Source organism: Vibrio sp. AH4, assembly GCF_030710545.1.
GTDB lineage: Bacteria > Pseudomonadota > Gammaproteobacteria > Enterobacterales > Vibrionaceae > Vibrio > Vibrio metoecus.
Genome location: NZ_JALAIV010000003.1, coordinates 576,714 through 692,056, shown reverse-complemented (window position 1 = coordinate 692,056; position 115,343 = coordinate 576,714). Strand labels below are relative to the sequence as shown.

Here is a 115,343-nt window from a genome sequence, read left to right as displayed (position 1 = left end):
ATGAAGGAAAACACAAAGGCAAGAACCAAGTGGTGTTCCGTGAGTTAGTCTAATTTTGCTGGATTAATACTCTATTTTCGACGATTTGCTCACGTCGTAATCAAACAGCATGCAAATGATTAAAAAGAGGTTTTCTTTTCGTGTGAGTGTGGCATATTAGCAGCGTCTCTTCGGTGCGCGGGCATCGTATAATGGCTATTACCTCAGCCTTCCAAGCTGATGATGCGGGTTCGATTCCCGCTGCCCGCTCCAAGTCCTCCGGTTATATCCCTATTTTCTACCAACGTACAATAGCCCAGTTGATACAAAACATTTAACGTGTTCTCGTAAACATTTTTACGAGGTGAACAATGGCAAATGTCGCTTTTACTGCCCCACATTTTAAAGCCAGTGATGTCGGTTTAAAGATTCTCCGTCAAGGCGGTACCGCCTGTGAAGCCATGGTTGCAGCTGCCGCAATGATTGCAGTGCAATATCCGCATATGAACAGTATCGGAGGTGATGGTTTTTGGCTGATTGCCCCTAAAAATAAGCCGCCAATCTCCATTGATGCTTGTGGTGCTTCTGCCCATAATCTGTCATTGAGCGATTACTGCTCTTCGGCGGGTTTGCCGCAACAAGGTGGTGCTGCGGCTCTCACTATGGCGGGCACATTGTCTGGTTGGCAGATGGCGTTGGAACAATCCTCTTCCGGGATCAGTCTTGATGATCTTCTTCGCCCTGCAATTTTAGCCGCAGAGGCGGGGATTCGAGTGACTCCGAGCCTTGCAGCCGCAAGCCAGAAAACGTGGGAAAGGTTGGCGGAATTAGATGATTTTGCCCATGTTTATTTGAAATCCAATCGGCAACCTTTGGCTATAGGTGACATTGTCACGCAAAGAGCATTGGCGGCAACACTTTCGCATTTAGCGAAAGATGGCCTTGAGAGTTTCTATCGTGGTGATCTAGCCAAACAAATCGCGCAAGAGTTAAATTCTGCAGGAAGTCCACTTAAACTCGCCGATTTTTCCCAGCATCGCGCACAGATGGGTGCTCCCTTAACCTGCCGAATATCACATGGTCAACTGTATAACCTTGGAGCTCCAACTCAAGGGTTAGCTTCACTACTTATTTTGGGTATGTATGATCGCCTAGTGCATCAAGCGACATCGGTAGCCGATCATGTACACATTCTGATTGAAGCAACGAAAATTGCTTTCGATGTTCGCAATCATGCGATAACCGATGAAAAACGGTTACCGACGGCGTTACAAGAGTATCTCGCTTGCTCTGAAATCGATGCCCTGACCAAAAAAATTCAGTTACATCAAGCAACACATTGGCCCAAAGAGACTCAAGCAGGTGATACGGTATGGATGGGGGCTGTAGACCAATACGGTACGATGGTCAGTTTTATTCAGAGCATTTATTGGGAATTTGGTTGTGGTGTGTTACTGCCTTCTAGTGGAATTCTTTGGAACATTCGTAGCCAAAGTTTCTCATTAGACCCTAAAAACCGGAACTGTCTTGCGCCGAATAAAAAGCCATTCCACACGCTTAATCCGGCCTACGCACAGCTCAACGATGGCCGAAGAATGGTTTACGGAACAATGGGGGGAGACGGACAACCCCAGACACAAGCCTGTTTAATGAGCCGTTATCTATATCAAGATCTGACTCTACAGGAGTCGATTGCTAAACCCCGGTGGTTACTAGGAAGAACATGGGGAGATAGCTCGACTCAACTACGAATGGAAACCTCATTAGCCGATGAGTTGAATCCTATTCTATCCTCTAGGGGACACACCATTCATTCGGTTTCAGAAAAGAATGAAATGATGGGACACGCAGGGGCAATTGTTTTACATCCGGCGGGAGAGGTAGACGTAGCCACCGATCCTCGCAGTGATGGTGCAGGGTTACAGGCCTCAATAGAATAATTTCTTCAGAACAGTACCTTAAGAGTATTAAGTTGATTAATATCTGCAACCAGTATGTGAAGTAGGTGTCAAAATTGATGAAGTTGTCATTACGATTGAGCTGTGGATGTTTTCTTGCTGTGTCCGTTTCTGCCACAGCTGAAAGCTATGATTTTATTCAAGATCAGCTTGAACAAGCATTTTCGTCAAGCGTTGTTTTATCGGATAGTGATGTGTTTACTGCAGGGTTTAACAATTTTGACCCTAACGATTGGTTTAAAACCGATAATGATAATTTGGGTACCGCAGAATCGATTGAAAACCGTAAGAAATACAAATCGAGTACTTTGCCAATCACGCTTTCACTAAGCGATGAAGATGCGTATCACCAACATCAACTCTTCTTCCGACTTTCCGCTTCGGTAATCGACGATGAATTAAGTCTTTCCAATCTAAGCTCAGGAGAAAAGGAGCGTTATCGTCAATCGGTTTTAGGGGGAGCGATGTTTTATCGTTACCAGTACCGCTTAACCGAAAATTGGACGCTGACTCCCGCTGTCGGCACCCATTTGCTTTACTACCAAAACAGTGTGACTTACAACAATCCATTGTTTAAAGCGCTCTTTTCACCTTTCGATGGCTTATTGTTGAACACGTATGCGTGGGCAAATCTGATGGAAGCCAATCTAAAAATCCAATATGAGGAAGAGAAAAGCTGGGGACATTGGAAAGCGTCCTCTGCATGGCATTATTTTGGTGGTTATGGTTGGGGGAAAGCCAATAATGGCGATATTGGCAACCCAGAAGGGTGGTATATCGCGAATACGTTAACGGGTGTTTATGATTTCACCCAGCTAGGACGTTCGGTGCAATCGCTCTATGGCAGTATTAAACGAGTTGATTTGGGAAGCACACCGCAAGAACCTCTTGGAACATCAAACTACTATGAAGCAAGTATCGGGTGGCTAATGACCCCTCCCTTTGCAATGAAGCTGGTTGATAATATTGGTTTAGGTTTAACGTTTAACTATGGTAGTGCCTTCAAAGGGGGCAGTATTGTTCTGTTCTTTAACCAAGATTAACTGGCCGATTTAACGCAATTTCGACCAGCTTGTTTGGCACTGTAGAGTGCACCGTCAGCGGCTTTCAATGCTTCATGAGGATTTCGGTGCAGACTGGAGTCACAAACACCGATACTAATGGTTATTGTGACAATGTCACTATTTGATTTTCGTGAGCGTTTCTTAGCACCTTCGTTATCATTTTTGGGGCGCTTTGTGGTGTTTCGGATCACTAATTCATAAGATTCAATGTCTTGGCGTAAATCCTCAATAAAGGAAATAACCTCGTTTGCCAGTTTGCCTCTGTAGATAATCGAAAACTCTTCCCCGCCGTAACGGTAAACTCGGGCTTTACCACCAATCTGGCGTAAGCGAGTTGCCACCAGTTTTAAAACATCATCACCAGTATCATGGCCATAGGTGTCATTAAACTTTTTAAAGTGGTCGACATCCAACATCGCAACAGTGAATTTTCTACCAATATGTTTAAGGTCCTGATCTAAGGCTTGTCGGCCTGGAATTTGGGTAAGTGGATCGTTAAACGCCATTTCATGACCCGCTGAAATTAAGTAAATCAAAATCAACAAGCCAGACAGAGAAAACATCGTTGTGGAAATGTAAGCTACGTGGAACAGCACGAAAGCATTCATTGCCAATAGAATAGCGCTGTATACAACTACATCGAGGATTTGGTTACGAGTTAGAACCGATATCGCTGCGATTCCCACTAAAGCAGTTAAGTAAGCGACAACAATCAATGGTAATCGAGAGATTTGCGGGACGACAAAAAAAATGCTTTCAGTAAGGCTTGAATGTTCAGTTTCACCGATATGCAGTTGAGTTAACCACGCCCAAAAGGCAAACAAGAGTAAGATTGCGAGATAACTGAAAAATGAGCGGCTAAATAAGCCTGAGTTTTTATAAGCATAAGGTAAGAAGCAGGCGACGGGCAGCAGTAGGCTTAGCATAATCAGCTCAAGCATGGTTGAGTTTTCTGTGAGCGGAATCTGCAAACGAACTTGAATCAGCACATAAGCCAACAGCATTGTCATCGCTACCATGGCAATCCGGCTTTGCTTAAAAATATGAGCGACGATGAATGAGACTGTAAAAAGGATATAAGGCAGATTCAACGCCATGCCCAGATTCGACTTTATTACCAACACCACGTTATCCATGCCTAGCCAAATTGTGGCCAATAGCAATAGAGGGAAACCGAAACGGAACCAAGGTGAAGTAACAAAGCTAGAAGACATGAATTCCTGAGGTTCTACATTGAATTAATGATAATTCTACGATTAAAAAACTGTTACCAAGCATACTTTGATTTCATGAATTTCCAAGCTTTTTACTACACTTCAGTGATGAAAACAGTGCTAATTGCGTAAGTTTATTGTGACAAGCGTGCGCTTGATTAAAGATAAACCACTGTAAATTCGTCTACAGTAATCTCAGCACCGCAAAACCTAGCGGTAAGAGCTATGCTAGATTTCGAGCGCGCAGGCTTTTGGCTGTCATATCGGAGAGATAAAAATGCAATTGAGTGAAGATGTTCACAACTATATGGAAACGTTAGTCGGTCAAGTTCTTGGACTACCAGAGTATTCAGATGTTTACGATCAAGATCAATTAGCTGACTTAGCTTGCTTGGCGTTATGCCAATTAAGACCGATCTACATTCGTCATGATATTGATTTTCTCTCTGCGCTGCCTGAAGCCAAACTGGTGATCCTAAAAGATCATGCGTTGATCGCTGTTCAAGCTGCTGAATCCATGATAGTTAATGATCGGCGTCAGAATCGAGATTACGATGTGCCGGTTATTTTTACTCATGCCCGTTTCGATGACGACGCCGAATTAGAGTGGTTTGAAACGCCAATCGTTAATAAAGTTCAGCACCATAAATAAGGAAAACGCCAACTTGGGATTATTTTCACGCCTTTTTGGAAAAACCAAACAACAAGCATTGCCTGAGGTTCAACCATTTGAGTACAAAGGTTTTATGATTTACCAAGAACCGATCGCGGAAAACGGCCAGTTTCGTATAGCAGGTCGAATCACTCAAGAAATCAACGGTGAACTGAAGACTCATCGCTTTATTCGGTCAGATCTGTTGGCAAACAAAGCCGATGCAGAAGAGCTTATGCTCAAAAAAGCTCAGCTCTTTATTGATCAAATGTCTGGGCAGATTTTTTCGTAACCAACCTAGATATTGATAGAAATCATGAATGCCTCATGCTCATGAGGCTATGCTAAGTGACTTTTCAAACACAGGCATCGTGTAACTCACTGTTTTTATGGAACATCACCATCACTGGTTCGACCTCTGCTTTGTATGAAAACCGTTGTAATTATCTAACAGAGTTCACACAATCAGCCTCTACCTGACATTAAAAGTAACCAAGCTTCGTAATTGAATTACAAACAACTTGCAGTTCATGTCATCGTCCGATAAAAACAGTTAATCATTGTGCCAATAGTCAAGGAACCGCTATGCAAATTGGTGTACCAAGAGAACGACTCGCAGGAGAAACGCGGGTGGCCGCTTCACCGTCTTCGGTTGAACAGCTAATAAAATTAGGGTTTGAGGTTTGTATCGAATCTAAAGCTGGTGCGCTTGCCAGTTTCGATGATGCGGCTTATTCCGCAGCAGGAGCCCAAATAGTCTCAAGCGAAGAGATTTGGGCCTGTCCACTTATCCTCAAGGTCAATGCGCCATTGGAAGAGGAGATGGCTTTCCTTCAAGAAGGAACAACGTTAATCAGCTTTATTTGGCCAGCACAGAATCCCGCTTTGATGGAAAAACTGGCCAGCAAAAAGATCAACGTTCTGGCTATGGATGCGGTTCCTCGTATTTCTCGTGCACAAGCTTTGGATGCGCTATCGTCCATGGCCAACATCGCCGGTTATCGCGCGGTTGTTGAAGCTGCCCATGAATTTGGTCGATTTTTTACAGGTCAAATTACGGCTGCAGGTAAGGTACCTCCAGCGAAAGTTTTTGTTGCTGGTGCTGGCGTTGCCGGTTTGGCGGCGATTGGTGCAGCTGGAAGCTTGGGCGCAATTGTGCGTGCCTTTGACGTTCGTCCCGAAGTAAAAGAGCAAGTGCAATCAATGGGCGCTGAATTTTTGGAAGTCAACTTCCAAGAGACGGCGGGCTCAGGTGATGGCTATGCTAAAGAGATGTCGGATGAATTCAATCGCAAAGCCGCTGAGCTTTATGCTGCACAAGCAAAAGATGTCGATATTATTATTACGACAGCTTTGATTCCAGGCAAACCGGCTCCGAAACTGATCACCAAAGAAATGGTAGACAGTATGAAAGCGGGTAGTGTGATTGTGGATCTGGCGGCTGCGAATGGCGGAAACTGCGAATACACAGTCAAAGATCAAGTGATCACCACTGCAAATGGCGTGAAAGTGATTGGTTATACCGATATGGTTGGCCGACTCCCAACGCAATCTTCACAACTGTATGCCACTAACTTAGTGAATTTACTCAAACTGTTGAGTAAAGAAAAAGATGGCAACATCGATATTAACTTCGAAGATGTGGTATTGCGTGGTGTCACCGTTATTAAAGAGGGTGAAGTGACTTGGCCGGCTCCTCCGATTCAAGTTTCAGCGCAGCCACAACAAAAAGCGAAAGCTCAACCTGCTAAAGTGCAGAAAAAAGAGCCTGAGCCGACTTCTCCGGTCAAAAAAGTCGCAGGTCTCGCCATTGGTGTTGGGTTATTTGCTTGGGTTGCTTCTGTTGCGCCTGCGGCTTTCCTCGGTCACTTCACTGTTTTTGTGCTTGCCTGTGTGGTGGGTTACTACGTGGTATGGAATGTGACCCATGCACTGCATACACCTTTGATGTCTGTCACGAATGCGATTTCTGGGATTATTGTGGTGGGCGCGTTACTGCAAATTGGACAGGGGAGTGGCATTGTCACGTTCCTCGCCTGTATCGCTATTTTGATTGCAAGCATCAACATTTTTGGTGGCTTTACTGTCACTAAACGTATGCTTGAAATGTTCCGTAAACACTAAAGGAGTACGCAATGTCTGCAGGATTGGTACAAGCAGCGTACATTGTTGCTGCTGTGTTTTTCATCATGAGTTTGGCGGGTTTATCGAAACAAGAGTCAGCTCGTATGGGTAACTACTATGGTATTGCTGGTATGGCGATTGCTTTACTGGCAACCATTTTTAGCCCAAGTGCACAAGGCGTGGCTTGGGTATTATTAGCGATGGTGATTGGTGGTGGTATTGGTATCCACTATGCAAAGAAAGTTGAAATGACTGAAATGCCAGAGCTGGTAGCCGTACTACACAGTTTCGTGGGTATGGCTGCCGTATTGGTAGGTTTCAACAGCTATATTGATGCTCCAGAGGCGGCAACGCACGCAGAGCATGTGATTCACTTAGTTGAAGTCTTTTTAGGCATTTTTATTGGTGCTGTCACTTTCACAGGTTCGATTGTTGCTTTCGGCAAGCTACGCGGCATCATTAAATCGACACCATTAAATCTTCCACACAAACATAAGCTAAACTTGGCAGCGCTTGTCATTTCCGGTCTATTACTCATCCACTTTGTGAATGTAGATGGTAGCCTGTTTGCGCTGATTGTGATGACGCTGATTGCCTTTGCTTTTGGCTATCATCTTGTGGCTTCTATTGGTGGCGCGGATATGCCAGTCGTCGTTTCGATGCTGAACTCCTATTCCGGTTGGGCAGCAGCAGCAGCAGGTTTCATGTTGGCTAACGATCTACTTATTGTGACTGGTGCATTAGTAGGTTCATCAGGTGCGATTCTTTCTTACATCATGTGTAAAGCAATGAACCGCTCGTTTATCAGTGTTATTGCAGGTGGTTTTGGCCAAGAAGTGGTGATCAGCAGCGATGAAGAACAAGGTGAACATCGTGAAACCAGCGCTGAAGAAGTCGCGGAAATGCTTAAAAATTCGAAGTCGGTGATCATTACTCCAGGATATGGCATGGCGGTGGCTCAAGCACAATATCCCGTGTATGAAATTACCGAAAAGCTGCGCGCACAAGGTGTTACGGTTCGCTTTGGTATTCATCCCGTTGCGGGACGCTTACCTGGTCACATGAATGTGTTGCTAGCCGAAGCCAAAGTGCCTTATGACATCGTATTGGAAATGGATGAAATCAATGACGATTTCACTGATACCGATACCGTGCTAGTGATCGGTGCCAATGACACGGTAAACCCTGCTGCATTGGAAGATCCAAACAGTCCAATCGCAGGTATGCCTGTTCTTGAAGTGTGGCATGCGAAAAATGTTATCGTCTTTAAACGCTCAATGAATACCGGTTATGCGGGCGTTCAAAACCCATTGTTCTTTAAAGAGAACACGATGATGTTGTTTGGTGATGCAAAAGAGAGTGTCGACGCAATCGCTAAAGCACTTTAAAATCAGCACCATTAAAAGAAGAGGCCAGCATCACGCTGGCTTCTTTATTTTGGCTATTGCCATTATTGACATCAATATAACACTTGAATATCTCTTTACCGGATAATGCGTTATAGTTTTTGCATGCTAGTAAAACCAAGTAATCCTTTGATCAGAGCGCTTAATTTAACATTGGCAAGCTTGTGCTTTGCCATACTGCCGAACATCGTTTATGCCGATTCGCTTCCTGAGCGCATCGATCTGTTCGTATCGCTCTTTGACTACAATTCAGCGACGACGTCTTATGATATTCGTTCAATTCAAACCGATTTCCCAACGCGTTTACTGACACCTGACAGCATGTTACCGCAGACATCGGAATATCCACTGAAAGATATCCAACTGCTTTATAAGCTATCACAAGGTTGTACAGGTAAACTCCCATTAAGTCCGCTGATCACGGAGCCACTGGTTTTTACCCGTTCACTGTGTAAAGGCTCTAGTCTTTCTCCTCGCTGGTTTGCTCGCAGCGGTTTGATTCATCCAGGGGGAGGAACTTACGCCTTTCGCTATGCTGAGAAATACCCAGCGCAATTTGCTAATTTGCTACCCTACATGCACATTCAAGAGCGCCCTAATGCACCCGAAGGTTCATTGCTCTACCATTTGCAAAATATGAGCGAAGACTCGATCAATGCCTTGATTGCAGGTGCATCAATGTTTGGTTCTGGTAATGAATTGTGGTTACGAAAAGGGGATATTTACTATCTTTTTAATGAAGAGGCTTGGCTAACCAATGCGAATAAGGCCGGATTGAGTTATAGCTTATTCTCTACTGACAATACGTGCTTCATCCAACGTGGGAATATTTGCTGGAATGTGGAAGATCATTCGGATCTCCTGCGTACCAGCATGATCATTCTGGTTATCGCGAATATTCTCCTTGTGCTAGGCTGGTCTGGTTATCGTTGGAATTCCAAGCGCCAAGAAATGCGCAGCCGAATGTTGATTTTGCAAATCTTGACCCATGAATTACGTACTCCGATCGCGAGTCTGTCACTCACTGTAGAGGGATTTCGCCGCGAGTTTGAGCATTTGCCAGAATCTTTGTACGATGAATTTCGCCGTCTATGTGAAGACTCAAGACGTTTACGCCAATTGGCCGAAGCCAGCAAAGATTATTTACAGTCTGATAGTAAACCCTTAGCTTCTGACTGGGTGCCTTCAGTTGAAGAGTGGCTACAATATAAAGTCGAAGAAGAATTCAGTGGCAATGTTGCTTTAAAACTGAATCAAGATGTCGCAGCCAAACTGAATGTGTATTGGTTAGGAACCTGTGTGGATAATTTATTGCGTAATGCTGTCAAATACGGCGTTGCTCCCGTCACTCTAGAAGTGATTACTCAAACTAACTCAGTCACCTTTAAAGTGACGGACCAAGGCTCGCTAACACATCGTGATTGGCGGCATTTGCGTAAACCGTTTGTAAGCAAAAGCGGGCTAGGCCTTGGTTTGACCATTGTTGAATCGATGGTGGGACGTATGGGCGGCAAAATGTCGCTTGAAGGTCCCCCGACTACTTTTATTTTGGAGATACCTTGTGAAACAGACACTGCTTCTCGTTGAAGATGATAAGAACCTCGCTGATGGCTTACTGGTCAGTTTAGAGCAAGCCGGTTATGACTGTTTACATGCAGAAACCATTGCCGATGTGAAACAGCATTGGGACAAGGCTGATCTCGTCATTCTTGATCGTCAATTGCCTGATGGTGATTCTGTTCAACATCTAATGGATTGGAAGAAACTAAAAGACATTCCGGTCATTTTACTCACCGCTTTAGTGACCGTTAAAGATAAAGTAACTGGGCTTGATGCGGGTGCAAATGACTACTTAACAAAGCCATTTGCAGAAGCTGAATTATTTGCTCGTATTCGTGCGCAGCTTCGTTCACCTGACAATGGGCAAGATGATAGCAAAGTGGTAACGGCTAACCTAACGATTGATAAAGCGACTCGCGAAGTTTTCTTCAACGGTGAATCAATCACGCTTACACGTACAGAGTTTGATCTCTTGCTGTTTTTAGCCAGTAATTTAGGCCGAGTTTTTACTCGTGATGAGTTACTCGACCATGTCTGGGGTTACAACCATTTCCCGACAACCCGAACGGTAGATACTCACGTTTTACAGCTGCGCCAAAAATTACCAGGCTTAGAAATTGAAACATTACGTGGTGTTGGCTACAAAATGAAAGCGTAACTATGGCTATATCAGGAACCAATACGTTCTTATTGTTAGGTGTACTGTTAAGTACACCTGCATTGGCTGACGCGACGGGATGGTTTGAAAAAAACACGCCCTTAACTCAAGCGCACCAACACTTATTAAATAATGATCTGGAAAATATGTTCAGCTCATTAGTTGAAGTGTGGCAGCTCGAGAAAAATAAAAACCTGAAAAACCACTTGAATGATCTACTGATTCAATCATTAACGGTGGACTGTGGAAAAAGCCTTGATAACAAGCCATTTCCTGATTGGATTCAATCTGTAACGATTAGACGAGTCGATGTGCAAAGCCCAGGGCGGGATGCTTATCAAGTCGCCATCGACACCAAGAGTAAGGTACCAATTGTTGATATTCGCTTAACCAAGTGGGTTGATAAAGTGGTTTCAACCGACAGCTCTTTTACCAATCGTAGTGACAATGTCACATCGTCTGGGATTTATAGCTATGCTCAACGTTATAACTTAACGAGTCCCCTTGGTTCAGGACTATACCGGATTGATGTTACAGCGGCAGATCAAGAATCGTGGAGTTCTTGGGTTGTTTTTGGTGACACCATTGCCAAACAAGTTGTGCGTTGGACATCAAAAGATGAGTGGAAAATACAAAAAACTCAGTTGCTTAACCCACATTGTCCATTACCTAAGTTATCTATTTCTGTATTTGATCATGTAGATGGCAACTATAAACAGATTTGGAGTGAAAGTTACGAATCTGATTATCCCACCAATTTAGAGAATGTATCGTTACCCTCAGACCGTTACATTGTCACAGTGTCTATGATGCATCAACGTTGGCAAGGACCACTGACTATTGAGCAATCTCAGGTTATTAGCAAAACTTACGATGTTAATGTAGAGGAATAGTTGAAGATATTGGACAATATGCCGCTATAAAAGAAAAAGGACGACAGGCTTAATCACTATGAAAAAATTCTCTCTTTCTGTTGGTTTTTCATTGGTTTTAACATCTCCATTAGCGTTTAGTGCAAATTATGCCGTTGAAGCACGTGGTGATGCAATGGGCGGCGTAGGAGTAGTTTCGGGAAACTTTCTTACTGGCCCTTTTTACAACCCAGCTCTAGTCGCTATCTATCGTCGTAACGATGATGTGGGTATGATTTTACCAAGTATAGGCTTGTCTTATAACGATCCTAATGATCTGATTACCGATTTAGATAAAGTTTCCGAAATCATTAACCAAACTTCTAAAGGTGATTATAGCAATATAGGTGAGTTGAATAAGAGCCTAACCTCGATGGAAGGCGATGTGCTCAATGCTGAACTTGGTGGTGTTGTGGCTTTTGCAATCCCAAATCAATTTATATCTGCCAATGTATTTGGTAAGGCATACACGGAATCTTTTGTCTCACCAATTATTGATAGCCGGATTTGTTCAGATGATCTTTGCGAACTTGATCGTGCTAAGGCCAGCTCAATTAATGCTGTATCGGTTGGTGTTACCGAATTAGGTATTACTTTAGCAAAATATCAAACCTTCCTCGGTCAACATATTGCTTTTGGTGTAACCCCAAAGTTACAACGCGTTTATACCTATGTTTATGAAGCTAGTTTAAATAGTTACGATATCAAAGATCTTCGAGACAATGGGACAGGTGAAACGATTTTCAATATGGATGCAGGGGCTCTGTGGTTTTATGGACCTGTACGTATAGGCTTTTCTGCAACCAACTTAATCTCGCGTGAAATAAAAACAAAGACCATTAACTCCGCTGTGTCTGGAAATCCCATCTCATATACTTACGACATGAAGCCTCAATACACTCTAGGTGCTGGTATCGTTGCTGATTATTTTACCTTGAGTGTTGATTACGATCTCAATGAAGAAGAACGTTATAAAGATTTCAAAGACAACACACAAATGATCCGTGTAGGGGGAGAAATCGATATTATGCGCCAATTAAAATTGAGGGCAGGGTACAACAAAAACCTCGCTTACGATAATACGGAAGGAACGGTCACTGCAGGTATTGGCTTGTCGCCACTAAACCTATTTCAATTAGATGTCGGTGCTAGTTATACCAATGAAAATGCTATGGGAGCTTACGTGAACTTTCTTGCGAGTTACTAAGCATCTCTTTATAGTATGGCTCCTTTTTGAGGAGCCTTTTTTATGTTTGATGATCTACCTACTTTAACTCATGCAGAGCAACAAGCTGCAGTTGAACAAATTCAAAAGCTAATGACGGAAGGTGTCAGCACAGCAGAAGCAATAAAAATTATTGCTCAAAAAATCCGACAGGAAAAAGCAAAGCAACAAGACCAAGGCACTCTATGAGTGCCTTTTTTATTGTCATCCCTAAACCACCGCTTTTAGCGGTGGTGATTGTTTGTCATTTCCAAACCTCCACATATCAGAATCAATATCATCCAAGCACGAGCACTTTCCATAACCTCGCTTCCAAAGAAGTGTTCATGATTATATGTCCAAAAAAACAATGAGTTGTGATAGTTTTTTATTCTGATGGCTTTGGGGCTTGGTGGTGCTTTGATAGTGTTTTTGTAATTAAATTACACACTGGAGAGCCTTGTTTTTTAGGTAGCATAAAATCCTAGTAATGTTGCGTTGTCACAAGTTCTAAGGACTATTGTTTGTTTACCTAGCAGTGCGCATTATGTGGCGCGTCATTATGTTGAGTGGTAGCCGTCAGTACCATTGCGCAAGCACTGGCGGCCTCACTTGCATCAGATGGGCTGCTTGCTGCATCGTTCTGTCAAAGTGAGCACGTAATCTAATGTCGGATAATACGAATTCAGGTAGCGCTAGCTACATTGTTAATAACTTCGGTGGTCTGGAGCTGAAAAAGTTCGGCATGATCATCGAACCGCTTGAGGCTGAACTATGAAAGAGCCAAGCGTCACCGAAATCAAACTGGCCGCAGGTGTTCCGGTCGAATCACCGTTTTTAGGATGGCTCATACACAACCCAACGAAAGACGACTTTTTACATGCGGTTCGTGGGTCGTCTGGAACGTTCTGGACACAAACACCAGAGACGGCCAAGCACTTCAAGCTTTATCGTCGTCAAGCGGTTCGCGTTCTCCAAGCTCAGGAACTCAGCGATAGAGCATTAGTCGTTGCAGCATTCGATATCGGCTCACGCATCTTGGTGGCTGCGCCGAACCATCAACAACAGTTTTTAACCGAGTCGGATAATCCGTTTCGTAACTTGGCGTCATTACTCGAACGCTAAAGACAACGCCCGTAACTGGTAGGACAGCTACGGGCTTATTCACAATCAACTTAAACAGGAAGTTAATTATGAGCGTCTGCAGTCTCAAATCGAGCACTTGCAAAGCGTATTGTCGTTTATCGAGATGCAGCCATTGCTCAAAGCGCACTTGCTGAAAGAGCAGAGTCACCAAGCCTTAAACTAAACCCGCGATAATCGTTCTCAACTGTCATAAATGCTTCTTTATGGCAGTTGAAATCTGTTACAAAAATCATCCATAAACCAAAACACCTTAGCGCGTATTATGTATGTTATGTTAAATAAAATATCAACCACGTAAGAACACAAACGGATTTCCCTACCAGAGCTACCAAGATTAAACATAAATCTATTTACCATAAAATACCTAATAATCATATTTATCATCTACTATGCTAAGTATGATTATTTGTTTGATTGCTATTGGTCATTAAGTAGTATTGGTCATGAAATGCAGGCATAAAAAAGCGGGTTAACCACCCGCTAATTTTACTTTGAATCCTTTAGCTTCAATTAACGTTTTGAGCTGTTCTCGCACGTCACCTTGAATCTCGATGTCACCGTCTCTCACTGCACCGCCACACCCACATTTTTTCTTAAACTCAGCCGCTAATAGTTTGAGTTCGGCATCATCGACATCTAAGCCTTTAATGATTGTTACACCTTTACCTTTGCGTCCTTTAGTTTCGCGTAAAAGACGCACTATGCCGTCGCCTTTCGGACGCTCAGTTTTTACTTCTTCAGGCTTAATTCGCCCAACTTCTGTTGAATAAACCAGTGTCATAATTCACTTTCTATCTTTTATGTTGTGCCTGTTGCTGCATCGCTTTTTGTCGAGCAACCACATAAGCTTCGATATGTTTTTGAATGGCAATTTTAGAACCTTTGATTAAACGGCCATTGAAAAAGCAATACCACTCGTTAGCTTCACCGGTATCATTCTTGATGGTAAAACCATTGAATTGCTCTTGAGCACCTGCAGTAACTTCGCGCTTCTGACCGATAGACTCAAACTCTTTAGGATCTATGATTGATGCGGTATCACAAAACCAATCAATACTTTTCTTTACTGCAGCTAAATTGCCCGTTAGTACTCGGTTTTTGATCCTAACTTGCCACACTTCAGCCGAATTATCCGCCGACTGAAGATTAAAACCTCGATAAATTGCAACAGCCATATACACTCTGCTTTTTTGTTGACGTTACCTAAATAATAATTCTATATCTCAGGTAATCAAGTTTATTGTCGCTAATTCGTTAGCTTACAGAGAGTTATCTCATGCTTGTTACGGCACTTATCAGGTAGTTATCGCCTTTCGCTACTTCTGTAAGTACATGCTGAAAGGCGATTTGTGACAATGTCACACCGGATCGGTAATTATTTAGCCTTGGCTGCCAATGTGCTCGTAACACATTCTGCTAAAAATGCACTAAACCGATGGCCATTGTGTTCTAACATTTTGGGGAACATTGAAATTGGAGTCATACCAGGGAATGTGTTTACTTCATTGAGATAGATATGATCGTCTTGCGTTAGGAAGAAATCAATCCGCGATAGATGGCGTAATTTCATATGAATGAAAACACGTTCTGCGCATTGTTGAATTAATTCACGCTGTTCGTTAGTTAAGTTATCCGCTTCAATTACAGTACGAGAATGGCTGCTTGCACTGTATTTTTCTTCATATGAGTAGAATGCATCTTCTGGTGCGATGATTTCACCAGGTTTTGAAATATGCAATTGACCATTCATCTCATAGGCAGCGACTTCAAGCTCTCTTGGTTTTACTGCTTTTTCAACTAAAACTTGTTCTGAAAAACCAAATGCAGCTTCTATCGCAGGGGCAATCTGTTCTTCTGTTGTCACTTTATAACATCCAACAGAAGAACCTTGACGAGCAGCTTTAACAAAAATACTGCCCCACTCTTTGAAAGCTTGTTGAGCTTTTTTAATCGAGTCAGACGTATTTTGAGTTAAAAAAAGATACGGAGTATTTGGAATGTCTAACGCGTCATACCACAGTTTTGATGTGATTTTATTAAAACTATTTGCACTGGCTTCAGGACCACAACCTAAATATGGAATACCCGCAAGTTCAAGCATGGATTGGATGTCTCCCGTTTCTCCGGGGAAGCCATGAATACAAGGAACCACGAAATCAATCGGGGAAGAGAAACTTTCACCATTTAACGTTGCGCTGTTGGTATCGAGATAAACTAGCTCACCTTGCTCGGAAAACCACCCTTCTTTTTTCATCTCGACACGAATCACTTCGAATTCAGGTGTCAGTTGGAGTTGTTGTTGGATGTAGTTAGCAGATACCAGTGAGATTTCGTGCTCAGAAGAGCCACCACCACACAAAAGTAGGATTGTCGTCTTAGTCATTGATCTTTCCGTGACACCGAAGTAGTAATTGATGGCTATGATAGTCCATTCAAAATGAACTTACAGTCAATGTTATCGTTTATCACGAAAACCGTATTCAACTGCTCATAGAACAAACAAAAAAGGGGCTAGAAGCCCCTTAAAGAAAAGGTTAGTTTAGTTTGTTGAGTGTTGGAAACTCAGAATTTTTAATGGAATCGATGCTTTTAACAAACGGTTTCATTCCGCGGAGTTCACTCGGTAGCATGGTAATGGCTTCCATTGCTTCTTGACGAGTGGCGTAATCACCATAAAGCACGGTGTACCATTTTGTACCATTGACCATTTTGTAATTTTCCCAAATAGGTTGACCATTTTTAGGAAGTTTCGAGGCAAATTGATCGACTTTGCTTTGTGCACCAACGGCAACGACCTGAATGGTGAAACCATAACGAGGATTCATAGCAACTTGTTTTGCCGTTGGCGGTGTGATCGAGACTGCAGGTTTAGCCTGAGGACTCATTTTCACCACTTTCTTCTCGTTATCTGTTGGGGTCATTTTAATGACGTTTTGTTCAACATTCTGTTCAGAGATGCCTTCTGCTGCCCCGTTTTCTGAAATGATCGGTTGTTCAACAGCTGCCACAGCGAACTCTTCGCGATGGCTTTCTGTCTTGACGTCCGTGGTGTAATCACCAGATGCGCAAGCTGCAAGAAGTGCCGATAGCCCAATAACTGCGATTTTTTTCATAGCTTTAGTCATGCCTTAGGTACAAAGTGCTTTAAATCATGCACATTGCAACCGAGAGAATCAAGCATACAGCGTCAATATATGCATCTATCCTGTGATTTATGGCACAAACTAGTTAAAGGGAACTGTAAACTCGATCACAGAGGTCTATTCCTGACCAACAGAGCTCACAAGAATTGGTTACCATATAGACAGACATTCAATAAGGCTAGCAGCGTATGAATCACTTGAATCAACTGCTTAAACCCAAATCTGTTGCGGTCATCGGCGCTTCTATTAGGCCTTTTCGAGCTGGCAATATCGTCATGAAAAACTTACTGCAAGGTGGATTTGATGGCGCCATTATGCCCGTTACCCCTTACTACCCTTCTGTTTGTGGTGTGTTAGCTTATAAAACGATCTCTGACCTACCGATTGTCCCTGATATCGCGATTCTTTGTACGCATGCTTCGCGTAATGTCACTCTGTTTAAGCAATTGGCCGATAAAGGGGTTAAACAGGTCATCGTTTTGTCTTCCGACATGTATTCATTGGATGCACAAGGCGAAGAGTACCAAGCACAATGTATCGCAGTGGCTAAGCCTGTAGGAATGCGCATTCTTGGACCTAACAGTTTAGGTTTAATGTTACCGTGGATTCAGTTTAATGGCTCATTTTCACCCGTTTCAGCACTCAAAGGTAACATTGCTTTTATTTCACAATCGGCGGCGGTGTGTACCACTATTCTGGATTGGGCCAATGACAAAGGGATAGGTTTTTCAGCTTTTATCTCTTTAGGTAATGCCAGTGACGTCGATTTTGCTGACTTATTGGATACATTGAGCACCGATAAGCATACCGATGCGATTTTACTTTATGTCGATACGATCCGTGATGCGCGGCGCTTTATGTCTGCTGCCCGAGCGGCATCACGCAACCGCAGGATTTTAGTGCTAAAAGGTGGGCGTACTAAAGCGGGAAGAAAAGCCGCACAAATGCACACGGGGGGCGATGATACGCTCGACATTATTTACGACTCTGCGATTCGTCGTACAGGTATGTTAAGGGTAAATAATACCCACGAATTGTTTGCTGCCGTTGAAACCTTAACTCACTCTGTCCCATTACGAGGAGAGCGGCTCGCGATCATTACCAATGGAGGCGGACCTGCGATTATGGCCGTCGATGCTCTATTGGAGCGTGGCGGAAAACTAGCACAACTCGAAGATTTCATTTACGAAAAACTGAACCAAACACTCCCACAAAGTTGGTCACACAGTAATCCGATCGATATCGTCGGCGATGCGGATCACCAACGTTATGTCGCTACACTTAATATTCTGCTGGAAAGCGAAAATATTGATGCCATTTTGATCATGCATAGTCCCTCTGCGATTGCTCACTCAGAACAGACAGCGCTTGCATTAGTTGAGGCTATTCAAAAACATCCGCGAACTAAACGCTTTAACATCCTTACGAATTGGTCTGGTGAACTCTCAGCTAAACCTGCACGTAGCATTTTTAATCAGGCTGGGATCCCAACATATCGTACTCCAGAAAGTGCAGTTACTGCATTCATGCACCTTGTCGAGTACCGGCGCAACCAAAAACACCTAATGGAAACGCCAACGACCACTGAAGTTGTGCACGCCTCCGAAATGGAAACTGCAAAATTATGGATAGAAGAACATTTGGGAGAACATGAATGCATCAATTTAGATACGCACCAAATTGGCACCTTATTGAAATGTTTTAATTTTAATGTGTTACCAACATGGATTGCTTCTGATAGCACAGAAGCTGTCCATATCGCGGAGATGATTGGCTACCCTGTTGCCGTGAAATTACGTTCGCCTGATATCGTCCATAAGTCGGATGTGCAAGGCGTTATGCTGAATTTACGTAATAGGATTGAAGTGGCAAATGCGGCGCAAGCAATACTCGATCGAACCCAGCTCTCTTATCCGTCAGCCAATATTCATGGTTTGTTAGTTCAAGGCATGGCTAAGTTGGCTGGAGGCGAAGAGCTCAGGATCAAAGTAAAAACAGATGCGACTTTTGGCCCTGTTATTTTGTTGGGTCAAGGAGGATCCGAATGGGATGAGTCGCTTGATGCCGCCGCCGCTTTACCACCACTCAACACAACCTTGGCTCGTTATCTCATTGTACGAGCCATCCGTAGTGGCAAAATTCGCCTGCAAAAACTTCCTGTGCCTATTGATATTGAAGGTTTATCGGAGTTTTTAGTGCGCATTTCACAGATGGTGATCGAATGTCCAGAAGTGCATGAACTTGATATTCATCCATTGCTGGTCAATGGAAATCAATTCACCATTCTCGATGCTAATCTCGTATTGCGTAAATTTCATGGAGATGCTCAAAACCGTTTAGCGATTCGCCCATATCCAACCGAGCTGGAAGAACGCTGTCAAGCTCGTGATGGTGAGTGGATTATGGTGCGCCCGATATTGCCTGAAGATGAACCCAAACATGCCTCTTTTATTAAAAAAGTATCTAAAGAAGATCTCTATAAGCGATTTTTTTCTGATGTGGGCGAATTTAATCATGAAGCATTAGCGAATCTGACCCAAATCGATTTTGACCGAGAAATGGCTTTTGTCGCGATTAGTGGTGAGGGGGAAACCTCCGAAATCATTGGCGTATCCAGGGCTTTAATCAATCATGAAAATACCGATGCAGAATTTGCGATATTGATTCGCTCCGATTTGAAAGGCAAAGGATTAGGCAAAATCCTGATGCGTAAAATCATCGATTATTGTCGCTCAAAAGGCACACTCCAGATGTCTGGAATGACGATGCCCACAAACCGCGGCATGCTAACCCTAGCACAAAAAATGGGCTTTGCCGTCGATATTCATTTTGAGGATGGCACTGCTGATATGGTTCTGCCACTACGCTGAATATAAAAGTGACAGAAGATCCCGGTGATCTTCTGTCACTTCTTACGATCTACGACCAATTCCAGTTCTTTTTGAGATATTGGATACACCATGATTTGGCTTCGCCCATTTGGTTGCGTCGCCAAGCAAGAACAATTTCCATGTCTGAGTCTTCAGAGCCGTTGATACGCTGTAGCTCACCTTGTTCAATATAACTTTTTGCAACTTGTTGCGGTAAAGTTCCTATTCCTAAACCAGCAACCAAAGCTTTGCATTTAGCGTCTAAGTTACTCACTGTTAAGCGAGGTTGGCGCTGTAAAATATTCACGCTCATCGCCGGTTGTTCTCGGGCGGTATCCGCAATCGCAATGGCTCGGTATTTTTCTCTTGCCTCTTCATTAAATTCGCCAACACGTCGATGTACGTAATGTGTGGGTGCGGCAACCCATACCATTTTCATTGTGCCAATAGTTTCTGCTTTAACGTCTTGTGGCAAGGCTTCGATGCGCGGGCAGATCAACAAATCCGCACGCCCTGTCGCTAAGGCTTCCCAGGAACCCGCCAAAATTTCATCTTGAATGCGCACTCGCGTTTTACTGATGTTACCCAGTGCTTCGACCATAGGAAAAAGATTCGCTGCGGGCACAATACCATCCAGTGCAATCGTGATATCGAGCTCCCAGCCATTAGCCAGTAACGTAGCATCATTGACCAATTTTTCGGTCGCAGCCAAGATGGCCCTGCCCCGCTCTAAGATAAGTTTGCCCGCTTCAGTAAAATTGGCTCGATGACCGGAGCGATCAAAGATCATCAAATCCAAATCCTGTTCAAGCTTTTGGATTTGATAGCTCAATGAACTCGGTGCTCGATTAAGCTCATTAGCTGCGGCTGCAAAACTGCCTCTACGCTCAATTGCATCCAAAATATGCAGCGCTTCAAGAGTGATTGGACTTAACAATGCTCTCTCCTATTGATAGTTAACATCGCAAACCGTGATGAAAGTCACAATTGTCGATATCATAAATGCCATTATGAATAATATAACCCTTTGATTATAAAATTCATTTAGAAAACTCAAGTCCTGTTCTTTTCACATTACGCAAACAATTAAACACAAATGATAGCAATTATCATTAATATTTATTAGAATTCCTGCGTTTTACTCAACATGGAAATTGCAGGTAGTTCAAATGTATAAAAAGTCTCTGCTCTCTAGCGCGATCATGCTAGCACTCGTGCCTTCAGCATACGCTGAACAAGAGTCACAATTCAATGAAGTTGTCGTCACAGCGACACGTTCAGCTCAGGATAAACAAGATGTTGCTGCTTCAATTGATACCGTCAGCGCTAAAGATATTGATAGTAGTTTGGCCACAAATGCTAAAGATGCACTCAAATACACCCCTGGTGTAGAAGTGAAATCTGGTAGTCGCTTTGGTATTTCAGGTTTCAACATTCGTGGCATGGAAGATAGCCGGATATTGACAGTTATTGATGGCGTTCAGCAACCAGTAGGTTACAACTCAGGTGCAAATACGCAGAGCAAATACAGTAATGGCATTGAAGTTGATACTTTACAAGCGATTGAAGTTAACAAGGGCCCCTCTTCGACGCTATATGGTTCGGATGCATTGGGTGGTTTAGTTCAGTTTCGTACCAAAAACCCAAGTGACGTGTTAGTGGGTGACGGTGATGGCCATCGCTTTGGTATTAAGTCAACCTACACGTCTGTAGACGAGCAGTTCAAAAATACTCTGACTTGGGCAATGCGCGAAGGCAAACTCGAGACGTTAGTAATGGCCACTTATGCACAAGGTCACGAAACTCAATCTCACGGTTCAGGCGCTGACATTGAAGGACCTAAACGCGGTGCAACTAACCCTGCGGATACTGATCTAGGTAATGTCTTAGCTAAAGCACAATATCAAGTGAATGAGGCTCATCGTGTAGGTTTAACCTTAGAGCACTACGTTAAAAATTATGATGAGAACAAATTAAACTATAACGGTTATTCCATGGGAGGGATAACTTACTCAAATGCATATACTGAGGATACGAACGATCGCACTCGTGTATCCCTCGACCATCAATGGTTAATGAATAGTTTGCTGGTAGATGAAAGTAAGATTTCGTTGAGTTACCAAGAATCAAGCGCTTTGAACAAAAACTATGATACTACTGTAAAGTATGGTTCTCGTATGCGAGAGCGAGATACAGAGGATAAGTCAGTCCAAGTTGATGCTCAATTTAATAAGTTAATTGAGAAACAAGGTGTCTCTCACGACATTTCCTATGGTGGAAGCTATTTAAACAACGACTTTAGCATCAATAACGTTGACCATTTGTACCGGACTGGTACTTCTAATCCTGTTCAAGCCGAGATGCCAGATGCAGATGTTCAGAAATGGGGAATATTTGCTCAAGATCAGATGTACCTAATGGATGAGCAATTAATTCTGACCGCGGGTTTACGATATGACTCGTATGAAGCTACACCAAAAACAGACGCAGGTTTTACTACCCAATATCAACCAAATAAAGACAATGCCTTTACTGGGAAGCTTGGCGCAGTTTACCACTTAAAAGAGAACCTCGCGCTGTTTGGTCAGATCAGTCAAGGATTTAAAGCTCCAACAGTTTATGACCTTTATTACTTCTACAGCCGCGGAGCGATTATTGAAGCTAACCCTGATTTAAAAGCTGAACGCAGTATCTCGTATGAAGTGGGAACTCGCGGAAATAATGCGTATGGCAATATGGAATTTGCTGTATTTATTAATGATTACAAAGACTTCATCACACAAACTAAAACTGGTCAGTCTGGTGGCAAAGATGTAATCAGTAAATACAATATCGACGAAGTTCGTATTTACGGAGCTGAACTCAGTTCTACTCTATTACTGGATACGATATCTCCTCTTCCTCATGGTAGCTATGCTCGCCTAGCGGTCGCTTATGCGCACGGTGAAGATAAAGCAACGGGTAAAGAGATTGATACCGTTGCGCCATTAACCAGTGTGTTTGGGCTAGGTTATGATCAAGTGAACTTTGGTTCAGCGCTCAATGTGAAAATGGTGGCCAGCAAAGATGAGTGGCAACTTGATAACAACCTCGATGTAGCGGGTTATACCGTAGTTGACCTTACTGCGTATTATGTTCCAGTAAAAGATCTCACGGTTCGTGCTGGACTGTTTAACTTATTTGATAAGAAGTACTGGCACTACTCGGATATTTCTGGAAAAACAGGAACCGAAGCGTTCAATATTGACTACCAATCTCAACCAGGACGTAACTGGGGGATTTCTCTCGATTACCAGTTCTAATCCAAAGACAAAAAGCCAGCTTACGCTGGCTTTTTTCTTAAAGAACACTTCATTCAAAAGGAATTTAAAAGGTGATGAAATGAATTATTTGTTCTCTGCCATCTCTTTTTTCACCATTACTGCAGCAGCAACGATAAAAGCAATGATCAATGCCAGTTCCACTTATCCTCCTAAGAGTCACAATCAATTTCGCCGTAAGTCTAGCACTGAGTTGTGGGCTAAGCAGGGTTTATTTTGCAAAACTGACTGATTAGCGATCAAGATCAAACCGAGGCTAAACTTGATGAGTCGAAATATCGGGCTTTACCCAAACTTGGCTAAAGTCAAACCAACCGAGCGCATTGCATTTCGCATTTTGTAGAGCACCACACTGATCTTTACTAATCCCAAGCCAGCAGTGAAACATTGGGATCAATTGATGCTTTTCGACCAAAGACTTACCTAATTCTTTCGCTGGAAACACGGCGGATGGATCTGCTCGCCAGCCATCAATTAAGCTCTCCCATTGTTTGAAATCTTCATTCTGGCTCAAAAACTCAATATCAGAATAGTTGAGTAACCAGCCAGCTAGCGCATCATCACGATGATTGGCGATACCCATTGGTTTAATCCAAATATCCACATTGTCTGTATCAGAGACTGTATGTTCATACTTGATGATGTTGACACTCATCCCATCTTGATTGAGCAATTGCTTTATCGCACTAGCAACCGTGGGAAACATCGGGTGTTGGGCGTGATACGCAATCGTCAGTTCTTTCGTTTCTGGGGGGAATGTTCTGTGTTGTGGGGTTGAATGATGGTACCACCCCGGCTTTAAGCCATATGCAGGTAAAACCCCAAGCTCAATAATTTTGTCTTCAGGGAGAAGACGAAACAGATTTAGAGCACTGAGTTTTTCGGATAAATAACGCGCCCAATGCTCATTTTGGGCTACCCCAGTGCGGCGATTCAGCAGTAAATAGGTGCATCCGGGATCCAGTTCTACATCTTCGGTAGATGAACCGCGGGCCGATTTGATCGGGTTCGACAAACTCGGAAAAACCATTGAAGAGTGCACTTCATCGATGACCCAAACCTCCACTCGATCGAGAAGTGGACGGAAACCAAAATAGCCATCAAATGCTTGTAAAACTAAGCGTTTTTCATCATTGATAACTACTTTGTAAGGACCGGAACCAACCGGCATCAAATCAAAATCTGGGTTACGATCCGCTTCTGCTGGAAGAATTTTCGCGCAAGCCTCAGACAGCATTAAAGGTAGATAAGCATCCGGCTTTTGCAAATAGACATCAACCGCCCAAGGATAGGGAGAATCGACACGATCAATGTGCGCAAATAGATTCAATAAACGTAACTGCCAGAGATTCTGCACCACCAGTTCGGTGGTAAGTAGGTTTCCGTTATGAAAACGGACTCCTGGGCGTAAGTAGAATCGCCAATGTGTTTGTGAAATGGCTTGCCAAGCGTGCGCCAAATCGGGTTGTAATTGTTCATCTTCGTCAAGACGGGTGAGCCCACTGAACACTTGCCGAGCGATATGCTGTTCTGAGCGGCGCATCGGTTTTTGCGGGTTCAACATTGAAAGCTGGCGGTAGTATGGAAGCCTTACCACTTGTAGCCCTTCTTGGTGTTGAACACCCAGATAGCTTTCAATCACTTGGGTTAATTTTGCGGCATCTTGATCAAGAACCGCAAAGGCTTGACTAATTTTTCCTTCGTTAAGATAGCGACGAGCGAGGTTCTCACTCACATCGGCACGGCTACGTTTAAAAATGAGCTGCGAGAGTTTGCCGCGTCCTGCTGCAGGATGCCATTCGATCCACCCCTCTTCTTCCATTTTATTCAGTACGATCCGCGCATTACGGCGGGTACAAAATAGGATGTCTGTAACATCTTCAAGCTGGGTTTCAACATCTTGGCCTTGAAAGTGCTCAAAGAGCGTTTCGAACTGAACACGTAAGCGGGGGCTACTCATAAAGAGGAAAACTCATAACGATTCTATTTTTAAGCAGTTTCCCTATTTTTTATGAAATGAGCAAGCCTCACGAAAAAACTTTTAGAGCACATCACAACCCAGCGTTTGGGCTATGATGCGCAGTTGCGCTTCATCATCCAATTTGAGTGACCATTTAGCTTCACTTCCATTAGCGACCAACACATTGGCCCCATTTCCCATCAACGTAATGGCATCGGAGTACGCTTGTAGAGTCACCATATTTTCACTCCCTAAACGGACAACCACTTCATGTGGAGTGAGGATGATTTTGCCGCCTTTAAATTGAATAACCACTTAAACCTCTCATGACTGCTGGTTTTTTTGTACGCGTGCTCGTTTGACGGCAACGGTGAGTCGGCTGATACAAACCAAATGCCCTTGTTCGTCTTTGATTTCGATTTGCCAAACTTGGGTTGAAATCCCCATATGTAACGGTGTTGCTGTACCAATCACCATTCCCTCTCGCATCGCGCGGACATGGTTGGCATTGATGTCCAAACCTACGCAATATGCCTCTTCTCCAACGCTAAAATTAGCCGCAACGGAGCCCAAAGTTTCAGCCAAAACGACAGATGCACCACCATGCAACATCCCTAATGGTTGATGCGTGAAGTGGCATACCGGCATGGTTGCTGAGATACTATTGTCCGTTAACTGGGTATAAACGATATTTAAATGTTCGATGAGTGTATTTTTAGAAGTCGCATTTAGCACTTCTAACGTAATAGGTTTGTTCCAGATGGCCATGACAAAATCCTAAGAGAATCGGCTGAAAGCATATTGTACCGACTCGCGCGTACTTACACAAAATGAGGATCCTCGCCGGGCTTCAAGTGAGTGAAAGATGTAACATTATGATTGCTTGATGATAATATTGATGGCACTCATCAGTGCCACAAAATGAAGGAATAGATAATGAATAAGGCTCGATTGGCGCTCGCTTTATTGATGACGATAGGCTTAACCGCATGTACCGCATCTCCCACAGGCAGAAATCAATTACTCCTATTCTCTGATAATGATATGAGCCAGCTTGGCTCACAATCTTTTACGCAGATGAAACAAGAAATCCCCGTTAATAAAAATGTAAAAACGAACGCCTATGTGCAGTGTGTTGCAAATGCGATTACTGCTCAAGTCCCTGCACAAAAAGGCTTTTCTCAATGGGAAGTGGTGGTTTTTGAAAGCGATCAAGTTAACGCTTTTGCATTACCAGGCGGAAAAATAGGTGTTTACACAGGACTGTTGAAGGTGGCGGTTAACCAAGATCAATTGGCAACAGTCCTCGGACATGAAGTCGCTCATGTACTTTCTAATCACAGCAATGAACGTTTATCACAATCACAATTAGCGAATGCGGGCTTACAATTAACCGATATTGCTATTGGTGCATCAGAATACAGTCAATACCGTAATTTGACGATGGGAGCACTGGGTGTGGGCGTACAATATGGCGTTATTCTACCTTACGGGCGAAGCCAAGAATCTGAGGCGGATGTATTGGGGTTAGCGTTGATGGCTAAAGCGGGATTTGATCCAGCCCAGAGCATTGAGCTTTGGAAAAATATGGCAAAAGCATCAGGGGGTAAGCAGCCGCCAGAGCTTCTCTCTACTCACCCATCGCACAATACTCGTATCGCGGATTTGAGTGCGACAATCAGCACTCTCCCACCTTATCAGGGAAAGAAAGCACACTGCTCTTTGTAACTGAATCATCAAACAAGCAAATACAGCTAGACTGACACATCCGTCTAGCTGTATTTGCGACACTGTCACGTCAGAAGAAGCGGATAGCACTGCGTCCTGAACTGGCTACTGAATCACCGCTTGCCGGTTTTTTTTCTTCTTTCGACTTGTTTTGTTTTGTCTTCGACGAATTCTTTTGAGCTTTCTCTTTCTTTTTAGCAGAGGCCTTTTTACTTGATGGAGCCGCTTCTGCCTCATTTTTTACTGACTTTTTCGGAGCTGCTACGCTAGGTACGGATTCAGTAACAGGGACATCACAAATCACGACGTAAAACTCTTGATTAAATTCAATGAGATCACCGTCATAGACTTTACGACGCTTACGAGTTTCTTCTTCACCATTGACAAACACATACCCTTCACTGATCACGTGTTTTGCCTCCCCACCACCGCTAATGGCGTTCGCTATTTTCAGCACTTTATACAGTTCAATGGGTTGGCTAGAAACTTCCACACCGATAGCTTCAATTTCGATTTCTTCATCTTGTGGATTGAATTGTTCGTCTGTCATGACATTACTCTCAAAAAATTTTCCGCAGTTTAGCTTTTTCAAACGTAATTACCAACGTCAACGCAAACAAACACTAAACTAAAGATTATCAACGTACTCTTTGATCAGGCAACTATGCGTATTGATGTGCTCTTGATGTGCTCTTGGCTAATCTCAACCTCTCTCTATGCGAAGCCAATCAGCGTGACCATTTTCACTGATGACTCTTATCCTCCTTACAGTTATGCCGAGAACGGCCAAGCCATGGGGATTTACCCAGACATTGTGCGCTCAGCCGATACCTTGATGGAGGAGTTTGAGATTGTTTTACAACCTACCCCTTGGCGACGTGGTTTAAAGTTGCTTGAAGCAGGGCGAATTTTTGCCCTTCTCCCCCCTTATTATTACTCCAACAAGCGCCCTTACATCCAACCTTATTCAGATCCTATCCTCGATGAAGAGGTGGTCGTGTTTTGCCAAAACAAATGGTTAAACCGTAAAAACCTGACCGAATGGCCAAAAGATTTTTATGGTTTAAAAATAGGTATCAATGATGGATTCGGTGCCGGTGGTCAGGCCTTTTGGCAAGCGGTAAATGAAAAAAAGTTCACGGTTGAAACTGCAAATAGTAATCGGGTGAATCTTTTAAAGTTACGCGGTGACAGAATTGACTGCTACATCAATGATCACATTTCGATTTTGTGGGAATTAGCTCGGTTAAAACGAGAAGGTGCGATTGAAAATGCCAACTTTTCGATCGCGGCGAAACTGAGTATTGAACAAGGTTACATTGGTTTCACCAATCAAAATCTTGAACAGTATCCTTACCAGAGCAAATTTGTTGCTGCATTTAATGTTGCATTAGCTGAGCTAAAAAGTAGCGGCCAACTGGATAAAATTGTTAGCCGCTATATTGAATAAGGAGAGCGTTATCGTGTGACCATATTGCGGATCTGTTTCGCGCGCTCTTCATCACTTACAGTGCTTGGGGGTGGAACCGTTAAACCTTTTATTACCGCCGGACGTTGCGCAATTTTATTCATCCAACGTTGTAAATGGGGTAAGCCATCGATTGAGATCCCACTCCATTCGTGAATTCGTACCCATGGGAATGTCGCGATATCGGCTATCGAGTATTCATTACCTGCCAGATACGCATTTTGCGCCAGTTGCCCGTCCATTACTTCAAATAAGCGTCGACCTTCTTTTTGGTAACGGTCGATGGCAGGCTGAATTTTTTCAGGGAAATAGCGGTAAAACACATTGGCTTGTCCCATCATCGGACCCACACCGCCCATCTGGAACATTAACCACTGGATCACACGTGAACGAGCTTTGCTTTCTTGTGGCAAGAACATGCCTGTTTTCTCGGCCAGATACAGCAAAATAGCCCCCGACTCAAAAACGGCAAAATCATCGTTATCACGGTCAACTATTGCAGGAATTCGACCATTGGGGTTAATCGCGGTGAATTCAGGTTGTTTTTGCTCATTACTGGAAAGATTAAGCGCATGAGTCGTGTATTCCAGCCCCATCTCTTCCAATGCAATCGCAATTTTGTGGCCATTTGGCGTAGCTGCAGTATAAAAATCAATCATGGAAATATTCCTTATTGAAAAGCTGGGCGTTGAGTCACTTGCTCATACCAGCGAGTAATGTGCGGATAGTTTTCGGCTACGGGCAATTCGAGTGCTTTTTGGACAAAGCCAATAAAAATGTAGGCGGTGATATCCACAATAGTGAAACGATCCGTAGCAATAAATGTAGACTCTGCCAGACGTTGTTCAAGTTGAGGTAAGAAGGTGACAACTCGTGCTTTACTCTCTTCGCCCCAAGCATAAACGCAGTTTTCACGGTCTTTGTAGATGCCCGTCAAATTGCGAAACGCTTGGAATCCAGCGTAGAGCCCCTGAAACTCAACCACTCGATGCCACATTTCTATTTGAGCTTGCTCTAAAGGTGAGCGGCCAAACAGTTGCTGCGAATTAGGATAGGTTTGATCAAAATAGCGACAAATAGCCACACTTTCACACAAGGTCGTACCATCATCTAATTCAAGTAGCGGCACTTTGCCATTAAGACTTTTGCTGAGGAACGTATCGGACAAGTTTTCTCCGCTACGAATATCCACATGAACACGTTCAACATCCAAACCTAATTCTTTAAGAAAAATCGAAACTCGGCGGCTGCTGGGTGTCATAGCGGTTTCATATAATTTCATTCTACTGTCCTTATTTTCTTTTTCTGAACGATCGTTCTGGTTATACTCTACGCAGTTTCTGAACGTTCAGTCAAGAATATATTTTTCAGTAGTAGAGTTTCGAATGGCAAGAAAATGCAACTTTGATCGAGAAGAAAAATTGCACGAAGCAATGCGGTTGTTTTGGCAAAAAGGCTACGCCAATACCGCCATTTCTGATTTGGTTGATCACCTACAAATCAACCGCTTCAGTTTGTATAACGCCTTCGGTGATAAGCAGACACTGTACTATGAAGCGCTTGATCACTATCTGGCGTTGACGAGTGGTCCGACGTTAAAAGCACTTGAGCATGAAAATGCCGGCTGGGGAGAGTTGAAAGCCTTTCTTGAAGGGTTTGCCGATTTGCAGAAAACCTCTAAAAACGGTTGTTTTATCCAAAATGCTTTAGTTGAGCACGCGGGGGCTGATCACGAAGTTCTCAGCAAAGGTCATGCCCTTTTCGACCGATTACTCGGATTGATGACCCGAGCGCTCGATAATGCCATGCAGCAAAAACAGATATCGACCACTTTACCTGCGGATGCTATCGCCAAATTAATTCTCACCCAAATGCAAGGGATGCGAGTGTTGGGTAAGGCACAGCGTCAGACGGATCTTGAACAAGGTTTAACGGTGTTAACTCAGTTAATTGAGGGGCGAGCATGATTGAACTTATTGCGGTTCGCCTAACTCAGGGCGATGACCTTAAACAACAGATCACTCACCTGGTAAAAAAGCATGGCATTCATGCTGGATCGATTGCCTCTTGCGTTGGGTGTCTTTCAAACCTTAATCTGCGTCTAGCCGATAGCGTCTCTCTGATGCAGGTGAGCGCACCGTTTGAAATTCTTTCTCTCTCTGGCACCCTAACCTATGATCACTGCCATATACACATCACAGTTGCAGATGCACAAGGGCGTGCTTGGGGCGGCCATTTACTTGATGGCAACATCATCAATACCACGGCAGAACTGATGATTCACCACTATCCACAACAACGTTTCTCTCGCCAATTTGATCCCACTACCGGGTATGGTGAGTTAGTGATTGAGTGACGATAGCTGGACTAGTTCTTGAGTGTAAGGATGATGAGGTGCTGCAAAGAGCCTTTGAGTTTCACCCTGCTCAACCACCTCCCCGGCTTTCATCACAATGGTTTGATGACAAATGGCACGGATCACCGCCAAATCATGGCTGATAAACAGATATGTGAGGTGATGTTTTTGCTGCAGATCTTTGAGTAAATCCAGAACTTGCGCTTGAACGGTGCGATCGAGTGAGGATGTGGGCTCATCAAGCAAAATAAACTCTGGCTTGAGCACCAGAGCACGAGCAATGGCGATGCGCTGCCTTTGCCCACCCGAAAACTCGTTGGGGTAACGATGCCGTGTTTCACTGTCTAGCCCCACTTCGTGCATCACTTCGCAAATCGCTTGATCAATTTGTTCATCATTGAGTTGAGTGTGTACGCGTAACCCTTCACCAATCACTTGCGCGACCGACATTCTGGGGTTGAGCGCTGAATATGGATCTTGAAACACGACCTGCATTTTACTGCGAAAAGGCAACATTTCGTGCCGTTTGAGCGGTTGCAGATCTTCCCCTAAATAGCGGATCACGCCCTGTGACGATAACAGCTTTAAAATTGCCATTCCCGTAGTCGATTTCCCTGAGCCACTCTCACCCACGACACCCAATGATTGCCCTTTGAGCAGTGTAAAATTCATATCGGTGACGGCTTTGATATAAGCCTGTGTACGCCTCAATAACCCACCTTTAATTGGGAACCAGACCCGCAAATTTTCAGCTTGCAGCAAAGTTGGTGCGTTAGGGGTAACAGGCACTGGTGTGCCTCGCGGATCGGCATTAATCAATTGTTGGGTATACGGATGCAAAGGGGAATGAAACAAAGCTTGACACTGATTGGTTTCAACCAATTTACCCTGTTGCATCACAGCCACTCGATCTGCAATGCGTCGTACAATGCTCAAATCATGGGTGATGAACAACATGGCCATACCCAGTTCTTGTTGCAATGATTTCAGCAGATCAAGAATCTGAGCTTGTACCGACACATCTAACGCTGTCGTGGGCTCATCCGCAATCAACAGTTCAGGTTCATTAATCAGTGCCATCGCGATCATCACGCGTTGGCGTTCGCCACCAGAAAGCTCATGTGGATAAGCATTGATCTTCATTTCTGGATTACGAATCCCAACCTTTCCTAACCATTCAATCGCTTTTTGCTCCGCGATTGTTGCTCTTATACCGCGGTGAATCGCCAGTGTTTCTAGCAGTTGTTTACCAATTTTGTGCAGTGGATTGAGTGAAACCATCGGCTCTTGAAAGATCATGCCAATTCGACCGCCACGGATCCCGCGCAGCGCTCGTTCTGAACAACGTAACGTATCAATATCGGCAAATCGAATTTGGCCACTCAAATAGTGTGCTGAACCTTTGGGAAGTAAACGCAAAATAGCATTGGCCGTCACTGACTTTCCTGATCCACTTTCGCCGACTAACGCTAAGGTTTCCCCGCGAGCCACTTGCAAAGACACACCTTCAGTCACTGGGCGAACTTGCCCAGCTGCGCCAAATCCCACTGAGAGGTTGTCAATTTCTAATACCCATTCGCTCATGAAGTACTCCGTTGCAAGTGTGGGTCAAAGGCATCGCGTACCGCTTCTCCGATAAAAACTAATAGCGTCAACATCGAGGAAAGTACCACAAAGGCAGATATACCAAGCCAAGGCGCTTGAAGATTGGCTTTGCCTTGTGCGAGAAGTTCACCGAGTGACGGCGACCCCGCTGGCAAGCCAAAACCAAGAAAATCGAGTGAGGTAAGAGTGGTCACAGAGCCTGAGAGAATAAACGGCATCATAGTTAATGAGGCCACCATCGCGTTGGGTAGCATGTGACGTAAAATAATACGAATATCACTCACGCCCATCGCTTGCGCGGCTCGCACATAATCAAAATTTCGACAGCGCAAAAATTCCGCACGCACTACACCGACTAAGCTCATCCAACTAAACAGAACCATGATGCCAAGTAGCCACCAAAAGTTAGGCTCCACAAAGCTAGATAAGATAATTAAAAGAAACAGGGTTGGCATACCGGACCAAACTTCAATAAAGCGTTGACCAAACAGGTCGAGCCAACCGCCGTAGTAACCTTGAGTAGCACCAACCAGCACGCCAATGAATGAGGAGATCACCGTTAACACAAAACCGAAAAGAACGGAGATACGAAAACCGTAAATAATCCGCGCTAAAACATCGCGACCTTTATCATCCGTGCCGAGCCAGTTCACGGCATCCGGCGCTGACGGCACACTGCCAGCAATATTGAAGTTAATCGTGTCGTAGTGGAAACGAATCGGCGGCCAAATGATTTGCCCTTTTTCTTCAATTAATCCGATCACATACGGGTCGGTGTAATCCGCTTCTGTATCAAATTCCCCCCCGAACTGGGTTTCACTGTAACGCTGCATAATCGGTGTATACCAACCACCGTTGTAATGAATTAACAATGGTTTATCGTTGGCGATCAGTTCAGCAAACAGGCTCATCACAAACAGCAGTAGGAAAATCCATAATGACCAGAACCCGCGCCGATTGGATTTGAATCGAGCCCAGCGAGCTTCAATCAACGGGTTGGGCGCACGCTTGTTACGTTGCCACATCATGTTTAGCGAGCCTCAAAATCAATACGGGGGTCAACCCACATATAAGTCAAATCCGATAGGATACCGAGCAATAGCCCTAATAAGGTCATGATATAAAGTGAGCTGAACACTAAGGGATAGTCACGTTGAATCGTCGCTTCAAAGCCGAGCAAACCAATCCCTTCAAGAGAAAACATCACTTCAATCAGCATTGAGCCAGTGAAGAAAATACTGATAAATGCACTAGGGAATCCGGCAATAATGATTAACATGGCGTTACGGAAAACGTGCTTGTAGAGAATTTGTCGTTCATCCAACCCTTTGGCTCGGGCGGTGACCACATATTGTTTGTTGATTTCATCCAGAAAGGAATTTTTGGTGAGCATACTTAACGTGGCAAAACCGCCAATCACCATGGCAATGGTGGGTAAAGTTAAATGCCAAAAATAGTCGATGATCTGCGCATACCAAGGCAAAGCCGCAAAGTTATCGGAAACCAATCCGCGCAATGGAAACCAACTGAAGTAGTTGCCACTGGCAAACAGAATGATCAAGATAATCGCGAACAGAAATCCAGGAATGGCATAACCGATAATGACGACGGCACTTGACCATACATCGAATCGCGAACCGTGATGAATGGCTTTACTGATCCCAAGCGGAATGGAGATCAAGTAAATCAGCAATGTGCTCCATAAGCCCAATGATATTGAAACTGGTAACCTTTCGATAATCAGATCAATCACATTGCCGCCTCTAAAGAGACTTTCGCCAAAATTAAAGGTGGTATAGTCTTTCAACATTTGAAAATAGCGCTCATGCAATGGCTTATCAAAGCCAAAGCGACGAGTGATTTCTGCCACCACTTGTGGATCAAGTCCTCGTGAGCCTTTATAGCCCGAAACCGGAGCATCTGTCGTTGGCGCAACCTCTTGCCCACCACCGGAAAAACGCTCCATCAAGCCCGATGTATTGCCTTCAAGTTGCGCAATCGCCTGTTCAACCGGACCTCCCGGCGCGATTTGGATGATGAAAAAGTTGATGGTTATGATCGCCCACAACGTGGGTATCACCAATAACAAACGGCGCAGAATATAGCTGAGCATTGCGCCTCCTAACGCCGTTTTTCTGGAAGCCGCGCGGCTTTTTCTTGGTCAACCCACCAAGTATCCAATCCTAACGAGTATTTGGGTAATACGTCTGGTCGACGGAATTTATCCCACATGGCCACACGATAAATGCTTAAGTGCCACTGAGGAATAATGTAAAACTTCCATTGCAATACGCGATCTAATGCGCGACCTAATGCCAGCAGTTTTTCGGTATCTTGTTGGTTTTTGGCAATTTGCTCGGTTAATGCATCGATCACCGGATCATTTGCCCCAGCGGAGTTGTAGGTAGAATCCATATAGTTTGAGTTCCACACAATCAACAGATTAGGGCTAGGATAAGGATTGGCACCATAGCCTTGCGAGATCATATCAAAATCGCGATCACGCAGGCGTTTAGTATATTGCGTGGTATCTACGGTGCGGATTTTCATTTCGATCCCCATCAACTGCAGATTCTTTTGCAGTGGGATGGCAATGCGCTCTGTGGTTGGATTGTAAATCAGTAGCTCGAAACTTAGTGCTTCCCCTGTTTTCACATTGGTCATCACCTTGTTTTTCAACTCCCATCCGGCCTCTTTTAGTAGAGCAAAAGCTTCGCGCATTTGATTGCGGATACGCCCGCTCCCATCGGTTACAGAGGGTTGATAAGCCTCCGTAAAAACGCGTGCTGGAACTTGTTCTTTATACGGAGACAACACCGCTAACTCCGCTGCATCGGGGAGACCTTGTGCTTCATATTCCGTATTTTGAAAGTAACTGCGTGTCCGTTTGTATTGATCGTAGAACAGGTTTTTATTCATCCATTCGAAATCAAGCGCATAATTTAACGCTTCACGAACACGAACATCTTGGAAAACCGCCCGCTGAGTGTTGAAGATAAAACCTTGCGTGGATGCGGGGGCTTGATGGGCAATCTCTTCTTTTTTGATGAAACCCTGATCAAAGTGAGTACCGGTGTAGGATGTAGCCCAGAACTTCGCTTGGCTTTCTTGGCGCAAATCAAACTCGCCCGCTTTGAACGCTTCAAGCATTACCGTGTCATCGCGGTAATAATCGTATTGGATCTGCGCAAAATTATTCCGCCCGACATTGACGGGTAAATCTTTTGCCCAATAGTTGGGGTCAAGTTTATAGGTCACACTTTGGCCCGGTTTAAAATCGACGATTTGGTAAGCACTGCTGCCTACCGGCGGTTGATTGAGTGGCTCTGCCAAATTCTTATCTTGCCAAAAGTGCTTGGGTAACACTCGCGTTGATTGCGCGAGGCTGAACAGCTGTTCTCGATTAGGCTGCTTCATTTCGATTCGAACGGTGTGTTCAGAGAGAGCTTTTACCGACTGTACATCTTTGTAGTAAACGCGATATTGCGGAACACCTTCGGTCATAAATTTATTAAAGGTGAATTCAACATCCTGCGCGGTGATGGGCTTGCCATCATGAAAACGTGCTTTCGGGTTGAGATCGATTTCTAACCAGCGATAGTCATCGGAATAACGAATCTTACTGGCGATCAAGGGATAGTAAGAGTCAATTTCATCGGCTGGAGAAAACATTAACGGGTCATACAGCTCTTCCGTGTTAGCCGCGGATACCCCACGTGAGGCAAAGCGGTTAAAGTTGTCGTAAGTTCCTAGCTCACCAAAGGTGACTTTGCCATATTTGGGGGCTTGTGAATTGACATAATCAAAGTGGGTAAAGTTTTCTGGGTACTTTGCTTCCCCAAACCCGACTAGACGGGTGGTTTCCACCACTGCAGCCCAACTGAGTTGGCTGGATAATGCAAAGGTAATACCCAGTGCGATTGGCTTCCAATTGCGCATAGCTCTCTCCCTGATAACACGTCATCCAATAGTTTATGTGCCTAATTTCTGGCTTGGACTAAGACAATACAAAAAATTGATAATTCAGTAATTTGAATAAGTATATAACCAAACTACTGTAAGTTACCGCTGAGCAGCAAGAGGGGTCAGGGGAAATTCTTCCCCTGAAACGTGATCAATGAAGTGTTTTAGCAATCAAACGTAGAAGATAGGTTTCACGCTCAATGCTCATGCCTTTGCGAGGATCTTTAAGCAGTGTCTGTTCATTGTGAGCAATCGCCTCATGAATGTTCACCCAGACCGGTTTCATTCCATTGCGTTGTTCATAACTTTCCAATTGGGGTGAACCTAATTGGGCATCCACTTCACAGCGATAACAGTAAGACACCATATGAATTACATCGACATCTTGTTGCTTGTTCCATGGACGAAACTCTTGATATAAACCAAACGGTTCAATATTACGGATATTTTGTGCACCCGTTTCTTCTTGCAGTTCACGAATCATGCCCATAAGCACATCTTCGTCAGTCTCCAAACCGCCACCCGGTAATGAATAGTCATGGTAGCGTTCGGTATACAGCAGCAAAATTTGCTCACCTTGCATTGCAATCGCTCGTGCAGCTTTACGTTGCACGATACGTTGCTCATTCAAAGGTTTAATCTCTGGATGTACGGCGACATATAACGGTTTCATCGGCTCTCCTTTTCCAACTTCCAACGGTTTTGAGCGATGCTAACACATCAAAAAGTTGAAGACCCTGATAAATCAGGGTCTATTTGCGCTGAATCAAATTTAACCGTCAGCATTGATTTTGGTGATCAACTCTTTTTCGACACGATCCGCATCTTCCACCGCAATCTGGCAGGTTCCCGCCGCAGCATGCCCCCCCCCACCATATTTAAGCATCAACTCACCAATATTGGTTTTTGAACTGCGATCGAAAATGGACTTCCCAGTAGCAAAAACGATGTTTTGCTTTTGAAAGCCCCACATCTTATGAATGGAAATATTACACTGCGGAAACAGTGCATAGATGATGAAACGGTTACCCGCGTAAATCGTTTCCTCCTCCATCAAATCAAGGAGAATCAAATTCTTATAGACTTTACTACAACGTTGGATTTGCTCTTTAAATCGAATTTCATGCTCACGGTATAAATCCACGCGCTCTTTAATATCGGGAAGTTCGAGAATGTCTTCAATGCTGGCATGGGTACAGTGATCGATCAGAGCCATCATCAAGTTGTAGTTAGAGATCCGAAAATTATGGAAACGCCCCAAACCAGTTCGCGCGTCCATCAGAAAATTCAGTAAATTCCAACCGGTAGAATCCAAAACTTCATCACGAGTAAATTGGGCGGAATCGCCTTTATCAACGGCAGACATCATTTCAAGCCATTCGAATGGAAAGGTTTTTTGGCCACCGTAATAATCCCATACCACGCGAGCAGCCGACGGAGCATTAGGATTAATGATGTGGTTAGAACGTTCACCTTTATTGCGTAACGTTTCAGATAAGTGATGGTCAAAAACTAAGTGAGCGTTGGCAACGTAAGGCAAGTTAGTGATGATATCTCGTTCCGTAATAGGAACTTTGCCATCTTGCATGTCTTTAGGATGGACAAACTGAATATCATCAATCAGTTCGATACTTTTGAGCAAAACTGCACACACCAAACCATCAAAATCACTGCGTGTCACTAATCGATACTTAAGCGATGACATGCTATCCCCCTTAACAGGTTAGACATCAAGAAAAATCAGACTAAAAATGCTGTTTAATTAAGCTTTTCTTAATTGTAGACAGCATCGATCTTTTGACAAACCTGACATATGGCAAAACCTATTTTTTGTAGAATACTGATATGCAACCCGTAACCAAAATGGAGACAGTATGAACAAGGTAGCCTTATTACTCGCCAGTATTGTTGGAGTAACCCTACTGACTGGCTGTGCACGCCAAGAAAACGAGTATACCGTGAAGGAATACACATCTATGGCCAATCCAGCCTCAGTGTACTGTGTTGAACAAGGTGGTAAGTTGGAGATGGTGACAGAAGATGGACAACGTGTAACCTATTGCGTAACCCCAGCAGGTGAACGCATGGAACAGTGGGAATATTTCAGGAAAAACCACGCTAGCCAATAACATTCGATAAGGCAGCGTTGCTGCCTTTTTCCATCTGGTTGTTTAGCGCTTCCACCAACGACCAGTTCGGTCAAGCTCGGGATCACAAAGTCGGTTGAGTAGCGTTAGCTCCGTATCGAGAACGGCTAACAGATCACCGACACTCGCTGCTGTGGTTAAGTCTGCCTCAGATTCGACAACTGTCGCGATAAGAGCAAGTTGCGCCAACATGATGGGTTCATTCTCACAATGTCGCCGCAACTGAGCGAGCGCGGTTTGAGCGATTTGGTATGGTGCTTGGCGAACTTCCTCAAGGGGTCTTTGGAAAGCATTTACTGTTACACCCTCAAGGAAAACACGATAAGTCGTCAGTTCATCAACCCACAAAAATCGGACACCTTGTTGGCTTCGATGCGGGTATGGCACGTTAATATGTGCATTAAGATCACGAGAAATGTTCAGCCGAACCCCGGCCTGTTGGCAACGTTCATCCAACGTGCGCAGTAACCCTTGTTCATCCATCAGTTGCTGAATCTCAAAAATTCGTTTGAGATGGTAGTCATTTGAAACCAAGGTCAATGTCAGCGTATCACCAACTCGAAGATGGCCACTGGTGAGCAATACTTGTGCGACATGCTCGATATTTTCTACTGTGCTGGTGGATTGTTGCTCCAGCAATACTTGAACGTGTGGCAGCGAAAGTGCCAACTGCTGGCATCGCGTTTGGAAATATTCATACATTCGCTGTGCTTCTGATGCGGATTGCCGTTGAGTGACACCGCCGCAAAACACCACTAAAGCCGTTTGATTTTCATGACACTGTAACGCAGAAATTAATCCCTCTACCCGACTTTTTCCCTCTAACGTCAATTGATCCGAATTTAAGCGTTTACCCAGTACGATAAAAATGGGGCGAGTGGTGGGCATGACGATCTTCCTTGTTTGATTTTTCTGATAAACAGAATTTCATATTTTTTAACAGGATGTAAAGCTCTACACCATCAAGGGATTCTCTGATTTCAGAAAATGAGTACATCACGGATTTTTTCTGCCATAATCGCGCCCTTAATTTTATTAGATGCTGGCGTATTAAAGGTATTTGGTTTTATACACTAGCAGGCAATGTCGAAATAGACCGATATGTGGAATAAACTCAATAAATCAATGATGTTCTGCCAAATGATGTTTGGCCTCTCGTTTTACGGTGTGATGGTGATCCTGACCCGTTTCTTCTTGGAAGATCTTAACTACAGTGAAGCCGATACCATGATGGTGGTTGGAGCATTCTCCTCGATTGGCCCCTTGTTTGCCATCGCTGGAGGCTTTATTGCCGATAAATTTCTTGGCGCCTATCGATCACTGGCCATTTCTTATTTAACTTTTGCGGTTGGCTACGGCTTGTTGGTTCTCGGTGCCTCTTCCACCAACGTACCGCTGAGCTTGGTGGGTATTGCACTTGCCAGCTATGCTCGTGGCTTGATGTCCCCTTCCTACCCCAGTTTGTACAAGCGAACTTTCGCCAGTGAAGAGGATTTCAACAATGGTTATCCCGTTAACTATTCCGTGAACAATGTCGGGGCATTATTGGGGCAGTATTTATTCCCGATGTTGGTACTGCTGCTTGGTTTTCATGGCAGCTTTGCGTTATCAGCCCTGATGGCGACACTCGCTACTTTGACGATTGTGACCATGCGCCGCCCGCTGATTCATGTTGCCAGTGACAAGGATCAACAGCCTGTCAGCTTGAGCAACTGGATAGCATTTGGTGTGCTTTCACTCGCGATGGTTGGGTTGGTATTTTTCATGTTCTCAAACATGGCAATTGGCCAAAACATCGTGTACGCCATTGGCCTTGCGGCAATTATGTATTTCATCAGCTTGATGTTTAAAGTAAGCCATGCTGAAGCGCTGAAAATGGGCACCATCTTGATTGTGACGGTGCTGACCACCTGCTTCTTTGTGTATTACGGGCAAATGATGACCTCGATGACCATGGTCACGATTAATACCATGCGCGGCGACCTGTTTGGCATCATCCCGATTGCCCCAGAAGCCTCGATGGCCATGAACCCACTTTGGTGTATTGTGGCAGGCCCCGCCATCTCCTATCTGTTTTCTACACTAGAAAAGCGTGGCATTACCTTCTCAACCGCAACCAAAATCGCGTTTGCCTTTGTGCTAACCGCTATTTCATTTGGCATTTTGACGTTTGCCGTTTCCACCGTTGGTGAAGAGGCAATTATCCGCCCAGAAGTGTTCTTGGTGATCCATTTCTTCCAAGCGTTTGCCGAAGTCGTGGTAGGAAGCTTAGTGGTGGCATTTATTCTGTCGGTTGCCCCAAAACAGATTGAGAACTTCTCAGTGAGCTTGTTTTATATCGCGATGGCGCTCAGTGGCATTATTGGCGCCGTGTTCTCCACCTCCATCGCATTGGAAAAAGGCCAAGTTGTGACTCAACAGATCGTACAGATCATTTACGGTGATTACTTCAAACTGCTGACTATGCTAGCGGTGGTGATGGTTGGCGTTGCTTTACTGGCTTCAGTCCTTGTCCGTAAGATGCTTGCTGCTGCCAATCAAAACTCTCCGAGTGCTTAATCCATCCTCTGGATAGCGCGATTTTTATCAAATGGCCTACGGGCCATTTTTTATTGTCTGTTATACCAATGCCACCACAAGCCCTGCCACAATCGCCCCGATCCCCAAGATTCGAGTCATATACCAGCGTTCTCCTAGAAAACCGATGCCCATCAGTAAACCAAATACAATGCTGGTTTGGCGTAGCGCGACAATAAAACTGACGTTCTCGGTTAACGTCATGGCATAGAGCACTAGGCTATAAGTCCCCCCCATCATGAGTCCCGCGATAGTCGCGGTATAACGAATGCGCCATGCTTCAACAAATGGGGCGCGTTGGCCAGTGAGTAAATACCAGATCGTCAGTGGCAAACACATCGCCCAAAATTGAATCCCCAAATAAAGTACGGCAGAGTAACTGGCAGGCATCTGTATACCTACGTTTTGTTCTATGATCGCCAACGCTTCTTTATCGATAATCGAATACCCTGCCGTGCCTAGCGCTGCGACTAGAGCCCACACAATGCCGAGGTTGGCATAATCGGCGAAACGAAACTGACGGAATTTTTGTAGCGGGATCATCAAACAGCCGAGCGTGATCAACGCAAATCCTAGCCACTGATTAAGCTGTAAGTCATAGCCCAGCATCACAGTGCCCGCTCCAACCAACAACACGGGCAATCCACGCGCTAAAGGATAAGCAATGCCGATATCCACTTTGCTGTAAGCAAAAGCCAGCCCTAGCATGTACACCATTTGGCTCAGCCCACTCACAATCAGGAGTAACCAAAATTGAGTCGGCAGCGTTGACCAACCAATTTCACTGAAATACCACAAAATATAAGGAGTGAGGAGTAGTGACGTCGCTGACGTGGCGCCAAGAAAGAACGAAGGACCCGAACTTTGGTAGCGTTTGCCGATGATGTTCCAGCCCGCATGCAACAGCGCAGAAAACAGCACAATTATGATAGGCACAATAGACATACGACAACCTTGTCATAGCCCTGTCGAAGACAGGGCAGAAATGCATGAGTGATAGAGTTAGCGCTTCAATTCAGCCATCGACTCAATGAGAATGGCATCGTGACGCCAATACTCAATATCACAATCGATCAACTCGCCTTTCTGGTTATAGTTGACCCGCTCCACCACCATTGCTGGTGTACCCGATGTTGCGCGCAGAGCTTGAGCCATTTCGCCCAGTAACGAGCTGGTGGATATACGGTAGTGAATCGTCTGGTATTGTGTCGCATAGTGTTCACGATACAGATCGGTGAGTGACTGTGACAGATCAAAATCGAGCAGGTTTGGAAACAGCTCAGGGCGAATGTAGTTGGTGACATACACCACAGGTCGGTTATCCAAATAACGCACACGGTCTACGCGATACACATCCGAAAACGGTTTGAGTTTTAAAAGACGAGTCGCCTGCTTGTTGGCGATCAACGCTTTGGCAGACACCAACTCCGTTTTCGGCTGGCGATTTTGCGCCAACGCCATATTGGTAAAGTTGAGCGTTTGAGTGGGGTCATAGCGTAAAGGCGCGGGCGAAATAAACCAACCACGGCGATCTTCACGGTAAATCTTCCCTTCAGCTTCGAGCAGGGAAAGCGCCTCACGCAAGGTAACTCGCGTGGTATCAAATGATTCGGCTAACTTGCGCTCAGCGGGGAGCTTTTGGCGCGGCATCAGCATGCCGGCATCAATCTGCTCTACGATGGCATCTTTAATTTTTACGTATTGCACTTGCGATCCTATTGCCTCTTTCCACTAACGCTTGCGCCAAGCTTGCAGGCGGCCAAACAATCCAAACTCTAATCCCACATGCAGCAATTTGGCTAATGCGGCCGAGAGCATAATCATCACCGCCATGGCGGCGGCAGCGCCCGTTTGTCCTGCATCATCCATATTCAGTACCGCAACCGATGCGGGTACGGTGTCGGTTGAGTAGAGGAATACTACCGCAGAAGTGGTGGTTAATGCATTAATAAACAAATAGCTAGCGATGTCCAATACCGCAGGTAAGGACACGGGTAACGTCACTTTCCACAGTAAGCGGTATTGCGGCAGCTTGATGGAGGCGGCCGTTGCCTCCAATTCAGGTGGCAACTGTTTAAGCGCGGTAACCGCCGTCATATGCCCCACCGTGTAGTAATGCACCACGGTATTGATCACCAAAAGCAGCATGCCGCCGTACAAGCCATTGAGCGGATTAGACGCGTGATTGAAAAAGAAGATGTAACCCAAACCCAGCACTAAGCCGGGAACCGCCATCGGTACCATACTCAGCATCTGCATCGTCTGACGCAGCGGCGCGAACACTCGCCCTTTTTCAATGCTGTAAGCGCCGAGAAAAATGATCACCGTTCCACACAACGCGGTGAAGCTGGCTAAGGTGAGTGAGTTAAAATACGGGCTCCAACCATAGGCACTGGTTTCGGCAAATTGGTAATGCTTGAGTGTCAGCGCCGTATTCCATGGCCAAAACGTCACCAGCGAGCCGTATACCGCAGTGGCTAATACGGCCACAATCGCCACGCAAATCAGTACACAATAGAGTAGGCATAAACCATCACGCAGCCGATGTGGTGCAGGTTGGTAAGCCACAGAACGGGTATCAAACAGGCTTTGTTGTTTTTTCTGCACCCAGCGATCGGCAATAAACGCAAACACGGCGGGTAGCAACAGCACAATACTGGTCACCGCGCCCATCGCGAAATTCTGTTGCCCCACTACTTGCTTGAAAATGTCCGTTGCAAGCACGTTATAGCTGCCACCAATCACTTTCGGTACGCCGAAATCACACACCACTAAGGTAAAGACAACGATCAAGGCGCTGATCAACCCATACTTGGCCGCCGGTAGCGTGACAATAAAAAACGTTTTGATGGGAGATGTTTTCAGTGCCCTCGCCGCTTCATACAGACGAGCATCCGATGTGCTGAGCGAGGTGGTCAGAATCATCAAAGCATGCGGAAATGTCCAGAAAATCAACCCGAGCGTAATACCTAAGCCACCATAAATGGATTCACCGCCGAGCCAACTCTTGAGCATGCCTTGATTACCAAATAAGAAAATCAGACTGATCGCGGGCAGTAATGAAGGCGCGAGAATCGGCGCACTGCCTAATACTCGAAACAGATGTTTTCCAGGCATACAAGAGCGGGTCAATGCGTAGGCGTAACCAAACGCGAGGATACCAACAATCGCCGTCACACTCATGCCAAGCACTAAGGTGTTGCGCAAGGATTGCCAGAGTGCGGCCGAGGAAAAATACTGGACGAAGTAAGCGAGTCCGACAAATTCACCCTGCCCATTTTGCACGCTTTTCACCAACATAGCGGCCAGCGGCGCAACAATAAACAACAGCATCAGTGATAGCAGGATCAATAAGGTGATCGATAAAATCAGGCTATCGCGGCTCCAATGCGGCAATATCCGCACTGAAAAAGTACGAGCAACATTCAACATACTCTTCTCCTTAAGCCGCATAAGCACAGCTGGCTGTAGCTGCTGGCGTTGTCGACATGACCTTACGACGGTACGCACGCAACTGCCCTGCTCTCAATGCCAAATATCGAACATCTCCCGCTTTTAAATTCAGGGTTTGTACCTGCGAGATCGGTAAATCGACATACACGGGCGGAGCCAAACGCTCACCTTGAAACACACATTCGACCCGATAAAACGCGCCAAGAAACTCCAAATGGCGAATGACGACTGGAATGGCCTCGTTGTAGCGCGTAACCAGCTCTAGATTTTCAGGGCGCACAGCCAAATCAAATTGTTCACCTTGGCAAGGCGTATAATTTTCGATTTTGGGCAAGGCAATAAGGGATTCAGCAATACGCAGTTGCTGGGAACTCGCCATGGAGGCGGGAATAAAATTCATCGTGCCAACAAACTCAGCCACAAAACGGCTGGCAGGCTTTTGGTAGATCTCTTGTGGCGTACCAACTTGCTCAATCACCCCGTGGTTCATTACCACAATGCGATCCGCCATGGTTAACGCTTCTTCTTGATCATGCGTGACCATGATGGTGGTAATGCCCAATTTACGTTGCAGTTGGCAGATTTCTTCGCGCAAATGCGTTCTTACCTTGGCATCGAGAGCGGAAAGCGGTTCATCAAGCAGTAATAAGCCCGGCGATAATGCTAAAGCTCGCGCTAACGCCACCCGCTGCTGCTGACCGCCAGAGAGTTGACTTGGGTATTTTTGTGCCGATGTGACGAGCCCGATCATCTCCAACCACTGCTCCACTTTCTCTAACGCATCACGGACTGACATGCCTTGATTACGCAAACCGATGGCGATGTTTTCTTCCACCGTTAAATTGGGAAATAGAGCATAAGATTGGAACACGATGCCGAAATCACGCTGCTCGGGTGGTAAAAAAGTAATCGCTTGCTGGTTTTGGTGAATGCTGCCTGAAGTAGGGAGATCTAATCCAGCGATGGCGCGCAACAAGGTGGTTTTGCCACAGCCAGAAGGGCCAAGAAAGCAGACAAACTCGCCTTTTTCAATCGATAAACTGATCTCTTTCAACGCGGTAAATGAGCCAAACTGTTTTACCACATGACGAATATCGAGGTAGCTTCTGCTGATCGCTTGAGGTCGATTATCTTGTGGTCGCTCGCCTTGTGGTCGATCGTGCTGCTGTAAATTAGTATGATGCATGGTCATAAAAGTCACCTTTAATTTGGTATAGTCCAAAATTAACAAGGCTTTATTGCAATGCGGTGACAGTTTTATCGCTGATACGTGACCATCTGATGACAGTTAGGTAAAAAGGAGGCTTTCGCCTCCTTTGATGAACAAGTTAAGATTTGGGTTCCGATTTAGCATCAAACTTTTCAGACCAGGTTTGCAGCACGCGGGCACGATCACTTCCCATTTGCGTGAAGTCCATCTTCGCCATCACTTTTTCAACATTCGGATAATTCGGCACTTGCTTGCTGACGTCTTGATGGCCAACGATAGGATAGCTCTCAATATACAGCTCATTTGCCGCTTTCGAGACAGACCAATCGACCACACGCTTTGCCGCATCGCTTTCTTTGACTAGCCCTACCGCTTCGGATTCCCAGCCAATACCGCTTGGTACAATCACATCCAACGGTGCGCCTTGGGTTTTGAGTTTTGCGCCACGCGTTGCCATTGATATGCCGATCGCAACCTCTCCCATCCCCGCTTGAACGCAGGGTTTTGAGCCAGAATGCGTGTAATGAGCAATATTTTGATCAAGGCGTTGCATGTAATCCCACGCTTTATCTTCGCCCATGTTTTGCAGCCATGCGGAAACTTGCATGTACCCCGTGCCGGAAGATGCAGGGTTAGGCATCGCAATGTGGCCTTTGTAGACAGGGTTGGTCAAATCTTCCCAACTCTGTGGCTTAGGTAAATTCAGCTGTTTTGCCACCGCTTCGTTAAAGCATACCGCGTTAAAAAAAGCATCGTTGCCATACCAAGCTTGCTGAGCCTTCGGATCGTTCAAATTAGCTCGTAACTCGTTCGCTCCTTTGGGAGTATAAGGTTTTAGCACTCCTTGATCTTTGAGGAGAGCCATTGACGATCCAGCCAATCCCCACACGACTTCGGCACGTGGGTTGTCTTTTTCAGCCAGCAGTTTGGCCGTCATGATCCCAGTCGAATCGCGCACCCACTTAATCTCAATATCTGGGTTCTCTTTTTCAAAAGCGCTTTTGTATTTCGCCAGCAGATCGGTTTCAAATGCGGTATAAACCGTGACTTCTTGTCCCGCAAACGCGTGAGCAGACATAAGTGCTGCGATCGCTGTTAAGGTTCCTTTCAATATACGTGGATTCATCATTCTCTCCGATTGATTAAGTTTGGTATGTACCAGAATTGATATTTACCCTACCCAGTCTGTGTGACGATTCGATGAAGAAAAATTGGCAGTTTCACGACGATTTTGGGTTCTTTTCATGCCACTTTTCCTGCATCCGCGGTTATGAAACTTTTATGAAATTCGCATTCAGAGGGTTTACCGCGTGCATTTCTCGTTGTTAGATAGCGTTAAATTTATTGGTATAGTCCAAAAGGAATAAACATGAAGAATGCTTATCTACTGCTGACACCGGGACCGCTTTCCACCTCAGAATCCGTGCGTGAAGCCATGCTTAAAGACTGGTGTACTTGGGATGATGATTACAACTTAGAGATTGTTGAAGTGATCCGCCGCAAACTCGTCACACTGGCCACCACACAATCCGGTTACACCTCCGTGTTGATGCAAGGCAGTGGCACCGCTTCTGTCGAAGCCACCATTGGAAGCGTGATGTTACCCACTGATAAGCTGCTCGTGATTGACAACGGTGCTTATGGGGCACGCATCGCGCAAATCGCTCAGTACCTGAATATCGCATGTCGTGTTATTGCTCCCGGAGAAACGGCGCAGCCTAATCTTGATGAGATTGCCGATGTGCTGACCCATGATCCGGCAATTACGCATGTGGCGATTGTGCACTGCGAAACCACCACCGGCATGCTGAACCCAATTGCTGAGGTGGCGAAGATCGCTAAACAGCATGGCAAGCGTGTGATTCTCGATGCGATGTCGAGCTTTGGCGGTATTCCGATGGATACCGGTGCTCTAGGTATCGATTTTATGATTAGCTCGGCTAACAAATGCATTCAAGGTGTGCCGGGCTTTGGTTTTGTGATTGCCAAACGCAGTGAGCTTGAACAGTGCCAAGGCCGTGCACGCTCACTCACTTTAGATCTGTTCGACCAATGGCAATGTATGGAGAAAAATCACGGCAAGTGGCGTTTTACCTCTCCCACTCATACGGTTCGTGCGTTCTATCAAGCGTTACTTGAGTTGGAAAATGAAGGCGGCATTGCTGCCCGCTATCAGCGTTATCAGACCAATCAGACCCAATTGGTGAAAGGCATGCGTGCACTGGGTTTTGCCCCGTTACTCCCAGAAAAGCTGCATTCCCCCATCATCACCTCTTTCTATTCACCTGAGCATTCGGATTACCAGTTTGCCGAGTTTTATCAGCGCTTAAAACAGCAAGGCTTTGTGATTTATCCCGGCAAAGTGAGTCACGCCGACTGCTTCCGTATTGGCAATATTGGTGAAGTGTATCCGCAAGATATTGAGCGCCTACTGAGTGCCATGCGGCACGCTATGTATTGGCAACAAGCGTAAACGGTTAGGAAAATCCGATGAAAGCATTCGATCCTCTCTCGCCGCATAGCCAAACTCACTGGCGCAGCGAAGGTGATATCAATACCACCGCCGCACGTCGTGATTGGTTAACGCATGTGAATGATGAAACCACTCAGAATTTGTTACAACGTGACGCGAATGTATTTCTGCATCAAGCCATGTCCACACCTTGTCTCGATGTATTGGCCAGTGCAGCGGGCTGCTATTTGTATGATGTATCAGGGAAAAGTTATCTCGATTTTCATGGCAATAATGTGCATCAACTCGGTCATGGGCATCCGCAGGTGATCGAAAAAATCACCGAACAGATGCAAACCTTGCCTTTCGCCCCGCGCCGTTTTACCCATGACACCGCCATTCGCTGCGCAGAAAAGCTCACGGAGATTGCCGGCGGTGAGCTAAACCGAGTGCTGTTCGCTCCCGGCGGTACTTCGGTGATTGGTATGGCGCTCAAATTAGCCCGTCATGTCACGCAGAATTTTAAAGTGGTCAGTTTGTGGGATGCTTTTCATGGCGCGTCGCTGGATGCGATCTCCATTGGCGGCGAAGCTTGCTTCCGCCAAGGCATGGGGCCACTGATGGCAGGCGTGGAGCGTATTCCTCCGGCTATCACCTATCGCGGTGCATTTCCCCGAGAAGACGGCAGCGATGTGCACTACGCGGATTACTTGGAATACGTGATTGAAAAAGAAGGCGGCATTGGCGCATTCATCGCCGAAGCGGTACGCAATACCGATGTACAAGTACCAAGCCGCGCCTATTGGCAACGCGTAAGGGAAATCTGCGATAAACACAATGTATTGCTGATCATTGATGACATTCCCAACGGCATGGGGCGCAGCGGTGAGTGGTTTACTCACCAAGCGTTCGGCATCGAGCCTGATATTTTGTGTATCGGCAAAGGTTTGGGGGCTGGGCTTATCCCCATCGCCGCTCTACTTACCAAGGATAAATACAACACCGCCGCGCAGGTTTCTTTGGGGCATTACACCCATGAAAAAAGCCCGCTGGGCTGCGCTGCAGCATTAGCCACAATTGAAGTGATTGAGCAGCAAAACTTACTCGCTAAAGTTCAAGCGGATAGCGTTTATATGCGCCAACGTCTTAGTCAAATGCAGCAGCAATTTTCACTGATTGGGGATGTGCGCGGTATCGGATTGCTTTGGGGCATTGAACTGGTGACTGATCGCGAGACCAAACAGCGTGCTCACGATGAAGCCGAAGCCGTACTTTATCACTGCTTACGTCATGGACTGAGCTTTAAAGTCTCACAAGGCAATGTGCTGCAGCTTAGCCCGCCATTGATCATTTCACGTCAAGAGCTAGATCAAGCTCTCAACATTCTCTATTCCGCTTTGCTCGCTGTTAGCCAGCAGATGAATTACTCATATTAAGGAAAAATTATGAACTCTCCGATTCAAGCCGTTATTTTCGATTGGGCTGGCACTATTGTGGATTTTGGATCCTTTGCGCCGACCTCTATTTTTGTTGAAGCTTTCAAGCAAGGTTTTGATTTTGAGATTAGCCTTGCCGAAGCTCGCGAGCCAATGGGACTGGGCAAATGGCAACACATTCAAGCAGTCGGCAAACTCCCAACCGTTGCGCAGCGCTGGCAAAACCAATTTGGACGCCCGATGCAAGCCAGCGATATTGATGCGATTTACGCGGCCTTTATGCCATTGCAAATCGCCAAAGTGGCTGATCATGCAGCCCCCATTCCCCATGCGCTTGAAGTAGTTGAACAGATTCGATCGCGCGGGATCAAAATCGGATCTTGCTCTGGTTATCCACGCCAAGTGATGGATGTGTTGATCGCTGCGGCAGCCGATTACGGTTATCATCCCGATTATGTAGTTGCCACCGATGATTTACCACAAGGTGGCCGCCCCGCCCCTTTTATGGCACTCAAAAATGTCATTGAGCTTGGCGTGACCGATGTACGCGCTTGTGTGAAAGTCGATGATGCGCTGCCCGGCATCGAGGAAGGCCATAATGCGGGTATGTGGACCGTCGGTTTACTGCTGTCCGGCAACGAAGCCGGGTTAACCCTTGAAGAGTATCAACATGCTGATGCCCAAACGCTGCAAGTGGCGCGCGAACGTGCACAAGCCAAACTGCAACAGGCAAAACCGCATTATTTGATCGATACGGTTGCAGACTTGCCTGCCGTGCTCGCACAAATTGAGCAAAGATTATTAGCTGGTGAACGCCCTTAAGCGGTCAGTTCGTTTACTCCATTTCTCGCTCCCCTTCTAAAAAACTGGTTACCTATTGGGGGCTTGAAATCTTCTGCTATGCGAGCTATGGTTAGTCCGACAACTTAACAAAACTGATTGATACCGCCCTGTTTTCAGGGCGGTATTTATTTGGGAGGAATAAAATGTCTCAACTTAATACTATCGTGGTGTCCACTCGCGATATGGACAGAATCAGCCAGTTGATGGATAACCTAGCCACTTTGTCGCCAGAGCTAGAGAGACTGGAAGAAGAATTGGATCGCGCCACCGTGCTCGAACCTGCAGAGATGCCAGACAATGTCGTCACTATGAATTCTACAGTGCGCTTTAAGTTTTTGGGCAGCGATGAAGTGATGGAAAAAACCTTGGTGTATCCAAACGATGTGAAAAGCAGCGCGGATGTTTCGATTTTCGCCCCAGTGGGAAGTGCATTGCTTGGTTTGGCAGTCGGTCAACAACTGGCTTGGCCAATGCCGGGCGGCACACTCAAAACCCTCGAAATCATCGATATCGTCTATCAACCTGAACGCGCTGGCGAATTCCACCGTTAATCAGGTATCCGGTGCAAAGTGGTTCACTTTGCACCAGGAGCGCCTCGCTTATGGATAAATAGAAAAATCCGATCATCATTAATGACCGGACTTATATTCTCAGCGTCATTCAACCCTGTTTTCGGTTAGAAAGAACCTTGGCTGGCACTGCTACTGCTATGGAGTTGGTTATTTGCGCCTGATTGCCAAACCACATTCAACGCTGGATTGGTCTCATTGCGTTTTAAACACTTCCACTCAATGCTTTGTGTGGCCGGCACGCGAATAGTCGCACTCCACGTCGGATACTGTGTCGGAGCAAGCTTCACCGCATCTGCCGGCATCCAATTGCCGAGTTGAGCGACACTGCCCACTGCATAAACACTTTGACCAAGATTGGTGTAACCGTTGTAACAAGTGAACGTTACGCTTTTCAACGTTGGATCAACGCTACCACTATCTACGGCATGCAATACCACCGCTTGGTTTTGTGCCAAATGGAACGTCGCCTGCCCGCCAGTCACGCTCACACTATCGTCACCAATCAAGTTAATGTGGTTACCGTCCTGTAGTGCTAAGTTACTTACCGTGACCGACGTTGCAGGACCACGGTTGAGCGCCACGGTCACCACATCGTCGCCCTCTTTACGCTCATACACCAAAATATCGTCATTCACCCAGCGCTGCGTATAGCTGCCGCGTTGAATCGCTAAGCTGTTTTGGCGGAGTTCAGTCAGCACTTGGATGATCTTAAACGCTTGCGTATCTTGGCTAAAGCTTGGCATTTTTTCACGGTTGTACGGGTCACTCCCCACTTGACCAAAGGCATTTTGAGTAAAGTTTGCCGAGTAGTGCTCCGTACCGTAGTAAATCGCGGGAATACCGCGCACCGTCATGGTCGCGACCAAACCTAAATTAACGCGCTTCTGGGCAAATGCTTCACTCTGATTGCCGCCTGCTTCATTATTGCCTGGGCCAAACGTCGAGGCACTAGAGCGCAATGCAGTCGAGATACGTGCCATATCATGGTTATCCATAAACACCACTTGCCAATCATCGCTGCTGAAAACAGATTTACGTGTTTCCAAATAGTTGTTCAGCGTTTTCATGCTGTTGCCTGAGCGATTGGCTAACACACGTTCTAACGTATCGCGAAAACCGAAATCAAGTAACGCTGAGCCAGAGGTGTTAGCGTAGTCAATCGCGTAGCCATCAATGCCTGTGGTGGTATTGGCACTGGCACCGAACCATTCGCCAAAGAAGTAGAAGCCTTCGCGCCCCAGCGTTTTGCTGTAGTTATGGATGTCCGTCGTCCACTGTTGGATAAAGGATTTATCCATGTGTTTGATGGCATCAATACGAATCGCATCCACTCCTGCATCTATCCAGAATTTTGCGCCATCTAACAAATACTGATAAACATTGGCATCGGATTGATTGAAGTCAGAAAGGTTAAATAAGTTGAAGTTACGGACTTGATACCAATCGTTCCAGTTGGTCACACCGCCGTTGTGGTGATACCAATTGGTGCCTGCTGCAACATCGCTGTTGTAATCGGTAATGAACTGCCCATCACGATACAGCGCGCCATATTCATTTTCATCGTTGCCATTCGAATGGTTCGGCGCATAGTCAAGAACCAACTTCATGTTGTATTCGGGGCTGTGCATCAGGGCGGTCAGCTCTTTGAAATCATCCAACGTACCGAAATGCTCATCGACGCGAAAGAAATCTCGTCCCCAGTAACCGTGATAGCCCGCGCCACCATTAGCATCGAGGTTATCGGCGTTGTCCACTGGTGGCGTGATCCAAATCGCCGTTACACCCAGAGATTTTAAGTACGGCAGTTTGTTAATTAAGCCACGAAGATCTCCACCGACATACTTTTTCAAGTTGTTCGGATCGTAAGTCGCTGGATTATGGCCAGTGTTGTTACTCACATCGCCATCGCTGAAACGATCAAGAAAAACGAAGTAGATCGTTTCTTTGCGAAAATCGAGAAAAGTGCCACTTTCCGCCTGCGAACTGGTCGCAGCGTAAAGTGTTGGGCTAAACATCAGTCCATTTGCAGCAATAGCCGCCAGCAGCGCACTGCAAAGCAAAGTGCGTTTTTTCATTGGAGATCCCCCGTGGTTTGTGAAAATGAACCGGGAACTATTCCCGGTTGTTGGTTAAATTCTTTTCACTGTAGAAATCGAAGATATGACAGAAGGCAGTATTGAGGTTAAAGCGAATCGGCTTACCAATATTGGCTGTAGTGATCGTTTGATCGTTCACACGGGCAATAAGCTCTTTTCCTCCGACTTTGAAATAGAGGTACTTTTCATTCCCCATGTTTTCAACCACCGTCAAAATGCCTTCGAAAGCGTTAATCGTGTCACTCGGTTCGGCAACACGAATGTGTTCAGGACGAATACCAAAACAGACGGGTTTGTTGATGTATTCACGCAACACCTTCTGTTTTTCTACTGGAATGAACATACGAATGCCGTTACTGATTTCGATATAGAGTTGTCCGTTGTCCTCACGGATCACGGTGTCAATCAAGTTCATCGCGGGTGATCCAATGAAACTCGCTACAAATTTGTTAGCGGGATAGTTGTATAAATTCGCTGGGGTATCGACTTGCATAATCTTGCCAAGATTGAGCACACAAATACGATCACCTAAGGTCAATGCTTCGGTTTGATCATGAGTTACATAGATCATGGTTGCCGGATTACCTTCTTCTTTCAGCGATTGATGTAACTGAGCAATTTTGACTCGCATCGAAACACGCAGTTTTGCGTCAAGGTTGGATAAAGGTTCATCAAATAAGAAGACATCTGGCTTACGCACAATCGCACGTCCAACGGCAACACGCTGACGCTGACCACCAGACATCTCTTTCGGTTTACGATACAAAAGGTCAGTGATTTCCAGCTTTTCAGCCGCCCCTTCCACGCGACGCTTAATCTCCTCTTTAGGCCGCTTTTGCATTTTCAAACCAAAGGCCATGTTATCGAACACTGTTTTGTGCGGGTAAAGCGCATAGTTTTGAAATACCATTGCGATGCCACGATCTTTCGGCGGTAAGTCGTTCACGACTTTATTACCAATGCGGATCTCACCGCCGGAGATGCTTTCCAAACCTGCAATCATGCGTAGGGTGGTCGATTTTGCGCAGCCTGATGGCCCCACAAACACCATAAATTCGCCTTCGCGAATATCCAGATCTATGCCATGGACAGCTTTAAAACCGTTCTCATATTTTTTTTCTACTTTACGTAAGCTAACCGTTGCCATGAATCTCTCCACTTACCAAAAGGGTATAAAATTGGTTTTCAACTTACCGAGACAGACTGGCTCACAATCTGCCTCGGTAAGTGAGGTAACTGAACCGAAATTCAGTTACCAACCCTGCATTATCAATATCACTGACACTCAGAAATCATCGCTAGCAATGGGGTTTTGTCCGCAGCAATTTGAATGCTCCAAACGTACTTGCCATCTTTGGGTATATTCACCACTGTATTTTTTGCAAAGCCGCCACGTTTGAGTTCTTTAAGTTGGCCGACCGTCATTTCCATGCCGGAAGCCGTAAACTGCGGCGTCCAACTCATAGTGGCAAATTGCAAACTCACGTTACCCGCTTTCTCATCTACGACCACTTGATAGAGACCATCACCTTTGTAACCCATTTTGTGATTATCCATGTGAATCCACTGCCCTTCAGGAAAGGTACCAACGACAAATAATGACGGGCGAATTGGCCCACGGTCATCGGCTAGCGTTGGTAAAGTACAATCTGTAAAACGCGCATCAATATTGGTTGCTGCAGGAGCAGTTTGTTCAGTCGTGCTGGCACAACCGGCCAGTAACGCGGTGGCGGTCGCTGCAATAAGAAGTGTATGTTTCATAACAAATCCTTGATTATTTCGTTCTCGTTTCTATCCAGCGGAGTCCGAACTGCCTGCTCCGCGTTGTCGATTGTGTTCGCTTGTTAGGCCGATTTCTTGTCAAACAGGCGGGCAAACCAGTGCTTTTGCTCAGGTGGCGATTTTTTTAACTGCTCATAGTGCTGAGTCAGTTTGTTCAAAACCGCAAGATTACGGTAATAGGCTTTGGATTCTTTAGCTGGGTAACCAAACAAATCACTACCGGGTGGACAAGAATGACTCACCCCCGATTTGGCTTTGATCACCGAATGGCTGCCAATATGAATGTGTCCAGCGGTACCCACTTGACCATGGACGACAACATGATCACCCAATACGGTATGCCCGGCGAAGCCACACTGAGAGATGATCAAACAGTGTTTACCAATGCGGCAGTCATGGCCAATTTGCACTTGATTGTCGATTTTGCTGCCTTTGCCAATCACAGTGTCGCCTAATGTGCCGCGATCTATGGTGTTATTACAGCCGATTTCCACATCGTCCTCGATAATGACGCGTCCAACACTTTCCACGCGCTGATAGCAACCATCTTTGCCAGACATGTATTCAAAGCTGTAGTTACCAATCGAATTATTGGAATCGATGGTGACGTTGTTGCCGATCACCGTCCCCTCTTTGATCACCGTATTCGCGTGAATCGCCACGTTGTTACCGATGGTCACGCCATTCATAATGCGGACGCCGGGCATAAAATGGCATCCTTCCCCTATTTGGCAATGTTTGCCGATATATACCCCATCAATGGTCGATGTGTTGCCTTGATCAAACAGTTGATACTTATGGACTTTGTAATAACGCAGTAATTGATTAATTTTCTCAACATCCAAATGTTCAATCACAATGTGCGCTTTAACTGGGCTTTGTAAAATTGCCGCGGGGCCAATCAGTACATCAGCTGAGGTTCCAGAAAACTGTTTAAGATCCGAGCGAGCAAAGACAATCGCAAGGCCACCGTGGATATCACTGACCACTGGACGTATTGTCTCCACTATCAACGAGGCATCTCCCTCGACTCGCCCTGATAAACTTTGCGCAATTTCTGAAACACTCAGCATGTTGACCTCTTAACTCAAGTTAGAAACGATATAAAGCTTGGAAATAAACGGTGTGCTGTTTCAGCTCGCTTTCATTCTTAGCTTCCCATCCAGCCAGTTTACTTTTTTCTTCTACTTCATTGGCATACTCATACTCGCCTTTTAGTAACCAGCTATCGCCTACGGCTTGTTCGTAACCTAGGGTCGCTTTGCGAATGTCTTTGAAGTAATCGACGTTAGCATTGCCTCCACCGCTATTGGCGGCATTATTGGTTTCGTTTTTACCGACGCGAACACGAGCGTACAATACGCCAGCATCGTCAAAGCTATATTGCACAATAGGTTCAATATACTTTTCGTTGAAGTCACTGATTTCATTAATACCACCATTGGCTTGGCGATCTTCATTGTCTTTAATTTGGTAATACAGCTCGACACCCAATTCCCAATTACCAAAGCGCTTATAAGGTTTAAACAGTAAGCTATATCCATCTTCAATACGCTCACCCCAGTCACTCTTATCTTCCTTGCTGTAGAGATATTCCAGATTCGAGTAAAAACCCCAGTTATGTTCATTGTTAAAATAGGTGAGATAAGGGCGGAAGCTGTGCTCAGCGAGCTCTTTGCGTAAACCACTCACATAAGGGGAAAACACTTTACTGTTGGTGTATTCGAGTTCATAGATAGCGCCCGTTGCCCAGCCATTACCTAAATCAAAGCCTTTGTTGAGTGAAAAAAGATGTTTAATTCCGTCTTCGTTTTCGTAGTAGCTTGGCTCTCTTTGTTCACGATTTTCCAATTTCAAGCCATACAGCGCACTGAAATTCCAACGAGCATTGTTGTAGTAAACACCAAACACTTCGTGCGTGGTCGTTCTCTCTTTTTTCTTGTTGCCATTGAAACCATCCGTCACTTTGTCCTCATATTCGAGTGACGTGCCGACATGCCCACCAAATTGCATCGCTTGGTCAAGAAAACCTGCGTCTGCATCCATGCCATGCTCACTGGCTGCAAAGGTAGGAAATGAGAGAGCAAGCGCTGCCGCTACGGAGACGGAAATTAACGTTCTTTTCACGATAGGTCCTTATCAACCATTGGGTTGTAAATCGTTAGTATAATCAAGATGAATGTTTAGTAGTTCACTGTGAACGCCTAGATATTCTTCTGCATGTTAATTTGTTTTTCTTCTTCCCTTTTCTTCAAATGAGATACCCATCACTCTCAACACAACAAACAAGTGACAAAGGTCACAAATGCGATCTAATCAGCCGATCATTAGTTTAAACTGTGTGCGCTTTTTGCTGACAAAAATATCTAGATAATAGGAAAAGGCAAAAAGTGTCTCGAACACAGTAATGACAGGTTTTTATTGATGAACATCACACTTGAAATCAAAGTTAGACTGAGAGTGGTTGACTTAAAATATCGCACACTTAACCTAGTAGTATATTATGAACTACTACAAGGTCGTCACAATGAAAAAGACATGGATAACAACAGCGCTACTTGCCACGTTTGTGAGTCTGCCAACGGCTATCTACGCTCAAGATATTCAGCCAGAACCTGATTCCGATCTGTTGATCTGGACTGATACTACGACTCTGGATTACATGAAGTCTGCGGCGGAATCGTTTAACCAAGATTTTGGTTACAAGGTGAAATTTTCATTTCGTGGATTAGCCCCGATTGATGCGGCCTCTCGCATGATTCAAGACGGCGGATCTGCCCGAGTCGCTGATATTGCAGAAATCGAACACGATTTACTTGGCAAACTGGTTGTCGCAGGTGGCGCGATGGAAAACCTAGTATCCGCAGAGCATATTCAATCCACATTTTTACCCAATGCTAACGCAGCCGCTCAATATGCTGGTAACTATTACGGATTCCCTGTGAGCTATGCGACTTTAGCGTTGTTTTACAACAAAGATTTGCTCCCTAAAGCCCCGGCAACCTTTGAAGAAATCATAGACTTTGGGAAAGGTTTTAATAACGCCAAAGAAAATAAATACGCTCTGCTGTGGGATATCCAGAATTACTATGAATCACGAATGTTCTTGACTCTGTATGGTGCGTATGAATTTGGCAAAGGAGGAACTGATGCCAAAGATCTCGGTATCGATTCATCGCTAGCACAACAGGGTATGAGTGCAATGAAAACGCTGAAAGCCGCGAATAACTCGAATCCTGTTGATATGCGTAACCCACAAGTACGCCGAGGTCTGTTTGGTGAGGGGAAAGTAGCCGCGATTATTGATGGTCCTTGGGCGATTCAAGGCTATGACAACAGTGGTGTCAACTATGGTGTCGTTCCAATCCCAACTTTTGAAGGTAAACAGCCCCGAACATTCTCGACAGTACGTCTAGCGGTGGTTTCCTCATACAGTGAATACCCAAAAGCCGCTCAACTATTTGCGAATTATCTCTCTTCCGAAAAGATGCTGATGAAACGCTATCAAATGACCAAATCGATTCCACCAGTACAGAGCTTGATGGAAAAAATCATTGTTAATGCGGATGAAGCCACTTACGCAATTATCGCTCAAGGTTTCCATTCCGACGCTATGCCATCGATTCCTGAGATGGGCTACTTGTGGTCACCGATGGCGAGTGCCATCACAGCCATGTGGGTCAATGATCAAACGCCAAAACAGGTTCTTGATCATGCCAAAGCGATAATTGAAGAGCAGATCGCGTTTCAGGAGTAACTATGTTGTTGTCGCAAACTTTCAAAGCTCCCAATGTGTCGGCATCCTGGATTATCATGGGCTCCACACAATTGGCGCATAAACATTGGATTACTGGCGGAGTTTTCTTCGCCATTCAATGCCTGTTTATTCTCTACCTGCCCGATTTAGCTACCGCACTCAAAGGCTTAATATCACTGGGAGATGTAGCCCAGACTCGTCAGGGTTTTAAAGTGATCCAAGGGGATAACTCCATCTTTATGTTGGTGGAAGGGGTTATCGCCCTACTGTTCCTCTTCTTAGTTATCATCGCTTACGTGATGAACGTTCGTCATGCGCAAGCATGTGAACCATGCCGATTTACTGTACGTCAGCAACTTAAAGCAATCTACGACGAAAAATTCGCTTTTATTGTTTTATCGCCTGCGTTCATTGCCAGCATCGCTTTCATCATCATGCCGATTGCGATCACCGTGTTGGTCTCATTCACCAACTACTCTGCGCCGCATCATATTCCGCCGAAAAATCTGGTCGATTGGGTCGGTTTTAAAAACTTTCTGACCCTATTTGAGCTAAAGATCTGGTCAAGTACATTTGTAGGTGTAGCGACGTGGACGGTTATCTGGGCGATTGCAGCGACCATTTGTACTTGTGGTTTTGGCTTTATCCTTGCGTTGGCGCTGGAAAATCGCAACATCAAAGCAAAGAAGCTTTGGCGTTTTGTGTTTATCTTGCCTTATGCCATTCCTGCGTTTGTGACGCTACTGATGTTCCGTTTACTGCTCAACGGTATTGGGCCTGTGAACGCGACGCTCAATGCATGGGGATTTGAGTCAGTTGCTTTCCTCTCTGATCCGTACTTAGCCAAGTTAACGGTGATTGCGGTCAGTGTCTGGGTTGGTGCGCCCTACTTTATGCTATTGATTTCTGGTGCATTAACCAATATTCCCCGCGATTTGTACGAAGCAAGCGAAGTTGATGGTGCCAGTAAATTTCAACAATTTCGTGAAATCACGCTGCCGATGGTCTTGCATCAAGTCGCGCCATCGCTAGTGATGACCTTTGCCCACAACTTCAATAATTTCGGTGCGATTTTTTTGCTCACCGAAGGCGGCCCAATCAATCCAGAATACCGATTTGCAGGCCATACCGACATTCTGATCACTTGGATTTATAAATTAACCTTGGACTTCCAGCAGTACCAAATCGCCTCCGTGATTTCGATTGTGATCTTTTTGTTCTTGTCGGTAATCGCTATCTGGCAATTCCGCCGCATGAAATCCTTTAAAGACGATGTAGGAATGTAACCATGGATAAACTACTGACTAAACTCGCGACTGCTATCGTCTATTTGTTTCTCACCATCAATGCCATCCTCGTTTTAGGACCCGTATTGTGGACGGTTTTAGCCTCTTTTAAGCCGGGCAATAACCTCTTCAGCTCCTCATTTGGTGAGTTCGCTTTTACGCTCGACCATTACAAAGCTCTGTTTACCGATACGCCGTATTTAGAGTGGTACAAGAACACCTTCTTACTTGCTACCGCCAACATGTTGATCTCACTGGTGGTGGTCACCATGACAGCCTTTGTCTTCTCACGTTATCGCTTTCAAGGGAAACGCAACGTATTGATGAGCATTTTGGTGTTGCAAATGTTTCCAGCCTTTTTATCGATGACGGCGATTTACATTCTGTTGTCAAAAATGGGCTTAATCGACACCTACATCGGCTTGCTATTCGTTTATGTCACAGGCTCCCTGCCATTTATGACTTGGCTGGTGAAAGGTTATTTTGATGCCATACCTACCTCTCTAGATGAAGCGGCCAAAATCGATGGTGCCGGGCATATGACCATTTTCCTTGAGATCATTTTACCGCTGGCTAAACCAATTTTAGTGTTTGTTGCTTTGGTCTCTTTTACCGGGCCTTGGATGGATTTTATCTTGCCAACGCTGATTTTACGCAGCGAAGAAAAGATGACTTTAGCCATCGGCATCTTCAGTTGGATCACGTCCAACTCGGCGGAAAACTTCACTCTCTTCGCCGCAGGCTCGTTACTGGTCGCGGTGCCGATCACCCTACTGTTTGTTATCACACAAAAACACATCACCACTGGCTTAGTCAGTGGCGCAGTAAAAGAATAATTATCAGGAACTCGTATGATTACAAGAAGCTCATTAACTCACTTGGCAAAAAGCGCAGACAGCTATGCTTACGACAACAATACACTGCATATTCGCTTTCGCAGTGCTAAAGGCGAAGTCGACCGCGTAACGTTATGGATTGGCGACCCCTACATCTGGGCGAAAGGCGGATTAGACGGCGGCAACTTAGGAGGAAGTGACGCCCATGGCTGGATTGGTGGTACCGAAGTACCCATGTATTTAGAAGGCCAAAGTGAACATCATGACCATTGGTTTGCTTCGTTTGTTCCACCGAAAAAGCGTAGCCGTTACGGTTTTATCCTGCATGGTAAAGAGGGGGAAAAACTGCTGTTTGGTGAAAAACGCTGTGTGGATATTCAGGACAAGCGACAAGCAGATATTGAGCTGAGCAATTTAAGCAACTTTTTTTGCTTTCCTTACATCAACCCAAAAGACGTTTTAAAAACGCCAGAATGGGTACGCAACACCATCTGGTACCAAATTTTCCCTGAACGTTTTCACAATGGACGGCCAGAGATTTCACCACCACAAGTTGAGCCTTGGGGAAGCACGCCAACCCGTCACAACTTTATGGGCGGTGATCTATGGGGCGTTATTGAAAAATTGGATTACTTACAAGATCTTGGTGTCAACGGACTCTATTTTTGCCCTATTTTTACGGCTAATGCTAACCATAAATATGACACGATTGATTACTACAACGTCGATCCACATTTTGGCGGTAATGAAGCGTTTCGCGCTTTGGTGCAAGAGGCTCATCGTCGCGGTATGAAAGTGATGTTAGATGCAGTATTCAACCATATTGGCCACCAGTCACCACTATGGTTGGACGTGGTAGAAAAAGGGGCTGAGTCTCGCTACGCCGACTGGTTCTGGATCAAACAATTCCCTGTGTATCCGGATAAACCTAAATCCGAGTGGGATTTTAGTAACCTCCATTATGAAACGTTTGCCAACGTAGCAGAAATGCCCAAGTTAAATACCGAAAATCCTGAATGTCGCGCTTATCTTTTGGATGTAGCACGTCACTGGATTGAAGAGTTTGATATCGATGGATGGCGACTGGACGTGGCGAATGAAGTTGATCACGACTTTTGGCGCGATTTCCGCCGTTTAGTCAAAGGCATAAAACCTGATTGCTACATCTTGGGCGAAATATGGCACGAAGGCATGCCTTGGTTGCGTGGAGATCAATACGACTCGCTGATGAATTACCCGCTCACACAAGCGATCACAGACTTTTTTGCGCTGGGAACCGATGATAAAACACGCTTTATCCACTCAGTTACCCATTCTTACCTTGCTTATCCACGCAATGTAAACGAAGCGATGTTTAATTTGCTGGAAAGTCACGACACCACGCGCCTGATTAGTTTGTGTGGCGGTGATAAACGCAAAGCGAAACTGGCTTATCTGTTCATGTTCACGCAAGTCGGAGCTCCCTGTATCTACTATGGTGGCGAAATTGGCATGGATGGACAAAAAGGAATTGGCTTAGAACTGAACCGAAAATGTATGGTTTGGGATGAGGATCAGCAAGATATTGAATTTAAATCTTTTATACAGAAGCTTATCCAGCTTCGCCGAGCCTATCCGGAATGTAACTACCCCTATCTAGAATGGATTGATGTAGTACATCCTCATGTCGTTGCCTTCCGTAAAGGCTCACTGCAAGTGGTGATCAATAATAGCGATAGAGAAGCAGTGTGCGCCGTGAATGGCAACGAACTCACTCTTCCTGCATTTGGCTTTGAAGTGCGGGATCTTCAGACCTTACAAGTGTTATGAAATTAGGATTTTCTGTTGATTCCGAGTGGATATGGAGCATGCTCATCGATGACGGTGGGCAGCCTCTCTATCACGGCCAGTTAATTTCCCCCACCAACATGCAGCAAACCGCGGAGCTTATAACGAACGTGGCTCTTAACATGCAACGCATGTTTGGAACCTTAACGCTAATAGGCATTAATTTGATGCCTGACTGCTGGCAAGGGGCATTACCTAAGGCTAAAGAAACGCTGTCTCAGTGGTTATCAACGCACCTTACCGTTCCTTATCAAATCTTAAATCCGGCTGTCATTGCGCTAGCGCAAATACAGCCGCTACCTCAAGGCAATACCTTAAGTGCCGTATTAGACGATGGTTGCGAGTTGTACGTAACTGATCAACTCAATCCAAACGATCCCTATCGCCACGTGCTCGATTTAGGCTGGGCACATAGGCCACTGAAAGGATATCAAAGCTTAATTGATGGGCTGACGCCCCTTTGTACTTGCGGTAGTGATGAGTGCATTCGTCAATACTTATCGCGCAAAGGGCTTGAGCGCCAATATCATCAGCTCTCTTTACAACATTGCACCGCGAGCGAAATTATCCAAAATGTTGCTCAAAACCAAGCATGGTCAACCCGTATTTATCGCATCTGGATTGATCAGCTCGCTCGCGCTCTATCCGATGCGATCATTCACTTCAAACCCAAGCTGCTCATCTTAAGTGGCGGTCTAATCCAACACCCTGATTTAGCCTTAACTCTAAGAAGCGCCTTAAGTCGCTACTGTCTATCTGAAGCCCTACCCAAAATCGAGTGTCTTAATAATGAAGGATACGATTTTGCTAAGGGCTCAGTCTCGATGTACACCGTAAATTGTGCACAACTCCCTACATTCACCTCATGATGAGTGGTAACCTTGACAGGAAAATTCGTGTGAATCATTACCGAGGAACCCCCGTGACCGAGCTGGTAACAAAACTGATGGACTTTGGCTTTACCAAAACCGATGCCTTGGTTTATATCAATTTACTCAAAAATGGCCGCGCCAGCGGTTATAAAATTGCCAAAGATATTTCACTTTCTCGCTCATCTGTCTATTCGTCGATTGATAACTTGTACAAGAATGGCTGCATTTTTATGTCTGATGGAGAGACGAAAGAATACGAAGCGAAATCACCCGATTTGATTTTTAGCCAGATTGAGAAAAAAACCATAGAAAACATTCAGATCCTGAAAAAAGAACTCTCACGGATGATGCTTCAGGAAGAGAAAGAATTTATTTACAACGTGTCCGGGTTTGAAAACCTGTTACAAAAAGCACGAGAAATGCTGAACTTGGCGCAAATCGAGGTCTATCTCAATACTGATTTTCATCTTGACCTTATTGCAGATGAAATGTGCCAAGCCATTGAGCGTGGAGTTCGCGTTATTGTTTTCTCTTTCAATCGGTTAAGTCTGCCTCATCCGAAGATTGAACACTACTCTCGCTCCGACAATATAGAGCAACGCTACCCTTCACACCGTTTTATGCTAGTAGTGGATATGAAACAAGCCATGATGTTCTCTAACCGAGAAGAGACACAAGGGCTTTTTTCTAACAATCACTTAATGGTGAAAATGATGGCGGAACACATTCATAGTGACATCTACCTTACCGAGTATGAAAAACTCGCGCCAGAGAAGCGCTGTCGCATTGCCACAGTGCATGAATTAGAAAACAGTATGGTGATTGATGACCGCTTAAGCTTACAAGCTCAAATAAAAGCATAAGTGGAAAAACTGAGGCGGGATAGGATCCCGCCTTTTTTATCTATACAAGAGATTGACTTTATCGATACAAGAGATTGACCTGCAAAAACGAAGTCATCTGGCAATCTTACGCCAACAAAATCTCTCTCAGCTCATGCAGTGAAGTCACTTCGTAATGTGGCGTAATGCCTTCTGGTTTCGGGTGCTGATGCACATTGAGCCAGCAAGTTTCGATGCCAAAATTCAAACCACCAAGAATATCAGAATGTGGATTATCCCCTACCATCAGCACTCGGCTTTTGGCAGGGTTCCCCATACGCTCTAGTGCGTGGGCAAAAATCCCAGCATCCGGCTTCGCAATCCCAACTTCCTCGGAAATCACTATATGATCAAAAAAGTCGGTCATGCCGGTTTTGGCCAATCGCACATCTTGTAGTTCGGTAAAACCATTGGTAATAATGCCCAAACGCGCTTTACCTTGTAGCGCCTGCATCAACTCCATGGCACCCGGTAGCAAGGTGCAAATATCTGCCATAGCTTGCAAGAATGCGCTATTAAGCTCGGCTGTGGTGGTATTAAGCTTTTCAGCCCAGCCCGCAAAGCGCGTATGCTTCAGCTGCGCGGCGGTAATATCGCCGTTTTGGTAATCCACCCACAGCGGTTTATTCACTTCTTGGTATTGGTGAAAATCTTGTTCGGTAAACTCCACGCCTTTGCGTGCGAACATCAGCTGCATTCCTTTAAAAGCATCGAAATGAAACAAGGTCTCGTCAGCGTCAAATAAGATCCAATCGTACTTCATGATGATCTCCTTAAAATCAGGCCGACAGTGTAGTGTTTTTCGCAGCGAATGAACATGGTTATCATTTTGTTAATCCACTAACAAATGTGTGTTTTATTTCTGCCAAGTGTTCGATTCGGTGACTTAGCGCAAAAAGTAGCCCGAGATTTCTTTTTATAAAGAAGCGTGAAGCGATACATTGAACGGCAGAAGGAGTGGTTATGAAGCGTTTTTTCCCGTCAGCAGTGATGTTGGTCCCGTTTGTGGTCAAACATTACCCCGAGCAGGAAGAGTATTCAGCGGCAGAAGATGGCGCGGAGCATGACACTCCTTCCTCGATGGCTCAAGACCATCTCACCGACACGTCTAAGGCGCATAAGCAATCTATGGAGGATTAATGTCATGAAGAAAGTCGCGGTTATTCTCAGTGGCTGTGGAGTTTTCGATGGAGCAGAGATCCACGAATCGGTGCTTGCGCTGCATGCCATCGAGAAACAAGGAGCCAGTTGGCACTGCTTTGCACCGAATGTGGAGCAGATGCATGTCATTAACCACATCACGGGTGAAGAGATGCCAGAAACACGCAATGTATTGGTGGAATCGGCCCGCATTGCGCGCGGAAACATCCAAGATGTAGCCACACTCAATGTGAATGAATTTGATGCACTTCTGCTACCGGGCGGATTTGGAGCCGCGAAAAATCTCACCGACTTTGCGGTCAAAGGCGCACAATGCAGTATCAACCCTGATGTGGCCACCGCTTGCCTTGCTTTTGCGGATGCGCAAAAACCTGCGGGTTATATCTGTATTGCCCCGACCATCATTCCAATGATTTATGGCGAAGCCGCACAAGGCACAATAGGCAATGATCACGGTACCGCAACTGCGTTTAATCAGTTAGGTGGACAGCATGTGGATTGCCCAGTGGAAGGTATTGTATTTGATGAAAGGCACAAAGTGCTTTCCACTCCCGCTTACATGTTGGCGGAGAATATTTCCCAAGCGGCGAGCGGAATAGAAAAACTTGTCGAACGTCTACTGCAACTGGCTTAGCGCTGTATTACGCTGCCGATTTTGATGCCCACTTCACGTGGGCATTTATTTTTATCATCAGCATTTGTCCCACAAATAAAACCAAGCTATTAATAGTGATAGTTTTATAGAAATTCCAAATAGCCTAATTGCCATAATCTTGAAGCCAATATAACCTTGATAACGTAACAGGCAGCAAAAGACCGTTTGGTTCTCCTGATACCGTTACCCTTTTAACTTTAACTTTTAATCCAAATTTTGGAGAAAACCCAATGAGCTTACTGAAAGAGTTCAAGGCTTTTGCATCTCGTGGCAATGTGATCGACATGGCTGTCGGTATCATTATTGGCGCAGCGTTTGGCAAAATAGTGTCATCATTCGTGGCCGATATCATTATGCCGCCAATCGGTATTATTTTAGGCGGTGTGAATTTTAGCGATCTGAGTTTCGTGTTACTTGCCGCGCAAGGTGATGCCCCAGCTGTAGTGATTGCCTACGGCAAATTTATCCAAACCGTGGTCGATTTTACGATTATCGCGTTCGCTATTTTCATGGGGTTAAAAGCAATCAATAGCTTGAAGCGTAAGGAAGAAGAAGCGCCTAAAGCCCCACCTGCGCCAACGAAAGATCAAGAATTACTCTCAGAGATTCGTGACTTGCTGAAATCTCAGCAAGATAAATAATGCTGCACGGTAACCCTCTATATAAGGCGCTCGGTTGAGCGCCTTTTCCATATTCATACGGCAAAAAGTAGTAAAAACCGTGTGCTTCAATTGATCAAAATCAGCAATCCGCTAAAATCCCACTCGCTCGCAGAATTCACTCCATAAGAATCTTTACAAGCTACAATTAATCGATATGATTTGCGCGCAAACGTTTGCCCCACCATTTTTACAGCTCTAGATGAGGGTTTTATGCTGCCAGATATTGAAATTTGCCGCGCTACACCATTAGCACCGATCGACACCATTGCTCAAAAAGCAGGATTACTCGCGAATGAGTATGAAAGCCATGGACTGCATAAAGCCAAAGTGTCACTACATTGTCTAGAGCGATTGGCCAATAAACCCAAAGGTAAATTCATTCTGGTCACCGCAATTACCCCAACACCACTGGGTGAAGGTAAAACCGTTACCACGATTGGTTTAGCACAAGGGTTGGCCAAACTTAATCACTCGGTCATGGCGTGCATTCGCCAGCCTTCGATGGGGCCGATTTTTGGGGTAAAAGGTGGCGCTGCGGGTGGCGGTTATTCACAAGTTGCGCCGATGGAAGAACTCAATCTGCATTTAACTGGTGATATTCATGCCGTAACGGCAGCGCACAACCTTGCGGCAGCTGCGATTGATGCGCGAATTTATCACGAGCAGCGCCTTGGCTATGCAGATTTCGAACACCGCACAGGCATGCAAGCACTGCGGATTGACCCCAAACAGGTCGTATGGAAACGCGTGATGGATCATAACGATCGCGCGCTGCGTATGGTAACGGTCGGCCGTAATGAACCCGGAAAAAATATTAATGGTTATGAGCGCGACGATGGTTTCGATATCTCTGCCGCCTCCGAATTGATGGCGATTCTGGCTCTCGCCTCCGATCTACGCGATTTGCGTCGCCGTATCGGTAATGTAGTGTTGGCTTATGATTTGGACGGTAATCCGGTCACCACCGAAGATTTGAAAGTGGCCGGCGCAATGGCCGTCAGCATGAAAGAAGCCATTGAGCCGACCTTGATGCAGACGTTAGAAGGCGTCCCAACACTGATCCACGCAGGCCCATTTGCCAATATCGCACACGGCAACTCATCGATCATTGCCGATGAAATTGCCACCCGTTTGGCAGACTACACCGTGACCGAAGGCGGTTTTGGCTCCGATATGGGGTTTGAAAAAGCCTGTAACATCAAAGCCAAAGCTTCTGGTAAAACCCCAGATTGTGCGGTGATTGTTGCCACCTTACGCGGTTTAAAAGCCAATTCAGGCCTGTATGATTTACGTCCCGGCCAAGCCGTACCGGATACCCTCTTCGCGCCAGACAGCACTGCTTTGCAAGCCGGTTTTGAAAACCTGAAATGGCATATTGATAACGTTAACCAGTATGGTGTGCCTGCCGTGGTGGCGATTAACCGCTTCCCACAAGATTGTGCCGAAGAATTAGCACAGTTGGTGAAACTGATTGAAACCCTGCCCAATCGTGTATCCGTAGCCATTTCTGAAGGCTTTGCCAAAGGTGGCGAAGGCACCCAACTCCTTGCCGAAAAAGTGGTTGAGCAGTGTCAAAATCCGGCGACGTTTACCCCCCTCTACCATTCAGACATACCATTGGATGAAAAACTCAAAGCCGTGGCGATGAAAGGTTATGGTGCAGCCGACATTGACCTGAGTGATAAAGCCGCTCAGCAATTGGCAAAACTGCAAGCCCAAGGCTTTGATCATCTCGCAGTCTGTTTGGCCAAAACACCGCTTTCTATTTCCACCGATCCCGCGATTAAAGGGGCTCCACGAGATTTTATCGTACCGATCCGTGAACTGCGCTTATGTGCAGGTGCAGAATTTGTCTACGCCCTGTGTGGCAGTGTGATGACCATGCCGGGGCTCCCGGAAAAACCGTCCTTTATGTCACTCGATTTGGATCACAACGGCAATATTATCGGCCTCAGTTAATCGCATTTCTTATTCGCGCCGTGTTGTCACTTGCTTCACGGCGTCATTTTCAAATAAAAGTCGTTCCTGCAATGAAATTTCTGATCCGCTTTGTCGTTCTTTTTCTATAACTCTGTAAAGAACACAAAGGAAATGCTCATGAAACGACTCTTTACTTGGGGAGCGCCACTCTTCGCCTTGCTTGCGCTAACCCTTTCTTTGTTTAGCCAAGCGGATACTCAACCACACAATATGCCCTCTAGTCAGGATGGTTACCAGCAAGCCACACTCGCTGGCGGCTGCTTCTGGTGTACAGAATCTGATATGGAGAAACTTCCCGGTGTCGTGAATGTGGTTTCAGGCTATGCCGGGGGGAATGTCGATAACCCAACTTATAAGCAAGTCTCGTCTGGTAAAACCGGACATATAGAATCGATCCAAGTCACCTTTGACCCTAAGGTTGTCAGTTATGAACAAGTGCTGGATAACTTCTTTCGCCATATTGACCCTACTGATAACCAAGGTTCGTTTGTGGACAGAGGTGAACAATACCGTCCTGCGATTTTCTATCACAATGCCGAGCAACTTGACGTCGCTAAACGTTTTATGATGGAGATTGATCAGCTCGGCATTTTCAAAAAGCCACTGAAAACCGAGTTGATTGAGTTTAAAAAGTTCTGGCCAGCGGAAGATTATCATCAGGACTACTACAAGAAGAATAAAGTCCGTTACAACTATTATCGCTACGCATCAGGACGTGATCAGTATTTGGATGAAATTTTCGGTGCCGACCGTAACACAAATCCGAAAACCCTTCGCCAGTTGATTGATGAGAAAAATGGGCAAGCTAACGTCAAAGCTTATGTCCGCCCATCAGATGATCAGATCCGCGCTAAACTGACCAGCTTGCAATACAAGGTGACTCAGCACGAAGGCACAGAACGTCCATTCGATAATGAATATTGGGACAATAAAGAAGAAGGCATTTACGTTGATATCGTCTCGGGTGAACCGCTGTTTTCTTCAACCGATAAATACAAATCAGGAACCGGTTGGCCGAGTTTCACCAAACCGCTCAATTCAAGTTACATTGTCACAAAGGATGACAATAGCTTGTTCTACACTCGTACCGAAGTACGTAGCCGCTTCGCGGATTCACATCTTGGACATGTGTTTGATGATGGCCCCGCCCCAACTGGCTTACGTTACTGCATGAACTCTGCCGCGATGCGTTTCATTCCGAAGCAAGAGATGGCGGCACAAGGCTATGGCGAATATTTAGCTCTATTCAAATAATTAGCTATATCAATCCCTGAAAAGCAATCAGCCCTCAAATTGAGGGCTGATTTATTATACTTTTTACAACAACCCGTTAGCGCAAGCCGTGTAGGAATTCAGCACGCGTCGCTGGGTTAGATTTAAAAATCCCCCCCAAAGCGGTTGTTGTGGTGACGCTGGTCGCGTCCATCACGCCGCGAGATTTCACGCAATAGTGAGTCGCATCGATGGTAACTGCCACATCATCCGACTCAAGCAACGTTTGCAGCGCAACTAAGATCTGCTGCGTCATACGCTCTTGCACCTGCGGACGCTGGGCAAAAAAGCGCACAATACGGTTAATTTTCGATAAGCCGATGATTTTGCCGCGCGGGATGTACGCCACCGCTGCCGTGCCATCGATGGTGACTAAGTGGTGTTCACAGGTGCTGGTCAGCGTGATGTCTTTCACTTTAACCATCTCACTCACTTTCATCTTATTTTCGATAACGGTGATCTTGGGGAAGTTGGCATAATCCAACCCTGAGAAGATCTCATCCACATACATCTTAGCGATGCGTTGTGGGGTTTCTTCCAAACTGTCATCCGTTAAGTCCAGTCCGAGCAGGTTGAGGATCTCACGCATATGCTGTTCGATTTTTTCCTTTTTCTCTGCTGGTGTCGCCAAGTTGGGCTGCATTGGTGTTTCCAACCCTCGGCGCTCTAGCGCATCTTTCACCAACTTCGCGGATTCGCTAAGACCTGACATTCCTCTACCTCTTAAATACCCCTTTCGGATGGCTGACAAGAATACTCGGATTTAGCGACAATTACACCCCAAAATTCACGTGGATTCTGCATCGCAGAAGGATTCTGTGCTACAGTTTGCCGCAAAAGAACAACAACATAGGACATTCCCGATGGGCTGTTGCGATGCTCCCGGCTTAATGCCGATTGAAGATGCACTTGAGAAAATGCTGTCACGCATTCAACCCGTGCAAACCACTTTACGTTTGCCTCTGCCTGAGGCGCTCGGCTATGTGCTCGCCGAGGCGATCTTATCGCCCATTCATGTGCCACCGTTTGATAACTCAGCGATGGATGGCTATGCCGTACGACGCGCAGAATTGGCACAACAAAAACCGTTGCCCGTTGCAGGAAAATCGTTTGCTGGTCAACCCTTTACAGCAGAGTGGCCGCCAATGACCTGCGTGCGCATTATGACGGGTGCGCAAATCCCTGCCGGTTGTGATGCAGTGATCATGCAAGAACAAGCGACCATCACCGAAGAGGGAGTGGTGTTCTGCCAACATGAAGTCAAACTCAATGACAACATCCGCCCGACGGGTGACGACATACGCCAAAATGATGTGGTGCTGGAACGCGGTGCGCGCTTAACCGCACGTGATATTCCGATGATTGCGACCCTAGGCATTAGCCATGTCACCGTCTATCGCAAACCGAAAGTGGCGTTTTTCTCCACCGGAGATGAGCTCAAACCACTCGGTGAACCGCTGCAAGCCGGACAAATTTACGACAGCAACCGCTACGGCATTAAACCCTTGATTGAAAACTTCGGCTGCGAAGCGATTGATCTCGGTATCGTGCCGGATTGCCCTACCACTCTGAAAGCCACGTTTGAACAAGCACAAAGCTTGGCAGATGTGGTGGTCACCTCCGGTGGCGTCAGCGTGGGTGAAGCCGATTACACCAAAGATATTTTGGAAGAGCTGGGCGAAATCGGTTTTTGGAAACTGGCGATCAAACCAGGTAAACCTTTTGCATTTGGCGCGTTGCAAAACGCATGGTTCTGCGGTCTGCCGGGCAACCCGGTTTCCGCGGTGCTGACCATGTACGTGCTGGTGCAACCTATGCTTGCCAAATTGGCGGGACACAGCGCTTGGCAAGCCCCGGAATCGATCCCAGCGATCACGCGCAGCCCCTTTAAAAAAGCACCGGGACGGACGGATTTCCAACGCGGCATTTACCACATTGAAAATGGTCAATTCGTGGTGGAAAGTACAGGCAACCAAAGCTCTGGCGCGTTCCGCTCAATGAGCTTGGCTAACTGCTTTGTGGTGCTTGAGCGTGAACGTGGCCGCGTGGAAGTCGGTGAAACCGTTCAGATCCAACTGTTTAACCCAACCCTGTACTAGGAGTGATGGTGGATATTCTCAGCGATGCAGAAATGCTGCGTTACAACCGGCAGATTATTCTCAAAACGTTTGATTTTGAAGGACAAGAGAAGCTAAAGCAGAGTTCGATACTGATCCTCGGTGCGGGTGGTTTAGGCTGTGCGAGTAGCCAATACCTAGCGACGGCGGGTGTCGGTCACATCACTTTAATTGATGATGATGTGGTTGAGCTTTCCAACCTTCAGCGCCAAGTGCTACACCATGATGCGGATATTGGCCGCGCGAAAGTCGATTCGGCGGCTGATTCGCTGCGTCTACTCAATCCTCATCTTAATGTCGAGACGATCCAAGCACGTTTGAGTGATGACGAATTGGATGTGCTGATCGCACGCCATGATCTGGTACTCGACGCCTGCGATAATGTGGACACACGTAACCAGCTCAATCGCCTGTGCTTTAAACACAAAACGCCGCTGGTTTCTGGCGCGGCAATTCGCATGGAAGGCCAAGTGAGCGTGTTTACTTATCAAGACCCCACACAGCCTTGCTATCAATGCTTAAGCGCCCTGTTCGGCTCATCGGCACTCAGTTGTGTTGAAGCGGGTGTGATGGCTCCAGTGGTCGGCATTATTGGTGCAATTCAAGCAATGGAAGCGATTAAAGTGCTGACCGGTTTGGGCACACCTAAGCAAGGTAAGATCTTGATTCTGGATGCGATGAGCATGACATGGCGTGAGATGAACCTGATGAAACTTCCTCAATGCCCTGTTTGTCATACATCATGAGTGACTGAAATAAAGGTTTGAAGGCAGATAGAGTGTGGCAGCGCTCCAATTTTAGAGTGCTGCCATTCTCCCGCCGCCAAATCTGTGGCTGGCTCGCGGGTTCAACATCGTAAAGGTCGCTACAGTTACCTCAGTTGATGTGTTAAGGAGAGTCGCTATGCCCAATCTCGATGTGCTTGAAATCAAATCCTTTGTTCCAGCTCAGGATTTTACTGCCTCCAAACAGTTTTACTTATCCCTCGGTTTTGAAGTGGTTTCAGAATTTGGTGATGTGGCTTATTTGCGTTTAGGCCAATGCGCCTTTTTGCTGCAAAACATTCATCAACGTCCCCATCAAGGCAACACCATGATGCATCTGTTAGTGGAAGATGCGCAAAGCTGGTTCGATCACGTCAAAACGTTGCAATTGGAAGAACGTTTTGAAAGCAAAGTGACTGACCTCGTCACTCAGCCTTGGGGCATGTTGGAGTTTTGCTTAGTTGACCCGAGTGATGTTCTGTGGCGTATTGGTCAACGTATTGGGTAATCACAAAAATAAGGAATAACAATGACCTCCCCACTCGTCACGGCGCAATGGCTGCAACAACATCTGCACGATCCTAATTTAGTGATCCTCGATAGCAGCATCGAGTTTCAAATTCCAACCGAGTCTGAAAAAGATTGGGTCAACAAGATCCCTAATTCACAGCGCTTTGATTACGACAAAGTGTTTTGCGACCCTGATTCGCCCTTGCCCCATATGATGCCCTCAGAAGAGCGCTTTAACACTCTCGCTCGCAAACTGGGAATCAACCAAGATTCCTTCATTGTGGTGTACGACAATAGCGGCACGTTTGCCTCTCCCCGTGCATGGTGGATGTTCAAAGCCATGGGGCACCACAAGGTGTATATCCTCAATGGCGGATTAACCGAATGGAAGGCTCAGGGTTACAACGTCACTCAAAGCTATCGTGAACTCTCCGCAAAAGGCAACTTTGACGGCAAACTCAACCCACAAGCCTTTGTTGATGCGAGCTATGTTCACAAACAGATCGCTAATCCGCACAGCCAAACCATTGATGCTCGCGGATTAGCGCGCTTTTTCGGTGAAGTGCCAGAACCTCGCCCCGGCGTGCGCAGTGGACATATTCCCGGTTCATCCTGCTTGCCTTTTGCAGAGCTCATCGACGGTCACAAGCTGAAAGAGGAAGCCGAATTACGCCCGCTGCTGACTCATATGCTGCCCGAGACAGCACAAGAATATCTGTTTAGCTGCGGCTCAGGCGTGACCGCATGTATTGTGCTGCTCGCGGCGTATATGTGCGGCTATCAAAACCTCTCGGTTTACGATGGTTCGTGGACGGAATGGGGACAACGGCAAGATCTGCCGATTGAGTAATGTCTAAACCTTCAAACATTAGAAAGAGTAAAGGCCACTTCAGTGGCCTTTATTTTGTGCCCAGCAAGATTATTTGATCGATTCAAACATGGTTTGAGTTAGCTTACCGGAAGGATCGCCAGAGAGTTCCCACGTGAAAATACCACCGAGTTTTTGCTCTTTCGCCCATTTGGCTTTCGCCGCTACCGAGCGTTCATCTTCAAAACTGATGAAGACTTTCTTCTCTGGGTTCCACAGATACGGTGCGTGTGAGGCTTCGTCATAATGATATTGATAGCCTTGTTGCGCAGTGTAGTTCTTCATTAAATCCCAATACATGAAGTAACCATTTTCTGTGGTACCAAACTGTGCTCCCTGCTCGGAGCTTAGCTCCGCAGTGGGCAAACCACCGTCATAATCTTTGGTACCTTGCCAGCCACGACCGTAATAAGCTGCACCAATCACCAATTTTTCACGTGGAATGCCGAGCTCGATCATCTGATTGATAAACACATCCGAGCCCATTCCCCACCAACTACGTTCGGTGGCGTGCAAATTGGTAACGTGTCCCGTTTGTGGCCCCCATCCGCCAAGGTAATCGTAGGTCATAGCAAACATATTGGTTAAATACGGTGCAGCAGCAGGCCAGTCAATTTGCGCCGCTTTTGAGCCAACACCGACCGCAGTGGAAAGCTCATATTCACGCTGTTTAGTTTTGCCTAACGCATCCAATTCCGCACGCAGAGTTTTCACTAAGTGGGTGAATGCGGCTTTTTCTGCGGCCATTTGCTCATCGCTAAGCTTGGTGTCTGGGTTCCAAGGCGAGGTGGTTAAACCACCGCCACCGGGGTATTCCCAATCGAGATCCACACCATCGAAGAAATCGTATTGCGCGATTAGCTGTGCCGCTGTCTTTGCAAACTGCTCGACCGATTTAGGATCTTTCACCATTGCGTGGAATGGCTCTGACATGGTCCAACCACCAAAGGAAGGCAAAATTTTCAACTGTGGATGATCGGCTTTCAACTGTGCTAACTGAGCAAAGTGGCCTTTATAAGGCACCTTCACTTTGACTGCGCCGAAGTCTTTCTCTAATGCCGCTTCGGTATCCACCACAATGGCGGTGAAATCTGGCTTGCCTTTACACTGCTCGGCGACCAGTTTTTGCACCGTTTCACTGGCACCGGTGTGCGGGCCACACATGCTCAAAAACGCGTAGATCACATGAGTCAGGTTCTCGGCAGGAATATCTTTTACAACGTAGGGATTGGCAGTGTTGGCATATTGCCAATCGGCAAAATACCCCGCGACCACCGGTTGGTTAGCGAGCACCGCATGGCTGCATAATGCAGTAAATAATGCGGTAGCAATGACTGTTTTTTTCATATTTAGAGCCTCCGTTTCACTGCCTCCAATACAGCAAATTTACGTAGGCTTGACTAAAAAACATGCGACTCTTGCGAGCCAGTGTTAAAAACTGGCTCACTTTTTCATCGATTTCATTCAACCTTATGAACTTAATGCCGTTTGCATCTGCTCATCTAAGTTGAGCACCGTCAAAGCGTTACTTACACTCGTCGCGATCACATCAATCGCGCCGGTGCGCAGTGCACCCAAAAGAGCAAGCGGTTTACTGTTTTCTGCCGCAATCGCGATCACTTCGGCAATCGGGCGGAACTCATCAATCCCCAAACCAATCACGCGATCATTCATCACGGTATTGGCGATGCGTCCATGCACATCAAAAAAATCATGCCCAGCGAAATCCCCGACCACACCTTGATTCAGGCGTGATTGCACCACCTCTTCCGGCGTAAACCAGCCCAGATCGACCATGTAGCTGTTTTCACTCATATCGCCAATCCCGACCAGTGCGATATCCGCTTTACGAGCGAGATCAAGGGTCTGCTTCACCGTACTGTTTTGCATGAATACCCGTTTCTGCTCTGGGTTTTCTGCGTAGGCCGGCGCGTACAAGGTTTCCGAGCTGCCGCCGTATTTTTTTGCGAGTTGGCGACAAATGTGGTCAGCGTTAAACATACCGCCACGTGGGTGAATGCCACCGATGCTGCACACAAATTTGCAATCTCGCGGCGTGATCACCCCGACATGATGCGCCACTGCCGACACATTACGCCCTTGTCCAACCGTCATTACCATGCCGTTTTTGAGCGTACTGGTGAGATAGTTGGACACCAACCCCGCGACTTGTTGGCGCTGCGCTTCATCATTGGGTTGATCGAGAGCAATCAAGGCGCGGCGCACACCAAAACGCTCAATCAAGCGCTGCTCGATTTTGGCGCTAAACACCGGATGGTACTTCACGGTAATTTCTACTATCCCTTCATCACGGGCTTGTTTGAGTAAGCGCCCCACTTTGGCGCGTGAAATGGTGTATTTTTTGGAAATCTCTTCCTGTGTTGCGCCATCTTGATAATAAGAGACGGCGATTTCAGTCAGCAGATCGGTACTTTCAACCGAAATCTCTGGAATTTGGCTCATAGGCTATCCTTCTATGGCAGCGGCCTTGCATGCCGCAGCACTCAACATTGCGCTCAACATTCAGCCCAACATCAGTATGTGCGCTATGTTACTCGCCTTTTTGGAGTGAGCAAATGATCTCTGTCATAACATTTTCTCAGTGTAGTTTTCTCACCTTGGATAGATAGCCCATGGTGAGGCCAAATTTGAGCAAACGATTTAATGGTAACAAGGGCTGTGAAGGCGAAAAAAAACTCCGCTCAACGCGTCATAAACCGGGTTGTTGAATTGACTTTCCCGACAGATAGGATAAATATGGCTCCATCATTTACTCAGCGAACGAGCAAATGTTCAGAGCAAAAGTTCGGGCGCTGAAAATTTTGCATTTACTGACTCGCACTCTCTAAATCTACCCAAACTACTTGGAGTTGCAGGTAGGCGGCAAGTGAGTTCATCCCCATGAGCATAGATGCACTATGTGATTGGGGTGAACGAACGTAGCCAACACCGCTGCAGCTTCAAGTAGGAAGGGGATAAAGTGATTGAGTCATTCAACTGCTTGCCCTATCTGACCCTCATCGGCAGATAAGCCCAACGAAATAGGACGATCGAAATGAGCAATAAATTAGCGCAACTTCGTAAACTGACCACAGTCGTGGCCGACACTGGTGAAATTGATGCGATCAAAAAATACCAGCCAGAAGACGCAACCACTAACCCTTCTCTGATTCTTAAAGCTGCGCAGATTGCTGAATACGCACCTCTGATTGATCAAGCTATCGCCTACGCAAAAACTCAAAGCAACGACAAAGCACAACAAGTACAAGACACTTGTGACATGCTGGCGGTTAACATCGGTAAAGAAATCCTAAAAACCATTCCGGGCCGTATCTCTACTGAAGTTGACGCGCGTCTTTCTTACGACACCGAGCGCAGCGTAGCGAAAGCACGTCAGCTAGTAAAAATGTACAACGATGCTGGCATCAGCAACGATCGTATCCTGATCAAACTGGCTTCAACTTGGGAAGGTATCCGCGCGGCGGAAATTCTTGAGAAAGAAGGCATCAACTGTAACCTGACCCTGCTGTTCTCTTTCGCACAAGCGCGTGCGTGTGCTGAAGCTGGCGTGTTCCTGATCTCTCCATTCGTTGGCCGTATCATGGACTGGTACAAAGCCAAAGAAGGCCGTGATTTCGCGGCAAGCGAAGATCCAGGCGTACTGTCAGTCACCAAGATCTACAACTACTACAAAGAGCACGGCTACAAAACTGTCGTGATGGGCGCAAGCTTCCGTAACATCGGCGAGATCCTAGAACTGGCTGGCTGTGACCGCCTGACTATCGCACCTTCGCTACTGGCTGAGCTTGAAGCGGCTGAAGGCGAATTGGTTGCGAAACTGGTTGACTCAAAAGGCTCTAAAGCTCGCCCTGCTCCAATGACGCACAGCGAATTCCTGTGGGAACACAACCTAGACGCTATGGCCGTTGAGAAGCTGGCTGAAGGCATCCGTAACTTCGCTGTTGACCAAGGCAAACTGGAAGCGATGATCGCGGCTAAGCTGTAATCCTGATTTTGAAGCGAGCTCCGGCTCGCTTCTTTCTGCCTTTTATTTTTGTTGAACGCACTCCGTTCAACCTCCTTTATTGAAATGAGTAACACTATGAATCGCAAACAACTTGCCAATGCTATCCGTGCCCTGAGCATGGACGGCGTTCAAAAAGCTAACTCTGGCCACCCGGGAGCCCCAATGGGCATGGCGGATATCGCCGAAGTGCTGTGGCGTTCACACTTAAACCACAACCCGCAAAACCCAAATTGGGCTGACCGCGACCGTTTCGTACTGTCTAACGGCCACGGCTCTATGCTGATTTACTCGCTGCTACACCTGAGCGGCTACGAGCTGTCGATTGACGATTTGAAAAACTTCCGTCAACTGCACTCAAAAACACCGGGTCACCCAGAATACGGTTACGCACCGGGCATCGAAACCACCACTGGCCCACTAGGCCAAGGCATCACCAATGCCGTAGGTATGGCGATTGCTGAAAAAGCTCTGGCGGCGCAGTTCAACAAACCGGGTCACGACATCGTTGACCACTTCACTTATGTGTTCATGGGTGACGGCTGTTTGATGGAAGGTATCTCGCACGAAGCCTGTTCACTGGCGGGTACGCTTGGCCTTGGCAAACTGATTGCATTCTGGGATGACAACGGTATTTCTATTGATGGTCACGTGGAAGGCTGGTTCTCAGACGACACGCCAAAACGCTTTGAAGCCTACGGCTGGCATGTGATCCCAGCGGTTGATGGTCACGATGCAGATGCGATTAACGCTGCGATTGAAGCGGCGAAAGCAGAAACGTCTCGCCCAACGCTGATTTGTACCAAAACCATCATCGGTTTCGGCTCTCCAAACAAAGCGGGCTCACACGACTGTCACGGCGCGCCTCTGGGCAACGATGAAATCAAAGCCGCCCGTGAATTCTTGGGTTGGGAATACGCTCCGTTTGAAATCCCGGCTGACATCTACGCAGCGTGGGATGCAAAACCAGCAGGCGCAAGCAAAGAAGCCGCTTGGGATGAGAAATTCGCGGCTTACGCGAACGCTTACCCAGCAGAAGCTGCGGAATACAAGCGCCGTGTAGCCGGCGAACTGCCAGCGAATTGGGAAGCAGCAACCAGCGCAATCATCGCGGAACTGCAAGCCAACCCTGCCAACATCGCATCGCGTAAAGCATCACAAAATGCGCTAGAAGCGTTCGGCAAACTGCTGCCAGAATTTATGGGCGGTTCTGCTGACCTAGCACCTTCTAACCTCACCATGTGGTCTGGCTCTCAGTCTCTCACAGCAGAAGACTTCTCAGGCAACTACATCCACTACGGTGTGCGTGAGTTTGGTATGACGGCCATCATCAACGGTATCGCGCTGCACGGCGGTTTTGTCCCTTACGGTGCAACCTTCCTGATGTTTATGGAATACGCGCGTAACGCGATGCGTATGGCTGCACTGATGAAAGTGCAAAACATCCAAGTGTACACGCACGACTCGATTGGTCTGGGTGAAGATGGCCCAACTCACCAACCGGTTGAGCAAATCGCTTCTCTGCGTATGACACCAAACATGAGCACATGGCGTCCATGTGACCAAGTGGAATCGGCAGTGGCTTGGAAACTGGCGATTGAGCGTAAAGATGCGCCATCTGCGCTGATTTTCTCGCGTCAAAACCTTGCGCAGCAACCACGCAGCGCTGAGCAAGTCGCGAACATCGCTAAGGGTGGTTACATCCTGAAAGATTGTGCAGGTCAACCTGAACTGATCCTGATTGCGACCGGCTCTGAAGTGGAACTCGCGGTTGCCGCTTACGAGCAACTGAGCGCCGAAGGCAAAGCGGTTCGCGTGGTCTCTATGCCATCGACCGACGCATTTGATAAGCAAGATGCCGCTTACCGCGAAGCCGTTCTGCCAGCGGCAGTCACCAAGCGTATCGCGATTGAAGCCGGCATTGCCGACTTCTGGTACAAGTACGTTGGCTTTGGTGGTCGCATCATCGGTATGAGCAGCTTCGGCGAATCAGCACCAGCCGGTGAGCTGTTCAAACTGTTTGGTTTCACGACTGAAAACGTAGTGAAACAAGCCAAAGAACTGCTGGCGTAATTAAAAGCGATTTATTTCAAAGTTACGCAAAGAAAGTTACGCAAAGAAAAATCGATGATAAAAAATCCCGCTGCGGCGGGATTTTTGTTTTATGGTACGAGACTTAAACGATTCGATTAATAAGAGATTTCAAATCCGAGCGTAATGGTTCGCCCCGGATCCGGCATGCTGACCACAGACCCCGGACGCACTTGATAACGATCGGTCACGTTGTTGATCGCAAAGAACAGCTGGGTGTTGGCATTCAACTCGTACTGTGAATAGAGATCAATCGTGTAATCGGACGGAATTTCAAGGATCGGATTGGCCGCCGTGCCCGCCAACCAATCACTAGGGTTTGATTTGCCCGAGTGATAAGAAACTTTCACCCCAGAATCGAGCGTATCGTTAAAGAATTTCGTACCCACATTCAGGTACAAATTCTGTTTTGGCGGAATACGCGTTGGGGTTAATCCCCATGCAAATCCGAGCGAATTACAGGTATCACTCTCCGCGTATTGCGCTTGTTGAACGGAACAAATCTTTGTCTCGCTGTACAAGGTCGCCGCGAAGTGCGTGTACAACCAAGCATATTGGTAATGAGCCCCCAACTCCCAACCAGAGAGTTGCAACTTATCATAATTGGTGAAGGTAAAGTTCGCCTGCCATTCAGACATACCCGGGGTTTTCGCCAATCGTCCACCTGAAATGAAGTCTTTAATACTGTTGCGGAAATAGGACACCGACAGATTCAAACGATCATCCTGCAGCAAACTGTCCGACGCCATAAATTGCACGCCGACCTCATTGTTCCACGCTTGTTCCGGTTTGATCGGGTTGTATGGGTTATAGCTGAATACCTCATTTGATAGCGTTGTTTCATACAAGCTCGGCATACGATAAGTGCGTGAGGATTTCAAAAACAGCTGAGTGCTGGGTGTTAAGGCGTAGGTGAACTCACTGAGCAGATCGAGCTTCTCCTTGTAGTCTAACTGCTGCTTGGTTTGATAATCGGTTGACTTGGCATTGTGCAGATTGAGGCCAAGCTGAACTCTCAACGGCGAGTAATCGATATCCGCATTTGCAAACAGGTTCTGCGCCGTGCGTTTTCCGTGGCGGGAAGTCACCGTCTTGGTAAAGCGGGTTTGCCCATCTTCTTCGGGAGATAAACGCTCATTCTGCTGAGCCAAACCATAATTCAGCCTGACTGGCCACTGAGTCAGTAAGGTTTCATTGGTCAGGCTCAGACCAGAGCGATCATTGTGATATGCATGAAAATATTGCTCCGCGTTGGTTCCTAGCGCCCAAAGCCCATTGTATTGCGCCAGATCAGCCTCGGTGTACCAAAAGTTAGCATTTAAATTGAGCCAAGGATGATCCGGTTGGTAATAGTAATTGGCGCTGTAGGTATTCACTTTGGCGGTTCCTAGCCCCCACTGCGGCATTCTGTCTTTGCCATCGGGGTATGGGTTCCCTTCCCAATCTTCTGAAGATTTGTACCAATACGCCATCAGCACTTCACCCGCTTTTTGCGCATGGTGACGGTAATTAAAATCGGCATTGTGTGCCGTGCCAGTGTCGCTCGCGAGTTTGAACAGCCAAGAGTCACTCTCAAAACTGGTATTGACGACTTCTTGCCCTTGCCCAACAACAGGCTCTTGATACTCCTCATAACCTTTCTTGCCAGCGAAGTGATTGCCTTTTGAACGCTTACTGTACGCCAGTACCGTATTGAACGATTCGGCCTGATAACCCAATCCAAGCATCAGTGAACCGTGTTTAAACGCAGAATGCTCACCTCGCTCATCAAGCGCGTATTGGCCTTGTTCCGAGTAATCACTCGAAACATCAGGCGTCCGGTTATGGTTATTGGCGCGTGCTTTCAGTACCACACCGAAGGCTTGATCATCTTTGATGATGTCTTTGATACCCAATGTTGTGGCATTCACCACACCGCCCACCGCGCCACTGGCATAAGGTGAACTCTCAATCGTTGCCCCTTTATTGACGGTCAATGAACTGAGCAAATCGGTATCAATATAAGTGCGATCACTCACCCCTTGATAGCCACGAGAGGTATGAGTGGATTGCAAACTCCCATCAATAAAGATCGGCACACGCCCCTCGCCCTGCACACCACGGATGCCAATATCCAATGCCCCCGCTTCATTGTGCATGTTATTGCTCTGCACACTCGTGATGCCGGAAAAAATATCCGCGTTGGCAATACCGCGCACTTTATCTAAATCAGAACGAGTACGTTGATCGGTGGGAATCGATTGACCATGAACCGTAACGGTTTCATCGACGGCTTGCTCGGTATTCTCTTGTGCTTGAACGACACTACTCAAAACGACAGGAAGAAGAGTGAACAAAGGTTTCAACTGCATAATTTGATCCTTGTCAAAAATAAAGCACGAATACTGATGCAATTGATAATTATTATCAACAATTTGTAACAATGATTTTAGTGACCTTGCTCCCACAAATATTCACGCGATCAATCGTTTGCGCACGATTTACTCTGATTGAGCGATTTATCGCCACCGAACAAAAGCAAAATTAGCAATCGATTGCTTAATGAATTCTCCTGAGTTAATGCTCAGATGGAGCGATCAACTGGCTTTTCTCTCGTGTTAGAGCGACAATCGCGCCATTCGTGAGCCAAGCTCAAACCAAAGCAATACAGAAGTAGAACCACCGCAATGACCACCTCTTCCACCGTAATTATTGGATTGCACAACCCGAAAAGCCCAACCAACGTCGGCGCAGTAATGCGTGCCGCTGGCTGCTACAACGCCACTCAAGTGCGTTACAACGGTACGCGTTATGCTCGCGCCGTGAAATTTCAGACCGATACTCAAAATAGCCATGAACGTATTGGATTGGTCGAGATGGACGATCTCACCGCGGGATTGGATAGTGAAGTCAAAATCGTCTGTGTCGAGCTGGCGGTAGGTGCAACTGCGCTGCCTCACTTTACCCATCCAGAACAAGCGATTTATCTGTTTGGCCCCGAAGATGGTTCGCTGCCGCAAGAGGTGGTCGATCAAGCGCATCATGTGGTTTACGTGCCCACCCACGGCTGTATGAACCTCGCCGCCACCGTCAATGTTGTGCTGTATGACCGTTTAGCCAAAAGCCTCGGTGAGATTGACGATCAAGCACAAGTGATCGCCAATCGTGATAATAAAAATCGATTGAAGGTGAAAAGCTAAACCGCGTTCACTTTTTACGTTAGCGATAGTGAAAATGCTTCATTCCCCTCCCCCTTTTAGGGGGAGGACGGGAGGGGGTATTCCACGCCAGCCTTACTCAACTGTGTGCGATTTTTAGGTCAACGATAACTAAAATACCCCACCCTAACCCTCCCCTAAAAGGGGATGGAACTGGATTTGTGGTTATTTGGATTTTGTGGCTGATTGTGAATTGATAACACGTTTATGGACAGAAACGATTTAGAACAGATAATCTAAACCGTTTGGCTTGGATAAGTTCAGTTAGGGAAAGCGAAGTAGATGACTTTGTTGCTCAAGAAGGGGCATTTTGAGCCAGCGATGTTCGGCTGGCTCAATGTAGGAAATATACGTGTTGGTTAGTGTAGCAACTTAAGCACTAGCTGAAGTACCCACTTTTCACGGAAACATCACCAGTACGAGTGGCATTTTGCTAGCGTTAGGTCCTAATTCTGGACATTTTTTCATAGTGTTCAGGATAGCCTGTCTTTTCAAAAACCAATCTAAAGCCCTCTTTAAAATCGTGGTAATCAAACTCCTTAAAATCGAAGATATTCTGACCTAATGAGTGCGATTCGCGATTGATGTAACGTACAAATGACTGAAATCTTGGATTCTTCAATTCAGGTTTTTGAACCACATTACTTAGATCGGCTTTCTGCACGAAGTTAAAGAAATATTCAATAATATTTCTCATACAGTTAGCAATTAAAGCAGGTGGTTGTTTATCATCATTAATTACCGACCAATATGATTGGTAGTCATTTTGCACTTCTTCATATTTCATTGTGTTAATTGAACTACCGTTTTCGTTCTTCGATAGACGGTATAAATTTTGATTTTTTTTCCTTCTATTATGATCCGCATCAGCAAGTTCATAGAAAAAGTATAAACTATGAGTTAAGACAAATACTTGTTCAATGTCTTCTGAATTAAAAAAATCACTCTTGATTAATTGGCCTATGTTATAGACAAATATGTGTGACAAGCTTGATACTGGATCGTCAATAATAGCGACTTTTTTCACTTGTCCTTCTGTCGCGCTCCGCTTCCCTTTGAATAACTCTCTAAAATACAAGAAGCTGATAATCATCTTTTCACCTTCACTTAATGATGAAAAGATTTTCGAGTTAGAGTCAGTACGAACTAAGCGATACAAGTCATCTTCATACTTCTCTATGTAGAAGCCTGTTATGCCAATATCCGTCAAGCCTTGGTTAATACTGACTATCGCATCATCAATATTTACAGTTGATTTTTGATGCTCAGCCCTTTCAACGTCCTTTGCTTCTTCTAGATCTATTTTTGCAGCTTCCTCTTTAGTTTTTTCAGCGATGACCTTGTTAGCATCTTTTTGAACATCATTGAAATTGCTGATTGTTTGGTCATATTCGTATCGTAATATTCGCCAAAACTCAGCCTTAATTTTGGTTAATTCATTTGCGGAATTATCGATCTTAGCATTATGTTCACTTATAAGTTTATTAATAGACTCAACAACAAGGTTAAATGCTTCAACAGATTCAGAAACATCGGCCAAAATGACTTGTAGACTAGGATTTGAAACTTTTTGCTTGATTAGCTTAAGATTAGCTTCTGCATCTCTAGATAGTTTAGCGTAATGTTCATTTAATTGAGCTATATAGTCTGTAGAGAATTGAGTTGCTTTATAATCGTCTAGGCTTGGAATACTCTCAACTATTGTGCTGTAACGAGCCTGAATTGCTTTAATTTCATTCACGCTGTTTTGGTATGACTCGTCAAAATAGCCACGAATTTGTTCGGCTAGATGTTCTGTAATCGTCTCTGATTGACAGAAAGGACATTGAGAACCCTCGATGTGATCGAGATATTTAAGACCTTCACTTACCCAGTCAGAGTTTTTAAGTTTCCCGATAAGTTTTGCAACTGGACTGTCTTCGCTACCTACAATGATTTCATTTAACGAAGCTAAGTCATCAGCAGATAAATCAAACATGCCTAGCTTACTAAGAACAGAGTGTTTAATTGCAGTATCACCATCTATAGCATTTGCTTCTTCTTTGAGATCTGCAATTGTCTTAGATGGTTTAGATGCGGGTAGGGGTATAGAGCAAAGATGGTTGAAAAGTGGCTCTTTACCGCCCATTTTGCCTTTCAGACAAAATTCAAGTACTCGATCCCCACCTGCATAGTTGGTTTTGATTTCCCAAATTTTCTTCTGCGCCTTCTCCTTTGCGTCATTAATCTTAGAACGTTGTTCACCAATTTCTTTTTGGATCTGCTGCTTATCTTTAGCAATTTTCTCCAACTCAAGAGTAATTGCCTCTACCTTCTCTTTCGCTTCTTTATTTTCCTTAGATAGGCTAAAAATACCGTTAAGAGTATCTTTTGCATAGAAGTTATCTTGGATGAATTTTTGGTTGTAAACGAGAACCGTATCACCAGATCCACGGTGAGAGCACTGCTGATATTTTGTACTCTCGGGATTATAAAAATAGTTTGAAAAAGTACTTTTTCCTGACCCGTTCAGTCCATAAATTATATTGACTTTTTTGTTAGTTTTTAGCTCATTTTTTGACCTGTAGCTCGCTACATTTTCTAGCACAATATCAGTTATCACTAGTTTTCCCCAATAAATCATAATGTTCCGTAGACTCTACTGACACATTACATTGATTAGAAAATGTTGGTCAAATAACTGATTGACGAATTGAGATATAAAATTAGACTAACAAGATTTGGGGCACTTCTAAGCTAACCACATCAGCTAGCTCTTTTTGAGCATGGCGGGCAGCGAGTAGAGCAACAACAGGCGCAGAGCGTGGTTAATCATCACAAACGCGGGCTCCATTCCGAGCAGTAAGGCGACGGCGGTCATGGCTTCTACACTGCCGGGAACCCAAGAAAGCAGCAGCACGACCCATGATTTATCGATCAAAATAGAAAAGACGCCGGAGACACCCACCGCGACCAAAAGGCCAATCATGGTGACCATTACCCCTGCGCGGGAATACGCCATGGCTTCGCGCAGTGTGGTATCGGCAATGCGTGAGCCGATCAAAATACCGAGTAAAGCGGTGGCGAATATCACCATCCATTTCGGCAGTTGCATATCAATGCCGGTGGCAAAGCCATTAAAGCTGGCGGTGATGAGCAACGCAGCCAGCATATAAGGCGCAGGAATGCCGAGTAAGGTGGAAGCTTTACCCAATAGCAAGCTCATCAGCGCCAGAGCCAAGAAAATAAGCCAAGCGTAAACGGTCAAGCTGCCGTCTACGGATGTGCTATCCGGCGCGCTGTTGGAGATCAAAAGTGCCAACAAAGTGAGGATCATCAGGCGCACAGAATGGGAATAGACCACTTTGGCGGAAGGCTTTTCGCTTGATTCGCTGATCACCAAAATCGCGGCCATGGCACCCGGTACGGCACCGAGTAGAGATTCAAACGGTGTCCAACCCTCTTTTTTGGTGAGCCACAAATAGCTACTGATGATTTGCAGCGTTAAACAGCACACCAAACCCACGATCACCGGCAAGGTTAAGGTGGTGCCTAGCTCACTCAAACTGATGGTCGCACCGACACTGATCCCAAGCACGACTTGCACAAACAGCAGCAGCCACGGCGGCGTATGAATAGTTAGCCAACGCTTCTTGTGCAGCACAATAACCAAACCCGAGGCAATAAACATTTCAGAAAGAGGGATGGAGAGTAGCGTCCCTGCCCCCGCAGACACGGCGGCGATAATCAAGATTTGAATAAAGAGTGTGAAAGAAGCTCTTTTGGACATGCTGTGTTTCCTTTAGGCCTTATCGCTCAGTCACGCTTTTGCGGCCGAGTGAGCAAACTTGACCACATTCTCAAACGCGGCCTGAAAGTAGATCTCGTAGCTGTTTTTCTCCACATAACCGAGATGCGGCGCGCACAGCACATTGGGCAAACTCAGCAGCGGTTCACTGCTGGGTAACGCGGGCTCGTCTTCGTACACATCGACCGCGGCTTGGCGCATTGGGTTAGCCTGCATCACTGAGTAGAGTGCGCCCGATTCCACTAACTCCGCTCGGCTGGTATTCACAAACAGCGAATCGGGTTTCATGGCAAGCAGATCTTGTTTGGTGACAATGCCACGCGTGGCCTCATTCAAACGTAAGTGCAGTGAAAGTACATCGGCTTTAGCAAAAAATTCGGTTTTATCGGTGGCGGCTTGATAGCCCAACTCAAGCGCTTTTTGCCGCGAGGCTTCACTGCCCCACACCAAGATTGGCATACCAAATACGTGACCAAATTGAGCAATGCGCTGACCGATTTTGCCTAACCCCCAAATGCCCAAGGTGCGACCAGAGAGGGTTCGACCTAAGCCTAATCCGCCATTTTGTTGCCAATGACCTGCGTGTAACTGCTCGATATAACTTGGCAAATGGCGCGAAGCGGCAAGGATTAAACCCCAGCACAGCTCCGCTGGGGCAACGGGAGAGCCGATGCCTTCTAACACGGTCACGCCATAACGCTCACACAGTGCCACATCAATATGGTTGCTGACTTTTCCGGTCTGGCTGATGAGTTTCAAATTCGGCAGATGAGCCAGAAGATTCTCAGTGATTGGGGTGCGCTCGCGGATCAGCACCAAAGCCTCAAAAGGTTTCAGGCGCTCAATCAATACGGTTTCATCGCTCACACTGTCATTGAATACGGTGACGTCATGCCCTTGTAAGCATTGAAAGGCGTTTAAGCCACGCACCACATTTTGGTAATCATCCAGAATCGCAATTTTCATCTCACGTCCTTGTGGCTAAAGGTCAATCCAGTAGCGTGCCAGTAAAGAGGGGAAATACTCTCCGGTGATCGTGCTTTCAAACACACCGCCGTTGCTTTCAATCACTCGGCGTGATGCGTGATTATCGCTATCGGCAACCAGCAACACGCGTTTTAAGCCTAAGCGTTTGGCTTCTATCAATCCAAGGCGCAGCATTTCGCGGCCAATGCCCTTGCGGCGCGCACTGGGTGCAACATCGTAGCCAATATGCCCCGCTTCGTTAGTAAGAAATGGCGTATCAATGTGGTGGCGCAAACGCAGCGCACCCAAAATCTTGCCTTGTTGATCTTGATACCAAAAATAGCTGCAAGGTACGTAGCCACAAGGCAGGTTTTGGCCGTGGGCGTGGTCATCCAACAGTTGCACATAGTCGGCAAAATTCTCATCGCCTTGGCGGTAAAAATCACAATTGATCGGGTCGTGGCGCTGAAAATCTTGGAAGAACTCGGCAAACGCCGCTTCATCCTGCAAAGTTAATCGAGTTAACGACATAGTCTCTCCTTGACGAATGATTGAGCGCGAATTTAAAGCGCTAGATAGCGTGGATACAGGCGTTGGAACTCTTGAATCGCGATTTTATCGGCAATGGTTTCCACCGCGCTTGGCGCAATCGGCGTCCAAAAAACTTCATCCGCTTCGTGGCAGGCAATCTCACCTTGCCATTGATCCACCACGTAATAGTGCAGCAGTTGCAGCTCAAATTCTGTCGGATGATAGAGCGAGCAGAGATAAACGCTGCGCGTAGCGTCCACGCCTAACTCTTCTTGCACTTCACGCTGCAACGCTTGTGCTTGGTTTTCTCCCGCTTCGATATGCCCACCGGGGATCGCGATGATATTAGGATCGCTCGCTTTGGTTGCTGAGCGACGTTCGAGCAGACAACTACCCTCTTTGATCAGCAAAAAAGAGACACATTCGGCCACGGGCAATCTTGTTGGCGTTTTCTCTACAGGCTCGGTTTTTTCTACAAACACAGCTTTCTCCTTAAATCCGTTTCATGATGGCGAGTGAGCTTAGGCCATGCTCGGGTGTAAACGAGTCCAACCTACCAGTAAAAGTGCAGCAAACACCAGCCAAACCAAGGTGGCACAGACCAGAGTACCAGTAAGGCTCAGGCGGTAACTAAAGTAATACACCGCAAGAAGATACGCCGCATACGGGATAAGCGAATACAGCCCAAACAGCGCGGTAGTGCGCAGATCTTCCATGGTGCGTTCGGTGCCAACAATGTAATGGGCGATTAAAGCAAAGGTGGGAAATAGCGGCACAAGGCCGGAAATAAAAAAGCTTTTGGTTTTCGATAACAGGGCAATGATCAACACCGCAAGCGCTCCAAGCAAGCACTTGAAAAACAAAGCCGCCATGACATTTCCTTTTGTCAGAACAGGTTACAGGCACCCACTATAAATCACTCTCCCGTTAAGAAGAACTGCTCATTAACCAGTTTGTTAATTTCTCTGCAACATTTTTCCGAACCTGAGTAAAATGGCCGCCTCTGTTTTGATTCGGCAGCCGATAGCGGCGGCTTCTTTTAGTTACGGCATGTAGGTACGGCATGAAATTAGGAAAACGGCTGACTCAGTTAGTCCAACAGGTAAAGCGCGACTACGACCATATTTGGGATTGCTGCTGCGACCACGGCTTACTCGGCGCGGCGTTGCTCAAACAGTACCCAAGCAGCACAGTGCATTTTGTCGATATCGTTCCGTCTTTGATTGAGAAGGTGACGCGCGATTTAACCCGCTATTTTCCTGTAACGACCGATTCACCGCGCTGGCACACATACTGCCTTGATGTGCGCGATTTGCCACTCGAAGCCAACGCCGGATCGCATCTAATCATCATCGCCGGAGTAGGCGGAGATTTGATGACGGAATTTATTGCCGAGCTTGCCAAGCGTCACCCAAGCATGACGTTTGACCTGCTGCTGTGCCCTGTTCACCACACTTATACCTTGCGCGAGCAGTTAATCGCGCTGAATGCGGAGCTGAAAAGCGAACTTCTAGTGGAAGAAAACCAACGCATTTATGAGCTGCTGCATGTGCAGATCTCTCCCAGTTCGGGGGCTTGCTCTCACCCTCTCTCTTTGGTCGGTGAGTCGCTGTGGCAAGTCAGCGGCCCAGATCAATCAAAGATCGCGCAGCGTTATTTACAGCAGTTGCAACAGCACTATCAGCGCAAAGCACAAGGCGGTGATGCGGGCGCAGAGCAGCGTTGGCAAGCGTATCAAGCCGTGGAGATCCGTCAATCGATGGATTCCACTCTAGAACTCGTTCAATAGGCTAGAAAGATGAAAGCACTCAATGATTTGAATTTGTTTGTCGAAACGGCGCGCCAAGGCAGTTTTTCTAAAGCGGCCAACAGCTTATCACTCACAACCGCCGCCGTGAGCGCGGCGATCCGCCGCTTGGAAGAGCAAGTGCAATTTCCGCTGTTTGTGCGCTCAACGCGACATATTCGCTTAACTCATGAGGGCGAAATCTTTCTCGCCAAAACCCAAACCGCGCTGGCCACCTTGCAAGAGGGTTTGGATCAGATCGCTTGTGCGCGTGGCCAGTTGGCTGGGCAACTGCACATCAGCGCGCCTTCCGATTTGGGGCGTAATTTGCTGCTCGACTGGATTGATGAATTTATCGCGCTGCACCCGAATGTCACCGTGAAACTGGATCTCTCCGATCGTCTGACGGATATGTACGCCAATCCGGTCGATATCGCGATTCGTTATGGTCAGCCCGCCGATTCCAATTTGGTTGCCATGTTGCTGTGCGATTCTAACGAGCGCGTCTTGTGTGCTTCGCCAGAGTATTTGGCCACTCACCCGCCCATTCTGCATCCTGACGATTTACAGCATCACAACTGTCTGTGCTTTATGCTGGCCGATACACTACACAACAAATGGATTTTGAGCCGCAATGGCGAAACGCACAGTGTGGTGGTGCAAGGCAATCCTGCCTGTAATGATGGCGAAGTGGTACACAGATTGGCGGTAAAAGGCAAAGGCATTGCCAATAAATCGCTGATGGACATCAGTCAGGACATTATTGATGGGCGTCTAGTGCGGATTTTGCCGGAATGGGAAAGCGGCCCTGTACCCATTTATATGGTGTGTGCCGATCGACGTTTGATCACTCCAACCATTCGCGCTTTTCAGGAGTTCATTCGTGAAAAAGGCTGTCAGCAACGACGTGCGGTGCTGACAGCCATTCAAGAGCGAGAGCAAAATCCTCGTTAGCCAACAAAAGTCAGTGGGCGTAACTGGAGGTATTCCAACATCTCGCGCTCACCGATCTTTTGCTGAAAATGCTGGAAATGGTCGCTCTGTTGGTGCTTTTGCAAGCTCTCTTCCGAGCACCAAATTTCCTGCATTAAAAACAGCCCCTCAATCGAGTTGTCACGATACAGCTCATATTGGCAGCACCCCTCTTCATTGCGACTAGGCTCAAGGAGCGCTTCGAGCAGCGCTTGCACTTGCTGCGCTGAATCGGGGAAGGCTTTGATTTCTGCAAGTAAATGGATCATAACTTACAGCTCGGTAAAAACCGCTTCCGCCGGCCAACGTGATTTAGGCAGTTTGGCGTTGAAGTCATCTTCACTATGGAAACCTAGTGGCACAATCACCACGCTGTTGAAGCCTTTTTCGGTTAAGCCAAACTCTTCGTTCAGCACTTGAGCATCAAAGCCTTCAATCGGCACCGCATCAATGCCCATGGCTGCAGCACCAAGCAGCAGTGTACCCACGTTGAGGTAAACTTGTTTTTGCATCCAGTGCTCAGCATCGTTCAGGTTTTCACGGTGCAAGTTTACAAAGTAGCTACGCGCACCATGCATGCCGGTTTTGGCTTCTTCATTCGCAAAACGGCCATCTTTATCTTCGTTGTCCAGCAAAGAGAGCAGATACGCGTCATCAATGCTGGTTTTGGCGCAGAACACCATCACGTGCGAGGCATCTAAAATTTTGCGCTCGTTAAACGAAAAACCGCCCTGCGTGGCTTTGGCAATGCGTGTTTTGCCTTCATCACTGCCGGCCAAAATAAAATGCCAAGGTTGCGAGTTCACGCTAGAGGCACTCATGCGTACCAACTCTTTGAGATCGGCGACTTGCTGTTCAGACAGCTTGCGGCTGGCGTCAAACGCTTTGGTGGAATAGCGAGACTGCGACGCTTGTACAATGTTCATGTTTCACTCCTAAGGAAATTCTCTATACCCTTCCTACTTGAAGCTGCAGCGGTGTTGGCTACGTTCGTTCACCCCAATCACATAGTGTATCTATGCTCATGGGGATGAACTTACTTGCCGCCTACCTGCAACTCCAAGTAGTTTGGGTATATGACCTGCCATTGCAAGTCGTCTGGGTAAAGATGAGGTTTAAGATGGCGCTAAGATATCTGACTGACACACAACAAGAAACCACCTGCTGCTTGAATCATTTTCAAAAATTTTTTGATAATCCAACTTGAATAGGCCTGCTATATGTTTGGGATAGCGAATAGCACCTAAAAAAGAGGCTGACCTGTGCGATCAGCCTCTCCTTATTTTTGGTAACTCGATTCTGGACTAATGTGCCGCGAAGCGTTTACGCATCACCACGTAATAGAGCACCGGAATCACCAACAAGGTCAGTACGGTGGAGACGAAAATCCCGAAGATCAAGCTGATCGCCAAACCATTAAAGATAGGATCATCAAGGATGAATACCGCGCCAATCATGGCCGCCAGAGCAGTCAGCATGATCGGTTTGGCCCGTACCGCCGCAGATTGAATGACCGCCTCTGAGAACTCAATGCCATGCGCCACTTGCTGGTTAATAAAGTCCACCAACAAGATAGAGTTACGCACAATGATCCCCGCCAACGCTATCATCCCAATCATGGAGGTGGCGGTAAATTGCGCTCCCAACAGTGCGTGACCGGGCATGACACCAATAATGGTCAGCGGGATCGGAGCCATGATAATCAGCGGCACAAGATAAGATTTAAACTGTGCAACCACCAGTAGATAAATCAGCACCATGCCCACCGCATAAGCAATACCCATATCTCGGAAAGTTTCGTAAGTCACCGTCCATTCGCCATCCCATGCTACGGCAACACCGCTTAGGCCATCTGGTTGATGGATGTAGTACTGATCCAACCCCATTTGCTCATCCAGCGCAAAACCAATTTCAAACATGCCGTACAGTGGACTATCCAAATTACCTGACATATCGCCGACCACCATCACCATTGGCACCAAGTTTTTGTGCACAATGTAGTCGTCCATACGGGTTTGGCGTACTTCAACCAGATCGGAAAGCGGATAAGCGTAACCGTTTTGGCTACCCACTTTCATATTCAGCACCTGCTCTAAGCGCACTTTGGCGGTTTCGGTTGCTTGAATCTGGATCGGAATCGGATACTTACTGTGTTCACTGTGCAGATAAGTAATGGGTTTACCGCCCACCGCCGTCGCCAACGCATCGACAATCGAGGCATAAGCCACTTGCAAATGCGCAGCCTTGCTACGGTCAATCACCACCTGCCATTTCTCATGCATTTCCGGCAAGTACATGTCTACATCAACAATGTCTTTCGTTTCACGGAAAATTTCCCGTACTTGGCGCGCTGCATCGTTGCGAATTTCTTGTGTAGGACCATACACTTCCGCCAAAATCGGCGACCAAACTGGCGGTCCTGGTGGCACTTCCACCACTTTGACTTTGCCGCCAAAGCGCTGCGCAATTTCATTCAGTTGTGGGCGCAGTTGACTAGCAATGGTGTGGCTATCGCGATGGCGCTCTTTGCGCCCCAGCAAGTTGACTTGAATATCGCCTTGGTTGGCTTGGTTACGCATAAAGTAATGGCGCACTAAACCGTTGAAGTTAATCGGTGCAGCCGTTCCTGCATAAATTTGGTAATCCCGCACTTCAGGAACGTCATTCAGCGCCGTCCCCATCTCAAACAGCACCCGTTGTGTTTTTTCTAGCGAACTGCCTTCGGGCATATCCAACACAATCTGGAATTCTGATTTGTTATCAAATGGCAGCATTTTGAGCACTACGGCTTGGAACACTGGCAGCAGTACCGATCCCGCAATTAAAGCCAGAATGGTCAGCAGCAAAAACAGTCGGTTACGCCCTTGTTTTGGTGCAGTCACAAAAGGCGACATAATTTTGTGGAAGATGCCATTCGCCGCTTTGCCTTCTTCATGATGATGCCCCGCCTTGAGGAATTTACCCGCCAGCCAAGGGGAAAGTACAAAGGCTACCGCAAGGGAAATCAGCATCCCCATTGAAGCGTTAATTGGAATTGGGCTCATGTACGGCCCCATCAAACCTGACACAAACGCCATCGGCAACAGGGCCGCAATAACAGTTAGGGTAGCAAGAATGGTTGGCCCACCGACTTCATCCACCGCAGGGGGGATGAGTTCCGACAACTTGCGTTTGCCCATCGCCATATGCCGGTGAATGTTCTCCACCACCACAATCGCATCATCGACCAAGATACCGATGGAGAAAATCAGCGCGAACAATGAGACTCGGTTGAGAGTAAAACCCCATGCCCAAGACGCAAACAGGGTAATCATCAGGGTAACGATGATGGCCATACCAACCACAATGGATTCACGCCAGCCCATGGTCAGCAGCACCAAAATCACCACTGCCGTGGTGGCGAAAGCGAGTTTACCAATCAAAGTATTGCTTTTATCGGCGGCAGTTTGTCCGTAATCACGAGTGATATCCACATCAATCCCTTGCGGGATCAGCTGGTTTTCAAGGCTGACTAAACGTGCTTCCACCGCTTTAGCGACATCGACCGCGTTTTCTCCCCCTTTCTTAGCCACCGCAATCGTAACCGCAGGATGAATACCGTCGCGATCGCCTGTCCATACATTTTGAGTAGGCGTGTTAACCCCAAAGGAAACGCTCGCAATATCTTCCAGATAAACGGGCGTGCCATTGTGTAACCCAACCACCAACTGTTTCACTTCTTCCACCCGAGTTAAGAACTGGCCAACTTGCACCGGAAACTCTTGGTTATCGTGGGTTAAACGCAGCATCGGTGAGCTTTGATTCGCCGCCGGCAAACTTTGATTGAGTTGATCTAATGTAATACCAAAGCCGTTCATTTTGGCAGGGTCAAGACGCACATCCACAATGGTATTTTGTCCGCCAACCGTGTAGATATCACGCGTGCCGGGAATACGTTTCAGCTCGGTTTCTAAACCGTGGGCAACTTGCGTGAGTTGTTGTTGATCGAAGCGGTCACTCTTATCTGCCAAGGTGATGGTCACAATCGGCACATCTTCAATTCCTTTCGGTTTGATGATGGGCTCACCCACGCCAACACCTTGAGGCATCCAATCCTTGTTGGAATAGAGTTTGTTGTAGATCCGCACCACCGCATCATTACGCGGTACACCCACTTTAAAAATGGCAACAATCATTGCGCCATCCGGCTGAGAAAACGAGTAGATCTTATCGATCCCTTCAATTTCGGAAATCACTTGTTCTGCCGGTGAGGTGACCAAACTTTCCACTTCACGAGGAGAAGCGCCGGGAAACGGAATATAGACATCCGCGAAAGTCACATCAATCTGCGGTTCTTCTTCTTTCGGAGTCACCATGACCGCAAATAACCCCATCAGCAAACCGACTAAGGCAAGCAGTGGCGTCATAGCTGAATTTTGAAAGGCCGCAGCGATGCGACCCGAAATACCGAGTCGACTATCCATGTCATTCACCTTTTGCTGTTACTGCTCGTGTAGCAACCACATCACCTTGTTCAAGGCCAGAAAGCACTTCAACGTAGTCGCCATAATTTTGCCCCAAACGTACTGGGTTAAGTGCACGTTGGCCGTTATTCACTCGGTACACGGCACTCAATTCGGCGCGGCGCAAAACGGCGCTGTTAGGAACCACTAAGACTTCTCGTTGACCATAATTGAATTCGGTTTTCACCCACATACCAGGGACAAGTGCGGCAGTTTTCTCCGGCAGCTCAAGCCGAGTCTTGAAGGTATGTGATTGCGGATCGGCATAGCTAAACAAACTAAATTCTGTTGGTTTGAGATGCTCACCTTGCGCGGTACGCACAGTAAATTGATCAACTTGAGAAACAAAAGGTTGATAGCGCTGAGGAATTTCCGTTTCCACTCGCAGTTCATCGAGCGAAAAACCACTAAGCAATGGCGTACCCGGTGCAACGGTTTCACCCAACTCCACCATGCGTTTGGTAACAATGCCATCATAAGGTGCGGTGATATTGGTGTACCCTAGCGACTCTTTGGCTTGCTCCACCGCCGCTTGCGCAGATTTCACTGCGGCATCCGCACTGCGCGCGCGCGCTTCGGCACTGTCCATTTGATCTTTAGAAATCGCCCCTTTGGGAAAAAGTTGGCGATAGCGGTTTAGCTGCGCTTGCGCTTCACGGTTTTGCGCATTGGCGCTCGCCAATTGAGCTTTAGCCGCATCAAGCGAAGCCGATTGTTGAACCGCACTGATTTCTAGCAGCACTTGGCCTTTCTTGACATAGTCATTGACATCAACATATAAGCCAACCACTCGTCCCGAGGTTTGCGCCGCTAAAGACCCCTGATTGACAGGTTGCACAACGCCATCTAATTCGACCACCTGCGAGATCGACTCTGTTTTCACGGTAAACAGTTCGTTACTGTCTTGATTTTGAGCATAGGCCGAACTGGCGAGCACCAGTGCGATACTCCAACTTAACGCTTTCATCCTCTTCCCTCGCAGATTCTACTTCCCCGCTTGTTGCCACACGGTATCGCGAACGCTTCAAGCGGGTCAGAGAGTGATTTCCTAGATACTGCCTAATAGACTAGTTGCATTAGGCAGTTTGTGTCTGAATTTCTTTACGATTTTTAATACAGATCAATAAATTAGTAACACCTAAGCCAAGCATCATTGCGGGGAAAAAGACCCATGCCCCTAAATTCCCTAACGCTAAGCTGGAAACAATCGGCCCCGGACAGATGCCAACCAATCCCCACCCCAAACCGAAGATCACAGATCCTGAGATCAAGCGACGATCAATCTTGGTGTTATTGGCCAAACAAAACACTTTAGCATTAACTGGCTTGGCTTTCGGTTTGATCAGCAAGAAATAAGCAGGCATGAAGACCACTAACGCGCCGCCCATCACAAACATCAAACTGGGATCCCAAGCTCCTGCCACATCCAGAAACCCGATCACTTTTGCGGGATCCGCCATGCCAGATACCACCATTCCTAAGCCAAATAACAGACCAGCGACGAGTGAAGTCACACGAAATAATACGTTATGCATACCAACCCACTTACATCAGATGAAGACGAACGAAAACCGTGACAGCAGCAACCACCATAAATACACAAGTCGCAACGATGGATCGCTTAGACAAGCGACCAATCCCGCAGATACCGTGTCCACTGGTGCAGCCATTCGCCAGTCGTGTACCCACGCCAACCAATAAACCTGCGGTCGCAAGCACAATACCACTTACACCAAAATCGGTCGGGACATGATGACCGAAGAGTCTTACGCCCATCACACCACCGGAAACCATGCCAACCACAAATAGCAGTCGCCATGCAAAATCCCGCGATTTCGGCGTCAGTAAGCCCGTCAAAATACCACTGATTCCGGCAATTTTTCCGTTCATCAGCAACATCAATGTCGCTGAAATCCCTAAAAGCATCCCTCCAATTAACGAGTCCCAAGGAACAGAAAACGTCATACTTTCCTCTACTTAATTATCGACAAAACACATTCTGTAAACTTTGAATCAACGCGGTGATTCGGCTGTCAGCTAGGCTATAGAAAACTTGTTGTGATTCTTTACGCGCCTGAATAATGCCGTGTTTACGCAGCACGGTAAGATGCTGAGAAAACGCAGACTGACTCAATGTTGAACCTTGTTGTAACTGCCCAACCCCCATCTCGCGATTGGTCAGTTGGCACAACACCATTAACCGTTCCGGATGAGCCATCACGCGCAGTAGCTCAGCAACTTCCACGGCATTACTCTTCATTTGTTCAATTTCAATGTGGTCATTGGCTTGCTTAGTCATGGCTTATCCTCTAACTAAAATTTAACGAGATCATACAAATATATTTATATTAGTCAATTCTTATTTAGCCACAATCAATTTAGATAAAATTACATTAGACACATCTAATTTAGAGGCGTATAGTTTTGAACAAACAACAACGGAGGTTACCAACATGACGATTGAAAACGGTGTAAGAGTATTAGCTGGCAGCATGATTCTGCTTTCAGTCATTCTCACTTGGTTTGTTCACCCTAATTTTCTGTGGCTAACAGTATTTGTGGGCGTAAACCTGATCCAAAGCGCATTCACAGGATTTTGTCCTGCCGTCTTCTTTCTTAAGAAACTAGGATTACGTTAACGACAGCCCAACACACTCTGTCTCATCGGGCTTGTGTGTTGGGATCTAGCAACTGATTTGGAGTAACTCATGACGAAAATAGTGATTATTGGTGGTGTTGCAGGTGGTGCATCCGCAGCGGCTCGTGCTCGTCGACTCAGCGAAGACGCTGAAATCATCATGTTTGAACGCGGCCCCTATGTCTCTTTTGCCAACTGTGGCTTGCCATATCACATCGGTGGTGACATCAAAGAACGCAGCAATTTGCTGCTGCAAACGCCAGAGAGTTTTTTAGCGCGTTTTAATGTGGATGTGCGCACCATGAATGAAGTGTTGCGCGTGAATCGTGCAGCAAAAACCATTACCGTACGTAATCTGCTCGACCAATCTGAGTATGATGAAAGCTATGATTTTCTTCTGCTTTCTCCTGGTGCTGGCCCAATCGTGCCACCTATCCCAGGGATTCAAAACCCACTGACTCATTCGCTGCGTAACATTCCAGATATGGATAAGATCATCCAAACGCTGCAAATGAATAAGCCCGAACATGCCACCGTGGTTGGCGGGGGGTTTATCGGGTTGGAAATGATGGAAGCCTTTCATCAACTGGGCATCAAAACCACGCTGATTGAAATGGCCGATCAAGTCATGACACCCGTCGATCGCGAAATGGCGGGCTTTGCTCACGCTGAAATTCGCGCTAAAGGTATCGACCTGCGTTTAGGCGTGGCTTTGAAATCGGTCGAATACAGACCCGCCGCCACGTTACCGAGCACGGAGTCGGGTGAATCCCTTGAGCATAAACACGTGGAAGGCGAACTGGATTTGGTGCTCAGTAATGGTGACACCCTAACTACTGACATTTTGATCATGGCGATTGGTGTACGCCCAGAAACCAAACTGGCTGCGGAAGCCGGTTTGCAGCTCGGTGAACTCGGTGGTATTTGGGTCAACGAGCAGATGCAAACCAGCGATCCAGCGATTTACGCGGTCGGTGATGCGGTTGAAGAGAAAGATTTTGTGACAGGTAAACAAACGCTGGTTCCACTGGCGGGACCTGCTAACCGTCAAGGTCGTATGGCCGCAGATAACATGCTTGGCCGCAACGAAAGCTACCAAGGCACACAAGGTACCGCGATTTGTAAGATCTTCGATTTGGCTGTAGCTTCGACCGGTAAAAACGAGAAGCAGCTAAAACGTGAAGGCATGGCTTACGAAAAAGTGTATGTGCATACCGCAAGCCATGCGAGCTACTATCCGGGGGCGGAAGTCGTCTCGTTCAAGATGTTGTTTGATCCACAAACAGGCAAAATCTTCGGCGCACAAGCCGTGGGTAAAGATGGCATCGATAAGCGTATCGATGTGATGGCAGTAGCACAGCGTGCGGGCATGACGGTTGAGCAGTTACAGCACCTTGAACTGACCTACGCTCCACCGTTTGGTAGCGCGAAAGATGTGATTAACCAAGCCGCCTTTGTCGCGACTAACCTAATGAAAGGCGATGCTAAAGCGATTCATTTTGATGAGATTGATAGCCTCACCGATGATCAAGTGTTGCTCGATGTGCGTAACCCGATGGAGTTACAAAACGTGGGTTACTTGCCCGGTGCAATCAACATTCCTGTTGACCAGTTGCGCCAACGCATGAATGAGCTGCCGAAAGACAAAGAGATTGTGATTTATTGCCAAGTAGGGTTACGCGGTAACGTAGCGTACCGTCAACTGGCCAATAACGGCTTTAAAGCACGCAATTTGATTGGTGGTTATCGTACTTATAAGTTCGCCAAAGCTTAAATCACCCTTTAAGATTCGGACAAAATATCCCTCAGCCAGTACCTCAATACTGGCTGATTTTTTTTATCCTCACCTCAGATCAACAAGATACTTCTGCGCCGCTTCTTTCCCCATGTATTTACCAAGCGTTTTTAGTGGTACTTGCTTTAGATTCACCACAATTAAACCATCCAACGCATCGTTGAACGCTGGGTCAACATTAAAGCAGACTAACTTACCATTCATGCCAAGGTATTGGCGCAATAGCACAGGCAACCCATTACCCTGCTCCATTCGTGCAATCACTTTTGAGAGCAAAGAGACACTGGCAAGTGCCGATAATAAGCTTTTTTGCCAGAACACTTCCGCCCCTGCCCGTAGTGGTGTCGACGGGTTAACCAATGCGGCTTTATTTTGATCATAGTGATGGATCGATAACGTCGCCGCCATCAATTGTCGAGCCGCAGGGCTGTAATCATTGCTGATACTGACTGGTCCGAACAAATGGGTATAACGCGGGTTCAGTTCTACGAAACGCGCAATACCTTTCCAGAGTAAAAGCAACGAGTTGAGATTGCGTTGATACTGTTCTGCCACCACTGAGCGTCCAAGCTCAATCGCATTATCTAAGGTCGCCAAAAATGCTTGGTCATACTGAAACAAACTACGCGAATAGAGGCCTTGTAACCCTTTTTCCGCCAAAATTCTATCCACAAGCCCCATGCGGTATGCACCCACTAGCTCGCTTTTATCTCGGTTCCAAACGAACAGTTGCCAATAATGTTGATCATACGTATCGACATCACAGGCATACCCACTGCCTTCACCCACCGCGCGGAAACTGATTTCACGCACACGACCAATCTCTTGCATCATGCGGGGAATGTGCGTTGAAGGTACGCAGTATACCGTGAATTCGCCCTGTTCTAGCAACGTCGCTTGCTGCTCTAATTGGGCTAGTTCTGCGACGAGATCAGCTTTGGATACAGGCTCAATCACCGGAGTAGCAAAAGTGACTTTTGCCAGTTCGGGTTGGCCATGCGGGCTCATCAAATAGGTGTTGAGCCGCAAGTAATTCACCACATCTTCATCTTGCGTGAACTCTTTCAGTTCTGAATAGGGAATCGGCTGACCAATACAGAGTGAAATGGTGCTCGCGCTTTTATTCAACAGCTCTCTACCTAGCATGGCGGTACGCAATAGAGGATGAATCTTTCCTGCGCGATAAAACCAAGGGCTATTACGACCATTGATGTAAATCGGCACACACGTCGCTTGGCTGCGCTGAATGAATTTCGCAACGGATTGACTCCAACGAATATCACTCAACTGCCCTGTTTCTTTCTGTGGTGTCGAAACTTCCCCAGCGGGAAATACGATCAATACGCCACCTTCAGTCAAATGACGGTGGGCTTCACGCATGCCTCGCGCATTGGTTTTACTCGCTTGCGCGCCATTAAACACATCCACGCCAATGAAGAGTGGATCGATTTCTGGCAGACGTTTGAGTAACTGGTTGGCAAGCACTTTCACATCTTTGCGTACCTGCCCAACCAGATCCGCAAGGATCACGCCTTCAATCGCCCCTAGTGGATGGTTAGCCACAATCACTACCGATCCCTGCTTAGGTATTTGCTCGATGCTGCCTCTATCGACTTGATACTGCACATTCAAAGCATCTAGGGTATAGCGCATGAACTCAAAGCCATCATGCGTTGTAGGGCGTTGTTGATAGTAACGTTCTAGCTTGCTTAAGCCTGTGGCTAACTCGACCCCTTTTTCTATCACTCCAAACGGGGTGTAGCGCGGCAAGCGAAATGGATGTGTTTGTACCATCAAATCCCCCCGAGAATGTTGCGTAGGCTACTGTTGACTGACCGCCAATCACGTAACGTGAGATACACACCGCACAGCCAAACTAAGCAAGCCATGATGAATAACAATCCACCATCCGTACCTATCATTTCCCCGACTTCATTGAATTCTGGCATCACCACACCTAGCGGAGTGAAAAGGTGGAAAAATATCGCGCCACTCATGATGCCAACACTCATGAGTGCCCCAACCCCATGCCAGCGAGTGAACAATAAAATTGAGGCAATCAACTCCGCACTACCAATCAGGTAAGCCCCCCAATCGCCAAACCAAGTGAACCCAGACCATCCACCTAAGGTTTTAAAAATAAACTGGGTTTCATAGGAGCCGGAGAATTTATAAAACAGCGATTGCACAAACACAAAGGCAATGAATATCGCGGGCAGAGTTTTACTGAGTCGAAGTTTCATGGTTTATTCCTTACCAATTAACGTTGGCCAGTTTTTATTGGCTTGTTCGATATGATGTGCGCGATCTTTATCCCATAATCCTTTGATTTTTTTGTCGTAGTTCAGGTATAGCTTACCGTCTTCAACCGCCCAATATTGCGGGTCCCCTGGAGCAAAATCATTCTTCTCAGACACCGCCCAAGCACAATATCCACCAAATTGCGGAGCGTACTTTTCAGGATCTGCCACGAAGGAATCAAGGTTTTGTTGAGAAGAGAAAAACCACTGCGCCCCTTTGTACTCGGTTTTAAATTGTGACAACCCTTTCACGGGTTTGTTTTCGGTGAAGTAGGCAACGGTATCGTAACCATCTAGCGCTTTATTACTGAAAATACCTGTGTAAATTTGATCTTGTGCGATAACCAAACTACTGAAAAAAAGCATGGCTAAGCCAATCCAATATTTCATTGTGAACTCCTTTACGATACAAGCGAAACCCGTTGTGGGAATTGATATTGCGGATGTTGCAATATCTGTTCTGCCAGTTGTGATGGGCGACCAGGGACATAACTCATCCCCAAATTCCCGCCACTGACATGGATATGAGTAAAACTCACTGTGTGAGCATCTTCCCGCTGCATCGCCACTGAAAGATGCGAAAATAGCGGATGTTGATGGCAATGGAAGGCCAGCAGCTTTTGTGGTGTCACACCTTTTGTGGTCATCGAATGATAAATCTGCGTGCGATAACGCTGTACCTCGGCCAACGCTACCCCTGAAGAGAAGAGTGGCGATGAGGTCGCACCATACACAAACTGCTCACCATCCCAAGCATAAGCAAACACATCACCTTGCTTCCGAGTGAGTAACGGATCGAAAGCGAGCAGAGTAAACGGCGCAAACTGAGCCAGATTCAAAGACGCAAAAGCCAAGGTCACCTGCTCAACATCAGATAGGCTTGCCAGCGATTTGAGTAATAACCCACGGCTGATCAATGGCCCGGCAGGTACTTTGCCCTGATAGTTATTGAGCAAGCAAAGTGATAATCCGAACTCATTCAGGCTGATCCAACTGCCTTGCCCTTGCGGATCCAACGGCATCAGTACAGACGTTTCCTGCAGCTCATACGGTTTAGGCGGTAATGCGAGAGCACGGCTTCGTTGCTCATCTCGATTAAAAAACACCTGATAGCCAGTATCGCTGAGATACCAAGTCACCGAGCACATTACGCGTTGCCTCGTAAGAAAGTTGCTGTCGCAGGGGCAATGCCAAACGCACTAGCGGTTTCGACATCAAGTAAGCTGGTCACCACTTTGGCCATCGCGAAATGGTGATTGGCATGCAAGGCTGCAAACGCCAATTCACGCTCTAAGGTGGAATGAAACGTACAGCTTTCGGTTTGTGATAGCGAAACCTCCGTCACCACATCAATCTCCAGCGTTGGAGGCATATTCTGTTCCGATTCCAGCCAAGCAATCAGACCATCGATTTCACTCAGGGCCACTTCTCGCGAAGATTCAACGGGATGACCGCGACGACGTTGGTTGTAATCCACCGTATTGGGAGCGGCTCGCAACGCGTGGAAAATATCTAACCAGTGGCGAAAATGTTGGCCAATACTGCTGCTGACATAAGGTTCAGCAATATAGGTGTAATGTTCATCTTGAATACCATTTAGAAAATCACGACCTTGTTCTAATGTCTCTAAGCAACCATGGATAGCAGCAGAGTAATGGTATGGTTGGGCTAAATTGGTCACAGCAAGCATAAAATCCCCTTTCCTATTTGTTTCTGGTTCAGCATGTTTGAACCGATATTTCTGATTCACGCTTTGAGTTAGTCGGTTTCTGGATAGTGGCGAATCAATTGTTTTTCTTCTTTCCATGCTCGCAATAAATCACGCAAGCTAGGGGGTTGATGGCCACGCTTTTTCTGTTCAGCACCAATGGCATACAAAATTCGGTACTGCTTGAGCAACATGGCAAAAATTTCATGCAATCGAGTTTCACGATCCCAAATGTGCGCGGCCTCGCTACTGGCTCCATTGACTTCTAAAATGGTGAACGCTTCACCACGCATCAGTGCATCAATATTGCTGAACTTCACATCCAACCGCCCGTAGTGAAAACCGGGGAAATCGTCGAATATCGCATCTAACTGATGTACTAAAGCAGGTGTGATATAGCGATTGCCATTACGGAAAATAGAACCTCGGCTATGGCTGCCCGCAAACGCCAATTGAAACTCTTCACCCACAGGAACTACCCAGTCCAGCTTGTCGGGGTGGCGTGGTAAATAGAGATGAGCAAGCTGCCCTGCACGTGGGCAAGCCAAAATCAGCTCACGCAAAGTACGCACCCCATCTCCCACTACGCTTGGGGCGTATTTCAGCGTCATCGAGATAATTTGCCCATGTGCATCACCCGGAAAGCGCACATAAAAGATCCCTGCTTCTGCACGATACGGCGCTTTTTGCTGCAAAAGGAAACGTGCATGGGGCGGGAATCGTCGAAGGTAATCACTCAACTGTGCTACGTTTTGAATCAGCTTTACTCCAACCCCACGACAACCTAAATCGGGTTTAGCCACCAGTGGAAAATTCAGCCCCGCTTCCTCTAAACGCTCTGTAATCATGTCTAGCTGATCCGAGGTGGGTAAATTATTCACCGTGCAAGTGATAAATGGCGAGATCCAACCACGAGCCTTCGCACCGGCTAAACTCAAAATATCGTGTTTAGACTCTCCCACCATCCCGCTCAAGCGAATTGAAGGATTCGCGACTAACGGCAACCGCCAGTCTCGGTAATAAAGGCCTTGCACCAAACTTTGCAACACGACCGGAGTGTAAAAAAACCAACTGGGCAAAAACTCAAAAGGCGAAATGACCCGATCAGTATCAGCCTCTAATAGAGGCATTCCGGCATTAACTTTGTGGTCCGCGATATAGGAGACAGAAGAGAAAGCTGTCATGCGATTTCCTTAATAACTTTGGCGCTTAATAAACGATTAAAACCGAGCAACAACACAACCAATAAACACAACCATCCCCAGCGGTATTCACTGGCCTGAAACCAAACTTGACTACCTAATTGATAAATGGTGAAAAAAATCAACACCGTCCACAGTGCGGTAGCCACTAACACCGCCGTTAAAAACAATCGCAAAGGCATGGCCACATAACCACTTAACGTAAAGCCCACCGTGCGTAATCCTGGAATAAAACGAATAACAAAAAGATTAATAAACGGTCTTTGTAATAAACGACGACGAACGAGTCGAAAGTAAGGATTGGTCAATAACCGATAGCGCACCGCTCGAAAATATCGGCAATAACGCCCGAGGTAATACAGTGCTACATCTCCCGTCGCAATTCCCACAAACACCGCCATTAGCGCCACCGGTAACGAAGTGATATGTTGGCTGGCCAGTCCCGCAGCGGTCACGATCGCGACATCCTCCAATAAATAAGAGAGCAAAACGATGCCAATAAATGCCCAAATTGGCGAATCACTGTGCACGCTTATCCATTGGCTTAGGGCTGCATCCATAAATCATTCCGTCATAACTATTCACTCTACTTATTACTCTAGACCGTAACTGACTAATTAAAATTTCATGACGTGATTAAATGTGCCAAACCATCTTGGTCAATCGAGCGAAAGAGGCTTGAGTCCTTTGCGCCACAATTGGTGGTAAAAGAAGCGATAAACGTGCGCAAAACAGCAATTTGTCGCTGTTGTATTGACATTTTGGGATAAGTTTTTAGCATGGCGTTTTTCACTCTAATGAGAATTTTCCATGTCTGAGACAAACCAAACCGAAACACCAAAAGTGGATCTCGAATCCATCTCTCCTGAACTACGTCAGGTTCTAGAGTTTGATCAGGTGCCTGAAGCAATGTTCCACATGGTGACTTCAATCCATGAAGTCTCTGAAGAAGTGGTTCGCGAAGCATGGGATTCACTGCCAGCGAGCGCGCAAAACATTCTGGATAACTTTGAACAGTTCCACGCGCTAATTTCAGTAAGCCAAGCCTTTGCTGGCCTGAATGTGATGGAAGAGTTCCCAACTCTGAACCTTCCTAAAGACATGAGCGAAGAAGACAAAGACGCGTACCGCGCTCAATTGCTTGATCAAGTGCTACACAACTGTGTGAAAGACATGGTTAAGCAGATCAAAAAAGCCCGTCGCGACCCAATTCTGAAGCGTGACTTCAAAGACGTGTTTGCTAAGTAAGTAAACCTAGCCCTCATGCACATTCGTGTTTGAAAGGCAAAAAGATAACTAAGGAGCGCCAAAGCGCTCCTTTCGTTTTTCTATCTTTCAGAGATTCACCTTGGTATTGAACTATCAAAAAAGCCCACTCAAAGAGTGGGCTGCGTAGCCAATATAGGGGGAGGCAGTTACGCTGTTACCTGAGCCGCTTGTTTGGTTTTTTCACGCATCGCAAGCAGGACAGTCAACGCAAAGGCGGCCACAAATGAGATCGCCATACCCATGATGTAGTAACCAATTTGCTGTGGATTAATCGAAATGATCCCTGGCAAACCAGCCGCGCCTAGCGCTTGGGCTTTTACATTGAATAATGTGATGAAAGCACTGGCTAAAGCCGCACCACAGATGGCAGCAATAAACGGATAACGCAATTTCAAATTCACGCCAAACATGGCAGGTTCAGTGATCCCCAGCAGCGCGGTCACACCCGAAGGAATCGCAACCCCTTTGAGTTTGGTCTCTTTCGTCATCACACCCACAGCTAAAGCCGCGGCGCCCTGCGCAATGTTAGACATCGCAGCGATAGGGAAAATAAAGGTGCCACCCGTGGTCACGATATCGGCAAGTAGCTGAGTTTCTATCGCAATAAAGCTATGGTGCATCCCAGTGATCACAAAAGGAGCATAGATAAAGCCAAACAGAGCGCCACCGACAAACCCTGCCGAGTCGTACAGCCAGTTCAGTGCATCTCCCAACATGAAGCCGACATCACGCGTTAACGGACCGACCACAGTAAAGGTCAGAAAACCCGTGATAAAAATCGCCAGCATGGGGGTAAGCAAGTTATCCAGTACGGACGGTACGATTTTGCGTAAGCCATTTTCAATTTTGGCCAGAATGTAAGCGGAAACCAGCACGGGCAATACCGAGCCTTGATAACCGACTTTTTCGATTTCAAAACCGAGAATATTCCAAGTTGGAACGGTGCCAGATACTGATGCACTGCCAAAACCCCAGCCGTTCAAGAGATCGGGATGCACCATCAGCATACCCAGCGCAGCGCCCAAAAAGGGGTTACCGCCAAACTTGCGCGAGGCAGAAAAAGCCAACAATACGGGTAAATAGACAAAAGGGGCATTCGCGAAGGTATTGATCATGCTCGCGAGATCAGCCAATCCCGGATTGGCATCAATCAAAGATTGGCCTTCAATAAACAGTCCCGGTGCAGTCAATACGTTGAACAGCCCCATCAATAAACCACCGGCCACAATCGCGGGGATGATAGGGACAAAAATATCGGACAATCCCTTTACTGCACGCTGTGCCCAATTCTGCTTTTCGGCACCCACGGAAGCGACATCATTGGTTGACATCTCAACCAAACCGGTCAATTTCGCCATCTCAGCATAGACTTGGTTGACAATGCCTGAGCCGAAAATGATTTGATACTGCCCTGCGACCTTAAATTGTCCTTTGACACCTTGCAGTGATTCAATGGCGCTCTCATTAATTTGCGTTTCATCGTTAAGCACTAAACGTAAACGAGTCGCGCAGTGCGCGAGTGCTTGGATATTACTTTTGCCACCCAAGCTCTCAAGAAGTTGTTTTGCTATGACTGGATAGTCCATAACTCACCCCGGTAGTTATCCCCTTTCAACTTGAAGTTGTATTACCTGCTGATCCAAGTCGTTGGGATGTTGTTGTGTAATTGAATGATTCGTTGGTTTCGACATTAATTTTGGGAACGTTTGCAAATCTGATTCTTGTCTGTTTCGAAGTGATGGTCAAAATCAACACAGTGAAAATGTGAATAGGATCGCCAAATTTCGTGAGGATAAACCTTAGAACGGGGTTAAAATCCGATCATTCGTTTGATTGCCGTACTGATTTCTGCAATCCATCCCAGTTTTTGAGCCTACAGGATACGTTATGGCCAGTTTGCATGATGTCGCCCGCTTAGCGGGTGTCTCTAAGTCCACCGTCTCACGCGTCATTAATGATGAATATGGCGTGAAAGAGTCTACAAAAATCAAAGTGTTAAAGGCAGTTGAGCAGTGTGGCTATATGGTCAATCAAGTTGCTAAAGACCTCAAATCACAAAAAACCAACTTAATTGGCGTGATTGTGCCGCGCGTCTCCTCTCACGCAACAGCGCAAGGCGTGGATGGACTTACCGCTATTTTTGAGCAAGCAGGTAAACATGTTTTACTGGCCAACACTCATCAAGTCCATGCAAAGGAAATTGAATATATTCAGATATTTAATCAAAAGCGTGTAGAAGGTATTGTGTTTTATGCCACTCACCTTGATCAGCCGCTGATTCATGCGATTCAACACTCGGCGGTACCTGTGGTTTTGGTTGGCCAAGATGGCTCTTTGTATAACATTCCCAGTATTGTGCATGACGATCACCGTGTCGGCTTCGAAGCAGGACAACGTTTAGTCAAAGCAGGCTGCAAACAGATCGGTTTCATTGGGGTACAAAGTGATGACATTGCGGTTGATGTGCTGCGTTCACAAGGCTTGCAGCAAGCTCTGGGGTTCCATCAACAAACGTTGCTGTTTCATGCGCGCGGTAATTTTTCAATAGAATCGGGCTACCAAATGGCAAAACAAGCCTACCTTGACTATCCACAGCTCGATGGCCTTTTCTGTGCCACCGACAGGCTAGCGGTTGGCGCCATTAAAGCCTTGCAAGAGCTTGGGGTTCACGTTGGACAGCAAGTCAAACTGCTCGGTGTCGGTAATGATGAGTTGGCTTATGTCAGCAATCCCCCACTCTCCACTTTTAACTATGCTTTTGATAAGGCAGGAGAAAATGCTGCGAAAATGCTATTAGAACGCATCGCCGGACGTGGACAAGAGATGAGCAAAGTGGTACTGACCTTCCAAAACATTCAACGTGAGACTTGCCCAGTCTAACCATGAAACACTTGCTTTACCGATTTTGCAGCGCTAAATTGAGAACGTTCCCGAATTTAGTGGTTAGGTAAGTCCATGTTATTAGATACGCTGCTCGAACTCGCGGGTGGAATAAACAATGTCACACGCATTTTAGCTCCACAGGGGCAAGTGGTTTTGGCACTGAAACATCCCCCGCATACTCCTCACCTTCCTGATGATGTGAGTTTGCAATCGGTACTCGGAGAGTGGCAACTCTCTGTCCAACGCACAGCTGAAGTGTCCGATCAGCAACTCGCCGCGATAGGTAAAGCGATTGCCGAGCGCCAAAAGCTTGAAACTCTCCCTTATCAAACAGCCTTAGACTGCCCTTATCGGCCACTGTGGCATATCTCACCACCACAGGGCTTACTCAACGACCCCAACGGCTTTATTTATCATCAAGGGGAATACCACCTCTTTTATCAATGGCATCCTTTCGCTTGCGAACACAAAGATAAATATTGGGTGCATCTCAAGAGCCTCGATTTAGTCCATTGGCAGTGGCAGTCGGTCGCCCTGACACCTTCGGATTGGTTTGATAGCCACGGGGTATTCTCAGGTCATGCGGTCAGCCATCAACAAGATTTATGGCTTTTCTATACCGGCAACACGCGCTTAGGTGCAGAACGCCAACGCCAAACCATGCAGTGCGCCGCGCGCATGAACGCCAATGGTGAGTTTGAAAAATTAGGGCCTGTGATTCGGTGTTTGCCTGAAGGCGTGACCGAACATATCCGCGATCCTAAAGTGATTTACACCCAAGGAAAGTGGCACATGTTACTTGGCGCGCAAACGCTCGCTCATCAAGGGCGGCTGGCGGTCTACCACTCAGATGACTTACTCCATTGGCATTTCGATAAGCTCTATGGCGATGAACTTGGCGATTACGGGTATATGTGGGAGTGTCCTGACTGGTTTGAACTGCAAGGTGAAGCGTTTTTTGTGTTCGGGCCACAAGGTATCGCATCGGCGAATCCTCATCACACCATTGAACATCAAAATCGGATCTTTCGAGCGACCCAGAATGCACAAGGCGAAATTGCGTTACTGCAGGGTTGGCCACTGGATGAAGGCTTTGATTTTTATGCCCCGCAAACTGCGCAAACCGCCGATGGACGACGAGTATTGTGTGGCTGGATGGGACTACCCGATGAAACGCAGCACCCAAGCTGCGACCAAGGCTGGATTCATCAACTGACCGCACTCCGTGAACTAGAGTGGCGTGAAGGTAAGATTTATCAGCGCCCATTGCGTGAACTCGACACACTGCGAAGTGAACCGCACACCTTGCTTTTGGGTGACAACGTCACTGAGTTAAGGACTAAGAGCTTTGATCTGCAAGTGACTCTGCCTTGGGGATGTGAGTTACGCTTGATGCAAAATGCGCAGTATCGCGTCACGCTAACGTTAGATGCAGAAAATCAACTATTACGCCTCGATCGCTTTGCGACTCAAATTCACCAAGGGGACACCATTCGGGAGCTGAAGCTCGATAGCCCAACGGTTGAGCTGCGCATTTTGGCTGATCAATCTTCATTAGAGATTTTCATCAATCAAGGCGAACATGTGATGACCAGCCGCATCTTTACCCCACAGGATGCTAGCGGTATTTCATTGCATGGCGCGAGCGTAGACGCAAAGCTGTACTACATGGCTCCCGCATCTGCGCCATTTAACCGAGAAGTGAATGTGCAGCCTTGAATAAACAACTTGGCGTGGCAGATATGCCGCTTCAAGTTGCAAGGGGGTATATCTCATAGAGATATAAGCCACTATCCCCAGAGTAAATATGGCCAGAGTCAATCTTCACTCTGGCCATATTTCATTCTAAAAAGGCATACAGCGCCGCTTGATTCGGAAGTGCGGTCATGGCTCCTTTCTGTGTGGTCGCTAAAGCGCCGCAGCCATTAGCCCATTTGACGGCATCTAAAATCGTGGCTTGGTTATGCCAATCTTGCGCCACGGATAATCGATAGAGCAAGCCGCCAACAAACGCATCTCCCGCACCCGTTGTATCAATCGGTTTGACTGCCTTGCCCGACACAATTTGCTGCGAGTTTGGCGTGACCACCAGCGCCCCTTTCGCGCCTAATGTCACGACAACAAGAGGGATCTGGAAATCAGCTATCGCCTGTAATCCTTCTTCAATCGACTGAGTCCCGGTTAGAAACTGTAATTCCTCCTCCGAAAACTTCACCACATCCGCCAAACCGACGGCACGCATGACAGTGGCCTGTAATTCTTGCGGCTCTGACCATACTTCTTCACGCAGATTAGGATCAAAGCTGACATATCCCCCCACCTCTTTCATTTGCGCAATTGCGGCAAAGGTCGAGCTGCGGCTCGGTTCATTGGCCAAAGCAATCGAACAGACATGCAGCCACTCCCCTTTTTGAAAAGAGGGAATATCACTGAGTTGCAGGAATTGATCCGCGCTCGGTTTCACCATAAAGGTAAAACTGCGCTCTCCATGCTCATCAAGGTCAACAACCACAGTGGAAGTGCGATGTACGGGGTCGAAATACAAGAGCTGGCAATCCACTTGCTCGGCAGTGAGTGTCTGTTGCATAAATCGGCCAAAGGGATCGTTCCCGACTCGACCAAAAAAAGCACTGCGACCGGATAAACGGGCGATCGCGACGGCAACATTAGCGGGTGCGCCACCCGGACACTTTAAATAATGCTGCGGCCCATCTGGGATCAGATCGACCACCGCATCGCCTGTCAGCCATACTCTTGACATAGAATCACTCCTCAAAATGTGGTTTGAGCTGAGTCTAACCAAAGCCTTCAAGAGGGAAAACTGCCACATTCGAGTTCAGGTCAGGAATTGCTCATTTCTGTGAGCTTAAATAGATATTGTGATCTCTATAGTAAGTTTCTCTTTACTTTTTTCGGGAACGTTACCTATTAGAAAAGTCATCACGTCTCATCTCATACTCAAACGGATTGGTGCAGCAGCCACACACATGGGCCTCCAGTAAAAATGGAATATTCGAGCGCTCATTACACCCATTTTCCTCGTTCATTTATGATCAAGATCAAAATTCATAGTAGAAATATTGCGCATTCCTATGTTTTAATGCTTTCATACGAACATTAAAGAACAAAAACGAAAACAATTAAGCGCGGAGATAGAAAATGAACGCTCGCTCAACACGTTTTACCCAAGATGAAGTGCTCGATTTGATTATTGTTGGCGGTGGCATTAATGGCGCTGGCATTGCCGCAGATGCAACAGGGCGAGGATTAAAAGTTGGCTTATACGATGCCAAAGATTTTGCCAGCGCAACCTCTTCTGCCAGCTCAAAGCTGGTGCACGGTGGTTTGCGCTATTTAGAACATTATGAATTTCGCTTAGTCAGTGAAGCACTGGCGGAACGCGAAGTGCTTTTGAAAAAAGCACCGCACATCGTAACGCCGATGCGTTTTCGTTTGCCACATCGTCCTTTCTTACGCCCAGCATGGATGATCCGCGCCGGTCTGTTTCTTTATGACAATTTGGGCAAACGCACATCCCTACCCGCAAGCCACAAAGTCACATTAAAAGCTGGCTCCGTGACTAAACCTGAAATGCAAATCGGTTTTGAGTATTCCGATTGCTGGGTTGATGATGCTCGTTTAGTGATCCTCAACGCCATGCAAGCTCAAGAACAAGGTGCAGAAGTGTTGAACTACTGCACCGTCGAAAAAGCTGAGCGTATCGGCGATTTATGGCATGTCACTTTGCTTGATGGACAAACTCAACAACGCTTTGAACGCCGTAGTCATGCACTTGTGAATGCTGCTGGCCCTTGGGTAAAGCAGTTTTTAAACGAGAATGCTCACGTCAGCTCCCCTTACGGCATTCGTTTAATCCAAGGCTCACACATTATCGTGCCGCGTATTCACGATGAGCCGCAGGCGTATATTCTGCAAAATGAAGATAAGCGCATTGTGTTTGTCATTCCTTATCTCGATCGCTATTCGATGATTGGTACAACCGATGTCGAATACAAAGGCGACCCAAGAAAAGTGGCAATCACGGATGCTGAACGTGACTATTTGATTTCGATTGTGAACAAGCATTTCATGCGCGAAATCACCCGCTCAGACATCATTGCTGAATTCAGTGGTGTACGCCCACTGTGTGATGACGAATCGAACTCGCCACAGGCCATTACTCGTGACTATACACTGTCTCTGGATCAACAAGCTGATGAAGCGCCGCTGCTGTCCATTTTCGGCGGTAAACTGACAACCTATCGCAAACTGGGGGAAGCGGCGATGAAACACCTCGCCCCTTTCTTCCCGAACATGAAAGCACCTTGGACGGCAACAGCACCACTACCAGGGGGGGAGAACTTCGATTACACCAGCCTAAAAAAACAACTGGTTGTCGCTTTTCCTTTTATTGCCGAATCGTTACTTGATCGTTGGTTACGCAGCTATGGCAACCGTACCTCACAATTACTGGCTGGAGTGACGGGTATTGAGGATTTAGGCATAGCCTTCAGTGGTGAACTTTATCAAAGAGAAGTGGATTATCTTTGGGATAACGAGTTTGCCCGCCATGCGCAAGATATTTTCTGGCGCAGGACTAAACTTGGTTTAAATCACGATACAAGCGTAGTGGCAGAAGTTGAAGCCTATTTACAACAAAAGATACACGCAACTCACTCTTCAAAAGCGACAGCCTAAAATAGAAATGGCCACATAATGTGGCCATTTAGTGCTTCTGTTTGTGTTGAGGTTTATCTCATCTTCGATGACAAATCACTTTAATTAGAAGAAAGGATAAATCGAACTTCTACTCGGCGATTACAAGCACGCCCCTTTTTGGTGTTGTTGGTACACGCAGGTACATGTTCACCGTAACCGCGAGTATAAATAGCATTCTGCGCAACTTGCCGTTGCACCAGAGCAGACTTCACTGAAGTGGCACGTTTTTCCGATAATTTATCATTAAATTTCTGGGTCCCGGTGTTGTCGGTATGCCCTTCTAACACAATATCGACACCCGACTCTCCGGCTAAAAATTGCGCCATTTTATCGAGCCATTGCTTTGAAGAGGCACTGACTTTGGCTGAACCAGTCTCAAATTTAATGGTGTTTTTGAGTTTGATCATCGGGTAATCACCAGGCATGACTTCATGCTCAATACCGTTACTTACGAGATATTGGCGTAACTGTTCGTAACTTGAAGATCTCGCCTGCATTTTTGGCGTTTGAGCAACACTCACACTCTGTTGTGGCGCATTGCCCCATTCTGGATAACGTACATCGAAGTCTCCTTTCGGGGCGACATCGAGCATACTGTCGTTAAACATGCGATCCGTCGCCAACGAACCACACCCGGTTAGAACAAATGCAATGCACAAAAACCAGAC

Annotated in this window: 108 protein-coding genes, 1 tRNA gene and 1 pseudogene (2 of these 110 cut by a window edge); 53 read left to right on the top strand and 57 right to left on the bottom strand. The window is 46.5% G+C overall.

Annotated features, from left to right (window positions below; all coding sequences use genetic code 11):
* The 4 genes from MKA69_RS16170 to MKA69_RS16155 form a co-directional block, all read left to right on the top strand.
* On the top strand, positions 1–53 hold the 3' portion of the coding sequence (locus MKA69_RS16170) for a diguanylate cyclase (RefSeq protein WP_154139214.1). The gene continues 1,327 nt to the left of window position 1, outside the view; the window shows 53 of its 1,380 coding nt (coding positions 1,328–1,380); its start codon lies beyond the left edge, outside the window; its stop codon occupies positions 51–53.
* Positions 54–177: 124 nt separating this feature from the next.
* A tRNA-Gly gene (locus tag MKA69_RS16165) sits at positions 178–252 on the top strand.
* Between the two features lie 98 nt (positions 253–350).
* Positions 351–1,919: a gamma-glutamyltransferase family protein gene (locus MKA69_RS16160; protein WP_305848492.1), complete on the top strand. Its 1,569-nt coding sequence runs from the start codon at positions 351–353 to the stop codon at positions 1,917–1,919.
* A 77-nt stretch (positions 1,920–1,996) separates the two neighbouring features.
* Positions 1,997–2,980 carry a Solitary outer membrane autotransporter beta-barrel domain gene (locus MKA69_RS16155; RefSeq protein ID WP_305848491.1) on the top strand — a complete coding sequence of 328 codons (984 nt, stop codon included), beginning with the start codon at positions 1,997–1,999 and terminating at the stop codon, positions 2,978–2,980.
* Here the strand turns inward: MKA69_RS16155 and MKA69_RS16150 are convergent.
* On the bottom strand, positions 2,977–4,215 hold the full coding sequence (locus MKA69_RS16150; protein WP_000098944.1) for a GGDEF domain-containing protein: 1,239 nt from the start codon (positions 4,213–4,215) through the stop codon (positions 2,977–2,979). The two genes, MKA69_RS16155 and MKA69_RS16150, sit on opposite strands and share 4 nt — an antisense overlap.
* 277 nt (positions 4,216–4,492) lie before the next feature.
* Here MKA69_RS16150 and MKA69_RS16145 point away from each other — a divergent pair, with 277 nt between their 5' ends.
* The 11 genes and pseudogenes from MKA69_RS16145 to MKA69_RS18245 form a co-directional block, all read left to right on the top strand.
* A complete protein-coding gene (locus tag MKA69_RS16145) occupies positions 4,493–4,867 on the top strand; it encodes a late competence development ComFB family protein (RefSeq protein ID WP_001177154.1) in 375 nt (124 codons plus the stop codon).
* Positions 4,868–4,880: 13 nt separating this feature from the next.
* Positions 4,881–5,159: an HlyU family transcriptional regulator gene (locus MKA69_RS16140; RefSeq protein ID WP_055029581.1), complete on the top strand. Its 279-nt coding sequence runs from the start codon at positions 4,881–4,883 to the stop codon at positions 5,157–5,159.
* A gap of 293 nt (positions 5,160–5,452) precedes the next feature.
* On the top strand, positions 5,453–6,991 hold the full coding sequence (locus MKA69_RS16135) for a Re/Si-specific NAD(P)(+) transhydrogenase subunit alpha (RefSeq protein ID WP_305848490.1): 1,539 nt from the start codon (positions 5,453–5,455) through the stop codon (positions 6,989–6,991).
* Positions 6,992–7,002: 11 nt separating this feature from the next.
* Positions 7,003–8,379, top strand: coding sequence for a Re/Si-specific NAD(P)(+) transhydrogenase subunit beta (pntB, locus tag MKA69_RS16130; protein ID WP_305848489.1), 1,377 nt, complete (start codon positions 7,003–7,005; stop codon positions 8,377–8,379).
* Positions 8,380–8,502: 123 nt separating this feature from the next.
* Complete coding sequence (gene vxrA, locus MKA69_RS16125) at positions 8,503–9,984, top strand: sensor histidine kinase VxrA (RefSeq protein ID WP_000960551.1); 1,482 nt, start codon at positions 8,503–8,505, stop codon at positions 9,982–9,984.
* Positions 9,959–10,615: a response regulator transcription factor VxrB gene (gene vxrB, locus MKA69_RS16120; protein ID WP_000815042.1), complete on the top strand. Its 657-nt coding sequence runs from the start codon at positions 9,959–9,961 to the stop codon at positions 10,613–10,615. Before vxrA ends, vxrB begins: the two co-directional genes overlap by 26 nt.
* A gap of 2 nt (positions 10,616–10,617) precedes the next feature.
* Complete coding sequence (locus MKA69_RS16115; protein ID WP_305848488.1) at positions 10,618–11,508, top strand: DUF2861 family protein; 891 nt, start codon at positions 10,618–10,620, stop codon at positions 11,506–11,508.
* 58 nt (positions 11,509–11,566) lie between these two features.
* On the top strand, positions 11,567–12,733 hold the full coding sequence (locus MKA69_RS16110; RefSeq protein ID WP_305848487.1) for a conjugal transfer protein TraF: 1,167 nt from the start codon (positions 11,567–11,569) through the stop codon (positions 12,731–12,733).
* Positions 12,734–12,775: 42 nt separating this feature from the next.
* Positions 12,776–12,940 carry a YoaH family protein gene (locus tag MKA69_RS16105; protein WP_000459078.1) on the top strand — a complete coding sequence of 55 codons (165 nt, stop codon included), beginning with the start codon at positions 12,776–12,778 and terminating at the stop codon, positions 12,938–12,940.
* Between the two features lie 564 nt (positions 12,941–13,504).
* On the top strand, positions 13,505–13,855 hold the full coding sequence (locus MKA69_RS16100; RefSeq protein WP_305848486.1) for a hypothetical protein: 351 nt from the start codon (positions 13,505–13,507) through the stop codon (positions 13,853–13,855).
* 64 nt (positions 13,856–13,919) lie between these two features.
* Positions 13,920–14,039 (top strand): annotated as a pseudogene (locus MKA69_RS18245) (DNA polymerase III subunit alpha); the annotation flags it as partial.
* Between the two features lie 306 nt (positions 14,040–14,345).
* Here the strand turns inward: MKA69_RS18245 and yciH are convergent.
* The 4 genes from yciH to MKA69_RS16080 all read right to left on the bottom strand — a co-directional run bounded on the left by yciH (position 14,346) and on the right by MKA69_RS16080 (position 16,989).
* Positions 14,346–14,657 carry a stress response translation initiation inhibitor YciH gene (yciH, locus tag MKA69_RS16095; RefSeq protein WP_055044946.1) on the bottom strand — a complete coding sequence of 104 codons (312 nt, stop codon included), beginning with the start codon at positions 14,655–14,657 and terminating at the stop codon, positions 14,346–14,348.
* A 10-nt stretch (positions 14,658–14,667) separates the two neighbouring features.
* The gene (locus MKA69_RS16090) at positions 14,668–15,051 is read right to left on the bottom strand and encodes a DUF3319 domain-containing protein (protein WP_000257353.1); all 384 of its coding nucleotides are present in this window, start codon (positions 15,049–15,051) and stop codon (positions 14,668–14,670) included.
* A 200-nt stretch (positions 15,052–15,251) separates the two neighbouring features.
* A complete protein-coding gene (locus tag MKA69_RS16085; RefSeq protein WP_305848485.1) occupies positions 15,252–16,259 on the bottom strand; it encodes a D-alanine--D-alanine ligase in 1,008 nt (335 codons plus the stop codon).
* 151 nt (positions 16,260–16,410) lie between these two features.
* Positions 16,411–16,989: an SPOR domain-containing protein gene (locus MKA69_RS16080; protein ID WP_000717547.1), complete on the bottom strand. Its 579-nt coding sequence runs from the start codon at positions 16,987–16,989 to the stop codon at positions 16,411–16,413.
* A 218-nt stretch (positions 16,990–17,207) separates the two neighbouring features.
* On the opposite strand from MKA69_RS16080, the gene MKA69_RS16075 reads away from it, so the two are divergent.
* Entirely contained in the window at positions 17,208–19,889 is a 2,682-nt protein-coding gene (locus MKA69_RS16075; RefSeq protein ID WP_305848484.1) for a bifunctional acetate--CoA ligase family protein/GNAT family N-acetyltransferase, read from the top strand.
* 49 nt (positions 19,890–19,938) lie between these two features.
* Here the strand turns inward: MKA69_RS16075 and MKA69_RS16070 are convergent, their stop codons facing one another.
* Complete coding sequence (locus tag MKA69_RS16070) at positions 19,939–20,826, bottom strand: LysR substrate-binding domain-containing protein (protein ID WP_305848483.1); 888 nt, start codon at positions 20,824–20,826, stop codon at positions 19,939–19,941.
* Between the two features lie 232 nt (positions 20,827–21,058).
* On the opposite strand from MKA69_RS16070, the gene MKA69_RS16065 reads away from it, so the two are divergent.
* A complete protein-coding gene (locus MKA69_RS16065) occupies positions 21,059–23,191 on the top strand; it encodes a TonB-dependent hemoglobin/transferrin/lactoferrin family receptor (protein ID WP_305848482.1) in 2,133 nt (710 codons plus the stop codon).
* A gap of 274 nt (positions 23,192–23,465) precedes the next feature.
* Here MKA69_RS16065 and MKA69_RS16060 read toward each other — a convergent pair whose 3' ends face one another.
* The 3 genes from MKA69_RS16060 to MKA69_RS16050 form a co-directional block, all read right to left on the bottom strand.
* Complete coding sequence (locus MKA69_RS16060) at positions 23,466–25,169, bottom strand: SgrR family transcriptional regulator (RefSeq protein ID WP_055030858.1); 1,704 nt, start codon at positions 25,167–25,169, stop codon at positions 23,466–23,468.
* Positions 25,170–25,250: 81 nt separating this feature from the next.
* The gene (locus MKA69_RS16055; RefSeq protein ID WP_000236587.1) at positions 25,251–25,484 is read right to left on the bottom strand and encodes a DUF3389 domain-containing protein; all 234 of its coding nucleotides are present in this window, start codon (positions 25,482–25,484) and stop codon (positions 25,251–25,253) included.
* 9 nt (positions 25,485–25,493) lie between these two features.
* Entirely contained in the window at positions 25,494–25,937 is a 444-nt protein-coding gene (locus tag MKA69_RS16050) for a hotdog fold thioesterase (RefSeq protein WP_001029268.1), read from the bottom strand.
* Positions 25,938–26,105: 168 nt separating this feature from the next.
* On the opposite strand from MKA69_RS16050, the gene MKA69_RS16045 reads away from it, so the two are divergent.
* Positions 26,106–26,897, top strand: coding sequence for a M48 family metallopeptidase (locus tag MKA69_RS16045; RefSeq protein ID WP_001030456.1), 792 nt, complete (start codon positions 26,106–26,108; stop codon positions 26,895–26,897).
* A 70-nt stretch (positions 26,898–26,967) separates the two neighbouring features.
* Here MKA69_RS16045 and MKA69_RS16040 read toward each other — a convergent pair whose 3' ends face one another.
* The gene (locus MKA69_RS16040; protein ID WP_305848481.1) at positions 26,968–27,447 is read right to left on the bottom strand and encodes an RNA-binding S4 domain-containing protein; all 480 of its coding nucleotides are present in this window, start codon (positions 27,445–27,447) and stop codon (positions 26,968–26,970) included.
* Positions 27,448–27,597: 150 nt separating this feature from the next.
* Here MKA69_RS16040 and MKA69_RS16035 point away from each other — a divergent pair, with 150 nt between their 5' ends.
* Complete coding sequence (locus MKA69_RS16035; RefSeq protein ID WP_305848643.1) at positions 27,598–28,347, top strand: ABC transporter substrate-binding protein; 750 nt, start codon at positions 27,598–27,600, stop codon at positions 28,345–28,347.
* Positions 28,348–28,355: 8 nt separating this feature from the next.
* Here MKA69_RS16035 and MKA69_RS16030 read toward each other — a convergent pair whose 3' ends face one another.
* Together MKA69_RS16030 and MKA69_RS16025 are read right to left on the bottom strand one after the other, a co-directional pair.
* Positions 28,356–29,024, bottom strand: coding sequence for a glutathione S-transferase family protein (locus MKA69_RS16030; RefSeq protein WP_305848480.1), 669 nt, complete (start codon positions 29,022–29,024; stop codon positions 28,356–28,358).
* 11 nt (positions 29,025–29,035) lie between these two features.
* Positions 29,036–29,647: a glutathione S-transferase family protein gene (locus MKA69_RS16025; protein ID WP_305848479.1), complete on the bottom strand. Its 612-nt coding sequence runs from the start codon at positions 29,645–29,647 to the stop codon at positions 29,036–29,038.
* Positions 29,648–29,750: 103 nt separating this feature from the next.
* Here MKA69_RS16025 and MKA69_RS16020 point away from each other — a divergent pair, with 103 nt between their 5' ends.
* Together MKA69_RS16020 and MKA69_RS16015 are read left to right on the top strand one after the other, a co-directional pair.
* Entirely contained in the window at positions 29,751–30,332 is a 582-nt protein-coding gene (locus MKA69_RS16020; protein ID WP_000101298.1) for a TetR/AcrR family transcriptional regulator, read from the top strand.
* Complete coding sequence (locus MKA69_RS16015; protein WP_095468984.1) at positions 30,329–30,721, top strand: PPC domain-containing DNA-binding protein; 393 nt, start codon at positions 30,329–30,331, stop codon at positions 30,719–30,721. The genes MKA69_RS16020 and MKA69_RS16015 overlap by 4 nt, the downstream gene beginning before the upstream one ends.
* Here the strand turns inward: MKA69_RS16015 and MKA69_RS16010 are convergent.
* The 6 genes from MKA69_RS16010 to MKA69_RS15985 form a co-directional block, all read right to left on the bottom strand.
* Entirely contained in the window at positions 30,707–32,305 is a 1,599-nt protein-coding gene (locus MKA69_RS16010; RefSeq protein WP_305848478.1) for an ABC transporter ATP-binding protein, read from the bottom strand. The two genes, MKA69_RS16015 and MKA69_RS16010, sit on opposite strands and share 15 nt — an antisense overlap.
* Positions 32,302–33,354, bottom strand: a complete 1,053-nt coding sequence (locus MKA69_RS16005; RefSeq protein ID WP_371131871.1) for an ABC transporter permease — start codon at positions 33,352–33,354, stop codon at positions 32,302–32,304. Before MKA69_RS16005 ends, MKA69_RS16010 begins: the two co-directional genes overlap by 4 nt.
* 2 nt (positions 33,355–33,356) lie before the next feature.
* Positions 33,357–34,439: a microcin C ABC transporter permease YejB gene (locus MKA69_RS16000; RefSeq protein WP_305848477.1), complete on the bottom strand. Its 1,083-nt coding sequence runs from the start codon at positions 34,437–34,439 to the stop codon at positions 33,357–33,359.
* Positions 34,440–34,447: 8 nt separating this feature from the next.
* Complete coding sequence (locus tag MKA69_RS15995; RefSeq protein ID WP_305848476.1) at positions 34,448–36,265, bottom strand: extracellular solute-binding protein; 1,818 nt, start codon at positions 36,263–36,265, stop codon at positions 34,448–34,450.
* 175 nt (positions 36,266–36,440) lie between these two features.
* Entirely contained in the window at positions 36,441–36,962 is a 522-nt protein-coding gene (locus MKA69_RS15990) for an NUDIX hydrolase (RefSeq protein WP_305848475.1), read from the bottom strand.
* Between the two features lie 99 nt (positions 36,963–37,061).
* Positions 37,062–37,994, bottom strand: a complete 933-nt coding sequence (locus tag MKA69_RS15985) for an exopolyphosphatase (RefSeq protein WP_055029562.1) — start codon at positions 37,992–37,994, stop codon at positions 37,062–37,064.
* A gap of 169 nt (positions 37,995–38,163) precedes the next feature.
* Here MKA69_RS15985 and MKA69_RS15980 point away from each other — a divergent pair, with 169 nt between their 5' ends.
* Positions 38,164–38,418 carry a DUF333 domain-containing protein gene (locus tag MKA69_RS15980; protein WP_055027770.1) on the top strand — a complete coding sequence of 85 codons (255 nt, stop codon included), beginning with the start codon at positions 38,164–38,166 and terminating at the stop codon, positions 38,416–38,418.
* 42 nt (positions 38,419–38,460) lie between these two features.
* Here MKA69_RS15980 and MKA69_RS15975 read toward each other — a convergent pair whose 3' ends face one another.
* Positions 38,461–39,324 carry a YdcF family protein gene (locus tag MKA69_RS15975; RefSeq protein ID WP_305848474.1) on the bottom strand — a complete coding sequence of 288 codons (864 nt, stop codon included), beginning with the start codon at positions 39,322–39,324 and terminating at the stop codon, positions 38,461–38,463.
* Between the two features lie 213 nt (positions 39,325–39,537).
* On the opposite strand from MKA69_RS15975, the gene MKA69_RS15970 reads away from it, so the two are divergent.
* Positions 39,538–40,995: a peptide MFS transporter gene (locus MKA69_RS15970; RefSeq protein WP_305848473.1), complete on the top strand. Its 1,458-nt coding sequence runs from the start codon at positions 39,538–39,540 to the stop codon at positions 40,993–40,995.
* 60 nt (positions 40,996–41,055) lie between these two features.
* Here MKA69_RS15970 and MKA69_RS15965 read toward each other — a convergent pair whose 3' ends face one another.
* From MKA69_RS15965 to MKA69_RS15945, 5 genes are all read right to left on the bottom strand, one after another.
* Positions 41,056–41,958 carry a DMT family transporter gene (locus MKA69_RS15965; RefSeq protein ID WP_055032852.1) on the bottom strand — a complete coding sequence of 301 codons (903 nt, stop codon included), beginning with the start codon at positions 41,956–41,958 and terminating at the stop codon, positions 41,056–41,058.
* Positions 41,959–42,015: 57 nt separating this feature from the next.
* On the bottom strand, positions 42,016–42,720 hold the full coding sequence (gene phnR / locus MKA69_RS15960) for a phosphonate utilization transcriptional regulator PhnR (RefSeq protein ID WP_305848472.1): 705 nt from the start codon (positions 42,718–42,720) through the stop codon (positions 42,016–42,018).
* 24 nt (positions 42,721–42,744) lie between these two features.
* Complete coding sequence (locus tag MKA69_RS15955) at positions 42,745–44,445, bottom strand: putative 2-aminoethylphosphonate ABC transporter permease subunit (RefSeq protein WP_176470694.1); 1,701 nt, start codon at positions 44,443–44,445, stop codon at positions 42,745–42,747.
* 10 nt (positions 44,446–44,455) lie between these two features.
* Positions 44,456–45,658 carry a putative 2-aminoethylphosphonate ABC transporter ATP-binding protein gene (locus MKA69_RS15950; protein ID WP_305848471.1) on the bottom strand — a complete coding sequence of 401 codons (1,203 nt, stop codon included), beginning with the start codon at positions 45,656–45,658 and terminating at the stop codon, positions 44,456–44,458.
* Between the two features lie 136 nt (positions 45,659–45,794).
* Positions 45,795–46,805, bottom strand: coding sequence for a putative 2-aminoethylphosphonate ABC transporter substrate-binding protein (locus tag MKA69_RS15945; protein WP_305848470.1), 1,011 nt, complete (start codon positions 46,803–46,805; stop codon positions 45,795–45,797).
* A gap of 240 nt (positions 46,806–47,045) precedes the next feature.
* Here MKA69_RS15945 and phnW point away from each other — a divergent pair, with 240 nt between their 5' ends.
* From phnW to rnk, 4 genes are all read left to right on the top strand, one after another.
* Positions 47,046–48,149, top strand: a complete 1,104-nt coding sequence (phnW, locus tag MKA69_RS15940; RefSeq protein ID WP_305848469.1) for a 2-aminoethylphosphonate--pyruvate transaminase — start codon at positions 47,046–47,048, stop codon at positions 48,147–48,149.
* Positions 48,150–48,166: 17 nt separating this feature from the next.
* Entirely contained in the window at positions 48,167–49,564 is a 1,398-nt protein-coding gene (locus tag MKA69_RS15935) for an aspartate aminotransferase family protein (RefSeq protein ID WP_305848468.1), read from the top strand.
* A 6-nt stretch (positions 49,565–49,570) separates the two neighbouring features.
* Positions 49,571–50,386: a phosphonoacetaldehyde hydrolase gene (gene phnX / locus MKA69_RS15930; RefSeq protein WP_305848641.1), complete on the top strand. Its 816-nt coding sequence runs from the start codon at positions 49,571–49,573 to the stop codon at positions 50,384–50,386.
* A 164-nt stretch (positions 50,387–50,550) separates the two neighbouring features.
* Complete coding sequence (rnk, locus tag MKA69_RS15925) at positions 50,551–50,958, top strand: nucleoside diphosphate kinase regulator (protein ID WP_000080750.1); 408 nt, start codon at positions 50,551–50,553, stop codon at positions 50,956–50,958.
* Between the two features lie 125 nt (positions 50,959–51,083).
* Here rnk and MKA69_RS15920 read toward each other — a convergent pair whose 3' ends face one another.
* The 5 genes from MKA69_RS15920 to MKA69_RS15900 all read right to left on the bottom strand — a co-directional run bounded on the left by MKA69_RS15920 (position 51,084) and on the right by MKA69_RS15900 (position 56,984).
* Positions 51,084–53,054 carry an alpha-amylase family glycosyl hydrolase gene (locus MKA69_RS15920; protein ID WP_305848467.1) on the bottom strand — a complete coding sequence of 657 codons (1,971 nt, stop codon included), beginning with the start codon at positions 53,052–53,054 and terminating at the stop codon, positions 51,084–51,086.
* Between the two features lie 37 nt (positions 53,055–53,091).
* Positions 53,092–54,222 carry an ABC transporter ATP-binding protein gene (locus MKA69_RS15915; protein WP_305848466.1) on the bottom strand — a complete coding sequence of 377 codons (1,131 nt, stop codon included), beginning with the start codon at positions 54,220–54,222 and terminating at the stop codon, positions 53,092–53,094.
* Positions 54,223–54,350: 128 nt separating this feature from the next.
* On the bottom strand, positions 54,351–54,836 hold the full coding sequence (locus MKA69_RS15910; protein ID WP_095464945.1) for a glycosidase: 486 nt from the start codon (positions 54,834–54,836) through the stop codon (positions 54,351–54,353).
* 83 nt (positions 54,837–54,919) lie between these two features.
* Positions 54,920–55,930 carry a UDP-3-O-(3-hydroxymyristoyl)glucosamine N-acyltransferase gene (locus MKA69_RS15905; RefSeq protein WP_305848465.1) on the bottom strand — a complete coding sequence of 337 codons (1,011 nt, stop codon included), beginning with the start codon at positions 55,928–55,930 and terminating at the stop codon, positions 54,920–54,922.
* A gap of 19 nt (positions 55,931–55,949) precedes the next feature.
* Positions 55,950–56,984 (bottom strand): hypothetical protein, encoded by a 1,035-nt coding sequence (locus MKA69_RS15900; RefSeq protein ID WP_001904779.1) that lies wholly within the window; start codon positions 56,982–56,984, stop codon positions 55,950–55,952.
* Positions 56,985–57,384: 400 nt separating this feature from the next.
* On the opposite strand from MKA69_RS15900, the gene MKA69_RS15895 reads away from it, so the two are divergent.
* From MKA69_RS15895 to MKA69_RS15870, 6 genes are read left to right on the top strand one after another with little or no spacing between them, the layout of a single operon-like run.
* A complete protein-coding gene (locus MKA69_RS15895; protein ID WP_305848464.1) occupies positions 57,385–58,614 on the top strand; it encodes a maltose ABC transporter substrate-binding protein in 1,230 nt (409 codons plus the stop codon).
* Between the two features lie 2 nt (positions 58,615–58,616).
* Positions 58,617–59,900: a carbohydrate ABC transporter permease gene (locus MKA69_RS15890; RefSeq protein ID WP_305848463.1), complete on the top strand. Its 1,284-nt coding sequence runs from the start codon at positions 58,617–58,619 to the stop codon at positions 59,898–59,900.
* A gap of 2 nt (positions 59,901–59,902) precedes the next feature.
* A complete protein-coding gene (locus MKA69_RS15885) occupies positions 59,903–60,736 on the top strand; it encodes a sugar ABC transporter permease (RefSeq protein WP_000359543.1) in 834 nt (277 codons plus the stop codon).
* 15 nt (positions 60,737–60,751) lie between these two features.
* The gene (locus MKA69_RS15880; RefSeq protein ID WP_055032866.1) at positions 60,752–62,545 is read left to right on the top strand and encodes a glycoside hydrolase family 13 protein; all 1,794 of its coding nucleotides are present in this window, start codon (positions 60,752–60,754) and stop codon (positions 62,543–62,545) included.
* A gap of 38 nt (positions 62,546–62,583) precedes the next feature.
* Positions 62,584–63,432, top strand: a complete 849-nt coding sequence (locus tag MKA69_RS15875) for an ROK family protein (protein ID WP_305848462.1) — start codon at positions 62,584–62,586, stop codon at positions 63,430–63,432.
* A gap of 53 nt (positions 63,433–63,485) precedes the next feature.
* Positions 63,486–64,298 (top strand): TrmB family transcriptional regulator, encoded by an 813-nt coding sequence (locus MKA69_RS15870; RefSeq protein ID WP_000138030.1) that lies wholly within the window; start codon positions 63,486–63,488, stop codon positions 64,296–64,298.
* 106 nt (positions 64,299–64,404) lie between these two features.
* Here MKA69_RS15870 and yjjG read toward each other — a convergent pair whose 3' ends face one another.
* Positions 64,405–65,079 carry a pyrimidine 5'-nucleotidase gene (yjjG, locus tag MKA69_RS15865; protein ID WP_032472700.1) on the bottom strand — a complete coding sequence of 225 codons (675 nt, stop codon included), beginning with the start codon at positions 65,077–65,079 and terminating at the stop codon, positions 64,405–64,407.
* Between the two features lie 200 nt (positions 65,080–65,279).
* On the opposite strand from yjjG, the gene MKA69_RS15860 reads away from it, so the two are divergent.
* From MKA69_RS15860 to msrB, 5 genes are all read left to right on the top strand, one after another.
* The gene (locus MKA69_RS15860) at positions 65,280–65,456 is read left to right on the top strand and encodes a hypothetical protein (protein WP_305848461.1); all 177 of its coding nucleotides are present in this window, start codon (positions 65,280–65,282) and stop codon (positions 65,454–65,456) included.
* Between the two features lie 4 nt (positions 65,457–65,460).
* Complete coding sequence (gene elbB, locus MKA69_RS15855; protein WP_305848460.1) at positions 65,461–66,111, top strand: isoprenoid biosynthesis glyoxalase ElbB; 651 nt, start codon at positions 65,461–65,463, stop codon at positions 66,109–66,111.
* A 251-nt stretch (positions 66,112–66,362) separates the two neighbouring features.
* Positions 66,363–66,773, top strand: a complete 411-nt coding sequence (gene mscL / locus MKA69_RS15850; RefSeq protein WP_000054764.1) for a large-conductance mechanosensitive channel protein MscL — start codon at positions 66,363–66,365, stop codon at positions 66,771–66,773.
* A gap of 231 nt (positions 66,774–67,004) precedes the next feature.
* Complete coding sequence (locus tag MKA69_RS15845; RefSeq protein ID WP_095458461.1) at positions 67,005–68,753, top strand: formate--tetrahydrofolate ligase; 1,749 nt, start codon at positions 67,005–67,007, stop codon at positions 68,751–68,753.
* 138 nt (positions 68,754–68,891) lie between these two features.
* Complete coding sequence (gene msrB, locus MKA69_RS15840) at positions 68,892–70,028, top strand: peptide-methionine (R)-S-oxide reductase MsrB (protein WP_305848459.1); 1,137 nt, start codon at positions 68,892–68,894, stop codon at positions 70,026–70,028.
* Between the two features lie 76 nt (positions 70,029–70,104).
* On the opposite strand, the gene folE is transcribed toward msrB, so the two are convergent.
* Entirely contained in the window at positions 70,105–70,758 is a 654-nt protein-coding gene (gene folE / locus MKA69_RS15835) for a GTP cyclohydrolase I FolE (protein ID WP_000016195.1), read from the bottom strand.
* Positions 70,759–70,909: 151 nt separating this feature from the next.
* Here folE and moeA point away from each other — a divergent pair, with 151 nt between their 5' ends.
* From moeA to MKA69_RS15815, 4 genes are all read left to right on the top strand, one after another.
* On the top strand, positions 70,910–72,145 hold the full coding sequence (moeA, locus tag MKA69_RS15830; RefSeq protein WP_305848640.1) for a molybdopterin molybdotransferase MoeA: 1,236 nt from the start codon (positions 70,910–70,912) through the stop codon (positions 72,143–72,145).
* A gap of 8 nt (positions 72,146–72,153) precedes the next feature.
* On the top strand, positions 72,154–72,909 hold the full coding sequence (gene moeB / locus MKA69_RS15825; protein ID WP_305848639.1) for a molybdopterin-synthase adenylyltransferase MoeB: 756 nt from the start codon (positions 72,154–72,156) through the stop codon (positions 72,907–72,909).
* A gap of 157 nt (positions 72,910–73,066) precedes the next feature.
* The gene (locus MKA69_RS15820; protein WP_305848458.1) at positions 73,067–73,435 is read left to right on the top strand and encodes a VOC family protein; all 369 of its coding nucleotides are present in this window, start codon (positions 73,067–73,069) and stop codon (positions 73,433–73,435) included.
* A gap of 21 nt (positions 73,436–73,456) precedes the next feature.
* Positions 73,457–74,287, top strand: a complete 831-nt coding sequence (locus tag MKA69_RS15815) for a sulfurtransferase (protein WP_305848457.1) — start codon at positions 73,457–73,459, stop codon at positions 74,285–74,287.
* Positions 74,288–74,356: 69 nt separating this feature from the next.
* Here the strand turns inward: MKA69_RS15815 and MKA69_RS15810 are convergent, their stop codons facing one another.
* A complete protein-coding gene (locus MKA69_RS15810) occupies positions 74,357–75,652 on the bottom strand; it encodes a glycoside hydrolase family 18 protein (protein ID WP_305848456.1) in 1,296 nt (431 codons plus the stop codon).
* Between the two features lie 123 nt (positions 75,653–75,775).
* Positions 75,776–76,768, bottom strand: a complete 993-nt coding sequence (locus MKA69_RS15805; RefSeq protein ID WP_055029539.1) for a sugar-binding transcriptional regulator — start codon at positions 76,766–76,768, stop codon at positions 75,776–75,778.
* A gap of 592 nt (positions 76,769–77,360) precedes the next feature.
* Here MKA69_RS15805 and tal point away from each other — a divergent pair.
* Together tal and tkt are read left to right on the top strand one after the other, a co-directional pair.
* Positions 77,361–78,311 carry a transaldolase gene (gene tal / locus MKA69_RS15800; protein WP_000066347.1) on the top strand — a complete coding sequence of 317 codons (951 nt, stop codon included), beginning with the start codon at positions 77,361–77,363 and terminating at the stop codon, positions 78,309–78,311.
* 96 nt (positions 78,312–78,407) lie between these two features.
* Complete coding sequence (tkt, locus tag MKA69_RS15795; RefSeq protein WP_305848455.1) at positions 78,408–80,402, top strand: transketolase; 1,995 nt, start codon at positions 78,408–78,410, stop codon at positions 80,400–80,402.
* Between the two features lie 116 nt (positions 80,403–80,518).
* Here tkt and MKA69_RS15790 read toward each other — a convergent pair whose 3' ends face one another.
* Positions 80,519–82,873 carry a TonB-dependent receptor domain-containing protein gene (locus MKA69_RS15790; RefSeq protein ID WP_142622906.1) on the bottom strand — a complete coding sequence of 785 codons (2,355 nt, stop codon included), beginning with the start codon at positions 82,871–82,873 and terminating at the stop codon, positions 80,519–80,521.
* A gap of 213 nt (positions 82,874–83,086) precedes the next feature.
* On the opposite strand from MKA69_RS15790, the gene MKA69_RS15785 reads away from it, so the two are divergent.
* Positions 83,087–83,599, top strand: a complete 513-nt coding sequence (locus MKA69_RS15785) for an RNA methyltransferase (RefSeq protein WP_000213748.1) — start codon at positions 83,087–83,089, stop codon at positions 83,597–83,599.
* A gap of 457 nt (positions 83,600–84,056) precedes the next feature.
* On the opposite strand, the gene MKA69_RS15780 is transcribed toward MKA69_RS15785, so the two are convergent.
* From MKA69_RS15780 to MKA69_RS15755, 6 genes are all read right to left on the bottom strand, one after another.
* The gene (locus MKA69_RS15780) at positions 84,057–86,219 is read right to left on the bottom strand and encodes an AAA family ATPase (protein ID WP_305848454.1); all 2,163 of its coding nucleotides are present in this window, start codon (positions 86,217–86,219) and stop codon (positions 84,057–84,059) included.
* 147 nt (positions 86,220–86,366) lie between these two features.
* Positions 86,367–87,386 (bottom strand): AbrB family transcriptional regulator, encoded by a 1,020-nt coding sequence (locus tag MKA69_RS15775; RefSeq protein WP_305848453.1) that lies wholly within the window; start codon positions 87,384–87,386, stop codon positions 86,367–86,369.
* A 30-nt stretch (positions 87,387–87,416) separates the two neighbouring features.
* Entirely contained in the window at positions 87,417–88,370 is a 954-nt protein-coding gene (locus tag MKA69_RS15770; RefSeq protein WP_305848452.1) for a D-2-hydroxyacid dehydrogenase family protein, read from the bottom strand.
* A gap of 15 nt (positions 88,371–88,385) precedes the next feature.
* The gene (locus MKA69_RS15765; RefSeq protein WP_095466715.1) at positions 88,386–88,901 is read right to left on the bottom strand and encodes a GNAT family N-acetyltransferase; all 516 of its coding nucleotides are present in this window, start codon (positions 88,899–88,901) and stop codon (positions 88,386–88,388) included.
* Positions 88,902–88,933: 32 nt separating this feature from the next.
* Entirely contained in the window at positions 88,934–89,383 is a 450-nt protein-coding gene (locus MKA69_RS15760) for an NUDIX hydrolase (protein WP_000497412.1), read from the bottom strand.
* Positions 89,384–89,422: 39 nt separating this feature from the next.
* Positions 89,423–89,773 (bottom strand): GlpM family protein, encoded by a 351-nt coding sequence (locus tag MKA69_RS15755; RefSeq protein ID WP_000729333.1) that lies wholly within the window; start codon positions 89,771–89,773, stop codon positions 89,423–89,425.
* Between the two features lie 191 nt (positions 89,774–89,964).
* Here MKA69_RS15755 and MKA69_RS15750 point away from each other — a divergent pair, with 191 nt between their 5' ends.
* Positions 89,965–90,690: a tRNA (adenine(22)-N(1))-methyltransferase TrmK gene (locus tag MKA69_RS15750; RefSeq protein WP_305848451.1), complete on the top strand. Its 726-nt coding sequence runs from the start codon at positions 89,965–89,967 to the stop codon at positions 90,688–90,690.
* Between the two features lie 9 nt (positions 90,691–90,699).
* Complete coding sequence (locus tag MKA69_RS15745) at positions 90,700–91,641, top strand: LysR family transcriptional regulator (protein ID WP_000645866.1); 942 nt, start codon at positions 90,700–90,702, stop codon at positions 91,639–91,641.
* On the opposite strand, the gene MKA69_RS15740 is transcribed toward MKA69_RS15745, so the two are convergent.
* The 7 genes from MKA69_RS15740 to MKA69_RS15710 form a co-directional block, all read right to left on the bottom strand.
* Positions 91,638–91,928, bottom strand: a complete 291-nt coding sequence (locus tag MKA69_RS15740; RefSeq protein ID WP_000581563.1) for a putative quinol monooxygenase — start codon at positions 91,926–91,928, stop codon at positions 91,638–91,640. The two genes, MKA69_RS15745 and MKA69_RS15740, sit on opposite strands and share 4 nt — an antisense overlap.
* A 3-nt stretch (positions 91,929–91,931) precedes the next feature.
* On the bottom strand, positions 91,932–92,585 hold the full coding sequence (locus MKA69_RS15735) for an oxygen-insensitive NAD(P)H-dependent nitroreductase NfsB (protein ID WP_001028480.1): 654 nt from the start codon (positions 92,583–92,585) through the stop codon (positions 91,932–91,934).
* 378 nt (positions 92,586–92,963) lie between these two features.
* Positions 92,964–96,122, bottom strand: coding sequence for an efflux RND transporter permease subunit (locus MKA69_RS15730; protein ID WP_305848450.1), 3,159 nt, complete (start codon positions 96,120–96,122; stop codon positions 92,964–92,966).
* A gap of 1 nt (position 96,123) precedes the next feature.
* Positions 96,124–97,128 (bottom strand): efflux RND transporter periplasmic adaptor subunit, encoded by a 1,005-nt coding sequence (locus MKA69_RS15725; protein ID WP_000646056.1) that lies wholly within the window; start codon positions 97,126–97,128, stop codon positions 96,124–96,126.
* Between the two features lie 109 nt (positions 97,129–97,237).
* Positions 97,238–97,696 carry a YeeE/YedE family protein gene (locus MKA69_RS15720; protein ID WP_055033627.1) on the bottom strand — a complete coding sequence of 153 codons (459 nt, stop codon included), beginning with the start codon at positions 97,694–97,696 and terminating at the stop codon, positions 97,238–97,240.
* A 10-nt stretch (positions 97,697–97,706) separates the two neighbouring features.
* Complete coding sequence (locus MKA69_RS15715; protein WP_305848449.1) at positions 97,707–98,126, bottom strand: YeeE/YedE family protein; 420 nt, start codon at positions 98,124–98,126, stop codon at positions 97,707–97,709.
* Positions 98,127–98,142: 16 nt separating this feature from the next.
* A complete protein-coding gene (locus MKA69_RS15710; RefSeq protein WP_000165908.1) occupies positions 98,143–98,460 on the bottom strand; it encodes a metalloregulator ArsR/SmtB family transcription factor in 318 nt (105 codons plus the stop codon).
* A 154-nt stretch (positions 98,461–98,614) separates the two neighbouring features.
* Between MKA69_RS15710 and MKA69_RS15705 the strand changes: the two genes are divergently transcribed.
* Complete coding sequence (locus tag MKA69_RS15705; RefSeq protein ID WP_000151361.1) at positions 98,615–98,800, top strand: DUF2892 domain-containing protein; 186 nt, start codon at positions 98,615–98,617, stop codon at positions 98,798–98,800.
* Positions 98,801–98,869: 69 nt separating this feature from the next.
* Positions 98,870–100,573: an FAD-dependent oxidoreductase gene (locus MKA69_RS15700; RefSeq protein WP_305848448.1), complete on the top strand. Its 1,704-nt coding sequence runs from the start codon at positions 98,870–98,872 to the stop codon at positions 100,571–100,573.
* A 69-nt stretch (positions 100,574–100,642) separates the two neighbouring features.
* Here MKA69_RS15700 and MKA69_RS15695 read toward each other — a convergent pair whose 3' ends face one another.
* The 7 genes from MKA69_RS15695 to MKA69_RS15665 form a co-directional block, all read right to left on the bottom strand.
* A complete protein-coding gene (locus tag MKA69_RS15695; RefSeq protein WP_305848447.1) occupies positions 100,643–102,388 on the bottom strand; it encodes a lysophospholipid acyltransferase family protein in 1,746 nt (581 codons plus the stop codon).
* Positions 102,388–102,837 carry a hypothetical protein gene (locus MKA69_RS15690; protein WP_000776796.1) on the bottom strand — a complete coding sequence of 150 codons (450 nt, stop codon included), beginning with the start codon at positions 102,835–102,837 and terminating at the stop codon, positions 102,388–102,390. Before MKA69_RS15690 ends, MKA69_RS15695 begins: the two co-directional genes overlap by 1 nt.
* Positions 102,838–102,840: 3 nt before the next feature.
* Positions 102,841–103,284 (bottom strand): YHS domain-containing (seleno)protein, encoded by a 444-nt coding sequence (locus tag MKA69_RS15685; protein WP_000878547.1) that lies wholly within the window; start codon positions 103,282–103,284, stop codon positions 102,841–102,843.
* 11 nt (positions 103,285–103,295) lie between these two features.
* Positions 103,296–104,042, bottom strand: a complete 747-nt coding sequence (locus MKA69_RS15680) for an NRDE family protein (RefSeq protein WP_000337296.1) — start codon at positions 104,040–104,042, stop codon at positions 103,296–103,298.
* The gene (locus MKA69_RS15675; RefSeq protein ID WP_000881779.1) at positions 104,042–104,584 is read right to left on the bottom strand and encodes a hypothetical protein; all 543 of its coding nucleotides are present in this window, start codon (positions 104,582–104,584) and stop codon (positions 104,042–104,044) included. Before MKA69_RS15675 ends, MKA69_RS15680 begins: the two co-directional genes overlap by 1 nt.
* A gap of 68 nt (positions 104,585–104,652) precedes the next feature.
* Positions 104,653–105,786, bottom strand: a complete 1,134-nt coding sequence (locus tag MKA69_RS15670; protein WP_055035237.1) for a hypothetical protein — start codon at positions 105,784–105,786, stop codon at positions 104,653–104,655.
* Positions 105,783–106,364 (bottom strand): DedA family protein, encoded by a 582-nt coding sequence (locus tag MKA69_RS15665; protein ID WP_055065209.1) that lies wholly within the window; start codon positions 106,362–106,364, stop codon positions 105,783–105,785. The genes MKA69_RS15670 and MKA69_RS15665 overlap by 4 nt, the downstream gene beginning before the upstream one ends.
* Positions 106,365–106,614: 250 nt before the next feature.
* Between MKA69_RS15665 and MKA69_RS15660 the strand changes: the two genes are divergently transcribed.
* Positions 106,615–107,052, top strand: a complete 438-nt coding sequence (locus MKA69_RS15660) for a DUF3069 domain-containing protein (RefSeq protein WP_000005280.1) — start codon at positions 106,615–106,617, stop codon at positions 107,050–107,052.
* Between the two features lie 167 nt (positions 107,053–107,219).
* Here the strand turns inward: MKA69_RS15660 and MKA69_RS15655 are convergent, their stop codons facing one another.
* Positions 107,220–108,659, bottom strand: coding sequence for a sucrose-specific PTS transporter subunit IIBC (locus MKA69_RS15655; RefSeq protein WP_095477318.1), 1,440 nt, complete (start codon positions 108,657–108,659; stop codon positions 107,220–107,222).
* 301 nt (positions 108,660–108,960) lie between these two features.
* On the opposite strand from MKA69_RS15655, the gene MKA69_RS15650 reads away from it, so the two are divergent.
* Both MKA69_RS15650 and MKA69_RS15645 read left to right on the top strand, forming a co-directional pair.
* On the top strand, positions 108,961–109,953 hold the full coding sequence (locus MKA69_RS15650; RefSeq protein ID WP_000157568.1) for a LacI family DNA-binding transcriptional regulator: 993 nt from the start codon (positions 108,961–108,963) through the stop codon (positions 109,951–109,953).
* Between the two features lie 75 nt (positions 109,954–110,028).
* Positions 110,029–111,675, top strand: a complete 1,647-nt coding sequence (locus MKA69_RS15645; RefSeq protein ID WP_305848446.1) for a glycoside hydrolase family 32 protein — start codon at positions 110,029–110,031, stop codon at positions 111,673–111,675.
* 121 nt (positions 111,676–111,796) lie between these two features.
* Here MKA69_RS15645 and MKA69_RS15640 read toward each other — a convergent pair whose 3' ends face one another.
* A complete protein-coding gene (locus MKA69_RS15640; RefSeq protein WP_305848445.1) occupies positions 111,797–112,717 on the bottom strand; it encodes an aminoimidazole riboside kinase in 921 nt (306 codons plus the stop codon).
* A gap of 398 nt (positions 112,718–113,115) precedes the next feature.
* Between MKA69_RS15640 and glpD the strand changes: the two genes are divergently transcribed.
* On the top strand, positions 113,116–114,654 hold the full coding sequence (gene glpD / locus MKA69_RS15635; protein ID WP_305848444.1) for a glycerol-3-phosphate dehydrogenase: 1,539 nt from the start codon (positions 113,116–113,118) through the stop codon (positions 114,652–114,654).
* A gap of 80 nt (positions 114,655–114,734) precedes the next feature.
* Here glpD and MKA69_RS15630 read toward each other — a convergent pair whose 3' ends face one another.
* A protein-coding gene (locus MKA69_RS15630) for an OmpA family protein (RefSeq protein ID WP_305848443.1) crosses the window boundary here: on the bottom strand, positions 114,735–115,343 show its 3' portion. The gene runs 6 nt beyond the window's last position; the window shows 609 of its 615 coding nt (coding positions 7–615); the start codon falls outside the window, past its right edge — the gene reads right to left on this strand; it ends in the stop codon at positions 114,735–114,737.

Excerpts from the sequence above, each read along its gene's own strand:
- MKA69_RS16160 (WP_305848492.1), top strand. The coding sequence starts at position 351 with ATGGCAAATGTCGCTTTTACTGCCCCACATTTTAAAGCCAGTGATGTC.
- MKA69_RS16155 (WP_305848491.1), top strand. The coding sequence starts at position 1,997 with ATGAAGTTGTCATTACGATTGAGCTGTGGATGTTTTCTTGCTGTGTCC.
- MKA69_RS16150 (WP_000098944.1), bottom strand. The coding sequence starts at position 4,215 with ATGTCTTCTAGCTTTGTTACTTCACCTTGGTTCCGTTTCGGTTTCCCT.
- MKA69_RS16145 (WP_001177154.1), top strand. The coding sequence starts at position 4,493 with ATGCAATTGAGTGAAGATGTTCACAACTATATGGAAACGTTAGTCGGT.
- MKA69_RS16135 (WP_305848490.1), top strand. The coding sequence starts at position 5,453 with ATGCAAATTGGTGTACCAAGAGAACGACTCGCAGGAGAAACGCGGGTG.
- pntB (WP_305848489.1), top strand. The coding sequence starts at position 7,003 with ATGTCTGCAGGATTGGTACAAGCAGCGTACATTGTTGCTGCTGTGTTT.
- vxrA (WP_000960551.1), top strand. The coding sequence starts at position 8,503 with ATGCTAGTAAAACCAAGTAATCCTTTGATCAGAGCGCTTAATTTAACA.
- MKA69_RS16115 (WP_305848488.1), top strand. The coding sequence starts at position 10,618 with ATGGCTATATCAGGAACCAATACGTTCTTATTGTTAGGTGTACTGTTA.
- MKA69_RS16110 (WP_305848487.1), top strand. The coding sequence starts at position 11,567 with ATGAAAAAATTCTCTCTTTCTGTTGGTTTTTCATTGGTTTTAACATCT.
- MKA69_RS16105 (WP_000459078.1), top strand. The coding sequence starts at position 12,776 with ATGTTTGATGATCTACCTACTTTAACTCATGCAGAGCAACAAGCTGCA.
- MKA69_RS16100 (WP_305848486.1), top strand. The coding sequence starts at position 13,505 with ATGAAAGAGCCAAGCGTCACCGAAATCAAACTGGCCGCAGGTGTTCCG.
- yciH (WP_055044946.1), bottom strand. The coding sequence starts at position 14,657 with ATGACACTGGTTTATTCAACAGAAGTTGGGCGAATTAAGCCTGAAGAA.
- MKA69_RS16090 (WP_000257353.1), bottom strand. The coding sequence starts at position 15,051 with ATGGCTGTTGCAATTTATCGAGGTTTTAATCTTCAGTCGGCGGATAAT.
- MKA69_RS16085 (WP_305848485.1), bottom strand. The coding sequence starts at position 16,259 with ATGACTAAGACGACAATCCTACTTTTGTGTGGTGGTGGCTCTTCTGAG.
- MKA69_RS16080 (WP_000717547.1), bottom strand. The coding sequence starts at position 16,989 with ATGAAAAAAATCGCAGTTATTGGGCTATCGGCACTTCTTGCAGCTTGC.
- MKA69_RS16075 (WP_305848484.1), top strand. The coding sequence starts at position 17,208 with ATGAATCACTTGAATCAACTGCTTAAACCCAAATCTGTTGCGGTCATC.
- MKA69_RS16065 (WP_305848482.1), top strand. The coding sequence starts at position 21,059 with ATGTATAAAAAGTCTCTGCTCTCTAGCGCGATCATGCTAGCACTCGTG.
- MKA69_RS16060 (WP_055030858.1), bottom strand. The coding sequence starts at position 25,169 with ATGAGTAGCCCCCGCTTACGTGTTCAGTTCGAAACGCTCTTTGAGCAC.
- MKA69_RS16050 (WP_001029268.1), bottom strand. The coding sequence starts at position 25,937 with ATGGCCATCTGGAACAAACCTATTACGTTAGAAGTGCTAAATGCGACT.
- MKA69_RS16045 (WP_001030456.1), top strand. The coding sequence starts at position 26,106 with ATGAATAAGGCTCGATTGGCGCTCGCTTTATTGATGACGATAGGCTTA.
- MKA69_RS16040 (WP_305848481.1), bottom strand. The coding sequence starts at position 27,447 with ATGACAGACGAACAATTCAATCCACAAGATGAAGAAATCGAAATTGAA.
- MKA69_RS16030 (WP_305848480.1), bottom strand. The coding sequence starts at position 29,024 with ATGATTGATTTTTATACTGCAGCTACGCCAAATGGCCACAAAATTGCG.
- MKA69_RS16025 (WP_305848479.1), bottom strand. The coding sequence starts at position 29,647 with ATGAAATTATATGAAACCGCTATGACACCCAGCAGCCGCCGAGTTTCG.
- MKA69_RS16020 (WP_000101298.1), top strand. The coding sequence starts at position 29,751 with ATGGCAAGAAAATGCAACTTTGATCGAGAAGAAAAATTGCACGAAGCA.
- MKA69_RS16015 (WP_095468984.1), top strand. The coding sequence starts at position 30,329 with ATGATTGAACTTATTGCGGTTCGCCTAACTCAGGGCGATGACCTTAAA.
- MKA69_RS16010 (WP_305848478.1), bottom strand. The coding sequence starts at position 32,305 with ATGAGCGAATGGGTATTAGAAATTGACAACCTCTCAGTGGGATTTGGC.
- MKA69_RS16005 (WP_371131871.1), bottom strand. The coding sequence starts at position 33,354 with ATGATGTGGCAACGTAACAAGCGTGCGCCCAACCCGTTGATTGAAGCT.
- MKA69_RS16000 (WP_305848477.1), bottom strand. The coding sequence starts at position 34,439 with ATGCTCAGCTATATTCTGCGCCGTTTGTTATTGGTGATACCCACGTTG.
- MKA69_RS15995 (WP_305848476.1), bottom strand. The coding sequence starts at position 36,265 with ATGCGCAATTGGAAGCCAATCGCACTGGGTATTACCTTTGCATTATCC.
- MKA69_RS15990 (WP_305848475.1), bottom strand. The coding sequence starts at position 36,962 with ATGAAACCGTTATATGTCGCCGTACATCCAGAGATTAAACCTTTGAAT.
- MKA69_RS15985 (WP_055029562.1), bottom strand. The coding sequence starts at position 37,994 with ATGTCATCGCTTAAGTATCGATTAGTGACACGCAGTGATTTTGATGGT.
- MKA69_RS15980 (WP_055027770.1), top strand. The coding sequence starts at position 38,164 with ATGAACAAGGTAGCCTTATTACTCGCCAGTATTGTTGGAGTAACCCTA.
- MKA69_RS15975 (WP_305848474.1), bottom strand. The coding sequence starts at position 39,324 with ATGCCCACCACTCGCCCCATTTTTATCGTACTGGGTAAACGCTTAAAT.
- MKA69_RS15970 (WP_305848473.1), top strand. The coding sequence starts at position 39,538 with ATGTGGAATAAACTCAATAAATCAATGATGTTCTGCCAAATGATGTTT.
- MKA69_RS15965 (WP_055032852.1), bottom strand. The coding sequence starts at position 41,958 with ATGTCTATTGTGCCTATCATAATTGTGCTGTTTTCTGCGCTGTTGCAT.
- MKA69_RS15955 (WP_176470694.1), bottom strand. The coding sequence starts at position 44,445 with ATGTTGAATGTTGCTCGTACTTTTTCAGTGCGGATATTGCCGCATTGG.
- MKA69_RS15950 (WP_305848471.1), bottom strand. The coding sequence starts at position 45,658 with ATGACCATGCATCATACTAATTTACAGCAGCACGATCGACCACAAGGC.
- MKA69_RS15945 (WP_305848470.1), bottom strand. The coding sequence starts at position 46,805 with ATGATGAATCCACGTATATTGAAAGGAACCTTAACAGCGATCGCAGCA.
- phnW (WP_305848469.1), top strand. The coding sequence starts at position 47,046 with ATGAAGAATGCTTATCTACTGCTGACACCGGGACCGCTTTCCACCTCA.
- MKA69_RS15935 (WP_305848468.1), top strand. The coding sequence starts at position 48,167 with ATGAAAGCATTCGATCCTCTCTCGCCGCATAGCCAAACTCACTGGCGC.
- rnk (WP_000080750.1), top strand. The coding sequence starts at position 50,551 with ATGTCTCAACTTAATACTATCGTGGTGTCCACTCGCGATATGGACAGA.
- MKA69_RS15920 (WP_305848467.1), bottom strand. The coding sequence starts at position 53,054 with ATGAAAAAACGCACTTTGCTTTGCAGTGCGCTGCTGGCGGCTATTGCT.
- MKA69_RS15915 (WP_305848466.1), bottom strand. The coding sequence starts at position 54,222 with ATGGCAACGGTTAGCTTACGTAAAGTAGAAAAAAAATATGAGAACGGT.
- MKA69_RS15910 (WP_095464945.1), bottom strand. The coding sequence starts at position 54,836 with ATGAAACATACACTTCTTATTGCAGCGACCGCCACCGCGTTACTGGCC.
- MKA69_RS15905 (WP_305848465.1), bottom strand. The coding sequence starts at position 55,930 with ATGCTGAGTGTTTCAGAAATTGCGCAAAGTTTATCAGGGCGAGTCGAG.
- MKA69_RS15895 (WP_305848464.1), top strand. The coding sequence starts at position 57,385 with ATGAAAAAGACATGGATAACAACAGCGCTACTTGCCACGTTTGTGAGT.
- MKA69_RS15890 (WP_305848463.1), top strand. The coding sequence starts at position 58,617 with ATGTTGTTGTCGCAAACTTTCAAAGCTCCCAATGTGTCGGCATCCTGG.
- MKA69_RS15885 (WP_000359543.1), top strand. The coding sequence starts at position 59,903 with ATGGATAAACTACTGACTAAACTCGCGACTGCTATCGTCTATTTGTTT.
- MKA69_RS15880 (WP_055032866.1), top strand. The coding sequence starts at position 60,752 with ATGATTACAAGAAGCTCATTAACTCACTTGGCAAAAAGCGCAGACAGC.
- MKA69_RS15875 (WP_305848462.1), top strand. The coding sequence starts at position 62,584 with ATGCTCATCGATGACGGTGGGCAGCCTCTCTATCACGGCCAGTTAATT.
- yjjG (WP_032472700.1), bottom strand. The coding sequence starts at position 65,079 with ATGAAGTACGATTGGATCTTATTTGACGCTGACGAGACCTTGTTTCAT.
- MKA69_RS15860 (WP_305848461.1), top strand. The coding sequence starts at position 65,280 with ATGAAGCGTTTTTTCCCGTCAGCAGTGATGTTGGTCCCGTTTGTGGTC.
- elbB (WP_305848460.1), top strand. The coding sequence starts at position 65,461 with ATGAAGAAAGTCGCGGTTATTCTCAGTGGCTGTGGAGTTTTCGATGGA.
- mscL (WP_000054764.1), top strand. The coding sequence starts at position 66,363 with ATGAGCTTACTGAAAGAGTTCAAGGCTTTTGCATCTCGTGGCAATGTG.
- MKA69_RS15845 (WP_095458461.1), top strand. The coding sequence starts at position 67,005 with ATGCTGCCAGATATTGAAATTTGCCGCGCTACACCATTAGCACCGATC.
- msrB (WP_305848459.1), top strand. The coding sequence starts at position 68,892 with ATGAAACGACTCTTTACTTGGGGAGCGCCACTCTTCGCCTTGCTTGCG.
- folE (WP_000016195.1), bottom strand. The coding sequence starts at position 70,758 with ATGTCAGGTCTTAGCGAATCCGCGAAGTTGGTGAAAGATGCGCTAGAG.
- moeA (WP_305848640.1), top strand. The coding sequence starts at position 70,910 with ATGGGCTGTTGCGATGCTCCCGGCTTAATGCCGATTGAAGATGCACTT.
- MKA69_RS15820 (WP_305848458.1), top strand. The coding sequence starts at position 73,067 with ATGCCCAATCTCGATGTGCTTGAAATCAAATCCTTTGTTCCAGCTCAG.
- MKA69_RS15815 (WP_305848457.1), top strand. The coding sequence starts at position 73,457 with ATGACCTCCCCACTCGTCACGGCGCAATGGCTGCAACAACATCTGCAC.
- MKA69_RS15810 (WP_305848456.1), bottom strand. The coding sequence starts at position 75,652 with ATGAAAAAAACAGTCATTGCTACCGCATTATTTACTGCATTATGCAGC.
- MKA69_RS15805 (WP_055029539.1), bottom strand. The coding sequence starts at position 76,768 with ATGAGCCAAATTCCAGAGATTTCGGTTGAAAGTACCGATCTGCTGACT.
- tal (WP_000066347.1), top strand. The coding sequence starts at position 77,361 with ATGAGCAATAAATTAGCGCAACTTCGTAAACTGACCACAGTCGTGGCC.
- tkt (WP_305848455.1), top strand. The coding sequence starts at position 78,408 with ATGAATCGCAAACAACTTGCCAATGCTATCCGTGCCCTGAGCATGGAC.
- MKA69_RS15785 (WP_000213748.1), top strand. The coding sequence starts at position 83,087 with ATGACCACCTCTTCCACCGTAATTATTGGATTGCACAACCCGAAAAGC.
- MKA69_RS15775 (WP_305848453.1), bottom strand. The coding sequence starts at position 87,386 with ATGTCCAAAAGAGCTTCTTTCACACTCTTTATTCAAATCTTGATTATC.
- MKA69_RS15770 (WP_305848452.1), bottom strand. The coding sequence starts at position 88,370 with ATGAAAATTGCGATTCTGGATGATTACCAAAATGTGGTGCGTGGCTTA.
- MKA69_RS15765 (WP_095466715.1), bottom strand. The coding sequence starts at position 88,901 with ATGTCGTTAACTCGATTAACTTTGCAGGATGAAGCGGCGTTTGCCGAG.
- MKA69_RS15755 (WP_000729333.1), bottom strand. The coding sequence starts at position 89,773 with ATGGCGGCTTTGTTTTTCAAGTGCTTGCTTGGAGCGCTTGCGGTGTTG.
- MKA69_RS15750 (WP_305848451.1), top strand. The coding sequence starts at position 89,965 with ATGAAATTAGGAAAACGGCTGACTCAGTTAGTCCAACAGGTAAAGCGC.
- MKA69_RS15745 (WP_000645866.1), top strand. The coding sequence starts at position 90,700 with ATGAAAGCACTCAATGATTTGAATTTGTTTGTCGAAACGGCGCGCCAA.
- MKA69_RS15740 (WP_000581563.1), bottom strand. The coding sequence starts at position 91,928 with ATGATCCATTTACTTGCAGAAATCAAAGCCTTCCCCGATTCAGCGCAG.
- MKA69_RS15735 (WP_001028480.1), bottom strand. The coding sequence starts at position 92,585 with ATGAACATTGTACAAGCGTCGCAGTCTCGCTATTCCACCAAAGCGTTT.
- MKA69_RS15730 (WP_305848450.1), bottom strand. The coding sequence starts at position 96,122 with ATGGATAGTCGACTCGGTATTTCGGGTCGCATCGCTGCGGCCTTTCAA.
- MKA69_RS15725 (WP_000646056.1), bottom strand. The coding sequence starts at position 97,128 with ATGAAAGCGTTAAGTTGGAGTATCGCACTGGTGCTCGCCAGTTCGGCC.
- MKA69_RS15720 (WP_055033627.1), bottom strand. The coding sequence starts at position 97,696 with ATGCATAACGTATTATTTCGTGTGACTTCACTCGTCGCTGGTCTGTTA.
- MKA69_RS15715 (WP_305848449.1), bottom strand. The coding sequence starts at position 98,126 with ATGACGTTTTCTGTTCCTTGGGACTCGTTAATTGGAGGGATGCTTTTA.
- MKA69_RS15710 (WP_000165908.1), bottom strand. The coding sequence starts at position 98,460 with ATGACTAAGCAAGCCAATGACCACATTGAAATTGAACAAATGAAGAGT.
- MKA69_RS15705 (WP_000151361.1), top strand. The coding sequence starts at position 98,615 with ATGACGATTGAAAACGGTGTAAGAGTATTAGCTGGCAGCATGATTCTG.
- MKA69_RS15700 (WP_305848448.1), top strand. The coding sequence starts at position 98,870 with ATGACGAAAATAGTGATTATTGGTGGTGTTGCAGGTGGTGCATCCGCA.
- MKA69_RS15695 (WP_305848447.1), bottom strand. The coding sequence starts at position 102,388 with ATGGTACAAACACATCCATTTCGCTTGCCGCGCTACACCCCGTTTGGA.
- MKA69_RS15690 (WP_000776796.1), bottom strand. The coding sequence starts at position 102,837 with ATGAAACTTCGACTCAGTAAAACTCTGCCCGCGATATTCATTGCCTTT.
- MKA69_RS15685 (WP_000878547.1), bottom strand. The coding sequence starts at position 103,284 with ATGAAATATTGGATTGGCTTAGCCATGCTTTTTTTCAGTAGTTTGGTT.
- MKA69_RS15680 (WP_000337296.1), bottom strand. The coding sequence starts at position 104,042 with ATGTGCTCGGTGACTTGGTATCTCAGCGATACTGGCTATCAGGTGTTT.
- MKA69_RS15675 (WP_000881779.1), bottom strand. The coding sequence starts at position 104,584 with ATGCTTGCTGTGACCAATTTAGCCCAACCATACCATTACTCTGCTGCT.
- MKA69_RS15670 (WP_055035237.1), bottom strand. The coding sequence starts at position 105,786 with ATGACAGCTTTCTCTTCTGTCTCCTATATCGCGGACCACAAAGTTAAT.
- MKA69_RS15665 (WP_055065209.1), bottom strand. The coding sequence starts at position 106,364 with ATGGATGCAGCCCTAAGCCAATGGATAAGCGTGCACAGTGATTCGCCA.
- MKA69_RS15660 (WP_000005280.1), top strand. The coding sequence starts at position 106,615 with ATGTCTGAGACAAACCAAACCGAAACACCAAAAGTGGATCTCGAATCC.
- MKA69_RS15655 (WP_095477318.1), bottom strand. The coding sequence starts at position 108,659 with ATGGACTATCCAGTCATAGCAAAACAACTTCTTGAGAGCTTGGGTGGC.
- MKA69_RS15650 (WP_000157568.1), top strand. The coding sequence starts at position 108,961 with ATGGCCAGTTTGCATGATGTCGCCCGCTTAGCGGGTGTCTCTAAGTCC.
- MKA69_RS15645 (WP_305848446.1), top strand. The coding sequence starts at position 110,029 with ATGTTATTAGATACGCTGCTCGAACTCGCGGGTGGAATAAACAATGTC.
- MKA69_RS15640 (WP_305848445.1), bottom strand. The coding sequence starts at position 112,717 with ATGTCAAGAGTATGGCTGACAGGCGATGCGGTGGTCGATCTGATCCCA.
- glpD (WP_305848444.1), top strand. The coding sequence starts at position 113,116 with ATGAACGCTCGCTCAACACGTTTTACCCAAGATGAAGTGCTCGATTTG.